This window comes from Geobacter sp. (assembly GCF_027327745.1).
GTDB lineage: Bacteria > Desulfobacterota > Desulfuromonadia > Geobacterales > Geobacteraceae > Geobacter.
In genome coordinates, this window is the sequence record NZ_DAHVYG010000078.1 from 1 (window position 1) to 100,957 (window position 100,957).

Annotated in this window: 90 protein-coding genes, 1 other RNA gene and 1 pseudogene; 52 read left to right on the top strand and 40 right to left on the bottom strand. The window is 65.6% G+C overall.

The genetic code is table 11. The features are described 5' to 3' along the window. The 19 genes from M6689_RS14030 to M6689_RS14120 form a co-directional block, all read right to left on the bottom strand. On the bottom strand, window positions 1-339 hold a 339-nt coding region (locus M6689_RS14030), incomplete at its 3' end, for a hypothetical protein (RefSeq protein WP_298272962.1). Beyond that, window positions 317-793: a hypothetical protein gene (locus M6689_RS14035; protein ID WP_298272964.1), complete on the bottom strand. Its 477-nt coding sequence runs from the start codon at window positions 791-793 to the stop codon at window positions 317-319. The genes M6689_RS14030 and M6689_RS14035, both read right to left, overlap by 23 nt. Before the next feature lie 406 nt (window positions 794-1,199). After that, a complete protein-coding gene (locus tag M6689_RS14040) occupies window positions 1,200-1,616 on the bottom strand; it encodes a DUF3795 domain-containing protein (RefSeq protein WP_298272967.1) in 417 nt (138 codons plus the stop codon). A gap of 94 nt (window positions 1,617-1,710) precedes the next feature. Beyond that, complete coding sequence (nuoG, locus tag M6689_RS14045; RefSeq protein WP_298272968.1) at window positions 1,711-3,639, bottom strand: NADH-quinone oxidoreductase subunit NuoG; 1,929 nt, start codon at window positions 3,637-3,639, stop codon at window positions 1,711-1,713. 71 nt (window positions 3,640-3,710) lie between these two features. Then, a complete protein-coding gene (locus tag M6689_RS14050; RefSeq protein ID WP_298272971.1) occupies window positions 3,711-4,283 on the bottom strand; it encodes a zinc ribbon domain-containing protein in 573 nt (190 codons plus the stop codon). After that, entirely contained in the window at window positions 4,280-5,551 is a 1,272-nt protein-coding gene (gene nuoF / locus M6689_RS14055; RefSeq protein WP_298272974.1) for an NADH-quinone oxidoreductase subunit NuoF, read from the bottom strand. Before nuoF ends, M6689_RS14050 begins: the two co-directional genes overlap by 4 nt. Window positions 5,552-5,740: 189 nt before the next feature. Continuing rightward, window positions 5,741-6,079 carry a DUF488 domain-containing protein gene (locus M6689_RS14060; RefSeq protein WP_298272976.1) on the bottom strand — a complete coding sequence of 113 codons (339 nt, stop codon included), beginning with the start codon at window positions 6,077-6,079 and terminating at the stop codon, window positions 5,741-5,743. 61 nt (window positions 6,080-6,140) lie between these two features. Next, window positions 6,141-6,473: a c-type cytochrome gene (locus tag M6689_RS14065; RefSeq protein ID WP_298272978.1), complete on the bottom strand. Its 333-nt coding sequence runs from the start codon at window positions 6,471-6,473 to the stop codon at window positions 6,141-6,143. Beyond that, window positions 6,470-6,991, bottom strand: a complete 522-nt coding sequence (gene nuoE, locus M6689_RS14070; RefSeq protein WP_298272980.1) for an NADH-quinone oxidoreductase subunit NuoE — start codon at window positions 6,989-6,991, stop codon at window positions 6,470-6,472. The genes M6689_RS14065 and nuoE overlap by 4 nt, the downstream gene beginning before the upstream one ends. A gap of 5 nt (window positions 6,992-6,996) precedes the next feature. Continuing rightward, window positions 6,997-9,375, bottom strand: coding sequence for an NADH-quinone oxidoreductase subunit B/C/D (locus M6689_RS14075; RefSeq protein ID WP_298272983.1), 2,379 nt, complete (start codon window positions 9,373-9,375; stop codon window positions 6,997-6,999). Beyond that, complete coding sequence (locus M6689_RS14080) at window positions 9,362-9,790, bottom strand: NADH-quinone oxidoreductase subunit A (protein WP_298272986.1); 429 nt, start codon at window positions 9,788-9,790, stop codon at window positions 9,362-9,364. Before M6689_RS14080 ends, M6689_RS14075 begins: the two co-directional genes overlap by 14 nt. 198 nt (window positions 9,791-9,988) lie before the next feature. Beyond that, entirely contained in the window at window positions 9,989-10,114 is a 126-nt protein-coding gene (locus M6689_RS14085; protein WP_298272989.1) for a hypothetical protein, read from the bottom strand. 22 nt (window positions 10,115-10,136) lie between these two features. Beyond that, window positions 10,137-10,325: a ferredoxin gene (locus tag M6689_RS14090; RefSeq protein WP_298272992.1), complete on the bottom strand. Its 189-nt coding sequence runs from the start codon at window positions 10,323-10,325 to the stop codon at window positions 10,137-10,139. A 28-nt stretch (window positions 10,326-10,353) separates the two neighbouring features. Further along, the gene (locus M6689_RS14095) at window positions 10,354-14,886 is read right to left on the bottom strand and encodes a glutamate synthase-related protein (protein WP_298272995.1); all 4,533 of its coding nucleotides are present in this window, start codon (window positions 14,884-14,886) and stop codon (window positions 10,354-10,356) included. A gap of 55 nt (window positions 14,887-14,941) precedes the next feature. Next, window positions 14,942-15,259: a type II toxin-antitoxin system RelE/ParE family toxin gene (locus M6689_RS14100; RefSeq protein WP_298272998.1), complete on the bottom strand. Its 318-nt coding sequence runs from the start codon at window positions 15,257-15,259 to the stop codon at window positions 14,942-14,944. Continuing rightward, window positions 15,259-15,534, bottom strand: a complete 276-nt coding sequence (locus M6689_RS14105; protein ID WP_298273001.1) for a type II toxin-antitoxin system Phd/YefM family antitoxin — start codon at window positions 15,532-15,534, stop codon at window positions 15,259-15,261. The genes M6689_RS14100 and M6689_RS14105 overlap by 1 nt, the downstream gene beginning before the upstream one ends. A gap of 118 nt (window positions 15,535-15,652) precedes the next feature. Then, window positions 15,653-17,260, bottom strand: a complete 1,608-nt coding sequence (locus M6689_RS14110) for a thiolase family protein (protein ID WP_298273004.1) — start codon at window positions 17,258-17,260, stop codon at window positions 15,653-15,655. A 118-nt stretch (window positions 17,261-17,378) separates the two neighbouring features. Beyond that, on the bottom strand, window positions 17,379-18,389 hold the full coding sequence (locus M6689_RS14115; RefSeq protein WP_298273007.1) for a hypothetical protein: 1,011 nt from the start codon (window positions 18,387-18,389) through the stop codon (window positions 17,379-17,381). A gap of 164 nt (window positions 18,390-18,553) precedes the next feature. Beyond that, entirely contained in the window at window positions 18,554-19,792 is a 1,239-nt protein-coding gene (locus tag M6689_RS14120) for a multiheme c-type cytochrome (RefSeq protein WP_298273010.1), read from the bottom strand. 168 nt (window positions 19,793-19,960) lie between these two features. Here M6689_RS14120 and ccsA point away from each other — a divergent pair, with 168 nt between their 5' ends. Continuing rightward, complete coding sequence (gene ccsA, locus M6689_RS14125; RefSeq protein ID WP_298273013.1) at window positions 19,961-20,680, top strand: cytochrome c biogenesis protein CcsA; 720 nt, start codon at window positions 19,961-19,963, stop codon at window positions 20,678-20,680. 25 nt (window positions 20,681-20,705) lie between these two features. Then, window positions 20,706-21,401, top strand: a complete 696-nt coding sequence (locus tag M6689_RS14130; RefSeq protein ID WP_298273016.1) for a Crp/Fnr family transcriptional regulator — start codon at window positions 20,706-20,708, stop codon at window positions 21,399-21,401. Window positions 21,402-21,495: 94 nt separating this feature from the next. Here M6689_RS14130 and M6689_RS14135 read toward each other — a convergent pair whose 3' ends face one another. The 4 genes from M6689_RS14135 to M6689_RS14150 all read right to left on the bottom strand — a co-directional run bounded on the left by M6689_RS14135 (window position 21,496) and on the right by M6689_RS14150 (window position 26,237). Further along, window positions 21,496-22,509: a lysophospholipid acyltransferase family protein gene (locus M6689_RS14135; RefSeq protein ID WP_298273020.1), complete on the bottom strand. Its 1,014-nt coding sequence runs from the start codon at window positions 22,507-22,509 to the stop codon at window positions 21,496-21,498. 125 nt (window positions 22,510-22,634) lie between these two features. Continuing rightward, window positions 22,635-24,170, bottom strand: coding sequence for a carotenoid oxygenase family protein (locus M6689_RS14140; RefSeq protein WP_298273023.1), 1,536 nt, complete (start codon window positions 24,168-24,170; stop codon window positions 22,635-22,637). Between the two features lie 46 nt (window positions 24,171-24,216). Further along, complete coding sequence (locus M6689_RS14145; RefSeq protein ID WP_298273026.1) at window positions 24,217-24,825, bottom strand: acyloxyacyl hydrolase; 609 nt, start codon at window positions 24,823-24,825, stop codon at window positions 24,217-24,219. Next, window positions 24,819-26,237, bottom strand: coding sequence for a radical SAM protein (locus M6689_RS14150; protein WP_298273028.1), 1,419 nt, complete (start codon window positions 26,235-26,237; stop codon window positions 24,819-24,821). Before M6689_RS14150 ends, M6689_RS14145 begins: the two co-directional genes overlap by 7 nt. Window positions 26,238-26,432: 195 nt before the next feature. Here M6689_RS14150 and M6689_RS14155 point away from each other — a divergent pair, with 195 nt between their 5' ends. From M6689_RS14155 to M6689_RS14190, 8 genes are all read left to right on the top strand, one after another. Continuing rightward, complete coding sequence (locus M6689_RS14155; RefSeq protein ID WP_298273031.1) at window positions 26,433-28,631, top strand: ATP-dependent helicase; 2,199 nt, start codon at window positions 26,433-26,435, stop codon at window positions 28,629-28,631. A 19-nt stretch (window positions 28,632-28,650) separates the two neighbouring features. Beyond that, complete coding sequence (locus M6689_RS14160) at window positions 28,651-29,637, top strand: amidohydrolase family protein (RefSeq protein ID WP_298273033.1); 987 nt, start codon at window positions 28,651-28,653, stop codon at window positions 29,635-29,637. 107 nt (window positions 29,638-29,744) lie between these two features. Further along, window positions 29,745-30,032, top strand: a complete 288-nt coding sequence (gatC, locus tag M6689_RS14165; RefSeq protein WP_298273036.1) for an Asp-tRNA(Asn)/Glu-tRNA(Gln) amidotransferase subunit GatC — start codon at window positions 29,745-29,747, stop codon at window positions 30,030-30,032. A gap of 87 nt (window positions 30,033-30,119) precedes the next feature. Further along, window positions 30,120-31,577 (top strand): Asp-tRNA(Asn)/Glu-tRNA(Gln) amidotransferase subunit GatA, encoded by a 1,458-nt coding sequence (gene gatA, locus M6689_RS14170; RefSeq protein WP_298273039.1) that lies wholly within the window; start codon window positions 30,120-30,122, stop codon window positions 31,575-31,577. An 86-nt stretch (window positions 31,578-31,663) separates the two neighbouring features. Beyond that, entirely contained in the window at window positions 31,664-33,223 is a 1,560-nt protein-coding gene (gene gatB / locus M6689_RS14175; RefSeq protein ID WP_298273042.1) for an Asp-tRNA(Asn)/Glu-tRNA(Gln) amidotransferase subunit GatB, read from the top strand. Between the two features lie 3 nt (window positions 33,224-33,226). Then, window positions 33,227-34,267 carry an S-methyl-5-thioribose-1-phosphate isomerase gene (mtnA, locus tag M6689_RS14180; RefSeq protein ID WP_298273045.1) on the top strand — a complete coding sequence of 347 codons (1,041 nt, stop codon included), beginning with the start codon at window positions 33,227-33,229 and terminating at the stop codon, window positions 34,265-34,267. Then, window positions 34,264-37,461 (top strand): bifunctional [glutamate--ammonia ligase]-adenylyl-L-tyrosine phosphorylase/[glutamate--ammonia-ligase] adenylyltransferase, encoded by a 3,198-nt coding sequence (glnE, locus tag M6689_RS14185; RefSeq protein ID WP_298273046.1) that lies wholly within the window; start codon window positions 34,264-34,266, stop codon window positions 37,459-37,461. Before mtnA ends, glnE begins: the two co-directional genes overlap by 4 nt. Then, on the top strand, window positions 37,451-38,119 hold the full coding sequence (locus tag M6689_RS14190; RefSeq protein WP_298273047.1) for an endonuclease III domain-containing protein: 669 nt from the start codon (window positions 37,451-37,453) through the stop codon (window positions 38,117-38,119). The genes glnE and M6689_RS14190 overlap by 11 nt, the downstream gene beginning before the upstream one ends. On the opposite strand, the gene M6689_RS14195 is transcribed toward M6689_RS14190, so the two are convergent. From M6689_RS14195 to rsmB, 4 genes are read right to left on the bottom strand one after another with little or no spacing between them, the layout of a single operon-like run. Next, window positions 38,098-39,069: a diguanylate cyclase gene (locus M6689_RS14195; RefSeq protein ID WP_298273049.1), complete on the bottom strand. Its 972-nt coding sequence runs from the start codon at window positions 39,067-39,069 to the stop codon at window positions 38,098-38,100. The two genes, M6689_RS14190 and M6689_RS14195, sit on opposite strands and share 22 nt — an antisense overlap. A 6-nt stretch (window positions 39,070-39,075) precedes the next feature. After that, complete coding sequence (locus M6689_RS14200) at window positions 39,076-39,684, bottom strand: CoA pyrophosphatase (protein WP_298273051.1); 609 nt, start codon at window positions 39,682-39,684, stop codon at window positions 39,076-39,078. Window positions 39,685-39,725: 41 nt separating this feature from the next. Beyond that, window positions 39,726-40,391 carry a ribulose-phosphate 3-epimerase gene (gene rpe, locus M6689_RS14205; RefSeq protein WP_298273053.1) on the bottom strand — a complete coding sequence of 222 codons (666 nt, stop codon included), beginning with the start codon at window positions 40,389-40,391 and terminating at the stop codon, window positions 39,726-39,728. A gap of 14 nt (window positions 40,392-40,405) precedes the next feature. After that, entirely contained in the window at window positions 40,406-41,752 is a 1,347-nt protein-coding gene (rsmB, locus tag M6689_RS14210) for a 16S rRNA (cytosine(967)-C(5))-methyltransferase RsmB (protein WP_298273055.1), read from the bottom strand. A gap of 315 nt (window positions 41,753-42,067) precedes the next feature. Between rsmB and bamD the strand changes: the two genes are divergently transcribed. From bamD to M6689_RS14245, 7 genes are all read left to right on the top strand, one after another. Beyond that, a complete protein-coding gene (gene bamD / locus M6689_RS14215; RefSeq protein ID WP_298273057.1) occupies window positions 42,068-42,520 on the top strand; it encodes an outer membrane protein assembly factor BamD in 453 nt (150 codons plus the stop codon). Window positions 42,521-42,716: 196 nt separating this feature from the next. Continuing rightward, complete coding sequence (gene cls / locus M6689_RS14220; protein WP_298273059.1) at window positions 42,717-44,150, top strand: cardiolipin synthase; 1,434 nt, start codon at window positions 42,717-42,719, stop codon at window positions 44,148-44,150. A gap of 21 nt (window positions 44,151-44,171) precedes the next feature. Next, window positions 44,172-45,461, top strand: coding sequence for a hypothetical protein (locus M6689_RS14225; RefSeq protein ID WP_298273061.1), 1,290 nt, complete (start codon window positions 44,172-44,174; stop codon window positions 45,459-45,461). Between the two features lie 156 nt (window positions 45,462-45,617). Then, entirely contained in the window at window positions 45,618-46,556 is a 939-nt protein-coding gene (locus M6689_RS14230; RefSeq protein ID WP_298273064.1) for a transposase, read from the top strand. 54 nt (window positions 46,557-46,610) lie between these two features. After that, a complete protein-coding gene (locus tag M6689_RS14235; RefSeq protein WP_298273066.1) occupies window positions 46,611-47,294 on the top strand; it encodes an OmpW family outer membrane protein in 684 nt (227 codons plus the stop codon). Window positions 47,295-47,372: 78 nt separating this feature from the next. Beyond that, complete coding sequence (locus M6689_RS14240) at window positions 47,373-47,681, top strand: RHS repeat domain-containing protein (protein WP_298273067.1); 309 nt, start codon at window positions 47,373-47,375, stop codon at window positions 47,679-47,681. 223 nt (window positions 47,682-47,904) lie between these two features. Next, on the top strand, window positions 47,905-49,050 hold the full coding sequence (locus M6689_RS14245; protein ID WP_298273069.1) for a hypothetical protein: 1,146 nt from the start codon (window positions 47,905-47,907) through the stop codon (window positions 49,048-49,050). A gap of 63 nt (window positions 49,051-49,113) precedes the next feature. Here M6689_RS14245 and M6689_RS14250 read toward each other — a convergent pair whose 3' ends face one another. After that, a complete protein-coding gene (locus M6689_RS14250) occupies window positions 49,114-49,884 on the bottom strand; it encodes a sugar phosphate isomerase/epimerase family protein (protein ID WP_298273071.1) in 771 nt (256 codons plus the stop codon). After that, window positions 49,877-50,932 carry a TrkA family potassium uptake protein gene (locus M6689_RS14255; protein WP_298273073.1) on the bottom strand — a complete coding sequence of 352 codons (1,056 nt, stop codon included), beginning with the start codon at window positions 50,930-50,932 and terminating at the stop codon, window positions 49,877-49,879. The genes M6689_RS14250 and M6689_RS14255 overlap by 8 nt, the downstream gene beginning before the upstream one ends. A 163-nt stretch (window positions 50,933-51,095) precedes the next feature. Between M6689_RS14255 and M6689_RS14260 the strand changes: the two genes are divergently transcribed. The 12 genes from M6689_RS14260 to cysS all read left to right on the top strand — a co-directional run bounded on the left by M6689_RS14260 (window position 51,096) and on the right by cysS (window position 65,886). Next, entirely contained in the window at window positions 51,096-51,803 is a 708-nt protein-coding gene (locus tag M6689_RS14260; protein ID WP_298273074.1) for a GntR family transcriptional regulator, read from the top strand. Window positions 51,804-52,044: 241 nt separating this feature from the next. After that, a complete protein-coding gene (gene selA / locus M6689_RS14265; protein ID WP_298273130.1) occupies window positions 52,045-53,433 on the top strand; it encodes an L-seryl-tRNA(Sec) selenium transferase in 1,389 nt (462 codons plus the stop codon). A gap of 175 nt (window positions 53,434-53,608) precedes the next feature. Then, window positions 53,609-54,322, top strand: a complete 714-nt coding sequence (gene ispD, locus M6689_RS14270) for a 2-C-methyl-D-erythritol 4-phosphate cytidylyltransferase (protein WP_298273076.1) — start codon at window positions 53,609-53,611, stop codon at window positions 54,320-54,322. A 107-nt stretch (window positions 54,323-54,429) separates the two neighbouring features. Next, window positions 54,430-54,903, top strand: coding sequence for a 2-C-methyl-D-erythritol 2,4-cyclodiphosphate synthase (gene ispF / locus M6689_RS14275; protein WP_298273077.1), 474 nt, complete (start codon window positions 54,430-54,432; stop codon window positions 54,901-54,903). 33 nt (window positions 54,904-54,936) lie between these two features. Continuing rightward, window positions 54,937-56,610 (top strand): glutamine--tRNA ligase/YqeY domain fusion protein, encoded by a 1,674-nt coding sequence (locus M6689_RS14280; protein ID WP_298273079.1) that lies wholly within the window; start codon window positions 54,937-54,939, stop codon window positions 56,608-56,610. Between the two features lie 26 nt (window positions 56,611-56,636). Next, the gene (locus tag M6689_RS14285) at window positions 56,637-58,532 is read left to right on the top strand and encodes a CheR family methyltransferase (RefSeq protein ID WP_298273080.1); all 1,896 of its coding nucleotides are present in this window, start codon (window positions 56,637-56,639) and stop codon (window positions 58,530-58,532) included. 12 nt (window positions 58,533-58,544) lie between these two features. Beyond that, window positions 58,545-59,078, top strand: a complete 534-nt coding sequence (locus M6689_RS14290) for a chemotaxis protein CheW (RefSeq protein WP_298273082.1) — start codon at window positions 58,545-58,547, stop codon at window positions 59,076-59,078. 45 nt (window positions 59,079-59,123) lie between these two features. After that, window positions 59,124-60,863 (top strand): methyl-accepting chemotaxis protein, encoded by a 1,740-nt coding sequence (locus tag M6689_RS14295; protein WP_298273084.1) that lies wholly within the window; start codon window positions 59,124-59,126, stop codon window positions 60,861-60,863. Then, entirely contained in the window at window positions 60,860-62,917 is a 2,058-nt protein-coding gene (locus M6689_RS14300; RefSeq protein ID WP_298273086.1) for a hybrid sensor histidine kinase/response regulator, read from the top strand. The genes M6689_RS14295 and M6689_RS14300 overlap by 4 nt, the downstream gene beginning before the upstream one ends. Window positions 62,918-62,923: 6 nt before the next feature. After that, window positions 62,924-63,955 carry a chemotaxis-specific protein-glutamate methyltransferase CheB gene (cheB, locus tag M6689_RS14305; RefSeq protein ID WP_298273087.1) on the top strand — a complete coding sequence of 344 codons (1,032 nt, stop codon included), beginning with the start codon at window positions 62,924-62,926 and terminating at the stop codon, window positions 63,953-63,955. A gap of 2 nt (window positions 63,956-63,957) precedes the next feature. Beyond that, window positions 63,958-64,341 (top strand): response regulator, encoded by a 384-nt coding sequence (locus M6689_RS14310; RefSeq protein WP_298273088.1) that lies wholly within the window; start codon window positions 63,958-63,960, stop codon window positions 64,339-64,341. Between the two features lie 72 nt (window positions 64,342-64,413). After that, a complete protein-coding gene (cysS, locus tag M6689_RS14315) occupies window positions 64,414-65,886 on the top strand; it encodes a cysteine--tRNA ligase (protein WP_298273089.1) in 1,473 nt (490 codons plus the stop codon). Between the two features lie 154 nt (window positions 65,887-66,040). On the opposite strand, the gene M6689_RS14320 is transcribed toward cysS, so the two are convergent. Beyond that, window positions 66,041-66,229, bottom strand: a complete 189-nt coding sequence (locus tag M6689_RS14320; protein ID WP_298273091.1) for a ribbon-helix-helix protein, CopG family — start codon at window positions 66,227-66,229, stop codon at window positions 66,041-66,043. A 212-nt stretch (window positions 66,230-66,441) separates the two neighbouring features. Further along, the gene (locus M6689_RS14325) at window positions 66,442-68,733 is read right to left on the bottom strand and encodes a sigma 54-interacting transcriptional regulator (RefSeq protein WP_298273092.1); all 2,292 of its coding nucleotides are present in this window, start codon (window positions 68,731-68,733) and stop codon (window positions 66,442-66,444) included. A 412-nt stretch (window positions 68,734-69,145) separates the two neighbouring features. Here M6689_RS14325 and M6689_RS14330 point away from each other — a divergent pair, with 412 nt between their 5' ends. Then, the gene (locus tag M6689_RS14330) at window positions 69,146-69,346 is read left to right on the top strand and encodes a hypothetical protein (protein ID WP_298273093.1); all 201 of its coding nucleotides are present in this window, start codon (window positions 69,146-69,148) and stop codon (window positions 69,344-69,346) included. Between the two features lie 61 nt (window positions 69,347-69,407). Beyond that, entirely contained in the window at window positions 69,408-70,883 is a 1,476-nt protein-coding gene (locus M6689_RS14335) for a transglutaminase-like domain-containing protein (RefSeq protein WP_298273094.1), read from the top strand. A 42-nt stretch (window positions 70,884-70,925) separates the two neighbouring features. Here the strand turns inward: M6689_RS14335 and M6689_RS14340 are convergent, their stop codons facing one another. Together M6689_RS14340 and M6689_RS14345 are read right to left on the bottom strand one after the other, a co-directional pair. Then, window positions 70,926-72,218: a pitrilysin family protein gene (locus M6689_RS14340; protein ID WP_298273095.1), complete on the bottom strand. Its 1,293-nt coding sequence runs from the start codon at window positions 72,216-72,218 to the stop codon at window positions 70,926-70,928. Then, window positions 72,215-73,276: a hypothetical protein gene (locus M6689_RS14345; RefSeq protein ID WP_298273097.1), complete on the bottom strand. Its 1,062-nt coding sequence runs from the start codon at window positions 73,274-73,276 to the stop codon at window positions 72,215-72,217. The genes M6689_RS14340 and M6689_RS14345 overlap by 4 nt, the downstream gene beginning before the upstream one ends. A gap of 218 nt (window positions 73,277-73,494) precedes the next feature. Between M6689_RS14345 and M6689_RS14350 the strand changes: the two genes are divergently transcribed. The 3 genes from M6689_RS14350 to M6689_RS14360 all read left to right on the top strand — a co-directional run bounded on the left by M6689_RS14350 (window position 73,495) and on the right by M6689_RS14360 (window position 75,435). Beyond that, window positions 73,495-73,932, top strand: coding sequence for a hypothetical protein (locus M6689_RS14350; protein ID WP_298273098.1), 438 nt, complete (start codon window positions 73,495-73,497; stop codon window positions 73,930-73,932). 88 nt (window positions 73,933-74,020) lie between these two features. Continuing rightward, window positions 74,021-74,542, top strand: a complete 522-nt coding sequence (locus M6689_RS14355; protein WP_298273099.1) for an NUDIX hydrolase — start codon at window positions 74,021-74,023, stop codon at window positions 74,540-74,542. Next, entirely contained in the window at window positions 74,539-75,435 is an 897-nt protein-coding gene (locus tag M6689_RS14360) for an RluA family pseudouridine synthase (RefSeq protein WP_298273101.1), read from the top strand. The genes M6689_RS14355 and M6689_RS14360 overlap by 4 nt, the downstream gene beginning before the upstream one ends. A 36-nt stretch (window positions 75,436-75,471) precedes the next feature. Here the strand turns inward: M6689_RS14360 and M6689_RS14365 are convergent, their stop codons facing one another. From M6689_RS14365 to M6689_RS14385, 5 genes are all read right to left on the bottom strand, one after another. After that, the gene (locus M6689_RS14365; RefSeq protein ID WP_298273103.1) at window positions 75,472-75,990 is read right to left on the bottom strand and encodes a BCAM0308 family protein; all 519 of its coding nucleotides are present in this window, start codon (window positions 75,988-75,990) and stop codon (window positions 75,472-75,474) included. Between the two features lie 84 nt (window positions 75,991-76,074). Continuing rightward, window positions 76,075-77,826 carry a diguanylate cyclase gene (locus M6689_RS14370; protein ID WP_298273104.1) on the bottom strand — a complete coding sequence of 584 codons (1,752 nt, stop codon included), beginning with the start codon at window positions 77,824-77,826 and terminating at the stop codon, window positions 76,075-76,077. A 10-nt stretch (window positions 77,827-77,836) separates the two neighbouring features. Then, window positions 77,837-78,517, bottom strand: coding sequence for a cyclase family protein (locus M6689_RS14375; RefSeq protein ID WP_298273105.1), 681 nt, complete (start codon window positions 78,515-78,517; stop codon window positions 77,837-77,839). A gap of 119 nt (window positions 78,518-78,636) precedes the next feature. Then, window positions 78,637-79,536, bottom strand: a complete 900-nt coding sequence (hslO, locus tag M6689_RS14380) for an Hsp33 family molecular chaperone HslO (protein WP_298273106.1) — start codon at window positions 79,534-79,536, stop codon at window positions 78,637-78,639. Between the two features lie 23 nt (window positions 79,537-79,559). Beyond that, complete coding sequence (locus M6689_RS14385) at window positions 79,560-81,932, bottom strand: U32 family peptidase (protein ID WP_298273108.1); 2,373 nt, start codon at window positions 81,930-81,932, stop codon at window positions 79,560-79,562. A gap of 132 nt (window positions 81,933-82,064) precedes the next feature. On the opposite strand from M6689_RS14385, the gene M6689_RS14390 reads away from it, so the two are divergent. The 10 genes from M6689_RS14390 to M6689_RS14435 all read left to right on the top strand — a co-directional run bounded on the left by M6689_RS14390 (window position 82,065) and on the right by M6689_RS14435 (window position 91,907). Beyond that, on the top strand, window positions 82,065-83,885 hold the full coding sequence (locus M6689_RS14390) for a KUP/HAK/KT family potassium transporter (protein WP_298273109.1): 1,821 nt from the start codon (window positions 82,065-82,067) through the stop codon (window positions 83,883-83,885). A 20-nt stretch (window positions 83,886-83,905) separates the two neighbouring features. After that, entirely contained in the window at window positions 83,906-84,109 is a 204-nt protein-coding gene (locus tag M6689_RS14395) for a SlyX family protein (RefSeq protein WP_298273111.1), read from the top strand. A gap of 37 nt (window positions 84,110-84,146) precedes the next feature. After that, window positions 84,147-85,097, top strand: coding sequence for an aldo/keto reductase (locus tag M6689_RS14400; protein WP_298273112.1), 951 nt, complete (start codon window positions 84,147-84,149; stop codon window positions 85,095-85,097). Between the two features lie 25 nt (window positions 85,098-85,122). Next, window positions 85,123-86,082 carry a ferrochelatase gene (gene hemH, locus M6689_RS14405; protein WP_298273113.1) on the top strand — a complete coding sequence of 320 codons (960 nt, stop codon included), beginning with the start codon at window positions 85,123-85,125 and terminating at the stop codon, window positions 86,080-86,082. A gap of 56 nt (window positions 86,083-86,138) precedes the next feature. Then, a complete protein-coding gene (locus M6689_RS14410) occupies window positions 86,139-86,324 on the top strand; it encodes a hypothetical protein (RefSeq protein WP_298273114.1) in 186 nt (61 codons plus the stop codon). 5 nt (window positions 86,325-86,329) lie between these two features. Then, entirely contained in the window at window positions 86,330-87,151 is an 822-nt protein-coding gene (locus M6689_RS14415; RefSeq protein ID WP_298273115.1) for an AAA family ATPase, read from the top strand. Window positions 87,152-87,192: 41 nt separating this feature from the next. Further along, window positions 87,193-88,098, top strand: a complete 906-nt coding sequence (locus M6689_RS14420; RefSeq protein WP_298273116.1) for a class I SAM-dependent DNA methyltransferase — start codon at window positions 87,193-87,195, stop codon at window positions 88,096-88,098. Window positions 88,099-88,280: 182 nt separating this feature from the next. Next, the gene (locus M6689_RS14425) at window positions 88,281-88,631 is read left to right on the top strand and encodes a BRO family protein (protein WP_298273117.1); all 351 of its coding nucleotides are present in this window, start codon (window positions 88,281-88,283) and stop codon (window positions 88,629-88,631) included. Between the two features lie 33 nt (window positions 88,632-88,664). Beyond that, complete coding sequence (locus M6689_RS14430; protein ID WP_298273118.1) at window positions 88,665-90,617, top strand: hypothetical protein; 1,953 nt, start codon at window positions 88,665-88,667, stop codon at window positions 90,615-90,617. 66 nt (window positions 90,618-90,683) lie between these two features. Continuing rightward, the gene (locus M6689_RS14435) at window positions 90,684-91,907 is read left to right on the top strand and encodes a DUF3365 domain-containing protein (RefSeq protein WP_298273119.1); all 1,224 of its coding nucleotides are present in this window, start codon (window positions 90,684-90,686) and stop codon (window positions 91,905-91,907) included. A 63-nt stretch (window positions 91,908-91,970) separates the two neighbouring features. Here the strand turns inward: M6689_RS14435 and ssrS are convergent. Beyond that, window positions 91,971-92,151, bottom strand: a non-coding RNA gene (gene ssrS, locus M6689_RS14440) — 6S RNA. A 40-nt stretch (window positions 92,152-92,191) separates the two neighbouring features. Continuing rightward, on the bottom strand, window positions 92,192-93,229 hold the full coding sequence (aroF, locus tag M6689_RS14445; RefSeq protein ID WP_298273120.1) for a 3-deoxy-7-phosphoheptulonate synthase: 1,038 nt from the start codon (window positions 93,227-93,229) through the stop codon (window positions 92,192-92,194). A 215-nt stretch (window positions 93,230-93,444) separates the two neighbouring features. On the opposite strand from aroF, the gene M6689_RS14450 reads away from it, so the two are divergent. The 8 genes and pseudogenes from M6689_RS14450 to M6689_RS14485 all read left to right on the top strand — a co-directional run. Next, window positions 93,445-94,779: a putative sensor domain DACNV-containing protein gene (locus M6689_RS14450; RefSeq protein ID WP_298273121.1), complete on the top strand. Its 1,335-nt coding sequence runs from the start codon at window positions 93,445-93,447 to the stop codon at window positions 94,777-94,779. A gap of 44 nt (window positions 94,780-94,823) precedes the next feature. Next, window positions 94,824-95,150, top strand: a complete 327-nt coding sequence (locus M6689_RS14455; RefSeq protein ID WP_298273122.1) for a DUF507 family protein — start codon at window positions 94,824-94,826, stop codon at window positions 95,148-95,150. Window positions 95,151-95,188: 38 nt separating this feature from the next. Next, complete coding sequence (locus M6689_RS14460) at window positions 95,189-95,461, top strand: DUF507 family protein (protein WP_298273123.1); 273 nt, start codon at window positions 95,189-95,191, stop codon at window positions 95,459-95,461. After that, the gene (locus M6689_RS14465) at window positions 95,455-96,021 is read left to right on the top strand and encodes a hypothetical protein (protein ID WP_298273125.1); all 567 of its coding nucleotides are present in this window, start codon (window positions 95,455-95,457) and stop codon (window positions 96,019-96,021) included. Before M6689_RS14460 ends, M6689_RS14465 begins: the two co-directional genes overlap by 7 nt. A gap of 150 nt (window positions 96,022-96,171) precedes the next feature. Then, window positions 96,172-96,459 (top strand): co-chaperone GroES, encoded by a 288-nt coding sequence (gene groES, locus M6689_RS14470; protein ID WP_298273126.1) that lies wholly within the window; start codon window positions 96,172-96,174, stop codon window positions 96,457-96,459. Window positions 96,460-96,633: 174 nt separating this feature from the next. Further along, window positions 96,634-98,277 (top strand): chaperonin GroEL, encoded by a 1,644-nt coding sequence (gene groL, locus M6689_RS14475; protein WP_298273127.1) that lies wholly within the window; start codon window positions 96,634-96,636, stop codon window positions 98,275-98,277. 250 nt (window positions 98,278-98,527) lie between these two features. Beyond that, complete coding sequence (locus M6689_RS14480) at window positions 98,528-100,588, top strand: serine protein kinase PrkA (protein WP_298273128.1); 2,061 nt, start codon at window positions 98,528-98,530, stop codon at window positions 100,586-100,588. A gap of 11 nt (window positions 100,589-100,599) precedes the next feature. After that, a pseudogene (locus M6689_RS14485) lies at window positions 100,600-100,957 on the top strand (hypothetical protein); the annotation flags it as partial.

Consider the following 100,957-nt stretch of genomic DNA (forward strand, 5'->3'; position numbering starts at 1 on the left):
TGGTTTGGCAGGCTTGATCACTTCTGTCCCAGGGTTAAGGATGCCATATTCGATGCAGGTTTCCGGAGAATTTGGGTCTAAAAGCCCCCTTTTGTCAGGGCTTGCTATCTGTATCTCCCATCCGCCTCCGCCGGATGGGCCGTTTTTTGAAACACTAAGGTAACCAAAGGAATATGGTCTCTTTCGTATTTCCTTGTCTTGGGGATAGGAAAAACAGGGGTTGCCGTTGCGCATGGTGATGACTGCATCAGCATCCCGTATGCTGGACATAGCGTAACCTGTTACGGGTAGTAATATGAGAAAAAGACAGATCAGACTATTTTGGTAGAAGATTAACATTCTTTGGGCTCCTTATAAATTCCTTCAATGCGCGTTCCAGAAAGGGTTGCTCTGACAAATATTCCTTGTGGTTTAGATGCTTAGCAGCATAATAATGCGCAATAATATCTCCTTGTTGCTCCATGTTGAAATCTGGCAATGTCTTGCCGTTGTTCTCCGGAGAATCATATTTATAAGCACTGCCTCCGGCGTAGCCTCCGCTAATCGCCAATCCAAGCCCATGCCATTTAACCCAATATCCAAGTTGGTACTGCCACACATGGACCATTTCATGGATAAACCAAATCTTGTTGTTATAATCTTCGACTGAAAAATCATTCTTGTGCCGATTCTTGTTAAAATACATCTCTCCGTTTGGTGTCATTGCAGTGTCATCATTCTGAATGCCAAAGGGGAGGTACTCTTCTTTATGAACTTTGACCTTGGAGTAGTCGATAGAGTCCTTGAAAACCAACCGCGGCTTGCGCCCTTGACCCGCACCGGGGCGTTTCTCAGCCCCAGTCGGCGTCCAAGGGCCTGGTTATGTCCTCCGCAATGTGCCTATAAACGCCTGTAGCATCGTGCTCACCTCACACTTAAAGCACTCCCCTCTGTGCCAAGATCAGTGAGACACTTACCTCCCATTAAATTACTGTAGAGGGCGGGGGGGTAAGAAAGGATATGACCATCGGTAAAGTTAAGAGCATCCCGGTGATTGCAGGAGCCCGTAGGGCGACTGCAATCACCGGGATGGACCCCAAAGATTCGACCCTGCCAGAGCAGGGGGTGACAGTGACTCCGCTAAACCCGGAAGTGCCGGAAAAACCTGTGCGCAGGCGTTTCAAGCGAGACGGCTCTAGGGGCGTGTTGGCAGTTTTTTGTTATTTATTGGCTTTATCTCTATCAAAATGAACCCGATCCAAGTTCTGCCGCTTACAGAAGAATGCTTTATGTAACGCATCCATTTCTTTAGGTGTGCAGAAACGAACGGCATGAGAGCGTAGTTTTTCAGATTTTTCAAAAACCGCGTGTAGCAGTTCGCATGGATACACTTGGCACAAACCGCAGTTCTTAATCCCTTTCCCACAAGCACATGCACGGACTTCCGAATAAGCACAATTGTTTTCCGGTTTACACCCATAACAGGCCATGTCTTGAGGTGGAAACGCTGGATCACGTAAGCCAAGACGAACCCACAATTCTTTTACTTCCTCCAATTCCTTGACATCTCCGTTTTGAGAAGCAAGGTACCTAGGACAAAGAGAACAATTATCACCGCAAACGCCAATAATATTCATTCATTGATCCTCTTGCCAACTCATTATTCACCGGTTCACGCGCGTACGCGCGTGAACCGGTGATCTACCCAAATGGAACATTTATCGTTCCCCATCATCCCAGCAGCCTCACTCCTCCCCCTTCGGGGTCAAGGTCCCGCAATTGCTCCCATCGCCCCTCGAACAACTCCTCCACCCGCTCCCCCCCGAACCGCTCCACCAACTCGGCCACAACCCGCCACGCCGGCCGAAGATCCCCCCCCGGAGGAACGCTGCGGTGGACCCGCGGCGGATGGAACGGCGCCGACTTGTCGGGCGAGGCGTGGTAGCGGGCCGGCAGTCCCCGGATCGGGAGGCCCGGAGCCATGACCTTGCGGAAACGCTGGGCGCGCCCTTCAAAGCTGACGTAGGTGCCGTCCGCCTCCACCCAGGCAGCGGTGGGGAGGACAACCTGGGCCCGCCGGACCGTCTCCGTCGGGAGCCAGTCGAGGGCGACGACAAAGGGAACCCGTGCGAGGAGTTCTTCCGGGATGTCGGCCTCCACGGCGAGGATCCCTTTCACTTTCCCGGAGGCCGCGGCCTCGGCAAGGGTAACCGCTCCGTGCTCCCTCGCCAGGAGCCCCGCCCCGAAGGCGTTGGGACCTGGAAGGAGGGGCGCGATTTTGGCCTCGGCCCGGGCAAGCAACGCGATGGCGGCGGGGGTGCTGTTCCTGGTCCCGCAAATGACGACGGCCCGCTCGAAGATCGCCAGCGGCACTTCTTCAATGATGTTGAGCTCGATGGCTTCGACGGAGACGGCCCGGGCCTGCTCCAGCGGCGCGTGTTTCCCCACCAGGAAGACCGGCGCGCCGCTTCGCCAGGCCTGCCGGACCGCCAGAAGCATCATCGGCCCCTCGTCCCGGAGGTCCGCTTCGAGAATGACGACACAGTCGGCCTTTCGCACATCCGCCATGGAGGCGGCGCGGCCTTCAGCCAGGAGGGAGACGGCGGCGGCGACCCGCTCCCCCTCCTCCCTGTCGGCGAAGTAGCAGAGATAGCCCGCCCCGAGGAGTTCCGCCAGCCGCGCCAGAAGGATGTTCCCCTCCAGCGGGAGGCGCGGCGAACCGACCACCGCCAGGCTCCCGGGTCCGTACACCTCTTCCAGTTCGGTGATCCGCAGCATGAGGGCGTCGAGGGCCTCGTCCCACGAAGCTTCCTTTCCGTCAACCAGCGGCATGCGGGGGCGCGCCGGGTCGTTCACCGCCGCATTGGAGAACCTACCCCGGTCGCAGATGAACGGGCCGTTCACGGCGGGGTTTTCCCGGGCGATGGTCTTCAGGAGTTCCCGGTAGCGAGCCGCCGGCACCGTGTTGCAGCCGAGGGAACAGTGGGGGCAGACCGAGGGGGCCATCTCGTAGTCCCAGTAGCGGGCCCGGAAGCGGGCGGTCTTGTCGGTGAAGACGCCGGTGGGGCAGATGTCGACCAGGTTCCCCGAGAAGGGGGATTCCAGCTTTCCCTCCTGGAAGCGGCCGTAGTAGACCCGCCGGGCGCTCCCCATGACGCCGAAGTCGCTCCCGCCGGCAAAATCCTGGTAGAAGCGAACGCAGCGGTAGCACTGGATGCAGCGGTTCATCTCGTGCTCGATGTAGGGACCCAGGTCCTGGTTTTCGTGGGTCCGCTTTTTCCCCTCGTAGCGCCGGATGCCGTGGCCGCCGGCCACCGTGTAGTCCTGCAGGAGGCACTCCCCCCCCTCGTCGCAGACCGGGCAGTCGTGGGGGTGGTTGGTCATGAGCCACTCGATGACGAGGCTTCGCATCTTCAGCGCCTCGGGATCGGTGGTGGAGACCACCATCCCGTCCTGGGCCGGGAGCATGCACGACATCTGGATCCCCTTCACCGGGCCGTCCACCATCTTCACGGCGCAGAGCCGGCACGCCCCCACGCTCCCCAGGGCCGGGTGATAGCAGAAGTGGGGGATCCAGATCCCGACGGACTTGGCCGCCTCCAGGACGCTGGTGCCGGCGGGGACTTCAACCGGTATGTGGTCGATGATCAGTTTGGGCATAGAACCTATTTGTGCCGCCTACGTGTAATAACTCCCCCTCCTTCGAGGGGAGGGGGCTGGGGGGAGGGAGCTTACAGGATAATCACCCTGGGCTGCTCCTCCTTGTCGTACTGGAGCGCCATGACGAGGCTTCCCCAGCCGAGGGTCAGGATGATGCCGACGCCGAGGAGCACCGCCCCGGCGGCGATGAAGATGCTGCCGATCAGCACCGCCAGGAGCCAGTTGACGAAATCGGCCTGGATCGCCTGGAAACTCCAGCGGAAGGCTTCCATGAACTTCATCTTCCGGTCGATTACTGCATACACCCCGGGGGCGACCACCACCGAGAGAACAAACCCCGCCACCTGGCCCAGGAACGGCACGTGGAACAGGACGAACTGGGCGACGACCACCAGGAGGAGATAGACGAAGAGGTCGCCGAAGCAGTCCCAGGCGTCGAAGATATCTCCTACCCGGGCCTTGCCGCCCCGGGCCACCTTCAGGACCGCCCGGGTGTAGCCGGCGATGAAACCGGCGTTGGCGATCGGAATCCACGCCACGAGGATGAAGACCAGCGACAGGACGAGGAGACTGCCGAAGTTCTCCTTCCAGAGGGTCGTGGCCCGGTTGACGAGCCCGCCGAAATCATCGTCTCCAGCCCTCATTTCCTTCCCCCGAACGGGCAACGCCCCAAGCTGATATGCTCCCGGATCTCGTCCTCGAAGAGCCTGAGCAACCCCTCCACCGGACCCATGGCGCCGGGGGCCAGGGGGCAGAAGGCGTAACTCAGGTACTGCACGTGCTCCCGGAGGACGCCTATGTGCTCCTCCCGCCCCGCTCCCGCCTCGATCCGGGCGAGGATGTCCTGCACGAAGGGGAGCCCCTCCCGGCAGGGGGTGCACCAGCCGCACGACTCCCGGGCGTAGAAGGCGATCAGGTTCAAGGTCGCCGCCACCATGCAGGTGCCCTGGTCGAATACGATGATGCCGCCGGTGCCGAGCCGCGACCCCGCCCTGGCCACGGTGTCGAAATCCATCGGGACGTGCCAGTGCTCTTTCGTGAAGAAGGGGGTCGACGCCCCGCCGGGGATGCACGACTTGAACTCCCGGCCCGGGAGCATCCCGCCGCAGGGGCCGTCGATGATCTCGCCGAGGGTCATCCCCAGCGGCAACTCGAAGCAGGCGGTATGCCGCACATGGCCGCTCACGCAGAAGAGCTTGGTGCCGGCTGCCTCTGGGATCCGTGCCAGCCCTTTGAACCAGGCGGCGCCGTTGGCCACGATGGACGGGATGTTGGCCAGGGTCTCGACGTTGTTCACCACCGTGGGGCGTCCCCAGAGCCCCTTCACCGCCGGGAACGGGGGCTTCGAGCGCGGGTTGGCCCGCCGCCCCTCCAGGGCGTTCATCAGCGCCGTCTCCTCGCCGCAGATGTAACGCCCTGCCGACTGGTGGACGTCGATCTCCAGGGAGAAGCCGCTTCCGAGGATGTTCTCGCCGAGTAGCCCCGCAGCTTTCGCCTCGGCGATGGCCCGGCGGCAGTTCTCCGCCCCCTCCTCGTACCCCCGCCGGATGAAGATGAAGGCGTGGGCCACGCCGATGGCGTAGGCGGCCAGGGTTATTCCCTCCACCAGCGAGTAAGGGTTCGCCTCCAGGAGCACCCGGTCCTTGTAGGTCCCCGGCTCCATCTCGTCGCAGTTGCAGATGAGATAGCGGGGGCCGGGGATGTCCCGTGGGACGAAGGACCACTTCTTCCCCGTGGGGAAGCCGGCGCCGCCGCGCCCCCGAAGGCCCGAGTCGATCACCACCTGCTGGACCTCCGCAGGGGACATGCCGGAGAGCGTCTTTTCCAGGGCCGCGAAGCCCCCTTCCGCCCGGTACTCGGCGAAGGTCACGCAGCGGCCGGGGCGATTATGTCGGAAGAGGAGCTGTTCCATTAAAGACATTCTTTCTGGATCACCGTGCACGTGTGCAGCGAATGCCCGGGAGATCCTTTACCATAACCCCACCCAGCCTCCCCTTAGCTTAAGGGGAGGAGTCAATCGTGGTTATCACCCCCTCTTAAGCTAAGAGGGGGCCGGGGGGAGTTATGGGAGTAAACGTCGCATTTACTGTCGGGCTGCCCCCTACCCGAGCATTTCCTTCAAAACCACCGCGTTGTTATGCTCCCCGTCCCTGGCGGCGAAGAGAAGCGTCACCGCTCCCTTCCCCGCCAGCGCCCGCAAATGATCCAGGAGCTCTCCCTTCGCCTCCAGCTCCCGCCGGTAGCGCTCCCGGAACTCCTCCCACCTTTCCGGGTCGTGACCGAACCACTTCCGCAGCTCGTCGCTCGGGGCGATCTCCTTCAGCCACTCGTCGATCCGCGCCTCGTCCCTGGCGATCCCCCGGGGCCAGAGGCGGTCCACGAGGATCCGTGTCCCGTCCTCCGGCGCCGGCGGATCGTAGATCCGCTTGATCCTGACCATGCCACCCCCCGCCCGCGGCAGGAAGAACGGCGGCCGTCGCCGGCCGCCCCATTCCGCGCCGCTACTTGAAGCTCTTCAGGACGTACTCCGCGATCGCCCTCGCCTCCTTGTCGCTTACGTCCTTCTTCTCGAACTTGGTCATCCCCGGGCCGGGGTTGCGCATCTTGGCGACGATATCCTTCCAGGTCCTGACGCCGTTGGCCGCCAGGGTCGATCTCTTCAGGGTCTTGGCCGGGTTGACGATGTTGCCGCCGTCGGGGTGACAGACGGCGCAATGCTCCTTGAATTCCCTGGCGCCGTCGATCTTCATTCCCTTCCTGGTGTCGGCGAGGCCGGCCGTGGCGAACGCCGCCGTGGCCAGCAGGGCGATGGAGACGATAACTCCCTTGTTCATGCTTTCTCCTCCTTTCGTAGTGCACCGGGGCCTCCCGGTACCGTTGCCGCGGTTCCCCGCGCCTCATTCAGGACCTCCTCCGCCCGCTCCGGCGACACCCGGCCGTGGAGGGTGTCGCCGATCATCAGGGTCGGCGCCTCGCCGCAGTTGCCGAGGCAGCAGCAAGGAAGGAGCGTGAAGGCGCCGTCCGCCGTGGTTCCCCCCGGCTCGATGCCGAGCCGCGCCGCCAGGTGCGCCATGAGGCTCTCCCCCCCCACGGCCCAGCAGGAGATGGAGTCGCAGACGTGGATGACGTGCCTTCCCACGGGTCGGCGGTAGATCATCTCGTAGAACGTGGCCAGCTCCTCCACCTGCAGCGGCGTCAGCCCCAGGAGCTCCGCCGCCTCGGCCACCGCCTCGTCGGCGAGCCAGCCGTAGTGGCGCTGCAGCTCCTTCATCACATCCACCGCCGCCTCGCGGCTGGTGACGGCGCGGGCAATGCGGGTGCGAAGTTCTTCTTTGAGAGCGTCGGGAATCATCCGCGTCACCGGTCCAGATCCGCCAGCACGAAGTCGATCGACCCGATGATGGCGAGAAAATCTGCCACGAGCCACCCCCGGCATATGAGGGGGAGGGCCTGGATGTGGGGAAAGCTGGGGGTCTTGATCCGGACCCGGTACGGGACGTTGAGGCCGTCGCTTACCACGAAGTAGCCGTTCTCCCCCTTGGGGGCCTCGATGGCGCTGTAGTTCTCCCCCTTGGGGGGTGCCATGCCGCGGGTCGAGTTTATGAAGTGGTGGATGAGGGACTCGATGTCGTTCAGCGTATCCCGCTTCTGGGGGAGGACGTAGCGGTAGTCGTCGGTAATCCAGCGCCCTTCGGGCATCCCTTCCAGGCACTGCCGGACGATGCGCAGCGACTGCTTCATCTCCTCGATCCGGACCAGGTAGCGGGCGTAGCAGTCCCCCCCCTCAGCCAGGGCGATGTCGAAGTCGAAGCGGTCGTAGCCGGCGTAGGGGATCTTCTTACGCAGATCCCAGGCAAAACCGCAGGCCCGCAGGTTCGGGCCGCTTATCCCCCACTCGATCGCCTCATCGAGGGAGATGGTCCCCACCCCCTTGAGGCGCGCCTTGAAAATCGGGTTGTCGTTCAGGAGATCCTCGTACTCCTTGAGGCGCGGGGGGAACCACTGGAGGAAGTCCCGCACCGGCCCCTCCCACCCGAAGGGCAAGTCCTCGGCCACGCCGCCGATCCGGAACCAGGAGGGGTGCATCCGGCCGCCGGTGACCATCTCGACGATGTCGAAGATCTTCTCCCGGTCGGTGAAGGTGTAGAAGACCGGGGTCATGGCCCCCACGTCGGCGGCGAAGGTCCCGAGCCAGACGAGATGGCTGGCGATCCGGAAGAGCTCCGCCAGCATGACCCGGATGACGACGGCCCGGTCCGGGACCGTGATGCCGCAGAGCCGCTCCACGGAGTTGACGTAGGCCAGGTTGTTCTGGACCCCGGCGAGATAATCGATCCGGTCGGTGTAGGGGATGAACTGGTTCCAGTGCTGGCGCTCGCCGATCTTCTCGGCCCCCCGGTGGTGGTAGCCGATGTCGGTGTCCATGTCGACGATCTCCTCGCCGTCGAGCTTGAGGACGAAGCGGATGATCCCGTGGGTCCCGGGGTGCTGGGGGCCCAGGTTCAGGATGAGGGTCTCCTCGTCGATGCGGTCGAAGAAGTCGCTGGCCGGCAGGGCCTGGTGGCGCCGGGCGTCGTCGGTGGTGTAGGGAGGCATCTCCGTGGCCCGGAAGGGGTGCTCCTTCCGCAGGGGGTGCCCCTCCCAGTCGGGGGGCATGAGGATGCGGCGCAGGCGCGGGTGGCCTTCGAAGCGGATGCCGTACATGTCGAAGGCCTCCCGCTCGTACCAGTCGGCGGCGGGGAAGACGGTGGTCGCGGTGGGGAGTTCCGGCGCCTCCCCCGCAAGCTCGGTCTTGATCCGGAGGTGGCCGGGGAGGTCGAAGTTCAGGAGGTGGTAGTTGACGGTGAAGTCCCGGAACCGCTCCCGCTCCCGGCGGCACGACTCGTCCACGCACGCCACGTCCTCCAGGCGCCGGAAGGGGGCGGAGGTGCGCGTTTTGAGGTGGCGCAGCACGTCGGGAACCAGCTCCGGCGGGCAACGGTAGGTGAGCATGTCGGTGGCGGCGGGGTCCACCGTGACGCGCTGGCCGAAGAGCGCCTCCAGCTCGCCGGCAAGGCCGAAGTCGGGGTAGTCGTGCTTCGGGGCGGGGGGGCGCCACATCTCGTCGGAGCGGGGCATCCGGAACGCGGGGTGCCGGACTGACGTTCCCCGGATGGCGGCCCCTTCCATCCCCGGCCCCCGGGTGTCGCGGGATTTCGTCACCCCGTCCACGAGCACCGGCCGGGTGGTCCCCTCGGTCCCGCCGGCCAGGTGGAGGACCTTCCGGGCGGGGCGCTCCTCCCGCTTGATCTTCTCCTGCAGGAGCAAGAGCCCCTGGAGGAACGCCTCGGGGCGCGGCGGGCAGCCGGGGACGTGGACATCCACCGGGATGATCTGATTCACCCCCTGGACCACGCTGTAGACGTCGTACATGCCGCCGGAGTTGGCGCAGCTCCCCATGGAGATGACCCATTTGGGCTCCGCCATCTGCTCGTAGAGGCGCAGGATGGAGGGGGCCATCTTCTTGAAGACGGTGCCGGCGATCACCATCAGGTCCGCCTCCCGCGGGGTGCCGCGGAGCACCTCGGCCCCGAAGCGGGAGATGTCGTAGCGGGAGGTGAAGGAGGTCATCATCTCCACGAAACAGCAGGAGAGCCCGAAGAACATCGGCCAGAGGGAGTTGGCCCGCCCCCAGTTGATGAGGTCGTCCAGGCGGGCCAGGACGATGTTGTTCTGCGGGATTTCACTCTCTGCCACGGACCCTCCGTTCCCGTGAAGGACCCCAGTCGAGGCCCCCCTTCATCCAGAGCCAGGCCAGGCCGAGAAGGAGAATCACGATGAAGAAGGTGATATGGATGAGCCCCCCGAGCCCCAGTTCCCGCCAGGCCGTGGCCCAGGCGAAGATGAAGACCGCCTCAACGTCGAAGACGATGAAGAAGATGGCGATGAGGTAGAAGGGGACCGGGTAGGCGAGACGGGCGCTGCCGGTGGGGATGGCCCCCGATTCGTAGGGGAGTTCCTTGTTGCGGCTGGTGCTCTTGGCGCCGAGCCACCAGGCGGCCAGGAGGAGGAGGGCGATCAGGAGGGTGGCCGCCACGGCATAGAGCGCCAGAGGGAGAAACTCGGGCGGCAAGGTCGGAAAGAGGGAATGGGTGGCGGCGGCAGGCTGCATTCTACTCTCCGGCGGTAGAGTGACATGCCAAGGCTCACACTCTAGCGCAATGAATACGCAAGTCAACGGTTTTGACGGCGGCATCCCCCCGCCGTTACTGTTTTTTCAGGAACTCCAGCACCTGGGCCGGATGGGCCTCGGCCTTCGCCACCCGGGGCTACGCGACATCAAGATATTCTACTGCATTTCCGGCGGATGTCACCCGCCCGGATCTCCCAGCTCGACCCGGTCCACGTCCCCCCGGGCGAGGACGGTTCGGCTGGACCAGTCGAAGAGCTGGAAATGAATGGAAAAGCCCCGGCAGTTCAGTATCAGGATGATCATTGTTCTTCCCGTGTAATGGCGATTACCCCCAGTGGATGCAGTTGACCGGGCAGGCGTCGATCGCCTCCTGGATCTTCTCCTCGGGGGCTCCCGCCGGGTCATACGCCTCGGCGCGATTGTCGTCGTCGAAGCGAAACACCTCGGGGACCGACTCCACGCAGAGACCGCAGCTGATGCAGACATCCTTGTCGACGTACACGTTACGGGCCATGGTTCATTCCTCCTTTCGCTGGTTAACTTCACTCCGTATTGACCGGGGCCACCGCCCCCTTCTCCGGCACGATCTTCACGAAGCCGCTCCGGGCGGCGGCGATGATCCCCTCCACGGCGTCGGCTTCCTCCTCCTGGTGGGAGTGGAGCAGTTCCCGGTGGTACTTCAGGAGCAGCTCCTCGATGGCCGCCACATCCTCCTCCCCGATGTCGCGGATCTCCACCCCCGCTCCCCCGGCCAGGCGGCGGCGCAGGGCATCGCGGTCAAGCCCCATGGCGGCGTCCAGGTGACAGTAAACCACCCCGCCGGTCATGCCGGAGCAGATCCAGGGGCCAGGGTCCCCCAGGACCACCACGCGCCCGGCGGTCATGTACTCGAAGGCGAACCCTTTCAGGTTGGCCCGGGAGGCGAGGTCCCCCCGGGAGTCGTCCAGGGGCTCCCTTATCCGGGAGCCGAAGACCACCTCGGCCCCGGAGAGGCGGATGCAGGCCCGGCTGTCGGCATCCCCCTGGACGAGGAACGTCCCCCCCTGGGCGCCGTAGGCGAGCCCCTTGCCGACGGTCCCCCCCACCCGGCGTCCCTCCCGGTTCTCCCCCTTGAGGATGACGATCCTGCCGCCGCTGGCGCTCTTGCCGACCCCGTCCTGGGCACCCCCCTCCACCCGGATGTTGATCCGGTCGATGGAGAAGGCGGCCAGGCCGTTGCCGGGGATGGAGTCGCGCCGGAACTGCAGGAGCGCCCGCTGTTCGGGGCGGAAGCGCCCCCCGGCCACCCCGCGGACGAAGGCGCCGGCGAGATGGGTGCCGATGGCCCGGTCGGAGCTGGTGGCGCTGTCGTCGTCGTAGCGGACCCGCTCCTCCCCCTTGGCGAAGGCGTCGGTCACGAGTCCCGAGACGAGGGAGGTGAGGTAGTTGAGGGGCTTGCGGATGATCCGCACCTCGGCCTCGAAGGGGGAGGCCTCCGCGCTCCGGGCCGGCCGGAGGAGCTCCGTGAGATCCAGGCGGTCGAGCCCCCGGGCCTGGACCAGGAGGTCGCTTCGCCCCACCAGGTCCTGGGTCCTTCGCGCGCCGAGCTTGGCGGTGAGGATCCGGATCTCCCGGCTCATCCCCCGGAAGAAGGTGCTCATGTAGATGACCCCGTTCTCCAGCACCCGCGGAACGAACCGCTTGAGCCCCCGCCCTTCGGCCTCCTCCACGGTCTCGATCTGGGTGGCGATCCCCACGTGGCAGGTCCCGAGGTGGCACCCCCGGCAGGCGGTGCAGCCGATCACCACCATCGCCATGGTGCCGAAGCCGACCCGGTTCGCCCCGAGAAGCATCAGCTTCACCACGTCGCGCCCCGTGCGGGCGCCGCCGTCGGCCCAGATCTCCACCCGCTGCCGCATCCCGGCCGCCACCAGCGCCTTGTGGGCCTCGCTCACCCCGATCTCCGCCGGGAGCCCCACGAACTTGATGGCGTGCTTGCGGGCCGCGCCGGTGCCGCCGTCGTAGCCGCTGATGGTGATGATGTCGGCCCCCGCCTTGGCCACTCCCAGGGCAATGGTGCCGATCCCCGCCACCGCCGGCACCTTCACCGAGATCCGGGCCTGGGGGTTGGCAGTGCGCAGTTCCTCCACGATCTGGGCCAGGTCCTCGATGGAGTAGATGTCGTGGTTGTTGGAGGGAGAGATGAGGGAAACGCCGGGGGTGGCGTGGCGCGCCGCGGCGATCTTGGCCGTCACCTTGAAGCCGGGGAGGTGCCCCCCCTCCCCCGGCTTCGCCCCCTGCCCCACCTTGATCTCCAGAAAATCCGCGGAGTTCAGAAACGCCATGTTCACCCCGAAGCGCCCCGAGGCGATCTGCTGTCCCCGGTTCTTCCGGTAGCGCCCCAGCATGTCGGCGATCTCACCCCCCTCGCCGTTCATGCAGACGATGTTGAGCCTTTTGGCTGCCTCGGCGTAGATCCGAAACGGCGTCTCCCCCTGGGAGCCGAAGCTCATGGCCGAGATGAGGATCGGGAGGTTGTGCTCCCCGACGCTTGTGTCCACCTCGTCCGGATCCACGGTCAGCTCCGGGGTGTAGCGCAGATCCAGCAGGTGCCGGATGGCGAGTGGATTCTCCGCCTCGTACTGCTGGATGAGGCGGGAGAGGTCGGCGTAGCTCTCCTCCATCTTGGCCACGGCCCCCACCAGCTTCCAGATCTTCGGGTAGAGGCGAAACTGCACCGGCACCGGCTGCTTCTCGCGGCTTCTGGCCACGGCGGTGCGGGAGCGGTTTTCGGCCTCCAGCCGCTCCAGGGTGAGCCCCCCCTGCCCCGAGCCGCAGAAGCCGGGGGTCTCGAAGAACTCCGCCAGGTGCCGGCAGAGGCCGATTGCCGCGAAGTACTTGCCGTAGCCGCCGATCTCGTGGGTCCCCATGGTGGAGATGACCTTCTCCAGCCCCTTGGCGAGGACCGACAGCAGATTCCGCATCCCTGCCCCGTCGCCGGCCCCTTCCCACATGAGGTAGGGGCAGAGGGCGTCGGCCCCCATGCCGAGGGCGAAGATGAGATCGTGGAGGCTGCGGAGCCCCCCGGAGCGGAGCACAAGCGACGTGTGCCGCCGCAGGCTCTCCCCCGAGGCGTCGGTCACCTCCTTGAGCCCCTTGTGGAGGACCGCCGTCACCAGGAACGGGTCGATGAAGCTCTTCCCCGGCGCGAAGCAGTCGCTGTCGTCCAGCAGGAGCACCGCCGCCCCCCGCCTCACCGCTTCGGTTGCCTCGCAGGTAAGGCGCACCAGGGCGTCGCCCAGGCTCTCCTCCCTCTTCATGGAGCAGGAGATCGCCCGGCAGCGCCCCCGGCCATCGCCGAAGGCACCCACGAGCCCCTCCAGGGTGGCGGTGCCGAACTCCCGGGCCACGGCGGCGTCGGCGGGGTCGGCTCCGGTGCGGCGGCCGCCGGTCAGGAGCGGCACCTCCAGGGCCACCCCCGGCCGGGCCGCCCCCCGGAGCTGCGGCCGGGGTCCCAGGTAGACGCGGGTGGAGAAGTGCTCCGCCTCCCGCTCCCGGTCGATGGCCGGGTTGGTCACCACCGCCACCTGCTCCTTGAAGTAGTCGGAGAGGTTCTGGCGCTGGCTGGAGAGGGCGGCCAGGGGACCGTCGTACCCGAGCGACGCGATGGGGTCCGAGCCGCTTCTCGCCATCTCCCGGAGGATGTTCAGGTCGCTGGACTTCCAGGCGAAGGCGGACATGAGGTTGTCCTGGTGGAGCCTGGCGCTGCGGCCGAAGCGGGCCGCCAGCATCGGGATGCCGTCCCGCAGCGCCGAAGCCGCCAGCACTCCCTTTTCCTGGGCAGGGAGGTTCGTCCGCCGCCGGAAACTCTGCCAGACCTCGCGCCGAAGCGCCGGATGGTCGATGAGCTCCACCCCGCGCCCCGCCGCGATCCGCACCCCCACCTTCTCGCCGGGGGCCAGGGGCTTCGGGTCGGCGAGGATCTCCTCGTGGGGGACCACTCCCAGCTCCGAGGAGGCGAAGATCTCCTTGGCGGTCTCACCCACCCAGAGGGGGCGAAGTCCCATGGCGTCGACGCTGAAGACGCAGAGCTCCCGGTGGCGGGCGATGATCGCCGCCGGCCCCTGGGCGCTCGCCTTCAGGAAGCGGCGAAACCAGGTGTACATAGACCGAAGCTCCGGCCCCATCCCGTCCATGGCGCTGAAGACGGGGGGGAATACCACCTCCATCGCCTCGAAGAGGGTGAGGCCGTAGCGGAACATGAGCCCCTCCAGGGTCCGGTTCAGGTCCTGGGAGTCGCTTCCGTCGGCGAAGAGGGGAATCCCCATCATCCGCGCCTCCTCCCGGAGCCGGGCGATGGTGTTGATCTCGCCGTTGTGCCCCAGGAGCGAGAACGGCTGGGCCCGGAGCACCGTGGGGAGGGTGTTGGTGGAGTAGCGGCTGTGGCCGATGGTGACCGCGGAGAGGAAGTCGCGGCGCCTCAGCTCCGGGTAGTAGCGGGGGAGGAGCTCCGGGGCGCCGTGGACCTTCCAGGCCGTGACATCCGCCGAGAGCGACGCCACGTGGACCGGAAAATCCCGCTCGATGGCCGTCTGGAGCTCGAAGAGAAGGGGGGGCGCCGCCACCTTCCCCGGACAGAGGAGCGCCACCTGCCAGAAGAGGGGCTCCCCCTCCCGGGCGCGGCTGGAGAGGACCTCGCTCCGGACGATGCCGGGGCGCTCCACGAGAAGCTGCACCCCCGCCGCGGCGAAGCGGTCCAGGATCTTCTCCTGCAGCTGCGGGTCGGCCGCGGTGGCCTCCTTGGGCAAAAGGAGATGCCCCACCGCGAAGCCGGGCGCTTCGGCCAGGTTCGGCTCATGGCCGGCGCCGGCCAGCACCTCCCGCCAGATCATCCGGGGGATGTCGGTCAGCACCCCGCAACCGTCCCCCTCGCCGTTGATCTCCCCGGCCCGGTGCCCCATCTTCACCAGCGCCTCGATGGTCCGCTGGACGTTGCCGTGGGTGGGGCGCGCCTCCTTGTTGAGGTAGCAGATGATGGCGCAGGCGTCCCGCTCGGGGGGGACGAGGCCGGAGGGGTCGATGGGTTTATGATGCATAGGGTGTCTCCATCTCAGCAAATAGGGCGGAATGGGGCGGAATGGTGAACACTTTTCAGAGATTGTGCAGCACGGCGGCCGGTTTTTCTGCCGGATCCTCGGGAATCTGCGCTCCGTGCCACACGGCCACAATCCATACGATGTCGTCCTTTTCCCGGTAGAAAAATCGATAGGGCGTGACAATCACTTCGCGGTAACGGCTATCCGGAAACTCCGGGAGTATCCGTCCGGACCCCGGATAATCGCGAAGCCGCACGAGCACTTTTCCGGCTTTCTGTCGAAAAGAAACCGCCGCAGACGGCTTGTCGCGGCGGATATAGGCAAGTGCCCGCAGAAACTGATCCCGTGCCGAAGGGGTAAAAACGATCTTCATCAATGTTCCGCCAGCATTGCATCAGCCTCGGCCAGCACTGTCTCCAGATCGAAGCCGGCGCCGGCCTCGATCTCCTTTTCCCCACGGGCGAGGAGTTTCAGGATCTCCAGCTCATGCTGCGTCTGTTCGTACTCTTTCATGCTGACCATCACGGCTGTTGCCCGCCCACGTTGCGTTATGAACAGGGGATCGCGCGAGGAAGCCATGCGTTTGATGACACCGCTGGCGTCCTGGCGGAGATCCGAAATAGGGATGATTTTAGGCGCTTTTGTCATTGGTTGTACCTCCTGTGGTACTTCCAAGAGTATCACTTGATTAATGGGAGCGCAACGCCGATTCTGTGGCGACTCGCTGTTTCCCCGTCGACTGTCTTTCGTCAAGCAGTTTCATCCCTCACCGCCCCGTCAGCTTCTTCCACCCGCTCCCCGCCAGGTCCACGAGGCCGTCGATGGTGCGCCGGTAGAACTTCTTCACCGGCATCCGGTTGAGAAGGATCTCCCCATTGCTCCGTTCCAGCCTGATCCGGTCGCCGGGGACGAGGGTGACGACGCTGTCGTAGTTCTCGCCGGCGATGCCGAAGAGAAAGCGATAGTTCCTGCCGTTGGCCGCGCGGCAGGAGACGATGACGATGATCCCCTCGGGATCGCCGGTCTTGAAGTGGAAGCGGGTGGTGGCGGTGACGAAGGTCCCCTCGGTGGCGCCGGTCTCGGCCAGAAGCGTCTCCACGGTGACATCCTTGGGCTTGAGCCGCCCCAGGGACGGGAGGCCCCACGGCTTGTACGGCTCGTGGGGACGGCGCCCGTAGTGGTCGCTCCGCTCCAGGAGGATGACTATGTTGTTGTTGATGGGGCCGCCGATGGAGTGGGAGAGGCCAGCCAGGAAGCGCCCCTCGACGATCATTTTGTGGTTCTCCACCACCTGGATCATGCCGGTGGCCCCCAGAGGGTGGCCGCGCCCCTTGAGGCCGCCGGTGAGGTTTGTGGGGAAGAGGCCGTTTTCGCCGGTGATCTCGTCGTCCAAGAGGGCGTCGAGAACCCGCCCCCGGGGGACGAAGCCGAGATCCGCCATGTTGATGGGGCCGAAGCCGTTGAAGGGGTCGTGCATGTTGACGTGGATCTTCCCGGCAAAGCTCCGGATCTCCCTGATGCCGGCCATGCCGTAGGCCTCGGCGGCCGCCGCCACGGTGGCGGGGAAGGAGTGGAAGTAGTTGCGGTCGGCAATGGTGGGGATGTCGGTGGCGCTCCCGAGGCCGGAGACCAGCACCTCCTGGGGGTCGGCGGTGAGGATCACGGCGGCGACGCCGTCGGACATGGGGCAGAAGTCGTGGTAGCGAAGCGGCCACCAGTAGCGGTAGTTCTTGCCGGAGACGATCTGGTGGTAGTACTCCTCCAGGGGGATCTCCATATTCAGGTGGGCGGCGGGATTTCGCGCGGCGTAGCGGTGGGCCCGCTGGGTGAGGAGCGCCGAAAAGGCGGTCCACTCGTCGATGGAGAGACCGTGGCGCTCCATGAGCGCCCTGGCCACCAGCGCCCCGCAGGCGGGCATGGTGAGGCCGAACTCCGCCTCGTCCCGGTCGATGACCCCGGCGACGATGCGGGTCGCCTCGGCGGTTGCGGCGTCGCTCATCTTCTGGATCCCGATGGCGAGCACATGGTCGCAGCGGCCGGAGGCGATCTGGAGATAGGCGTTTTCGAAGGCCGAGGCGCCCGAGGAGGAGGCGGTGTCGATGAGGACCGACTTGGCGCCGGAGACCCCCACGACCCCGGCGATCTTGGCGGCGGTGTTGTCGACGCCGGAAAAGGCGACGGGGCTCTGGGAGCCGACCACCACCGCCTCGATGTCCCGGGGCTTCACCGGCGAGCCGTCGAAGACCTCCTTCGCCCTTTCCGCCAGATCGAGGAAGGAGAGCTTTTCCCGGTGCCGGCCGTCGTAGCGCCCCACCGGCGCCATGTACGATGCGGCCACGTAGACCTTCCTCGGCGTGAATTCGCGGTTTCTCATGATTCCTCCCCGGATGGTTATGTCATAACAATTTTATATGATGGACGCCACCCCACAAGGGCCCAAAAAAGCCCGCGCCGGTCGGGGCGCGGGCGGACGGTGCCTGCAAGGGCCGGTGCTACTTGACCGGCGTCGCGTCGAGGGGGAGCTCCTTGATCGGCTCCGGGGCGACCACGGTCGCCGGCACCGGTTGGGGGCTCGCGGGGGGGGCGGCCTGGGGTGCCGGGGCGGGAGCGGAGGCCGGCGCCGGCTGCGGCACGGGCTGCACGGCAGGCTGGGGCTGGGGCTCCGGGCCGGGCTGGGAAGTGGCCCCCTTCTCTTCGCCAAAGAGCTTCACCGGCGGCTTGAGGAGCCCCACCATGTCGTCGAAGAGGCGGTAGTAGGGGGCCGTCGCCTTCCGGTCGCGGAAGAGGAGGTCCTTTTCCCTCTTGCCGAGGTAGCGGCTGATGCCGGGGATCGTCTTGAACTTCACCTCCACCTTGTCGTCCATATTGGCGGCGGCCTGGTCGAAGTCGGGATACTGGAGCTCCGCGAGAATCGGGGTGGTGGGGCTGCCGATCCGGAAGTTGGGGTATTCCCAGAGGGTGGTGCCGCTGGCGTCCAGGATCTGGGCGGTCATGATCAGGTCGTTGTACTCGGCGTCCAGGTACTTGAGGAGGTTGTTGGAGAAGATCCGGTCCTGCTTGGTGAGGCCGCTCACCACCACGAGGAGGACGGCATCGACGTCGTTCTGGCTGACCAGGGTCCTGATCTCCTCCGGCTTGTAGAACTGCTTGTTGTAGGCTACGCCACCGTCGTCGCGCCGCTCGTCGCGCAACAGCAGCGTCTTGAAAAGATCGTCGGGGGAGAGGGTGTCGATGAAGCGGACCGAGAAGTAGGCCCCCGAATCCTTCAGCATCGCCACCAGGGCTTTCTCGTTCTTCCGGTTGTACTCCTTGACGAGGGCGACGAGGGCATCCTTCTCCGGGTGGCGGATGTCGGAGCCGGCGTCGACGAAGATGGGGGCGACCCCGAGGACCTTCACCTTCTGCTCGTAGGTGTCGCGCGGGACGTTGAAGGGGTTGTGGGCACAGCCGAAGGCCACCAGGGCCAGGGCCGCCAGGGCGATCCATTGGACAAACCGTTTCATCGCTTCCTCCTGAATCAGGTTCTTCCTGCCGACGCTTCTTATAGCAGAAGCGCTCCCGGTTCGCCACCCCTTTCACGGCCACCGCACCGGCCGCCCCCCGTCCCCGCACCGCAAAAAAAGGCGGGGCTTTCGCCCCGCCTCGGGTGGACCGCCATGGTCCCGCGTCAGTGCTTCGCTTCCCTGCGCAGCCGCTCCGCGTCCTCCTTGATCCGGGCGGCGGCCTCCTTCACCTTGGCCCAGCCGTACCAGTGCATGTAGTCCGGGTTGGCGTGGAAGGCCCCCTGGAACGCCCGCTGCCGGTATTCGAGGAAGATCAGGTAGAGCTCCTGCTCGGCGGCGGTCTTCGCCTCGTAGAACTGGAGGAGGTCCGGGGCGTACTTCCAGCCGGCCGGCTTCTTGATGATGCCGTCGTCGTAGAGGGCCTTCACGGTCCGGATGGAGTCGGCGAAGATCTTGTCCACCTCGCGGATGACCTCATCGCCCGCCTTCAGGTTCGCCTCGGCGTAGCTCTTCGAGTGGCACTTGGAGCAGGCGTCGATCATCTTCTTCCGGTCCTTCTCAAAGTCCTCCTTGGTGAGACGCGCCACCTTGGCCGCCTTCACCGCCTCGAACCGCTCGGTCGGCTGTCCCTTGTCGTCCAGCACCCCGATGGCCTGGAGGATGGTCACCCGGTTGTTCCACCACTCCTTGTCGTCCTCGGGAACGCGCAGCGCCAGGAACCCCCAGGCGGTTTCCACGTTGTGGCCGCCGTCGGGCATGTGGCAGGTCTGACAGGTGGGGGCGCGGCCGGTGGTCGGCTCGATCTCCCAGATGGTACCGTGCTTGGAGGTCTGCCACATCTCCCACTGCGGATGGTCGAATCCCATGTGACAGGTGCGGCAGGCCCGCGGGTCCCGCGCCTCCTTCACCGAGAAGCTGTGGCGGGTATGGCAGGAATCGCAGGCGCCGGTGCCGTAACGGGTGAGATCACTCGTCGGCTTCTCGCCGATCTTGTGGCAGGCGGAGCACCCCTTCAGGTCGCCGCCGCCGACGGCCGAGGGCTGGTGGGTGATCATCGGCATCGCCTTCATGGCGGTCCAGGCCAAGGCGTGCTTCCCGGCGCGGTACTCCTTCACCCGCTTCTCGTGGCATTTGGCGCAGGTTTCGGGGGTGGGGAGCTTCACCTTGGCCACGTCATCGGCCGACTGGTGGTCGCTGCCGTGGCAGCCGGAGCAGTCCATGACCCTGGCCATCTTGCCGGAGAGAAACTGCTTAACGATCCCCGGCGTTACCTTCTCGTGACAGCCGATGCACTTCGACTTCTGGGCCGCCTCCGCCGGGGCCGCGCGCAGTCCCGGGGACACCGCGAGCCCGAAGGCCGCCACGGCGGTGATGAGGCCGAACCGTACGATGCGTCCTTTCATCTTTCTCCTCCTTAGTTTGAGTTGCGAAACAGATGGCGGTATTCTATGGATGGATTTTAACAGGGGATTGACCCAGGTCAAAAAACCGCTTTTCAACCGTTTTTTCTGTCCGCCGGGACGCGCTCCACGGCTTCCTTTCTCCGGGCGAATATGCTATAGCCCATAGCCATGAAATGGCTCCTCGTCGTCTCAGCGATCTTCTACCTCTTCGGCTCCTTCCGGCGCCCCCTCTTCGGCGCGGGGCTGGCGGCGGGGGTCGCCTACCTGGCACTGCGGGGGATCGCCCTGGGGCGCCTGCCGCTTGTGGGCCCCCACGACACCCTCGCCTTCTTCTCCGTCGCCCTCGGGCTGATGGCGCTGCCGTTTCTCTTTGCCCCGGCGCTCCGCGACGCGACGTTCTTCCGGTGGGGGGCGGGGTGCACGGCGGCCCTCTTCGGCCTCCTGGCGCTCCCCTTCCCCTCCTTCGCCATGCCGCTGCCGCCGGTACTCCGGACCCTCTGGTTCGAGCTCCACGTGGCGCTTGCCTTCTTCGCCTACGCCCTCTTCGCCATCGGGGCGCTCCTGGGGGGGATGTTCCTTGCCGGCGGCGGGCGGCGGATCCTCGATCTCCAGTACCGGGCAGCGCTGGTGGGATACACCTTCTTCTCCGCCTCCATGGTCTCGGGGGGGATCTGGGGGTACTACGCCTGGGGGACCTACTGGCTCTGGACCCCGAAGGAGCTCTGGACCTCCATCCTCTGGCTCTTCTACAGCTTCTGGCTCCACCTGCGGTTCAGGGGAGCGGGGGGGGAGAAGGCCCTGGCCTGGGCCGGCATCGCCGGTTTCGCCGTGGCGCTCTTCACCTACCTGGGGGTGAGCATCCTGATGAAGAGCTCCCACAGCTTCTGATCCGATCACGCAAGAAAGGGACGTCATGGAAAACAGGGATATCCTCAGGAAATCGCTCCTCTTCTCCGGCCTCGACGACGAGAACCTGGAGGAGGTGACCACCATAGCCACCCGGCGCAGCTTCGCCAGGGGGGAGACCCTCTTCACGGAAGGGGAGCCGGCCACCGGCTTCTACCTCCTGGCCGCCGGGTCGCTGAAGCTCTGCAAGGTCTCCCCCGACGGCAAGGAGAAGGTGCTCCACTTCGTCCACCCCGGCGAGACCTTCGCCGAGGCGGCCTTCTTCGGCGACGGGAAATACCCGGCCGAGGCCCGGGCGCTGGAGAAGGGAGAGGCGATCTTCTTCCCCCGGGAGGCGTTCATGGGGCTCCTGGAGCGCAACCCCCGCTTCTCCCTCAACCTCATCGTCTCGCTGTCGCTGCTGCTGCGCCGCTTCGCCCGCCAGATCGAGGAGCTCTCCTTTGCCGAGGTGCCGGCCCGGCTCGCCGCCTACCTGGTGGAGCTGGCGGAGCGCAAGTCGACCTCGTTCCAGGGGAAGACCTACCTGGATCTGGACATGAAGAAGGGGGAGCTGGCGTCGCGCCTCGGGACGGTGAGCGAGACCCTGTCGCGGTCGCTGCGCAAGCTGAAGGAGGAGGGGCTCATCGAGGTGGAGGGGAGCCGGGTGGTGATCCACGACATGGGGCGCCTGACGGCGCTGGCGGGGAAGCGGAGCGCGGGGTAGCGGCCGCTTCGCCCGGGGTGTTGGTAAAAGAAAGAGGGCTGCCCGGTGGAACCGGCAGCCCTCTTTTTCATTATCCACGGAGATGATCGTGACGTCAGGTCCGCTTCCAGCGCCGGTAGACCCAGAGCCATTCGTCGGGATGGCGGGCGATGTGCCCCTCAATGGCGCGGTTCAGGCGCCGGGTGTCGTCCAGGGGGTCACCGGAGGGGGCACGTTCCATCTCCGGGTAGATGGTGACCACGTGCCGCCCCTTCTCCCGGTGGATGAAGATCGGCAGGAGCGGGGCGCCGGTGCGGGCGGCCACCGCCGCCGGCATGGTGGTGGTCCAGGCGCCGCGGCCGAAGAAGTCGACCACCGCCCCCTCGTTCGCCTGCACCGCCTGGTCGATGAGGATGCCGACGATCCCCTGCTTCCGGAGCCGGAAGAAGATGCTGCGGGCCGCCCCCTCGGCATAGATGACGCGGTTGCCGAAGCCGTGGCGGAGGCGGTCCAGAAGGCCGTTGAACCGGGGAAACTTCTGGCGGCGGGCGACCACCGCCACGTCGGCGATGCGGGCGCCGAAGGTGAGGGCCATGAGCTCCCAGTTGCCGCAGTGGCCGGTGATGAAGAGGATCCCCTTCCCCTTCTTCCGGGCCCGTTCGTAGTGCTCCATTCCCCGGAACTCCACCCGCTCCATGAGGCCGGCGCCGCAGCCGTAGTAGAGCTTCAGCACCTCCACCACCGTCCGGCCGAAGTTGGCGAAGGTCCGCCGCGCGATCGTTTCAGGGCCACCGCAGGCGGGATCCCACTCGGGGAGGGTCGCCAGGTACGGGAGCGACTCCCGGATGTTGCCGACGGCGGTCCGACGCACCCGGGGAAGGAGGCGGAAGGCGAGGGAGCCGGCCATCCCCCCGAGTCCGACGGCGATACGGCGGGGAATGAGGACAATGGGGAGCGAAACCGCCACGAAGAGGAGGAGCCCCAGGTACCACTTTGCCTGGCGGACGGGGGCGCGAAGCGCCTCCCGGGCCGAAACTCCCTCCACTGCCGCCGGCCCTCTGCCGACTGCAGTTACGGCCGACGCTCCTTCGTCGGCGCAGTTCATCTTGTTGCACAGTTCCGATTGCATGTGATCATATCCTTCAGGCGCCCGGCGGGCGAATGGTCATTCAATAGCACAATCTTTGCAATCATTGAACCCAAAAACGGCTAACGGCTGAAGTTACGGGGGGATGGGTTCGTTTTCGGCAGCTGTCAGCCGGCGGCGGGATGCCACCACCCGTGGTAACTGAAGGGGACGTGGTGGGTGAGGCGGGCGAGGGCGAGGGGGCCGGCGGCGACCCGGCCGGCATCGAGGATGGCGAGGGCGCTGGTGCGGGAGCGGCTGTCGTAGATCTCGACCAGGAGCCACCCCTCGTCGAGGTTGCCGCCGGGACGCGGAACGAAGACCGGCTCGGTGCAGTAGATGCCGCGGCCGAAGGAGTACTCCACGAGGTCGCCGGTCAGAAAGTCGACACGCACCACCAGGGACCAGAAGAACTCGCCGGGGAGGCACTTCAGGGCGTAGCCGAAGCGGTGGCGCCGGCAGCGGAGCCGCTCGTCGATCCGGGGCCACTCGCAGCTCCCCCGGTTCAGGCTCTCCCGCCGGACCGCGGGGCGGACGGGGTCGATCCGGTAGCGCATGATCTCGCCGGGGAATGCATAGTGCCCCCGGCGCCCCTCCATGACGGCGGAGATGACCGGGTCGTCCCCCACGAAGTGGTCGGGGTTGCGGTAGCCGATGAAGTCGGCGACGGTCTCCCCCCCCTCCTCGTAGGCATTGAAGGAGTGCCACATGTAGCACGCCTCGGTCTCCACGAAGCGGGGCTCCCCCGTCCCCTCCCGCTCGACGATCATCAGGAGGTTGCCGTGCTCCGGCCGCCAGCGAAGCGAGGCGAAGAGACTCCGGAAGCCGAAGAGAAACCCCCAGAAGTCGATCTCCACCGGCTGGAGGAGAACGACGAGGTAGCGGCCGGAGACGATCCAGTCGTGCATGTAGACGTAGCGGGGGAGAGGAAAGGCCAGGTGCCGCTTGAGGCCGCCGTCCGCCCTGAAGGTGGTGAGGTGGAGCCGGGGCCGCGGGCCGTACTTCACCCCGAAGTGGAGCCACTCCCCGGTGTGGGGGTCGAGCTTCGGGTGGGCGGAGTAGACGGCGGTTCCGGGGGGAAGCCCCAGGTTGGAGGGGCCGATGGTGGCAAGGCTCTCCGGGTCGAGCTCGAAGGGGATGGTCCCCTCGTCGAAGGCGTAGAGCCGGCCGCGCCAGAGGTAGACCGTGATCCCCGCCTGGGAGGGGATGGAGTCGGCCTGCCAGAAGTTGACCCAGAACCCTCCCGGCTTCTGGGTGCTCCAGGTGGGGTAGAGGAAGCGCCCCGCCCGCTCCTCGGCGACGAACTTCGCCGTCCGGACGAAGCGGTTGCGGTAGCGGACCCCGCCGTCATGGAACGTGAACGCCTGCACCATCCCATCGCCGTCCAGAAGGGTCCGCTTGCGCATCCCGCCCCGGTCGAAGAGGGCCGGGCCGTTGCGCCAGAGGGTCCCCCGCAGCCCCGGCGGGAGCGGACCCTCGATCCGGGTCTCGTAGTCGTGCTCCTCCCGAAGCGACGTGGCAAGCCCGAGCCAGGGGCGCTCCCGGTCGCCGAAGTCGGGAAAGACATCCTTCGGCAGGGGGAGGTTCCCCGCACAGCCGGGAAGGGTGGCCGATAGGCCCGCCATCCCGGCGAGTCTGAGGAAATCGCGGCGGTCCATGGTCATGGCAGGATCAAGTATACCAGACGTGGAGGCCGCGTCAGGAATCGGATCAGCGGTAGAGCGACACCCCGAAGAGGATCTTGCTGGAGTTGAGGGGCTCGTTGGGGTCGGCAGTGCCGGCGTTGGAGACGTGGTGGTAGCGGTACTCGGCGCCGAGGGCCGTATCCTTGCGCACGAACCACTGGAGCCCCACACCCCCCTGATAGGAGAAGTTGAGGCGGGTCCCCTGGGTGGCGAGCCCCAGGTCGTTGTAAAGGACCCCGCCGCCGGCGAAGAGATAGGGGGCAAACTCCTTCAGGCTCGTGAACTTCCAGCTCCCGAGGAGATACCCGCCGGTCATGGTCCGCACCCGGGGGTCCACGGTGAGGTGAAGGGGGAGCTCCACGAAGAGTTCGTGCCGCCCCCGGTACCATCCCTCCCCGTGCTCGTCCGAGAGGAAATGGCCGTAGCGGAGGATGGCATCCACGGTCTGCACCTGGGTCCGGGTGGCGCCGAAGCCGCGGTGGGTGATGCCGTAGCCGCCGAGGAAGGCGAACTCGCCGGGGGAGCTCCGAACGACGGCGCTGTCGGCGGCGCCGGCGCCGTCCGCACCGAGAAACAGCGCGAAAACCAGGAGCAGTCCCGCCACCCGCGCCATCTCCCTTACTCCCGTCACCATTTCTGCCTCGTCGCGAAGCGGAGGATCTCCGGCAGGTGGCGCAGGAACCGAAGGATACTCTCCGGGGACTTCCAGAGCATCTGCGCATACCCCCAGTGGATGCGGCTGCGCCGGTAGAAGCGGCGGATGAACTCATCGTAGAGCCCCTCCAGCTCCTCCCGCGTCATCCCCCGCGGCACGAAGACGAAATTCATGCAGTTCATGAGGGGCCAGCTCTCGTCGAACTCCCCCTGCTCCCGAATGTCCCGGTAGACCGGCGCCCCGGGGAAGGGGGTGAACTTGGTGACGTTGATCTCGTCGAGCGGCAGCCGCAGGGCGTAGTCGATGGTGCGGCGGATCGACGCTGCGCTCTCGCCGGGAAGCCCGATCATGAAGAGCCCCTTCACCCGCATCCCGGCCCGGCGGACCTGGGCCAGCTTCTCCTGCACCTCGTCGAGGCCGTAGTACTTGCGGTGCCTTCTGATCACCTCGGGATCGCCCGACTCGATGCCGAAGTTCACCTGCCAGCAGCCGGAGCGCTTCAGAAGCCGCAGCAGCTCCCCGTCCACATGCTCCAGCCGGGCGATGCAGTTGTACCCCACCGGGAGCCGTTCGCGCTCCTTCAGCTCGCAGAAGCGGGCCACCCGGCTCCGGTCGGTGGTGAAGAGGTCGTCGTAGAAGAAGGCGTGGCGGATGCCGAAGTCGCGGTGGAGCATCTTCAGGTGCTCGACGATGTACTCGGGGGAATTGAACCGGAACCCCCGGGAGAAGACCGAGCGGTCGCAGTAAGAGCACTGGTAGGGGCACCCCCGGCTGGAGATGATGCTCGTGTTGGGCGCCTTGGGGTAGCTGAAGAGGGGGAGGGTGTAGCGCCGGGGAAAGTCCGGGAGGCGGCGGTAGGCGGGGAAGGGGAGGGAGTCCAGATCGGGGATCAGCTCCCGGGGGGCCGAGAGGGTGCCGACGCCATCCTGCCGGTGGCCGACCCCGGGAATGGCCGCCACGTCGCGGAAGCCGGCGGCGGCCAGCTCGTACATGGTCTTCTCCCCCTCGCCGATGACGAGGTAGTCGATGGCCGGAAAGCGCTCCAGGAGCGACACCCCCACCGAGCAGGCGTGGGCGCCGCCGAAGACCACCGGCAGGTCGGGAAGCCGCTCCTTCAGGGCCTCCGCCAGGGCGTACCCTTCGAGAAACGACGAGGTGGTGCAGGAGAAGGCCACCACGTCGGGGCGCCGCCGGACGATCTCCGCCACCAGCGCCTCGCCCCGGAGCGCCGTGCCGTAGCAGTCGACGATCTCCGTCTCCACACCGCGGGCCTCCAGGTACGCGGCGATGGACATGATCCCCAGGGGGGGCATCAGGTTGAAAAGGGAGGTGATGTCGGTTCCCTCCCCCATCCAGTTGCTGCCGTGGGGGTGGACGAAGAGGATCTTCACGGGGACCTCGCCGGCGTGGTAAGATTCAGTAATTGCGGGCAAATCGGGAGTTCAGGATAGAGAGCGCGGCACTCCCTGTCAAATGAATTTGTTTTGGGTTGCCCGGCAATCTCCTTTTCCGCTATAGTCCTTGCTGGCGCCCCCACGGCGCCATTTTTCCTGAAAAACTTGTCCGTAAATCACGGGGTACTACCCATGGACCTTTTGAAAAACCTCAACCCCCCCCAGAGGGAGGCGGTGCTCCACGGCGAGGGGCCGCTTCTCGTTCTGGCCGGCGCCGGCTCCGGGAAGACCCGAGTCATCGTCCACCGGATCGCCCACCTGATCCTGGAGCGCGGCGTGCCGCCGTGGCAGATCCTTGCCGTCACCTTCACCAACAAGGCGGCCGGCGAGATGCGCGAGCGGGTGGAGCGGCTCGTGGGGGGAGGGGAGACCCCCCTCATCGCCACCTTCCACTCCACCTGCGCCCGGATCCTCCGCCGGGAAGGGCATCACCTGGGGTACGACCCCGCCTTCGCCATTTACGACGACAAGGATGCCGAGAAGCTCCTGAAAGAGGTGATCGCCTCCCTCGGCCTCGACGAGAAGCGCTACCCGGTCCGCTCCTTCGCCGCCGCCATCGACGACTGCAAGAACCGAGGGATCCCCCCGGAGGAGATCCCGACCGGCGACCACACAGGCCAAGTCCTCGCCCGGGTCTACGGCGCCTACCAGGAGCGGCTCAAGAAGTGCAACGCCCTCGACTTCGGCGACCTCGTCATGCAGACGGTGCGGCTCTTCGAGGAGCACCCCGAGGTGCTGCGCAAATTCCAGGAGCGCTGGCGCTGGATCCTGGTGGACGAGTACCAGGACACGAACCCGATCCAGTACCGGCTCGTGCGCCTCCTGGCCGGGGAGCGGCGCAACCTCTGCGTGGTGGGGGACGACGACCAGTCCATCTACCGCTGGCGGGGGGCCGACATCCGCAACATCCTCGACTTCGAGAAGGACTTCCCCGGCGTCGTCACCGTGAAGCTGGAGCAGAACTACCGCTCCACCCAGAACATCCTCGCCGCCGCGGGGCGGGTGGTGGCGAAGAACCGGGGGCGCAAGGCCAAGACCCTCTGGAGCGAGAATCCGCCGGGGGAGCGGATCGTCTACCGGCGCCTCGCCGACGAGCGGGAGGAGGCGCGCTTCGTCTGCCGGGAGATCGAGCGGCATGTGCGGCGCGGCGGCGACCTGCGGGACGTGGCGGTCTTCTACCGGACCAACGCCCAGTCCCGGGTCGTGGAGGACGCCATGGTGGCCGACGGGATCCCGTACCACATGGTGGGGGGGATGCGGTTCTACGAGCGGCTGGAGGTGAAGGACATCCTCGCCTACCTGCGGGTCCTGGCCAACCCGGCCGACGAGGTGTCGCTGCGGCGGATCATCAACGTCCCGGCCCGGGGGATCGGCCACGCCACCGTCGACCGGGTGGCGGAGCTTGCGGCCCGCAAAGGGTACATCCTCGCCGACGCCCTGCGGGAGGCGGCCACGGGCGGGGTTCTGGCCGCCGGTCCCCGGGGGAAGATCGCCGGCTTCGTGCAGCTCATGGAGCGCTTCGCCTCCCTGGCGGATACGGTCCCCCTGTCGGAGCTCGCCTCGCGCATCATCGAGGAGACCGGCTACGCCGCCCGGCTGAAGGAGGAGCGGACCGACGAGGCCAGCGACCGCCTCGACAACCTCCGGGAACTGGTCTCGGCCATGGAGGAGTTCGAGCGGACGAGCGAGGAGAAGGGGCTCGCCGCGTTTCTGGAACAGGTCTCCCTGGTCTCGGACCTGGAGCGCAACGACGGCCGGCGCGAATCGGCCACCCTCATGACGCTCCACGCCGCCAAGGGGCTGGAATTTCCCCTGGTCTTCATGATCGGGATGGAGGAGCGGCTCTTTCCCCACGTCCGCTCCCTGGACGACCCGGAAGGGATGGAGGAGGAGCGCCGCCTCTGCTACGTCGGGATGACCCGGGCCAAGGAGCGGCTCTTCCTCACCAACGCCCGGCGGCGCCGGATCTTCGGCCAGGACCAGGTGAACATGCCGTCGCGCTTCATCGCCGACATCCCCCGGGACCTCCTGGACCTGGAGGAGGGGTCGGGCTTCGCCCAACCGGTGAGGGGTGAGGAACCGTCGCGCCACAACCTGGCCTCGATATTCGAGGAGGAGATGGAGCCCGACTTCGGCGACGTGGAGGTGGTCCCCGACGAGCCGGAAGGTGGCGGCATCTGGCTCGGGATGAAGGTGCGCCACGGCAAGTTCGGCGTCGGCACCATCCGCAAGATCGAGGGGAAGGGGGACGAACAGAAGGTGATCGTCTGGTTCGGCTCCGTGGGGCCGAAGAAGCTCCTGGTCCGCTTTGCCGGGCTGGAACGGGTCTGATGGCGTTGCGGCACCGACCATGACCGTCATCGACATCCACTGCCACGCTGCCGGCATCGGCGCCGGCGGCAGCGGCTGTTTCATATCGCCGCGGCTGCGCCGGAGCTGGAAGTACCGCTTCTACCTCAACTCCTTCGGCGTGACCGATGCGGAGCTGGAGCGGGAGGGGGATGCCCTGGTGCTGCGGCGCCTTTCCGAACGGCTGGCCGCCTCGTCCCGGGTCCAGGCCGCCGTGGTGCTCGCCCTGGACGGCGTGGTGGACGGCCGCGGAGAACTGGACCGGGAGCGGACCGAGCTCCACATCCCCAATGAATTCCTGGCCGAAGGATGCCGGCAGTATCCGAATCTCTTCCTCGGCGCCAGTGTCAACCCCCTTCGTCCCGACGCCCTGGAGCGGCTCGACGCCGCTGCCGCGGCCGGGGCGGTGCTGGTGAAGTGGCTACCATCCATCCAGGGGATAGATCCGGCGGAGCGGCGGCTGATCCCGTTTTACCGGCGCCTGGTCGCGTTGAATCTGCCGCTTCTCACCCACACCGGCCTGGAGGAGTCCTTCACCCGGGCCGACAATGCCCTGGCAGACCCGGCGCGGCTCCGCCTCCCCCTGGAGAAGGGGGTGACGGTCATTGCCGCCCACTGCGCCTCCAGCGGGCGAAGCCACGGGGAGGCGAACCTGGGCCGCATCCTCCCCCTCTTCGCCCGATTTCCGAACCTCTACGCCGACATCTCGACCCTCACCCAGCTAAACCGCCCGGGGCACCTGCAGCGGGTCCTGGGACACGGGGAGATCCACGACCGGCTCCTCTACGGCACCGACATGCCCCTACCGGCCACGGGGCTCACCTCCCCCTGGTTCCACCTCTTGCGGCTCGGACCGGCCGAGGCCCGGCGGCTGGCCGCCATCCGCAACCCCTGGGACCAGGACGTGGCCCTGAAGCTGGCCCTGGGGATGCCGCAGGAGGTTCTCTCCCGGGCCGCCGGCGTGCTCAAGATCGATCAACGTCGCTGAAACCAGCAGCCGACCTTTCGTCATCCCCCCCCGCCTTGTCATTTCCCTCCATCCGTGCTACAAAATACCGTTCATTTTCATCTGTTGCACCCAACGGAGACTGCCCCATGAAGATAACCAAAGCCGAAGTCGATGCCGTTGCCCTCCTGGCCCGCCTTGAGTTGACCCCGGAGGAGACGGAGACCTTCACCGGCCAGATGGACGCCATCCTCGCCTACGTGGAGAAACTGAACGAACTGGATACGAGCGGCATCGTCCCCACCTCCCACGCGGTGCCGGTGGAAAACGCCTTCCGCGACGACGAGGTCCGCCCCTCCATCGGGGTGGAGAACGCTCTCGCCAACGCCCCCGACCGGGTGGAGGGGTTCTTCCGGGTACCGAAGGTGATCGAATAAAATATCCGTAGGGGCGATCCTTGTGATCGCCCGAATGAGGGCAAACACAAGGTTTGCCCCTACATGCCCCCCCAGACGGAGATTCTGATGGAACTTCATGATCTGACCATCCACGAACTGCACGACCGGCTGAAACGGAAGGAGGTCTCCTCCGTGGAGGCGACGAGGGCGCTGCTCGCCCGGATCGAGGCGGTGGACCCCAAGGTGAACGCCTACATCACGGTCACCCCCGAGGAAGCCTTGGCGGCGGCGCAAGACGCGGACCGGCGGATCGCGGCCGGCGACATCGCCCCGCTGACCGGCATCCCCATCGGCCTCAAGGACATCTTCGTCACCAAGGGGATCCGCACCACCTGCGCCTCGCGGATCCTCGGAAACTTCGTCCCCCCCTACGACGGGACGGCGGTGGCGCGGCTGAAGGAGGCCGGGGCGGTGATCGTCGGGAAGCTGAACCAGGACGAGTTCGCCATGGGCTCCTCCGGCGAGTCCAGCGCCTTCGGCCCTACCCGCAACCCCTGGAACCTGGAATGCATCCCGGGCGGCTCCTCCAGCGGCTCGGCGGCGGCCATCGCGGCCCGTACCGCCACGGCGACGCTTGGGACCGACACCGGCGGCTCCATCCGCCAGCCCGCCTCCCACTGCGGCTGCGTGGGACTTCGCCCCACCTACGGCCGGGTCTCCCGCTACGGGGTCATCGCCTACGCCTCGTCCCTGGACCAGGTGGGCCCCCTGACCCGGGACGTGACCGACTGCGCCCTGATGCTCCAGGCTGTGGCCGGCCACGACCCCCTGGACTCCACCAGCGTCGACCTCCCGGTCCCCGACTACACGAAGGCCCTCACCGGCGACGTGAAGGGGCTCAGGCTCGGGCTCCCGAAGGAGTACTACATCGCGGGGCTCGACCCGGACGTGAAAATGGCCCTGGACGAGGCGATCGAGACCTACCGGGGGCTCGGCGTCGAATTCATCGACATCTCGCTTCCCCACACCGACTACGCCGTGGCGACCTACTACCTCGTCGCCACCGCCGAGGCGAGCTCGAACCTCGCCCGCTACGAGGGGGTCCGCTTCGGCCACCGGGCGGAAGGGGCGGCGAGCCTCATCGACATGTTCCGCAAGACCCGGGCCGAGGGGTTCGGGGCCGAGGTGAAGCGGCGGATCATGCTCGGCACCTACGCCCTCTCCTCCGGCTACTACGACGCCTACTACCTCAAGGCCCAGAAGGTCCGCACCCTCATCATGCAGGACTTCCTGAAGGCCTTCGAAACCGTCGACGCCATCCTCACCCCGGTGGCCCCGACCCCGGCCTTCCGAATCGGCGAGAAGACGCGCGATCCGCTCCAGATGTACCTCTCCGACATCTTCACCATCCCGGTGAACCTGGCCGGCACCTGCGCCGTCTCCGTCCCCGCCGGCATGAGCGGTAATGGCCTCCCCATCGGTCTGCAGCTCATCGGCCGCCCCTTCGGGGAGGAGACGATCCTGCGCGCCGCCCACGCCTTCGAGCAGGCGACGGCGTGGCACCAGCGCAAGGCACAGATTTAGATGTCCGTAGGGGCGAATCTTGTATTCGCCCGCGATGAATCGGGCGATCACAAGGATCGCCCCTACGTTACCATCCGGAGAAACCCATGAGATTCCAACCCGTAATCGGTCTCGAAGTCCACGTCCAGCTGAAGACCGACACCAAGATCTTCTGCGGCTGCTCGACGAAGTTCGGCGCCGCTCCCAACTCCCAGACCTGCCCCGTCTGCCTCGGGATGCCGGGGGCGCTGCCGGTCCTCAACAAGAAGGTGGTGGAGTTCGCCATCCGTGCGGGGCTTGCCACCAACTGCCGGATCGCGCCACGAAGCGTCTTCGCCCGGAAGAACTACTTCTACCCCGACCTCCCCAAGGGGTACCAGATCAGCCAGTTCGAGCTCCCCATCTGCCAGAACGGCCACCTCGACATCGAGGTCACTGATCTGAATTCGATTTCGAGCGGCTGCCAAGGCGGCAAGGAAGAAGCGACGCGGGCGTACTCAGATGTACGTCGAGGAGCTGATGACGAAGTCAACGCCGGCAGACGTTTGAAGGCGAATTCGGTGAAGCGGATCGGCATCACCCGCATCCACATGGAGGAGGACGCCGGCAAGCTCGTCCACAGCGACATCCCCGGCCTGGGGAGCGGCTCCGGGGTGGATCTCAACCGGGCCTGCACGCCCCTTCTGGAGATCGTCTCGGAGCCCGACATCCGCAGCGCCGACGAGGCGGTGGCCTACCTCAGGAAGCTCCACCAGATCGTGGTCTACCTGGGGATCTGCGACGGGAACATGGAGGAGGGGAGCTTTCGCTGCGACGCCAACGTTTCGGTGATGCCGGTGGGCTCCACCACTTTCGGCACCCGCACCGAGACCAAGAACGTCAACTCCTTCCGCTTCGTGAAGCAGGCGATCGAGTACGAGATCGAGCGCCAGATCGAGCTGATCGGGGAGGGGGGGAAGGTGGTCCAGGAGACCCGCCTCTTCGACCCTGGCACCGGCGAAACCCGCTCCATGCGCGGCAAGGAGGAGGCCCACGACTACCGCTACTTCCCCGACCCCGATCTCGTGCCCCTGGTGATCTCCAACGACTGGGTCGCCGACGTGGCCCTCTCCCTTCCCGAGCTCCCCGAGGCGCGGCGAAGCCGCTATCGTTCGGAGCTGGGGCTTTCCGACTACGATGCCGAGGTCCTGACCGCCACCCGGGAGATGGCCGAATACTTCGAGGCGTGCATAGCCCTCGGCGCCCCGGCCAAGGGGGCCGCCAACTGGGTGATGGGGGAGGTGACCCGGACACTCAACGAGGCAGGGAAGGGGATCGCGGAGTGCCCGGTCACGCCGGAGCGTCTCACGGCGCTGCTCCAGCTCATCGAGAAGGGGACCATCTCGGGGAAGATCGCCAAGACCGTCTTCGACGAGATGTGGTCGAGCGACAAGGCACCGGAGGCCATCGTGGAGGAGAAGGGGCTCGTCCAGGTCTCCGACACCGGCGAGATCGAGCGGATCATCGACGAGATCATGGCGGCCAACATGGGTCAGGTGGAGGAGTTCCGCGGCGGCAAGGAGAAGGTCTTCGGCTTCTTCGTCGGCCAGGTGATGCGGGCCTCCAAGGGAAAGGCGAACCCGGCGGTGGTGAACGAGCTGCTGATGAAGAAGCTCAAGGGAGCGTGACAGATGTCCTTCCGAACCATAGAATGGCGCGATGACAAGGTAATCATGATCGACCAGACCCGGCTTCCGGGCGAGGAGGTCTACTGCGAGTACACCGGCTACCAGGGGGTGGCCGAGGCGATCCGGGGGATGATCATCCGGGGGGCGCCGGCCATCGGGGTGGCGGCGGCCATGGGGGTCGCCCTGGGAGCCCGGGAGATCGTCGCCGACTCCCACGACTCCTTCTTCCGGGAGCTGGACAACGTCTGCGACGTCATGGCCCGCACCCGCCCCACGGCGGTGAATCTCTTCTGGGCCATCGAGCGGATGCGGCGGCTGGCCGAGGCGAACCGGGAGCGCTCCCTCGACGAGATCCGCGAGCTCCTGAAAGCGGAGGCGATCCGGATCGAGGAGGAGGACCTGGCGCTCTGCAAGGCCATCGGCCGTCACGGCGCGGCGCTGATCCCCGCGGGGGCCACGGTCCTCACCCACTGCAACGCCGGCGGGCTCGCCACGGCCGGCTACGGCACGGCCCTCGGGGTGATCCGGGCGGCCCATGAAGCGGGGAAGCAGATCCAGGTCTTCGCCGACGAGACCCGCCCCTGGCTCCAGGGGGCGCGGCTCACCGCCTGGGAGCTGATGAAGGACGGCATCCCCGTGACCCTCATCTCCGACAACATGGCCGGCTTCTTCATGAAGAAGGGGGAGATCACCTGCTGCGTGGTGGGGGCCGACCGGATCGCCGCCAACGGCGACACCGCCAACAAGATCGGCACCTACAGCGTGGCGGTCCTGGCGAAGGAAAACGGCATCCCCTTCTACGTGGCGGCACCGACCTCCACCCTCGATCTCTCCCTGGAGAGCGGCGACCAGATCCCGATCGAGGAGCGCCACGGCCGGGAAGTGACCCACCTCCACGGCCTCCCCGTGGCCCCCGAGGGGATCAGGGTCCGCAACCCCGCCTTCGACGTAACCCCGGCCCGCTACATCGCCGGCATCATCACCGAGAAGGGGGTGGTGCGGGGGGACTACGTGAAGGGGCTCCGGGCGCTGGTGGCGCAATGAGCCGCAGCGACGACTTTATCCGCCGCCTGGAGGAGGCGCTGGCCGCCTCCCCCGCCACCGACAACGACCCGATGCTGGTGACGCTCCTCGAAGAGCGGGGATTCGCCTATGCCGCCCGCTCGGCGACCAACCTCCGACTCCTGCAGCAGGCGCTCCCCGATCACCTGGTGCACCAGATCGCCGGCGCCTCCCTCGCCACCCCCCTCCCCGACATGGCCCTGAACGGCATCGAACGGGTCTGCGGGTGTGTCGCGCGGGAGGAGTTCCTGGAGCTCTGCGGCCGCAGGGATCGCCTCTCCCAGCTCCTCACCATCTGCGGCTCCTCCCCGTTCCTGGTCAACATCCTCTGTCGCGACCCCTCCTACTTTCACCAGCTCTTCACCCGCAAGGGGATCGACAAGACCCGTTCCGAGGCGGAGATGCTCGCCGAGCTCCGCGCCCTGGTCCCGAAGGATGCCGACTACGCCGACATCTTCCCGACCCTGCGCCGGTTCAAGTTCCGGGAGATCCTCCGGATCGCCGGCAGGGACCTGACCGGCCTCGCCCCCCTGGAGGAGGTGACCGCCGAGCTCTCGGCCCTGGCCGCCGCCTCCCTCCAGATCGCCTGCGAGGTCTCCCGCCGCACCCTCGTCCGGGAGCACGGCCGCCCCCTCATGGAGAGCCCCGACGGCCCCCGGGAGGCGGAATTCACCATCATGGGGATGGGGAAGTTCGGTGGCCGGGAGCTCAACTTTTCCTCCGACATCGACCTGATCTACTTTTATTCCTCCGACCAGGGAGAGACGGAAGGGCTCCCCGACGGAAGCGGCGAGGCAAAGGGACGGATCTCCCTCCACGCCTTCTTCGTCAGGCTCGGCGAGATGGTCTCCAGGGCGCTCTCCCAGGTGACGGCCGACGGCTTCGTCTTCCGGGTCGATCTGGGGCTGCGCCCCGAGGGGAAGAACGGCGACATGGCCTGCTCGCTTCGCTCGGCCGCCACCTACTACGAGTACTGGGGGCAGTCGTGGGAGCGGGCCGCCATGCTCAAGGCGCGCCCCGTGGCCGGCTCCCTGGAGCTCGGGAACCAGGTTCTCGCCGCCATCGAGCCGTTCGTCTACCGCAAGTACCTCGATTACAACCTGATCGAGGACATGATGGGGATGAAGAAGAAGATCGACGCGTCGCTCGCCCGGCAGCAGGAGAGCGAGCACAACATCAAGCTCGGCCGCGGCGGCATCCGGGAGATCGAGTTCTTCATCCAGGCCCTCCAGCTGGTCTACGCCGGGAAGAACCCGGGGCTGCGGGTCCGCAACTCCCTCAAGGCCCTGGAGATCCTGCAGGATGCCCGGCTCATCTCCGACGGGGACGCGGCGGCCCTCTCCGATGCCTACCGCTTCCTGCGGACCGTGGAGCACCGGATCCAGGTGGTCCAGGAGCGCCAGACCCACTCCCTGCCGAAGAAGGACGACGAGATGCTGGCCCTGGCCCGCCGCTGCGGCTATCTCCGCCCCGACGGGCCCGCGAGGTTCCGGGAGGTGCTGGAGGGGCACCGTAACCGGGTTTCCGCCATCTACGGCGGTCTTTTCCTCTCCCGCGACGAGAAGCTGAAGGAGGAGGTCCGTCCCGAGATCTACTTCTTCTTCGACCGGCAGGCCGACCCCGACCTGATCAAGGACATGCTGGCCGAGCGGGGGTTCGCCAATGCGGATGCGGCCTACGACAACCTGCTCCTTCTGCGCGACGGCCCCCCCCGGGCCCACCTCACCGAGCGGGCGAGCCGGCTCCTGGAGAAGATCTCGCCGCTGCTCCTGCAGGAGATCTTCGCCTCCCCAGACCCGGACCTCGCCCTCACCAACCTGGAGCGCTTTCTCTGCGCCGTCGGCTCCCGCTCCTCGTTCTACGCGCTTCTGGCCGAGAACCGGGAGATCATGAAACTGCTGGTCTCCCTCTTCGCCACCTCGGAGTTCCTCTCCAAGATCTTCATCGGGCACCCGGAGCTCCTGGACACCCTCGTCTCCCGCGCCTATGCCACCTACGTCAAGGACCGGGAGGCGATGGAGGCGGAACTGGAGGGGATGCTGGAGGCGGCGGCGGACTACGAGGAGCGGCTCGACGTCCTGCGCCGCTACCGCTGCGAGGAGTTTCTCCGGATCGGGGTGAACGACATCTACGGCAAGCTCGGCCAGTCGGAGCTCACCTACCAGCTGACGGGGCTCGCCGAAGTCTGTCTCGCCGCCGCCTGCCGGATGGCGAAGAGGGAGCTCGTCCGCTTCGGCCGCCCCATGTACCGCGACGCCGACGGCGACCTCCGTCAGGCCCACTTCGCCGTGGTCGCCATGGGGAAGATGGGGGGAAACGAGCTCAACTACCACTCGGACCTGGACATCATTTACATCTACGACCACCAGGGTGAGACCGAGGGGGGGGAGAGGCAGATCTCCAACCGCGAGTACTTCGCCAAGCTCGGCCAGAAAATCATCTCCATCCTCACCACCGCGACCCGCGAGGGGTACGTCTACAAGATCGACACGCGGCTTCGCCCCTCGGGGAACGCCGGCCCCCTGGTCACCTCCCTGGAGTCGTTTCGCACCTACCACCGGGAAGAGGCCCAGATCTGGGAACGTCAGGCCCTCACCCGGGCCCGGGTCGTCTACGGCGACGAGCGGCTACGCCGGGGGATCGAGGAGGTGATCCGGGAGACGGTTTACGGCACCGGCGCCGACGAAGGGGTGCGGAGCGAGATCCACCGGCTGCGGACCCGCATGGAGGTGGAACTGGCCCGGGAGAAGGCCGGGAGCTACAACATCAAGACCGGCCGGGGGGGGATCGTGGACATCGAGTTCATGGTCCAGTACCTCCAGCTTCGCCACGGCGTGGACTACCCGGAGATCCGGAGCACCAACACCCTCCTGGCGCTGAAGGCGATGCGGCTTTGCAGCGTGCTCTGCGAGGACGACTTCGTCACCCTCCAGGAGGGGTACAAATTCCTCCGCCGCCTCGAAAACCGGCTCCGCCTCATCCACGACTACTCCATCAACGACCTGGGGGGGGACCAGAAGTACCTCGACACCCTCGCCCGGCGCCTCGGCTACGACCCGAAGCTGCGCCACCCGGGCAAGGCGCTCATGGACGAGTACGAGCAGATCACCGGCGCAGTGCGGCGGGTCTACGAGCGGATCCTGGGGGGGGGCGACGGAGGAACGGGTGGGGAGTGAGGAACGGCTCCGGGAGATCTTCCACATCCTCCTCGACCGCTACGGCCCCCGCCACTGGTGGCCGGCCGAGACCCCCTTCGAGGTCTGCGTCGGGGCGATCCTGACCCAGAACACCAACTGGGGGAACGTGGAGAAGGCGATCGCGAACCTGAAGCGGGAGGGGCTCCTCTCGCCGGAGGCGCTGCGGGACGTGCCGGTGGAGAGGCTGGCGGAAGTGATCAGGCCCGCGGGTTTTTTCAACGTGAAGAGCGCGCGCCTCAAGGATTTCGTCGGGTATCTTTTCGCCCGGTACGGCGGGAGCCTGGAGCGGATGTTCGCGGGGGAGTGGCGGGAGCTGCGGGAGGAACTGCTGGGGGTGCGGGGGATCGGGCGGGAGACGGCCGACTCGATCATTCTCTACGCGGGGGGAAAGCCGACCTTCGTGGTGGACGCCTACACGAAGCGGCTCTTCTCGGCCCTCGGCCTGGTTGGCCCGGGGGCGGATTACGAAGCGGTCCGGGCCCTCTTCATGGAGAACCTCCCGCCGGAGGTGCCCCTCTTCAACGAATACCATGCCCTCATCGTGGAGCACTGCAAGGAGCACTGCCGCAAGACGCCCCGCTGCAGCGGCTGCCGGCTACACCTGCGCTGCTTCGCTCAGTCGCTCACCAGGATCTGAGCAACCGCCGGCGCCACCTTTTCCACCACCCCCCCGGCCATGATCTCGACGCGGTTTCGGCCGTTCTGCTTGGCCCGGTAGAGCGCCTCGTCCGCCTGCCGGAAGAGCGAATCGATGTTCTCGACCCGCGGCGAGGGGTAGGTCGCCACCCCGAGGCTGATGGTGATCACCTGCCCCTGGAGAATCCCGTTGAAAGAGTGCTCCTGCACCTCGCCCCGGAGCCTCTCGGCGATGGCCTGCGCTTCGGGGAGGGGGGTCTCGGGGAGAAGGAGGACGAACTCCTCGCCGCCGTAACGGGCGGCGATATCGTAACTGCGAAGCCCCTTCATGACGATCTCCGCCAGGGTCGCCAGCACCCGGTCCCCTTCCTGGTGGCCGTAAGTGTCGTTGATCTTCTTGAAGTAGTCGATGTCGAGGATCACGAGGGAGAGGTGTCCCCCCTTGCGGGAGGCCCGCTGGAACTCCTTCTCCATCGTCTCCATCAGGTGGCGCCGGTTGTGGAGATGGGTGAGGGGGTCGGTGATGGAGAGTTTGCGCAGCAGCTCGTTGGTCCGCTTGAGCTCGTCCTGCAGTGCCTTCATCTTGAGCTGGACCCGGACCCGGGCCACGAGTTCCCCGGCATCGAACGGCTTGGTGACGTAGTCGGACGCCCCCTGTTCCAGCCCCCGGATCTTCGTCTCCCGGTCCTCCCGGCCGGTGAGCATGATCACCGGCAGATCCTGGAACTCCCCCCGGGCCCGCATCATGGAGAGAAAGCGGAAGCCGTCCATCCGGGGCATCTCCAGGTCGCATAGGACCAGGTCGACCCGGTGGTTGAGGAGCGTCTTGAACCCTTCGAGCCCGTCGCACGCCTCCAGGTAGGTGTCGAAGAGGGAGGCCGCCTTGACGGTGCGCAGGATCTCCTCCCGCAGGGTGTCGGAATCGTCGATTATGAGGACCGTTGACGCCATACGCCTTTACCGGGGGCGGAAGCTGCCCCTCCCGCCCGGAAACACCTCGTCCAGAAACTGTTTAAGAATGGCTGCCGTGAGCCCCCAGACCTCGTCGTTCCCGCAGGTGTAAAAATAGACCGGGTGGACCCGGCCCTTCCAGCTCCAGTCTTCGACCCGGAAAATCCCGGGATCGAGCAGATGGGAGAGGGGAACCGTGATGATCCGCTCGATCTCGTCCCGGTTCACCGTGAGGTGGTACCCCCCCGGGAAGACCCCGACGAAGGGGGTCACCAGGTAGCCGTACACCGAGTTGAAATCGTCCAGCTCGCCGAGGATCTCCACGTCCGCCGGCCGGATTCCCACTTCCTCCCACGTCTCCCGCAGGGCCGTTTCACGGAGGGTGCCGTCGCCGGGATGGAAGACCCCTCCCGGAAAGGAGATCTCTCCCCGATGGTGGTTCAGCCGCTGCGTCCGCTTGGTGAAGAGAACGTGGTACTCCCCCCCTTGCGCGAAGAGCGGCAGAAGGACCGCGGCCGGCACCGGCCCCGGGGGAAGCGGCACCCGCTGTCGGGCGGCCAGGAGCGCGCGTATGCGCTCTTTCAGCGCCTCAAGTTCGGTCGTGGTATCGTGCATCGCAGCATCGCGCCAGTGAAGGTACGGCCGAAAAACGATAGTTACAGTATCGGCTCTTTTGCCCGGCGCTTTAACTCTTTTATCGTCGCCCCGTAGTCGGGGCTGTTGAACACCGCGCTTCCGGCCACAAAGACGTCAGCCCCCGCATGGGAGATCCGGTCGATGTTGTCGGTCTTCACCCCGCCGTCCACCTCCAGCTCCGCCTCGCACCCGCGCCGGTCGAGCATCCCCCGCAGGGCATGGATCTTGGGAAGGCACGCCTCGATGAACGACTGCCCCCCGAAGCCGGGGTTGACCGTCATGAGCAGGACCAGGTCGAGCTCGTCGAGAATGTAGTCGAGATGTGCCAGCGGCGTCGCCGGATTGAGGGAGACCCCCGCCTTCTTCCCGAGGGACTTGATGAGCTGCACCGTCCGGTGTAGGTGAACGGTGGCCTCGGCATGGACCACGATGATGTCGGCCCCGGCCCGGGCGAAGTCGGGGATGTAGAGGTCGGGATTCTCGATCATGAGGTGGACGTCGAGGGGAAGGTCGGTCACCTTCCGGACCGCCTCCACCACCAGCGGCCCGATGGTGATGTTCGGGACGAAGTGGCCGTCCATGACGTCCACGTGGATATAGTCGGCCCCGGCGGCGGCCACGGCCCGCACCTCGTCGCCGAGGCGGGCGAAGTCGGCGGAGAGGATGGATGGGGCGATCTTCTTCATTGCAACCTCCATTTTCAGCGCTTTCTCAGACGGGCGGCGAAGAAGCCGTCCATGCCATGCCGGTGGGGCCAGCTGCGGAAAAACCCGCGGACGGTGAAGAGCTCGGCCAGCTCGGGAAAGAAAGCATTTAAGTCTTCTAACACAAAATCATCACAGCGCGAAAGAAAATCCTCCACCACCCCCTCGTTCTCTGCGAGGGTTGTGGAGCAGGTGGAGTAAAGGATCACGCCACCCGGCACGAGGCGCGGCGCCACGGCATCGAGGATGGCGCGCTGGGTCGCCACGATGCGGGCGAGATCGCCGGGCTCCTTCCACCACTTCCCCTCCGGGTTGCGGCGCAGGACGCCGAGACCGGAACAGGGGGCATCCACCAGGATCCGGTCGAAGGGGCCATGGTCGGCCAGTGCCGCGGGGCTTGAGGCATCGAGGGGGGCCGTCCGGACGATCGTCGCGCCGAGCCGGGCCACGCTCTCCCCAATCCGCCGGAGCTTTTTTTCCGAGACGTCGCCGGCGAGGATCTCCCCCCGGTTCTCCATCAGCTGGGCGAGATGGGTCGTCTTCCCTCCGGGGGCGGCACAGACGTCCAGAACACGATCGCCGGGGGAGGGGGCGAGGAAGCGGGAGGCGAGCTGGGAGGCCTCGTCCTGGACCGTGAAGAGCCCCTCGCCGAATCCGGGCAGGAGGGTGACGGCGGTTCGGGAGAGGATCCGGAGGCCGTCGGGGGAGTAAGGGGTCGGTTCGGACGCCACGCCCCCCTCCCGAAAGAGGGCGCGCAGCTCATCGCGGTTGCTGCGCAAGGTGTTGACCCGGACGGTGAGGGGAGCCGGTTCCGCCATGGCCCGGGCCAGGAGCTCGGCCTCGGCGAAACCGAGCTGGTCGAGCCACCCCTCCACGATCCAGCGGGGATGGGAGTGGCGCAGCGCCAGGTATCCGACCGGATCGCGCCCCGGATCGGGCCAGACCACGGCCTCCCGCTCCCGGTCGGCCCGGCGGAGCACCGCGTTTATCAGCCCTGCGGCCCGGGGTGCCACCTCCTTCGCCAGGTTGACGCTCTCGTTCACGGCGGCGGAGACCGGGATCCGGTCGAGGTGGAAGAGCTGGTAGAGGCCGAGGCGCAGGATGAGGAGCACCGACCGTTCGAGCTTGCCGCTCTTCGTGGCGGAAAAGGTATCCACCAGGTGGTCCAGGCTCCCCTGGCGACGGAGCACCCCGTAGACGAGCTCGGTCAGAAGCCCCCGGTCGGGGCCGCAAAGCCCCCCCCGGGCGAGCTCCCGGTCAATGAGGGGCTCGGCAAACGCGCGGTCGCGCTCGACCCGCAGGAGGATCTCATAGGCCGAGCGGCGCGGATTGGGACGGGTCACGGGGGCTCCTTCTGTCACGGCGCAGGGGAAAAAAATGGGATGCGGCCGGGTCCGGTGAGGGGGGGAATTTTTCTCATTATAGGAGCTCCCCGCCGAAACTGCAACCGTCGCCGCCGTGCCTTGACTTGCCCGTGGAGTGAGCTACCCTTGACAGAAACCGGCGCGGGCACGCCGCGCCCGAACGCGCCAGGAGGTGACACCATGGCAGAGATCAGATGGGAAACATCCCTCGATATGGCCCTTGCCAGGGCCAAGGCGGAGAAGCGGGCCGTCCTCCTCGACTTCTTCAACCCCGGCTGAATCGGCTGCAAACAGATGGATGCGGTCTCGTATCCCAACGGCAAGGTTATCGACTTCATCACCGAACGGCTGGTCCCCCTGCGGGTGGCGTTCGACGTCCAGCCCCTCTCGGCGCAGTTTCGCGTCACCTGGACCCCGACCCTCGTCACCCTCGACATGTACGGCACCGAGCACCACCGCACCGTCGGCTTCCTTCCCCCCGAGGAACTCGTCCCGTCGCTCTCCCTCGGCATCGCCAAGATCGATTTCACCGCGGGGGAGTTCAACGACGCGATCGTCAACCTCGACTTCCTCCTGAACCGCTATCCCAAGAGCGGCTCGGCGCCCGAAGCGGTCTACCTCCGAGGGGTGAGCCGCTACAAGAGTACCAAGGATGCCTCCCTGCTGAAGGAGGCCTACGAGCGCCTCTCGGCCGATTATCCCGACAGCGAGTGGGCACGCCGCGCCCAGCCGTACAGCCTTATCTAGGGGGCTGTCGGACTTGGGGAATCGTAGCGGGAGAACGACAGATCGAGGCCGGATTTTCCGGAATTTGGGGGTGACGGAAGCGTTACCCTTTTTTTTTCGCCGACCGCCGCCTGCGGGATATACCTCACCGTTGAACGGCGGCGCGTTTTGAGGTACAAGAAGAGCGCCGTCACTGCATGAAACCCGGAGACTTCCCGTGCTCGACGACCTGGCTCTCTGGAGCACCGCGGCGCTGATCGGGGCGCTTTCGCTCTTCACCGCCGGCCACGCCCTCATCATGAAGCGCGATCCCCGGTCGGCCCTCGGCTGGATCATGGTCAGCCTCGCCGTGCCGCTCGTGGGGCCCTTCTTCTACTGGTGCCTCGGGGTAAACCGGATCTCCCGCCGCGCCCGCACCTGGCTCGAAAGCGGACGCCGCCTGGCCGGAGCGGAGCATTTCCGGACGGTCCACGGACAGGATGCGGCGACGGCCCTCCCCCCCGGCATCGAGTACATGGCACAACTGCGGAGCCTCGCCGACCGCGTGACGAACGGTCCCCTCCTGGAGGGAAACCGCGTCATCCCGCTGGAGAACGGCGATACGGCCTACCCCGCGATGCTGGAGGCAATCGCCGGGGCCCGTAAGTCGGTCCACCTCTCCACCTACATCTTCGACGGCGACGGCGCCGGCCGCCGCTTCATCGCCGCCCTGGCCGACGCCGCCCGCCGCGGGGTAGACGTGCGGGTAATCGTCGACGGCCTCGGCGAAAAATACTCCCTCCCCCGGGCCCGGGTCCTGATGGAAGGGACGCGGATCCGGGCGGTCCGGTTTCTCCCCCTGCGGCAGGGGCTCTACCTGAACCTGCGCAACCACCGCAAGGTCCTGATCGTCGACGGGGAACGGGGATTCACCGGCGGGATGAATCTAGGCGACCGCCACCTGCTGGAGGGCTCCGGCCCGACGGCCGTGAAGGACATGCATTTCGAGGTGAAGGGGCCGGTGGTGGGGGAGCTGCAGCGTGTCTTCCTGGAGGACTGGCATTTTGCGACCGGTGAACTGCTCGACAGCGAGCGCTACTTCCCCCCCATCCCCCCGGCGGGGGCGGCACTTGCCCGTGCCGTCGGCGACGGACCGGACCGGGAGTTCCGCAAGCTCCAGCTGATCATCATGGGGGCCATCTCCTGCGCCCGGCGGCAGGTGCTGATCATGACCCCCTACTTCATCCCCGACCGGGCGCTCATCGCGGCCCTGGTCACCACCGCCCTGCGGGGGGTGGAGGTGACCCTCATCCTGCCGGAGAAGAACAACCTCCCCTACGTCAAGTGGGCCTCCCAGGCCTACCTCTGGGAGCTCCTCCAGCAGGGGATCCGCGTCTTCTACCAGCCCCCTCCCTTCGTCCACACCAAGCTCCTGGTGGTGGACGGCCTCTGGAGCCTGATCGGCTCCGCCAACCTCGACCCCCGGAGCCTGCGCCTCAACTTCGAACTCGACCTGGAGGTCTACGACCGGGAGCTGGCCGGCACCCTCGCCCGCCATTTCGCCGAGATCCGGAGCCGCTCCCGGGAGGTGACCCTCGACGAGATGGACGGCCGCCCCCTCCCGGTCAAGCTGCGGGACGCCGCGGCCAAGCTCTTCTCGCCGTACCTGTGAGTGATGAAAAAACAGGCTACCTTGAACGACCTTAAGACCCTCGCGGACGTTCCGACAGGCTACATGAAAGGGAAGCCCTACCGTACCCAGTATAACGCCCGCGGTGCCGTAACCAGGACTTCGCTCCCCTATTTTGAAGGAATCGAGACGCCAAGGTACAAGTCGTTCACCTACGACCCGATGGGTCGCGTGACCCAAGCGACCAGCCCCGACCCGAATACGCGGGTTTTGTCCTGCTACGATGAAGGGGTTACGGTGACCATCGACCCCAACAACCACCGCAAGCGGAAGACCAGGGACGCCTACGGCCGCCTGAAGAAGGTCGAGGAGTATACTGGAACCTATACCGCCTGTTCGACCGAGGCTGGGACGCCGTATGCAACCACCAGCTTCCAATACGATGTGCTCGGCAACCTGCGGTTTGTCACCGACGCCAAAGGGAACCAGACCGAGATGCGCTACAACACCCTCGGCCGTAAATACTACATGAAAGATCCTGACATGGGTGAATGGAGCTATGGCTACGACGCAAACGGCAACCTGACTGCCCAGACCGATGCCAGGAACCAGACCATCCGGTTCTCCTACGACCCATTGAACAGGATCACCCTCAAGGACTACCCCAGCGGCACAGACGTCGTCTTTACCTACGACGAGTCGTTTTCAACAAACCCCAAGGGCCGCCTCACCACCATGACCGACGAGTCGGGAAACACGAAGTACTTCTACGACGGTCTCGGAAGGATCACACGGTCTGTCAGGACAGTGGACGGCGTAAGCTACCCCATTTCATTCGGCTATGAGTCGGGGAGGCTGAAAACCGTTACCTATCCGGACAACGAAACCCTCACTTACAGCTACGACACGGCCGGAAATCTCTCCCAGGCGGGAGGGTATGCAACTTTCACCAATTACAACGCCCTCGGCCAACCGGGCACCCTTACCTTCGGCAACGGCGTGAGCACCATTTATCAGTACTATTCCCTCAACAACCGCCTTTACTCAATCACCACCAACAGCCCGGGCGAGGGGCTCATCAACCTCTCCTATGGCTACGACAACCAGGGAAACATCACCAGTATCACCGACCACCTCAACGCATCCTTCCCGCACAACTTCACAGGCAGAAGCTTCACCCCATATCCGGGCAAGGCCCATGCCTATGGCGTCACCGGCACCGGTTTCCAGTACGACCCCAACGGGAACATGACCAACAACGGGCAGTACAGCATCCTCTACACCTATGACAACATGCCCCGTTCAATCGGGGGGCGACAAGCTTCATCTATGACGGCAACGGCGCCAGGGTGAAGAAGATAACTCCCGCCGCCACTACGACTTACATTGATAAGCTATACGAGTGCGTTGGAGGAGCCTGCGGAAGCCAATGGGGTCAGGTCTCCATACTTCACAAATCGGATTTCTCTGATATGATTGAGGCAACTCTATCGATCAGAGGAGAAGACCATGGCACGACCCTTACGCATCGAATACCCCGGCGCGTATTACCACGTGACCTCAAGGGGGAACGAACAGAAGGATATCTTCAAAAGCCGGAAAGACCGGGAGAAATTCCTCTCCTATCTTGAATCGGCCACAGAGCGCTATGGGGCGGTAATTCACGCCTTTTGCCTGATGAGCAATCATTACCACCTGTTGCTGGAAACGCCGGCAGGCAATCTGTCACAGATCATGCGGCACATAAATGGCGCCTACACCACCTACTTCAACGTCAAGAGGAAACGGGCGGGACACCTATTCCAGGGAAGGTACAAGGCGATCCTCGTCGAGGCTGACGAATATGCAGCAGAGCTTTCCCGGTACATCCACCTGAACCCGGTCAGGGCGGGAATCGTCACACAGCCTGAGGAGTACCGATGGTCAAGCCACCGAAGCTTCATCGGGCACGGCGCAATGCCGAGCTGGCTGAAGACGGACTTCATACTCGGCTACTTTGGCAAAAGAGCATCGGAAGCCCGGAAGAAGTATCGAACATTTGTCGAAGGCCTGATCGGGAAAGAATACGAAAGTCCGCTAGGGGGCACGATAGGTTCATCACTGCTGGGGAGTCCCGGCTTCATCGAGGAGATACGGACAACACATCTTCAGGAGAAAGAAGAGGACAGAAATGTCCCGGCCTTGCGCCAGCTTGCCGTGCGGCCTTCGCCGGAAGAGATAATAGCTGCGGTCAAGGCAGTGATGGGACATAACGAAAAGCAGGCACGGCAGGCGAGTATCTATCTTTGCCACAAGTACAGCGGGGTTCGATTGCGGGAACTGGCGAAAATGTTCGAGGTGGGCGAAACGGCGATATGTGAGGCAAGCCGGAGGTTTTCCCGGAAGATCGACAAGGACGAAGAACTCAAGGATAAGGTGCATAAAGCAAAAAGCGCGCTTATTAAATGAGGAATGGAGACCTGACCCTTGTGCGCGCTTTTAATTGATTGTTCGGAGGGATAAATGAAAAAATATCTGGTTTTGATTGTGATAGGTGCAGTCTTATGCACACTGTCAGACACCGCCATGGCGGACAGCATCAAAGGCAGATTGGGCGTAACGGGACGACTCGGGTTCATGGTTCCTTCCAGCAGTGAATTTACAACGGTGACACCAGTCACCGTAATTCCCTCAGTCACTTTAGGTACGATAGATACCGGCAAAGGAAAAGCTGACCCTGCCTTTGTCGCAGGCGGCGGCTTTATCTGCGGCGTCACCGACAACCTTGCTATCGAGGTTGATGTTACCCATGCTCCCAAAATTGAATATGCATTTACGGGATTCGGGGGACAACAATCATTCGAAATCACTACTACGAACGTTTCTCTGGGCTTCCAGTACCGCTTCTTCCCCGAAAAGATGCTTGTCCCTTACCTGGGGGCCGGAGTGGATTTTATTTTTAGTGACGGCAAATACCAAGGCAGGGATAAATTGGATATTGAAACCGTTGTCGGTGAACATGTGAATGCCGGCGCTGACTTCTTTGTCACGCAAAAGATAGCCCTTAATGCCGATTTCAGAGGCATCATAGCCCCCAGGGCAGAGGTTAACAACCCGAACCAACCGCTTCCTTTCAATTTGAAGACGGGCGAATATGATCCGGTCAGCTTTGTCGCCCTCTTCGGCGTGAGGTTCTTTTTAAACTGAGGAGTGCCGCTACGGGGCAGAGCTGTAACATTGGCAAAAATGCAATACTACAAATGCATTGTCTGAGAGGGCCTGCAAATGTCAATTAAAGCTGAATTCAAGGTATTGGTGGCGCTGCTTATAACCGTAATCAGTGTGATGTTTGCATCCATGGCTGGCGCAGCGGTAGCAACCTACACCTATGACGAGTTGAACCGTTTAAAACGGGTTGACTATGACGATGGGACATACATTGATTACACTTATGACGAAATCGGGAATCGGCTAACTACTGCTACAAATGCTCAAAGTGATACTACCCCGCCGCTGGGGGCAGTAATTATTAACGGCGGAGCGGCGGCTACCAACTCACCTGCCGTAACACTGTCGCTTAAGGGTGTTGCATAAGGTAAGCTTGGTCAAGTGGAGCAAGCGAAGTCCAGTAAGATGTTGACCCATGAAAAAAGCCGGGGCAGTTGCTCCGGCTTTTTTCATGTCAGCTACTGCCGCAAGTTCACCAGCGCCTCGCGACAGTGAACCTCGATGGTTCAGGCTATTCCGTGGTTGAATTGTTATTATAAAACTACTATAATCAGCTTATCAAAATGCCTCGACGCTTTGGGAAAGCACCATGAAAAATCCTTTCTGTCCTTACACCCTGCCGCTGGACGCTCCCTTCTGCAACCGCATCACCGAGCTGAAGGAGCTGGAGGCCTTCGCCCTTTCGGGCAGCAATGTCGTCCTCTATTCCCCCCGCAGGTACGGAAAGACGTCGCTGGTCCTGCGCGTTCAGCGCAATCTTGCGGAGAAACACGGAGCAATAACCGTCTTCGCCGACTTCTACGGGGTGACTTCGATCGATGACATTGCCGCCCGGATGGCGAAAGCCGTCTTTGCCGTCACGCACAGGAACGAACCGCTCTGGAAGATTGCTCTCAGGACGATCAGGTCCTTCCGCGTCGTGATGAAGCCGGATGCGGAAAGCGGGGTCTCGTTGAGTGTTGAGCCTGCTTCCTCCGGGAAGTACGGGTTGCCCTTACTCGAAGAGACGATGGAATCCCTCGGAGAGTTCATCGACCAAAGCGAGTCGCTTGTGAATATCGTCCTCGATGAATTCCAGGAGATCGTCGAGCTGAAGGAGTCCCTTCAGGTTGAGGCGGCCATGAGGACGCGGATACAGCACCAGAAGGCATCATATTTCTTTGTCGGCAGCCGACGGCGGATACTCCTTGGCATGTTCAACGAGCGGCAGCGCCCTTTTTTCCAGAGTGCCTTCAACTATGAACTGCCTGCGCTGCCGGAGGAGGAACTGGCCGGCTTTGTCGCGGCGCTGTTTGACTCCAATGGGAAAAAGTGCCCTCGCGAGATGGCGCTGAAGCTTGTCCGGACGGTATCCTGCCATCCACAGTATGTGCAGAAGCTGGCGTACCTTGTGTTCGAGGCCGCGGAAAAGGTTGTCGACGAAACGACCATCAGGGACTGTCTGATGCGCATGCTGAAGATGGAAGAGCCGTTTTTCGAAATGATGATCCAGGGCTTATCGCTCCAGCAGAAGCTTATCCTGCGTACCGTCGCCATCGAGCCGACAACCCAGCCCATGGCGGCGAATTACATCGCCAAATACCGCCTGGGATCGGCTGGAGGCGTTAGACATTCGTTGATTCAGCTGGAAGATCTGGATTTGGTCGAAAAGGAGAAGACCAGCGAGCGATGGAGGGTGGTCGATCCGATATTTGCGTTGTATCTTCGGCTGAAGGACGTCGGGATGCTCCCGTGAGGCTTGACCCTGCCGCCGTAGCCGCTAAATTTGTGACAAAGGCCCGCCTGCGCGGGCCTTTTCTCATTTCCGGTACCGTTCGATGGCCACCAGCGCCCGGTCCAGGGCCTCGCGGCAGTGGGCCTCGATGGTCCAGGCGGCGTCCGGGGCGTAGCGCGCCATGAGGGAGAAGAAGAGCGCGAAGTCGATCGCCCCTTCCCCCAGCGGCAGGTGATCGTCCCGCCTCCCGAAGTTGTCGTGGATGTGGGTCTCGGCCACGAAGCGCCCCACCGCGGCGAACCACTCCTCCATCCCCACCTTGTGGAACAGGTTCCAGTGCCCCACGTCGAAGCAGTGCCGCAGCCGGGGGTGGTCCATCTCCTCGAAGAGCGCCCGCAGGGTCGACGGCTCCTCCTCGAAGATGTTCTCCACCGCGATGGTGGTCCCGAGCTTCTCGGTCCGCTCCAGGACCCACCCCCAGCTCTGGATGCTGTGGGCGAGCCACTTCTCCTGGTTCTCACCGTAGCGCCACTTGTCGTACCCCGGATGAAAGACGATGACGTCGGGGCGGAGGATGTCGGCCGCGGCCAGGACCTGTTCGAACCGCCGCAGGGTCGCCTCGCGGACGAGCCGCTCCACGGAGCCGGGGTTGAGATCGATGAAGGGGGCGTGGAAGGTGCAGTGGAGGCCGGCGTCGCGGAGGGTGGCGGCAACGGCCGTCACCTCCTCGGGGATGAGGCCGTCGAGGGCGTCGCCGGGGAAAAAGATCTCCGGGTTGATCCGCCGCGCGGTGATGGTCGGGAGATTCTCCGCCAGCATGGTGTAGGGGACGTGGGCATAGACGCGATTAGTCATGGTCGGGGTGCTCTTTTCTCTGCCTGGTGATGATCTCGTCGGCGCAGGAGTCGCAGGCCACCAGCTGTTCCAGCTTGGCGATGGCCGCCGGCTCGCCGAGAACGATCAGGGTGTCGGAAGACTCGATTTTGGTATGGGAGTGGGGATTGAAGACCATCTTTCCCGAGGCCTTCTTGATCCCGACGATGATGACCCCGGTCTCTTTCCGGAAGCCGGAGGTGACCAGGGTCTCTCCGACGAATGCGGAGCGTTCGGGGATGTTGATCTCCTCCATCTGGAGGTCCAGGTGTTCGCGGCCGGTGGCGATCTCGATGAAATCGACCACGTTGGGGCGGAGGATCGCCTGGGCCATGCGGCTGCCGCCGATGAGGTACGGGGAGACGACCTTGTTGGCACCGGCCCGCTTGAGCTTGATCTCCGACCCCTCCTCCCCGGAGCGGGCGAGGATGTAGAGATTGGGGTTCAGCCCCCGGGCCGTGAGGGTGATGTAGACGTTCTCGGTGTCGGAGGTGACCACGGAGATGAGCCCCTTGGCCCGCCTGATGCCGGCCCTGAGGAGGGTATCGTCCTCGGTGGCGTCACCCCGGATATGGAGGTACCCCTCCTGCTCCAGCTTGTCGATCACCTCGGGAAACTTCTCGATCACCACGAAGGGGAGGGGCTTGGCGGCGAACTCGCGGCAGATCAGGGCGCCGATCCGGCCGAACCCGCAAATGATGTAATGATCGGTGAGCGACTCGATTTTCCTTTCCACCTTCTTCCTCCCGATGATCCGCTGGAGCTGCCCCTCGAACATGATCTGGGCGAGGCTGCCGACGATGTAGCCGAGGACGCTCACGCCGAAGACGATCAGCAACATGGTGAAGATCTTCCCCGCGTGGTCGAGGTCATGCACCTCCCGGAAGCCGACCGTGCCGAGGGTGATCACCGTCATGTAGAGGGAGTCGAGGAATTCCCACCCTTCCAGGGCCATGTAGCCGGCCGTGCCGACCGTAACGAGCACAGCCAGGATGCCGATTGATATCTTGAAATGCCGTACGGGGTCCATGGCCCTCCTTCCGCGCTTCAAGATACTATCGACCGCCCCAAATGGCAAGCGTTCAGCTTGTGGTGGCAACGGCAACTTTCCTTTTTTCTAGGCATCCTTAACTCGCTCTTGACAATCCATGTATACTGTATACAATAGGCCAACTCCACCGGGAGAGAGTTCTATGAAAAAGATGATGGAAAAGCACCTGACCCTCAGGGAGAAGATCCTCGAGACCATCCGTGACGCCATCATGACCGGCGCCCTCAAGCCCGGCGAGAAGGTGGCGGAGCCCGACCTGGCCGAGCGTTTCGGCATCAGCCGCACGCCGATTCGCGAGGCGTTCCGCCAGCTCGAGTCGGAAGGATACCTGACCGTCATCCCCCGCAAAGGGGCCGTCGTCACCTCCTTCTCCCCCCGCGACGTCGAGGAGTTCTACGCCATCAAGAGCATCCTGGAAGGGTACGCGGCCCGCCGGGCGTGCGAAAAGCTCTCCGGCAAGGACCTCGACAAGCTCAGCGCCATCAACGACAAGCTCCGTCACCTGGCCGACGGCGGCGACATCAAGCACTTCTTCCGGATCCACGCCGACTTCCACGACCTCTTCCTCAAGGCGGCCGACAACGACAAGCTCAACGAGCTCGTCTCCAATCTCGTCCGCAAGTTCCAGCGGCTCCGCTTCGCATCCCTGAGCCTGCCGGGCCGGATGCACATCTCCGTTCAGGAGCACGACAAGATCATCGAGGCGTTCCGCGCGCGCAATGCCGACCTGGCCGAATCCCTGGTCCGGAAAAACGCCGAATACGGCGGCCGGGTCCTCATGGAAGAGGGGGAGGGACGCCCGGTCCTGAAGCCCGCCGACCGCGCCATGGCCCTCCAGCTCGATCTCTAGGAGCCTGTCGGACTTAGGAATGAATCTACTGCGAGAACGGCAAATCGGTCCATATTTCCGGGAATTCTTGACGAATAGAACCACTATTCGCCTTCAAATTCCCGAAAATCTGTCCTCGATCTGCCATTCTCTCGCTACGATCCCCTAAGTCCGGCAGGCTCCTGGGCTCTCCGCCGTCTTGACACCCCCGGACCTGTTCTGGTACTGAGGAAAGTATCCCATGACCGGAGGTCCCCTACCCGTGACGCTCCTCAAACGCATCCCCAAGGTTGACAAGGTCCTCCAATGGCCCGATGTCCGGGAGCTCCTCGCCCGCCATCCCCGCCCCACGGTGCTGACGGTGGTCCGTGACGTGCTGGACGCCCTGCGCGCCGCCGCCCGGGCGGAGACCCTCGGCGAAGGGGAACTGGCGGAAGCGGCGGTGACAGCCCGGATTGAACGGGGGCTGGCCCTTCTGATCGCCCCGAGCCTTCGGCGCGTGGTGAACGGCACCGGCGTGGTGATCCATACCAACCTCGGGCGCTCCCCCCTGGCGGCACAGGTCCGGCCCCACCTCGACGAGATCGCCTTCGGCTACTCGAACCTGGAATTCGATCTGGAGCGGGGAGAGCGGGGAAGCCGCTACTCCCATGTGGAAAGGCTCCTCTGCGAGCTGACCGGCGCGGAGGCGGCGCTTGTGGTGAACAACAACGCCGCCGCGGTGCTCCTGGCCCTCTCGGCCCTGGCCGCCGGCAAGGAGGTCGTCGTCTCCCGGGGGGAACTGGTGGAGATCGGGGGCTCGTTCAGGATTCCCGACGTCATGCGCCAGGGGGGAGCCATCCTCCGGGAGGTGGGGACCACCAACCGGACCCATCCCCGCGACTACCGGGAGGCGATTACCCCCGAGACCGGCCTCCTCCTGAAGGTCCACTCCAGCAATTTCGCCGTGGTCGGCTTCACCGCCGAGGTCTCCCCCGCAGAGCTCGTCGCCATCGGCCGGGAGAGCGGGGTGCCGGTCATGGCCGATGCCGGGAGCGGCTCCCTCCTGGACCTCTCCCGTTTCGGCATCTGCGGCGAGCCGACTGTGCAGGAGTTCGTCGCGGCGGGGGTCGACATCATCACCTTCAGCGGCGACAAGCTCCTCGGCGGCCCCCAGGCGGGGATCGTCGTCGGCCGCGCCGGATTCATCGCCCCCCTCAGGCGGCACCCGCTCCTGCGGGCGCTGCGGATCGACAAGCTCACCCTGGCGGCCCTGGAGGCGACCCTTCGCCTCTACCGGGACGAACGGCTGGCCCGCACGGAGATCCCGACCATCCGGATGCTGACCGCCTCGGCCTCGGAACTCGGGGCGCGGGGGAGGACGATCCTGCGGCGCCTTCGCCGGGCGCTCCCCGCGCAGATTCGCTTCACGCTCGTCGACGGCATCTCCCAGGTGGGAGGGGGTGCCTATCCCCTCCTGGAGCTCCCGACCACCCTCGTGGCGGTGGAAGCCGGCGGCCTCTCCCCCCAGGAGCTGGAAGAGCGGCTCCGCCGGGGGGCGGTGCCGGTGGTCGGCCGCATCCACCGGGGGCGGTTTCTTCTCGACGTCCGGACCCTCCTCGACGACGACCTGCCGCTTCTCGCCGTATCCCTCCGGGAGGTGACGGGGTGACTACGGTCGTCCCCCGTCACCCCTTCACCCGCCGGGACAGAAGGGGTGAATTTGTGCTGTTTTTTTGCCGCTCCTTTTGTATAATCGGACAATTCCGCCGGAATCGGCTCTGAACACGGTTTCGACGCACCACACCCCGCCCGGCGCTTCCGGGCGCGCGCCTTGAGGTCTTGACATGGGAGTTTTTGCCCTGATCCCGGCGGCCGGCATGGGAAAGCGGATGGGGGCCTCCATCAACAAGCAGTACCTCCTGCTGGACGGCAGGCCGATCCTCGCCCATACCCTGTCGGTCTTCGAGAAGGCACCGTTCGTGGACGGCATCTGCGTCGTGATCCCCGAGGACGAGATCCCGTACTGCCGCGAACAGGTGGTGGAGCGCTACGGCTTTACCAAGGTGCGGCAGATCGTGGCCGGGGGGAAGGAGCGCCAGCAGTCGGTCCTGAACGGCCTGCGGGCCATGGAGGGGACCCCGGACGACGACGTGGTCCTGATCCACGACGGGGTCCGCCCCTTCGTCACCGCGGATATCCTCTCCCGGGCAATCGCCGTGGCACGGGAAAGCGACGGGGCCCTGGTGGCGGTGCCGGCCAAGGACACGGTCAAGGTGGTGGAGGAGGGCGTCATCACCGCCACCCCTCCCAGGGAGACCCTCTGGCTCGCCCAGACCCCCCAGGCGTTCCGCTACGCCGTCATCCGCGCCGCCCACGAAGTGGCCGACGCCGAGCGCTTCCTCGGCACCGACGACGCCATGCTTGTGGAGCGCCTCGGCCGGCAGGTGCGGGTCGTCGTGGGGGATTACCGCAACATCAAGATCACGACCCCGGAGGATATGATCCTCGCCGGGGCGTTTTTGAGGGAAACCGCGCCTTTTCCGCAATCTCGGCGTTGATCTTCGGTCTTGCTTGTGCGGCGTACACTAAGTACGCCTCCGCGCAATCCCTGGAATCGCCTTGACCTTGCGAAAAAATCGCGTTTTCTGAAGGAGAGGGCAAATATATGAGAATCGGCCACGGCTACGACGTCCACTGCCTCGTGGAGGGACGGAAGCTGATCCTGGGGGGGGTCGACATCCCGTGGGAGAAGGGGCTCCTCGGCCACTCCGACGCCGACGTCCTCCTCCACGCCATCTCCGACGCCATCCTCGGCGCCCTGGCCCTGGGCGACATCGGCAAGCACTTCCCCGACACCGACCCCCAGTACAAGGGGGCCGACAGCCGCAAACTCCTGCGCCACGTGATGGAGCTCGCCGGCCGCCAGGGGTACCGCCTCGGCAACCTGGACGCCACCATCGTCGCCCAGCGCCCGAAGCTCGCCCCTTGCATCCCGGAGATGCGCGCGAACATCGCCTCCGACCTCGGGGCCGATACCGGGCGGGTCAACGTCAAGGCGACCACCACCGAGCAGCTCGGTTTCGCCGGCCGCGGCGAGGGGATCGCAGCGTACGCGGTTGTGCTGATGGAGCGGAAGTAGCCACCAGAAATTTCGTCCCAAAGGATTGCATCCATGGCAACCGAAACACCCCAAGTCACCAATTTCCTCCGCAACATCATCCAGGAAGACCTGCAGAGCGGCAAACACGAGACCATCGTCACCCGCTTCCCGCCGGAGCCCAACGGCTACCTCCACATCGGCCACGCCAAGTCGATCTGTCTGAACTTCGGCCTGGCGAAGGAGTTCGGCGGTCGCTGCCACCTCCGCTTCGACGACACGAACCCGGTGAAGGAAGAGACCGAGTACATTGAATCGATCAAGGAGAGCGTGCGCTGGCTCGGCTTCGACTGGGGGAGGCACCTCTACTACGCCTCCGACTACTTCGAGCAGCTCTACCAGTGGGCCGAGCGCCTGATTCTCCAGGGTAAGGCCTACGTGGACGATCTCTCCGCCGACGAGATCCGGGAGCTCCGCGGCACCCTGACCGAGCCGGGGAAGGAGAGCCCGTACCGCGGCCGCACCGTGGAGGAAAACCTCGGCCTCTTCCGCCGGATGCGGGCCGGCGAGTTTCCCGACGGCGCCAAGGTGCTCCGGGCGAAGATCGACATGGCCTCCCCCAACATGAACCTGCGCGACCCGGTCATGTACCGGATCATCCACGCCCCGCACCCCCACGTGGGGGACGCCTGGCGCATCTATCCGATGTACGACTACGCCCACGGCCAGTCCGACGCCATCGAGGGGGTCACCCACTCCGTCTGCACCCTGGAGTTCGAGGACCACAAGCCGCTCTACGAGTGGTTCCTCGCCAACCTTCCCGTCCCCGCCCGGCCCCGGCAGTACGAGTTCGCGCGGCTCAACCTCTCCTATACCGTGATGAGCAAGCGAAAGCTCCTTCAGCTGGTGCAGGATGGCGACGTTGCCGGCTGGGACGATCCCCGGATGCCGACCATCATGGGACTCAGGCGCCGCGGCTACACGCCGGAGTCGATCCGCTCCTTCTGCGAGCGGATCGGTGTCGGACGGAGCGACAGCTGGATCGACATGGGGATCCTGGAGGAGAGCGTCCGCGAGGATCTGAACGAGCGGGCCCCCCGGGCCATGGCGGTCCTTCGCCCCGTAAAGCTCGTCATCGAGAACTACCCGGAGGAGCAGGTGGAGGAGTTCGCCATCGCCAACCATCCCCAGCGTCCCGAGCTGGGGAGCCGGCCGGTCCCCTTCTGCCGCGAGCTCTTCATCGAGCGGGACGACTTCCTGGAGGTGCCGGTAAAGGGATTCCACCGCATGGCGCCGGGGCAGGAAGTGCGGCTGCGGGGGGCATACATCGTGAAATGCACCGGCGTGGCGAAGGATGACGCCGGCACCGTGACGGAGATCCGCTGCAGCTACGACCCCGAGACCCGCAGCGGCCTTCCGGGGGCCGAGCGGAAGGTGAAGGGGGTGATCCACTGGGTCTCCGCCCGCCATGCCGTCACCGCCGAAGTGCGGCTCTACGACCGGCTCTTCACGGTGCCAAACCCGGCGGGGGACGACTGGAAATCGTCCATCAACCCGGCCTCCGTCGAGATCCTGCGCGACTGCCGGCTGGAGCCGTCCCTCGCCCGGGCCGGGGCCGAAGAGCGCTTCCAGTTCGAGCGCCAGGGTTATTTCTGCACCGACCTGCGGGAGACCCGTCCCGGGGCGCCGGTCTTCAACCGGACCGTAACCCTGCGGGACTCGTGGAGCAAGGGAGGCAAGGGAGCGTAACACCCGGGTAAAAACGCCGAGGCTCGATGCACGCATCCAACATCCTCATCATCTCCGGCGATGGGCAACTGAGCGAACTGCTCGCGCAAACCCTTGCGGCCGAAAAATGTGCCGTAGCCACGGCCCGCTCCGCGGCCGAAGGGGTCGAAGCCGCCCGGCTCCGTCCCCCCGACCTCATCATTCTCGATCCCGCCGGCGCTCCGGCCTCGGCGGAACCGGTCATCGCCCGCCTCCAGCGGGGGAGGGAGACCCGTGCCGTACCGGTGATCGTAGTAACCGCCGATCCCGTGGCGGAACACGAGCTCCTCTCCGCCTTCGACGTCCTCCCCCGGCCGCCGGATCCGGAACGGCTCCGGGACGATCTGGCCATCCTGCGGCGGCGCAAGGGACCGTTCACGGCGGCCCCTGCGCCGCTGGACGGGGATACGCACCGGCTCTTCGCCGATTTCCTCGAGGCCGAGACCGGCCTCCACTTTGACCAGCGGAACCTGAAACTCCTGGAACGGGGACTCCGCAGCCGGATGGCGGCGCTGAAACTCGGCTCCTTCACCGAATATTTCGACTATCTGCTCCGCTTCGCCAATCCGCGCGGGGAGCTGGCCAAGCTTCTCACCTTCCTCACCGTGGGGGAGACCTCTTTCTTCCGCTATTCCCACCACTTCGACGCCCTGCGCCGGTTCATCGTCCCGGAGATCGCTGGCCGCCGGGAAGGGAGGCGGAAACGGCTCCGGATCTGGTCGGCGGGGTGCTCCACCGGCGAAGAGCCTTACTCCCTGGCGATTACCGTCGTCGACACCCTCCCCGACTGGCGGGAGTGGGACATCGCCATCGTCGCCACCGACCTGAACGGCGCCTCCATCCGGCGGGCGAAGGAAGGGGTCTACGGCGACCGGACCCTGCGGGGGGCGTCGCCGGAATGCCTGCGGCGCCACTTCACGAAGAGCGCCGCGGGGTGGCGGATCGGCGAGGAGGTGCGCCGACTCGTGGAATTCGGCGTCCTGAACCTGCAGGGTGGGCAGTTCCCCTCGTCGGGGGAGGGGGAGCCGGGATTCGATGTGATCTTCTGCCGCAACGTCATGATCTACTTCGATCTTGCCACCATGGAGCGACTCGTGGCAAAGTTCGCAGAAGCCCTCACTCCCGGCGGCTACCTCTTTCTCGGCCACTCGGAATCGCTGCTCCAGCTCTCCTCCCGCTTCGAACGCTTCTCCCACGGCAGCGGCTTCTATTACCGCCGCCGGGAGGGGCACGGTGCGGCGACGCCGCGGCGGGCGATGCCGGCCTCCCTCCCGACGGCTCCGTTCGTCCTTCCCCGGGAGGCGATGCCGCGCCTTGTGCTCCGCGAGCCACCGCCCCCCCTGTTTCTTCCCGCCGCGGGCACTGGAAGGGTGCCGGCGTCCCGGCCGCCCCGCCCCGCCCCGGCGGAGGAGCGTCCCCGGGACCTCTTCCGGGAGGCGCGGATCCTCTTCGACGCCGAGGAGTACGGAGGGGCCGCGGCGCTCCTCGACGAGCTCCTCCTCAGTGAGCCGCGTCACACCGGGGCCCTCCTCGCCCGGGGGACGATTCACGCCAACGGCGGCCGTTTCGCCGAGGCGCTGGCCGACTGCGACGCGGCCCTGGCGATCGACGATCTCCTTCCCGAGGCGTACCTGCTGCGGGGGCTCATCCGGGAGACGACGGGGGAGACGGAGGAGGCGGTGGCCGACTACCGCCGGGCGCTTCTCCTCGACATGGAGGCGGTCATGCCCCATTACGCGCTGGGACGCCTCCTCACGCGGCTCGGCAGGAACCGCGACGGGGAGCGGGAGCTGCGCAACGCCATGCGGGCGCTGGAGCGGCTGCCGGCCGGAGAGATGGTCCCCTTCTCGGGGGGGATGCCGCGGGAAACACTGCTGGAGCTGCTCCGCAGCGAGCTGGCATAACAGGAGCGGGATATGGAAGAGAAACGGGAGACCGGTTACGACATCAACTCCATCCTGAGCGGGATGAAGGAGGAGTACTGGCGCGGGGTTTCCGAGGTTCAGGAGGAGGCGGGGGAGACGCTCGAATGCGTGACGCTCCTCCTCGGGGGGGAGCTCTATGCATTCGAGACGGTCCACGCCGCCGAAGTGCTCCGGATCCCGAAGCTGATCAGGGTGCCGGGGGTACCGGAGGTCATCACCGGCATCTTCAATCTGCGGGGCGAGATCACCGCGGCGGTGGACATCCGGCCGCTGCTGGGCCTCGCCCTCCCCGAAATCGGCGAGCGGGGGAGGATCGTCGTCGTCAAGGGGGAGAAGTTTCTGACCGGCATCCTCACCGAAGGGATCGTCGGGATCGCCCCCCTGCCGCTTGACCGCTACGAAACCGCCGGGGCCACCCGCAGCGAGTACGTTCGGGGCGAGATCCACGACGGCGACCGTCTGGTTCTTCTCCTCGACCTGCCGAAACTGCTGGCGTCCCCCGCCATCACCGCCACCGGCCACTGACCTGCACCGCATACGCGCAACTTCGCCCAGAAAGAAGGAGCTGGCATGTTCAAAAAGCTATCCGTGAAGATCACCGCCATCCTGATCCTCGTCATGGTCCTCATCATGACCGCCTTCACCGTCTACTTCGTCCGCTCCCGCGGCGCGGCCCGGGAGGAGGAACTCCTGGCCCGGGGAAGAATCGAGGCCATGACCGGCGCCAAGATGGCGGAGGCGATCCTTGCCGACGCCATCCGGAGCGGGCGCCTCACGGAGGAGGAGATCTTCGACGAGAAGTACGTCCCGATCCCCGGCACCGATCCCCCCAAGTACCACACCCGCTACGACCGCTACCTCGATACGGCACTCCAGGCGATCCTCGACGAGTACCTGCGGGACGACCAGGTGGTCTTCGCGGTCCTTGAGGACCGCAACGGCTACATCCCGACCCACAACACCCGCTACTCCCAGCCCCTCACCGGCGACCGCGAGAAGGACCTCCTCTACAGCCGGACGAAGCGGATCTTCAACGACGCGGTGGGGATGGCGGCGGCCAAGAACCGCCAGGAGCTCCTGAAGCAGGTCTACACCCGCGACACCGGCGAGGTGATGTGGGACATCTCGGTCCCGGTGTCGGTGAGCGGGAAACACTGGGGGGCCTTCCGCGTCGGCTACTCCATGACGAAGACCCACCAGCACGTCGCCTCCGTCCGCAATGAGATCATCATCGGGATGGCGGTTCTCCTTCTCGTCACCAGCCTCACCATCTTCGTCGTCCTGGGACGCTACCTCCGCCCGCTGCAGCGGCTCACCGACACGGCACGGCGGATTACCGGCGGCAACCTTGACGAGGAAATTCCGGTGGAGAGCAACGACGAGATCGGCACCCTTGCCGAGGCGTTCAACACCATGACCACCGGCATCGTGAAGAACCTCAAGGGGGAGATCGACAAGAGCAGCCGGCTTCTCACCTCCATCAAGGAGGCGATCGTCCACCTCTCCACCTCGGCCAACGAGATGATGGCCATCAGCGCCCAGCAGTCGTCGGGGGCGGCCCAGCAGGCCACCGCCGTCCAGGAGGTGACCACCACCTCCGAGGAGATCGCCATCACCGCCAAGCAGATCACCGACAACGCCCGCTCGGTGGAGTCGATGGCCGAGGAGACCATCCGCAGCTGCACCGCCGGCAGCCTGGAGGTGACCAACGCCACCGACGGGATGCGCCGGGTGCGGGAGCAGGTCCAGGGGATCGCCGCGAGCATGCTCAAGCTTGGCGAGAACAGCCAGAAGATCGGCGGCATCGTCGGGATCATCGACGAGATCAGCGACCAGACCAACCTCCTCGCCCTCAACGCCGCCATCGAGGCGGCCGGCGCCGGCGAGGCGGGGAAGCGCTTCGCCATCGTGGCCCAGGAGGTGAAACGGCTGGCGGAGCGGACCGTGGAGGCGACCCGCCAGATCAATGGCCTCATCGAGGAGATCCAGAAGGCGACCAACTCCACCATCATCGTTACCGAAGAGGGGACCAAGGCGGTGGACGCCGCCGGCGCCCTCGTCGACAAGGTCCAGATCTCCTTCGGCGACATCCTCCGGATGGTGGAGGAGACCGGCCGGGCGGCCAAGGAGATCACCTTTTCGACCCAGCAGCAGACCTCGGCCTGCGAGCAGATGGCCGAGACCATGGCCGAGGTCCGGGACGTGGCCCAGCAGGTGGCCGCCAGCGCCGAGGAGACCGAGAAGGCAGTGGCGGAGATCATCGAGCTTTCGGAGCGTCTCAAGGACCTGAGCGAAGAAGAGGGTAAATGACGGACCATTCCCGCTACCTCGATATCTTCCTGCGCGAGGCGGGCGAGCAGATCGCTGCCCTGCAGAAGGGGCTTCTGGAGTTGGAACGCGACCCGGAAGACCGCAGCCGTGTCCGGGAGCTGATGCGCTTTGCCCACACGGTCAAGGGATCGGCGCGGCTGCTCGGCTACGACGGGGTGGGGGAGCTCGGAAGCCGCCTGGAGGATCTGCTGGATGAGATCGCCGCGGGGAAGCGTTCCGCCGACGGCCCGACGATCGACCTCCTCCTGGCGGGGACCGACGCTCTCGCGCGCCTCGTGGATGCCGTCGGACGGGGCGATGACTCCGCCTTTGACGTTGACGGTTTTCTCGCCGCTTTCGACCGGGGGGAGGTCCCCGCCGGCGGGGTGGCGAAGACCGTCGACCGGGACGAGGCAGGTTTCGGCGACACGGTCCGGGCCGGGGTCAAGACCCTCGACCGGCTTCTGAACCGTCTGGGTGAGCTCCTCATCGCCCGGAGCCGGATCGAGGAGCGGCTCGCCACCCTCAAGGGGATGGCGGCGGGGCTCGACGACGCCACCGCCACGGCGCTGCGGCAGTTTCACCGCGATCTGGAAGGGGAGTTCCGGGAGGTGTCGGCCCTGGCCCAGGAGCTCCACGGCGATGCCATGACGCTGCGGATGCTTCCCCTCTCCACCCTCACCGGCGGTTTCGAGCGGATGGTCCGGGACCTGGCGAGGGAACAGGGGAAGGAGGTCGAATTCCGGGTCACCGGCAGCTCCGTGGAACTCGACCGGGCGCTACTCGAAGAGCTCAGGCCCGTCCTTCTCCACCTGCTGCGCAACGCCGTCGACCACGGCATCGAACCCCAGGACGAACGGGTCCTCTCCGGCAAGCCGCTGCGGGGGACCATCACCGTCTCGGCGTGCCACGAAGGAAACAGCGTCCTGATCGAGGTTCGGGACGACGGGCGGGGGATCGACCCGGTCCTCGTGCGGGAGGCGGCAGTCCGCAAGGGGATCGTCTCCAAGGAGGAGGCGGAGCTCCTCTCCGATGAGGAGGCGCGCTACCTGGTCATGGCCCCCGGCTTCTCCACCCGCGACTTCATCACCGACGTTTCGGGTCGCGGGGTCGGCATGGACGTGGTCCGGCAGAACGTGGAGCGGGTGAAGGGGGAGTTCGTCCTGCGGAGCACCCCGGGAAGCTTCACCGTGATCTCCCTCAGGCTCCCCCTGACCCTCGCGCTCCTCGACGCCATGCTCGTCCGCAGCGGCGGCGAAACCTACGCCTTCCCCCTCTCCTTCGTGGCCGAGTCGTTCAAGGTGGCGGCAGGCGACATCGTCACCGCCGGCGGGCGCGAGGTGGTCACCCTGCGAGGGGGGACCATCCCCCTCGTTCCCCTTGCCTCCCTCCTGGGCGGGGGGGAACGGCCGGCGGTCCCCCCGTCGGGAAGGATCGAAGCTGTGGTGGTGCGGCATCGGGAACAGTTTCTCGCCTGCAGCGTGGACCGGGTCATCGGGAGCACCGAGGTGGTCGTAAAGGGGGTAGGGGAGCAGCTCAGGGAAGCCTCCTCCCTTTCCGGTGCCACCATCCTCGGCGACGGCACGCCGGCACCGATCCTGAGCGTCCCGTGGCTCTTCTCCCGGGCCGAGAGGGGGGTTCGGACCGGCTTCCGGCAGGCGGCGGCAGAGCTCCAGGCGGCCCGGACCCGGGGAAAGGTGCTCGTGGTGGACGACTCCCTCACCACCCGCGCCATGGAGCAGGGGATCCTCGTCTCCCGGGGATACGAAACGGAGGTGGCGGTCTCGGGTGAGGACGCCCTCGAAAAGATCCGCCGGCAGCGCTTCGATCTCGTGGTGACCGACATCCAGATGCCGGGGATCGACGGCTTCGAGCTGACCCGCCGTCTGCGGGCGATCCCCGACTATCGCGAGGTGCCGGTCATCGTCGTCTCCTCCCTCGCCAAGGATGAAGACAAGCGCCAGGCAATGGAGGCGGGGGCCCAGGCGTACATCGTCAAGGGAAACTTCGAGCAGGGAACGCTCCTCGACGCCGTCGAGGCGCTGATAGGATAGTGCTGCATGATTCGTGTACTGATCGCTGACGATTCGTCCCTGGTGCGGGCGATCCTCAAGGACATCCTGGCCGGCGGCGATATCGCCGTGGCGGGAGAGGCGGCCAACGGCCAGGAGGCGGTGGAGCTTACGGAACTCCTCAGGCCCGACCTGGTGGTGATGGACATCGTCATGCCGGTCATGGACGGCCTGACCGCCATCGGCGAGATCATGGCCCGCGCCCCCACGCCGATTCTCGTTCTCTCCGCCTCGGTGACGGACCGGGAGGTGGACCTGGCCTTCGCCGCCATCAAGGCGGGGGCCCTCGACGTCATGGAGAAGCCGGCCGAGAACCTGGTCGGAACCGGGGTATCGTTCGCCGAAAAGCTGCGGGAGACCGTCCGGATACTCTCGCGGGTGAAGGTGATACACCACCATCCGCGGCGGCGCCGGGAGCCGCTGGTTCCCTCCCCCGCCCCGGCGGAGTGCCGGCGGAGCGTCCTTGCCATCGGCGCCTCCACCGGGGGACCCAAGGCGGTGATGAGCATCGTGAAGGCGCTTCCCCCCGGCTTTCCGGCGGCCGTCTGCATCGTGCAGCACATCGCCTCCGGCTTCGCCCGCGGCTTTACCCAGTGGCTCGACAATGAGAGCTCCCTCAAGGTCCGGCTTGCCCGGGAGGGTGACATTCTCATGCCCGGGGAGGCCCTCGTGGCCCCCGACGACCGCCACATGACCATCGCGGGGGGGGCGGTCCGGCTCCTCGACACGCCGCCGGTCAACTGCTGCCGCCCCTCCATCGATCCGCTCTTCTGCTCCCTCGCGGAAGGGAAGGGGGAGGAGGTCGTCGGGGTGCTTCTCACCGGCATGGGACGCGACGGCGCCCAGGGGCTCAGGCAGATCCGGGAGCGGGGGGGGATGACCATCGTGCAGGATGAGGCGAGTTCCGTCATCTTCGGCATGCCGCGGGCGGCCATCGCCCTTGGCGCGGCCGGACAGGTCGCGCCCCTCGACGCCATCCCGGCAATCATCACCGAACTATTCTCAGTACAGGGAGGCTAAGGTTGGAAAAGCTCAAGATCCTCGTGGTAGACGACAGCGAACTGGTGCTCGCCATGGCGCGCGACGCCCTTGAGGATGCGGGATACGAGGTGCTTACCGCCTCCAACGGCATCGAGGCGAATTCCTATATCTTTTCCCGCAGCAAGCCGGATCTGATCATCCTCGACGTGATGCTGCCGATGCTCGACGGCAACAAGAAGGCAAAGCTGCTGCGGGAAAAGGACTTCAGCCGCGAGATTCCCATCGTTCTCCTCTCCTCCAAGAGCGAGGAGGAGCTGAAAAGGCTCGTGGCCGAGTCGGGTGGCGACGCCTACATCCACAAGCCCTTCACCCCGTGGCAGCTGGTCACGACGGTACGCAAGGTCCTGGAGTCCCGGCGCCGCTAATCCGCCCTTCACAAGGGGGATTCCCCTGTGCTAGGGTAGCGGGCTTTCCTATCTTTCGAAGCGGAGAAAACGATGTCGTTGCGAGTCTATAATACCCTTACGGGAACCAAGGAAGAGTTCGTCCCGCTGGAGCCGGGAAAAGTCAGGATGTACGTCTGCGGGGTGACGGTCTACGATCACTGTCACATCGGCCACGCCCGGGCCAACGTGGTATTCGACATGATCTACCGCTACCTTCGCCGCAGCGGCTACGAAGTGACCTACGTCCGCAACTACACCGACGTGGACGACAAGATCATCAACCGCGCCAACAGGGAAGGGGTCCCCTTCAACGTCATCTCCGAGCGGTTCATCGCCGAGTTCGACAAGGACATGGCGGCCCTCGGCCTGGAGCTCCCCACCCACCAGCCCAAGGCAACGGAGCATATCGCCGAAATGATCGAAGTCATCCAGCGACTCATCGCCCGGGGTTACGCCTACGCCGCCGACGGCGACGTCTACTTCTGCGTGGAGAAGTTCCCCCCGTACCTGAAGCTCTCCAAGCGCAACCTGGAGGAGATGCAGGCCGGCGCCCGGATCGAGGTGGGGGAGAAGAAGCGCCACCCGATGGATTTCGCCCTCTGGAAGGGGTCGAAACCGGGGGAGCCGTACTGGGAATCGCCGTGGGGGGCGGGGCGTCCGGGGTGGCATATCGAGTGCTCGGCCATGAGCATGAAGTACCTGGGGGAAACCTTCGACATACACGGCGGGGGCAAGGATCTGATCTTTCCGCACCACGAGAACGAGATCGCCCAGTCGGAGGCGGCCAACGGCAAGCCCTTCGCCCGCTACTGGCTCCACAACGGCTTCGTGAACATCAACGCCGAGAAGATGTCCAAGTCACTGGGGAACTTCTTCACCATCAAGGAGGTCCTGGAAAAGTACGACGCCGAGGTGCTCCGCTTCTTCCTCCTCTCGGCCCATTACCGCTCCCCCATCGACTTTTCCGATCAGAACCTGAAGGAGGCCGAGGCGGGGCTTGAGCGGATCTACAAGACCCTCGGGGGGATCGACGCCGCTCTGGCCGGCGTGCCATCCGTGGCACAGGCACCGGCCCCGGCCGAGTCCGAGCGGGAGCTGGCCGAGAAGGCCGAACAGCTCCAGACCCGGTTTCGCGAGGCGATGGACGATGACTTCAACACGGCCCAGGCCCTGGGCTACGTCTTCGACCTGGTGCGGGCCGCCAACAAGGCCCTGGCAGAGGGAGCGCCGTCGGGCGCCGCCCCCCGCGAGGCCCTCGCCGCAGCCCGCAGGGAAGTGACGGAAATCGGGGAGATTCTCGGCATCTTCACCTCGGTCCCCGAGGAATTCACCGCTCGCCTCAAGGGGCGCAAGACAGTCGGCCTGGACATTACGGTGGAGGAGATCGAACGGCTCATCGCCGAACGGAAGGCGGCCCGGGCGGCCAAGGACTACAAACGGAGCGACGAGATTCGCGACCGGCTCCTGGCCCACAACATCGTCCTTCTCGATTCTCCCCAGGGGACGACCTGGAACGTGAAGTAAGAGAAGTACACGCAAAAGCGGCGGAAGGTTGATCCCTCCCGCCGCTTTTTTTCGAACGATGTGCCCCTTTGGAACGAAGGGCGTCCCAAGGTGTGCCAAATTGGTACCACCGCCACAGGAACGGGTCCCGCGTCGCGGCGGCCCGTTTCCTTTTTCAGGCGGCCTTCTGATCGGCCTCCCGCCCCTTTTCAAGCCTGACGGTAAACAGCTCCATCGCCTCCCGCATGATATCGGAGACGCTCATGCTGGTGGTTTCCATGATCTGCTGAAGCCGCTCGCGCTCCTCGTCGCTGATCCTCATGGAAATGACGTTGTAGCGCGGATTTTCTCTCATTCTGCCCATGGTTGTTTCCTCCGTGTATGGTTTGTATTGATTGGCTCGTGCAATTGACAGAACTACCATAGCCATATGCATGCCAAAATCGGAGGAATGAAAAAGATTTTGTAACTCATTAAAATTACGGGCTATTAAAACGTTGGTTTATTCTAATAGGGTTTTCTGTTTACACTACTGTGCCACGGATGACACGTTGTGGCCAAAAGTGCACACCCGCGCTATCCCTCGTCCACCAGGTGGCGCCCCCTGGCATCCCGCTCCTTGAGGCGGTATTTGTCGAGAAGACGGTAGAAGGTCCTGCGGGGGATATTGGCCATCTTCGCCGCCCGGGTGACGTTGCCGTTGGCTTCGGCCAGAAACCGCTGGACGAGCTTCTTCTCCAGCTTGACCACATGGCGCTCCCGCTCGGCCCGGAAGGAGCTCCGGGTGTCGAGGTCCGCCAGGGAGTCGTCCGCGTAGCTTTCCGAGAAGGCCCGGGGAAGGTTCTCGTGGCGGATGACGTCGTCGTGGGTCAGGACCGACGCCCGCTCGATGACGTTCTGCATCTCCCGGATGTTGCCGGGCCACGGGTACTGCATGAGCGCCTTGATGGCCCGTTCCTCGATGGCGACGATCTTCTTGTTGAGCTTGGTGCTCGCCTTCTCCAGGAAGTGGTGGGCGAGGAGCGGGATCGATTCCACGCGGCTCCTTAAGGGGGGCATGGTGATGGCGAAGACGTTGAGGCGGTAGTAGAGATCCTCCCGGAACCACCCCTCCCGCACCCCTTCCTCCAGGTTGCGGTTGGTGGCGGCGATGAGCCGCACGTCCACCTTCTTGGCCGCCGTCCCCCCCACGGGGCGAACCTCCCCCATGTCGAGGACCCGCAGCAGTTCCGCCTGGAGCTTGGGGGTGATGTCGCCGATCTCATCGAGGAAGATCGTCCCGCCGTCGGCCGCCTCGAAGAGCCCCTTTTTGTCGGCGATGGCGCCGGTGAAGGCGCCGCGCTTGTGGCCGAAGAGCTCGCTCTCCAGGAGCGAATCGGTGATGGTGGTGCAGTTGACGGTGACCAGCGGCTTGTCGTTGCGCCTGCTGTAGCGGTGGATGGCCCGGGCGGTGAGCTCCTTGCCGGTCCCCGACTCGCCGCGGATCAGGACCGTGGTGGGGGTGGGGCCCACCTGCTTGATGAGGTCGAGCACCTCCAGGGTCTTGCGGTCGTTGCCGACGATGAATTCGTCGCCGTACTCCCGCTCCAGCTCCCGGCGCGCCAGCTCATACTTCTGGATCAGCCTCCCCCGGTCCTCCTCCAGTTGCTGGAGGGTGTAGGGAAGACACATCTCGATCTCCGCCAGCCCCTGGAAGACCGCCACCGCGTACTCGCGGCAGGTCCCGTAGCCGCAGGCGCGGCAGTTCAGCTCGTCCTTGAGGGAATACTTGTTGGTCGCCTGGAGGATCTTCCTGACGTCGTTCGCCTTGGGGGCCTCCAGTCGCGCATGCTTGCTGGCGAAGGCGCGCTGGAGCGGCACCGCGTCGCGGGCCCCCTCGTAACGGGGCGCGGTGCGGTACGGCACCGACTCCCGATAGTGGTTGATCACGAGATTGCGGCGGTAGAATTCGGTCACCGTCCGGTTGCGGCCGGGGCCGCCGATGCAGCCGTCATAACAGAAACGGAGATCCGCGATCCGGGGGGAGATGCGGCCGGCCGCCAGATCGTTGATGATCCCCATGACGTTCACCTCCCCGCAGGCGGCGACGATCTCGGTGTCAAAGGGGTCGGCGGGGATGGAAAAGGCCCGGAAGGTCCCCTCGGAGAGGGGAAAGAGCCGGCCGCTCCCCGGCGGGACCCCGTCGAACGGCTCCTCGGCGAGGGAGGAGAGAACGATGCCGCGGCTGCGGAAGATCTCGTCCAGCTCCCGGTAGGTCAGCACGACGTCGATCGCCCCCCGGGTCTCTTGCATCTGGGTTTCGAATTTCGCAGCGATGCAGGAGCTGATGTAGACCACCCGGGACTGGGGACCGAGGATCCCCTTGAGAAAGCGCCCCATGGCCACCATCGGCGTCACGACCGGCACGAGGTAAGGCAGCAGCTTCGGGTAGTGGCGCTCGATCAGGTCGACGATGGCCGGGCAGTGGGAAGTGATATGGGGCCGGTCTCCCGAGGCGGTGATCCGGGCGTAGTCCGCCGCGATCAGTTCGGCGCCGTAGGCCCCTTCGTGGACCTCGCCGAAGCCGAGCCGCTTCAGCCCCCCCACGAGCTGCCCCGGCTTCACGTTGTGGAAATAGGTCGGAAACGAGGAACCGAGGACGGCAACCACCTCCCCTCCCGAACCGAGGAGCTCCTCGGTGACGGTGGCCTTGTCGGTCACCACCTTGGCCTGCTGGGGGCAGTTGCTGAGGCAGTTGCCGCAGCCGATGCAGCGGTCGAAGATGATCTCAGTGTGGCTCTGCTCCACCTTGATCGCCTTCACGGGACAGCTGCGGACACAGCGGTAGCACTTGCGGCAACTCTCTTTGACGGTAACGATCGGTTCCATGGTTCCTCGGGAAAGGGTGACTGGGATTGCATGCGAACTTGCAGGATAATCCAAACGGAAGGATTGTGCAACAATTGACACACCATGGGTATCGTGTGCCACCAATGACACCAGAGAGGGGAAGGGGGCAAAAAAACACCCTAGCGACTAGGAGGGAAAGTCAACTAGGGCATAATGAGGGTCTTGCGGCCCTCGCAATTCTTTCATTTTTAGTATACCCCTCCGCCCTGCACTTCGCAAGAAAATATCTTGCATAACTCATTAAGATTTAAGCCTTTTTCATAACCGGCGATTCACCGGCACCGGGACTCCCCCGAACCGCCGGCGCCGATTGCCACCCCTTCCTCTTTATGGTATAACGGCCCTGTTTCACGGCGTCCCGGCGCCGACTCGATCCCGAAGGAGACCCGCGATGGACCTGACCCTCGACGAACACAAGCTCATTGTCGAATTCCGCCGGCTCGGCCCCGCCGGCAGAAAAGAGCTACTCGACCACGTTTCACTCCTCCTCAAGAAAGGGGAGTCGGAGAGCGACCCGCCCGCCGACCGCTGTCCCCTCGACCGTGAGGAAGAGAGGCCCGAAGCCGCCAAAGAGCCGATCTTCACGGAGTGACCCGGACTGCCGGGAGCAGACGGCGCCGCCTGCTCCCTCCCCCGCACGAGGAACCATCCCCATGAACCGCACCCCATTCCACGGCGCCCTCGCCGTTTTCCTCTCCATCACCATCCTCGCCGCCGCTACCGCCGTTGCCGCCCCATCCCCCATCCCGCGGCTGGCGGCCCCTCCCCTCGGCGTCCGGTGGTTCGCCATCTTTTTCGATGGCAAGCGGACCGGCTTTGCCCGGCAGGAGATCGCCGCGGCCCCGGAAGGATACGAGATCACCGCCGAGTCGAGCGTCAGGATGGTGGTCCTAGGCTTTTCCCGCCAGGCGACCTCCCGGGAGCGCTACCGCGTGAACCGCGACCTCTCCCTCCGCTCTTTCCATGTGGAGGAGGTGCTCGACGGCACCCCCCTCACCCTGGACGGGGAGGCGACCCCCAGGGGGGTGAAGGTCACGGTGGTGTCGAAGGGGAAACGGAGGGAGAAGCTCCTCAAGGCGAAGGGGGTGGTCTACCCTCCGGCCGCCATGAACCTCTACCCCCTCATGAGGGGAACGGCGCCGGGGAAAGGGGTAAAGGTGCCAATGCTCGACGTGGAGGAGGTGAAAATAAAGTCCGTCGCCATCGAGGTGATGGGGGTGGAGACGATGCCCGGCGGGGAGAGCACGCTCCACCTCCGGAACGACCTCTATCCCATGGTCGACAACGACATCTGGGTCGATCCGGCGGGGAACACCCTGCGGGAATCGGTGCGGGACGGCCTGGTGGAAACCAGGGGGGTGGATGAGGGGAGCGCCCTGCGCTACCTGGCCGCGGCGGCCGTGGCGCGCCGGGATGCGCTCCGCGATTTCGGCCTCGTGCCGGTGACTCCCCCCCTGGAACCGGCAACCCTTGCCCGGCTCGTCATCGGCGTGGAGGGGATTCCGGCAGCGTTTCCCCTGCCGGCAGCGGCGAAGCGGCGTGACGACGGCACCGTGCGCTTCGCCGTGGCGGCGGCGGAGCCGGAAGCCGCCCCGGCCGACGCAGAGACCGTGAAGCGCTACCTCGCCCCGGCGGACCGCCTCCCGGTGGAGGACCCCGCCATGGCGGCCCGCGCCCAGGAGATCGTCGGCGGCGAAAAGGAGCCGGCAAAGCAGGCCCTCCTCCTGGCCCGCTGGATTGCCGCCACCATCGAGGAGGAGGCAGCCTCCGACACCCCCTCGCCCCGCGACACCCTGGCGACCCGCAAAGGGGATTCCCCGGCCCGGACCCGCCTCTACTGCACCCTCGCCCGGGCCGCCGGCATCCCGAGCCGTCTCGTCTCCGGCCTCGTCTATCTCCCCGGCACGGGGTTTTCCTTCCACAGCTGGGCCGAAAGCGCCGTGGCCGGGAAATGGCTCCCGGTGGACCCGACCTTCGGCCAGGCGCCGGCCGACGTTACCCACGTGAAGCTGGTGGAAGGGGAGGGGGGCGAGACGATGATGGCGCTCGGAAGGCTCGTCGGAAGGATCGGGATCCAGGTCCTGGAGGCCCGCTCCGAAACGAAAAAAGGGGAACCGGCGGCAAGATAGGATCCGCGTTCCCCGTTCCCCGGGCCGTCGGGCGGGTGCCCCTCAGTATGCCGTTTCGTACCGCCTGACGATCGCCTCCAGCTTCTTCCTGACGCTCCCTTTGAGCGGCCCCACCGCCACCAGGTTAAGCCGCCGGGGGGAGAAGAGCTCCCGGGCCGTGGCCCGGAGCGTGGCCCCATCCACCGCGGCGGCCTCCGCCTGATCCTCCTCGACCCCCTTCACCAGCCCCATCAGCTCCCCCCAGCCGTAGCGCACCTGCATCTCGAACGTGGAATCCCTGCTGTAGGCGAGATCGAAGAAGTATCCCTCCTTGACCCGGCAAAGCTCCCCGTCGTCGACCCCTTCCCGCGCCAGGCGGGCGGTCTCCCGGAGCACCTCCTCCACCGCCACCTCCAGGTTTTCCGGCGCGGTGGAGAGGTCGACGGAGAAGGAGCCGGTCTCGTCGTAGGCCGCCAGCTGGGCGTCGACCGAATAGACGATGCCGAGCCGCTCCCGCAGGTTCAGGTGGAGCCGCGAGCACCCCCCGCCCGCCAGGACGCGGCGGATGAGCCGGGTCGGGACCACCCGGGGATCGAGGCGGGGGAACCCCCGGAAGGCGATCTGGAGATCCACCTGGCTGTCGGCATCCTTCACGAAGACGGTCCGGGGCGCCGCCTGCCCGTCGGGGACGGGGAGCTGCTCCGGGGGGAGGGGGCCGCGCCACGGGCCGAAGGCGCGCTCCGCGGCGGCGAAGATCTCCGGGGCCTTGATCCGGCCCGCCGCAACCACCACGGCGTTGGCCGGCACGTAGTGACGGACCATGTGCTCCCGCAGGTCTTCCTCGGTGAAGCCGGCGATGGTGTCGAGGTAGCCGATGGTCGGCATCCCGAGGGGGTGCGCCGGCCAGAGGAGGCTGCTCGCCAGGTTGTCGGGGTTGATCTCCGCCCCCTCCTCGTTAATATCCTCCAGCGCCTCCTCGGCGACAATCTTCTTCTCCACCTCGATGCCGTGGAAGGTGGGGGAGACGAGCATGACCGACAGAAGCCGCACCCCCTCGGCCACGTGGTCCGGATGGACCCGGGAGTAGTAGCAGGTGGTCTCGGCGTCGGTGGCGGCGTTGATGCAGCCGCCGATCGCCTCGAAGGCGGCCTCCAGCTCCAGGTTGGAGGGGTGCTCGGCGGTGCCGCGAAAGAGCATGTGCTCCAGGAAGTGGGCGAGCCCCGCCTTCTCCCGGCGGTCGTGGCGGCCGCCGACCCGGAGGTATACGGCGATCTCGGCGCTGTGGAGGTGGGGCATCTCGACCGCCACGACCCGCAGGCCGTTGGCGAGGGTTGTCCGGTGGGGTGCGATGGTCATTGGGCTTCCGCGCTGATCTGCCGGATGGCGTCGAGCACCACGGCGTCGTATCTGTCCTGGGAGAGGAGGAGGGCCACGGGGGGAATCCGCAGGAGCGACTTCACGAGGCCGAAGCGCATGTCCCGCGGCAGAAGGTCGATGTAGCGCACCAGGTTCTCCTCCTCCCCGGTGCCAAGGGCCGGATCGGCGGTGAGGGTGGCCACGACGTCGCTCATGGTGACCGCCTGCTGGTCGTCGCGCTGAGCCGCGAGCCTCTCCCACACGCCGTCCCCGCCGGCCAGAAGCTCCGCGGCGGTGACGGGACGCGCGGCGTTCCCGGCGCACCAGCGCAGAAAGGCGATGGCCGCCTCCTTCCCGACGATCCCGGCGTAGATCTCCATCTCCAGCTCCTTCGGAAAGCGGCACTCCCGGCGGAGGATGCTCACCATCTCCCACCCCCGCTCCGTCGGCTCGGCGTCCATCTCCAGGGGTCCTCCCTGGCTGGCGAGGAACGCACGGTTGGCGGCCAGGAACTGGCGCACCCCGGGGTCGAGCTCCCGGGCGGCGGCGTAGGCGGCCCAACAGGAGTAGTCGCTCTCCACGTAGAGCATCACCATCCGGTCGATGAGGGCGCGGTCCAGGGTCGCCACCTGGTAGGTTCCGTCGGGGGGGTTGATGGTCACCACCACCTTGTGCTTCGGGTGGAGCTTGTGGACGTGGAGCGCACGGCGCTTCCCCTCCACCGGCGGCTCCACGAACTGGAAGATCGCCTGGAGGGTATCCTCCTGCTGGGCCCGGTTCAGCTCGTCACAGTGGATGACCGTTTCGGGATCGATGTCGGTGGGCCACCACCCCGGGCGCGACCAGTGCATGACATCCTCCTCCCGGTACGGGATCCCCACGAGGTCCCCCACCTCCATCTGCCCGAGCCGCAGCGGCACGTAGCGGCGCCCGAGCTCGCGGCAGAGCTGGATGATGCCGGCGGTCTTCCCGACCCCCCGGTGCCCCACCACGCAGGGGGTGAGGTCGGTCCTGGTGAGGATCTCCCGCAGGACGCTCTTCATCTGCTCGACGTTCATTGCCTTGGTAATCCTTTCGCGATGCGCGCAGGCGGGCGGGGAGAGCTTCGGACACACCCGCCGCGGAAATGGCTGACAGAAAATCCGATAAAGGGTACCATGAGTGGGGGAGCGAGGTCCAGCGGGTCGTGGGAAGCTCCTTGACAGCCTTGGCGGGAGGTGCTATAAACGCCGTCTTTTTGCCAGGCTCACCACGAAAGACGACGAGGTACGACAAGATGATAGTCAGACGCCGCTCCGCCGGAGATATCATAGAGGCACGGTGCACCCGCTGCCGGGACGTTCTCAACCACACCATCGTGGCGATGGTGGAGGAGCGGGTAGTGCGGGTCCAGTGCAACACCTGCGGCGGCCAGCACAACTACCACCCTCCCCGGGAGGAGAAAAAACCCGTCCGCCAGCCGGCGGCGGGAAAAACGGCGTCGCCGCGCCCCCGCAAGGAGGCGGCACCCTCCGCTCCCGCCCTCTGGGAGGCCCGCATGGCGGAGCTGGATCCCGACCAGGCGATCCCCTACGCCATGGATGCCAAGCTGCGCGCCGGCATCCTCGTCTCCCATCCCGCCTTCGGCCTCGGGGTCGTGACCGCCGTCATCAAGCCGAACAAGGCCGAGATCCTCTTCCGGGAAGGGACGAAGCTCCTCCGCTGCGCCCTCTGATCCGCCCCCCGCACACCGTCCCCCAAAACCCTTCCCATCCCCGGATGATGGTGCTATCCTCCCCCCATTTCGCCAGCGGGGAGCAGCAATGGAAACGCGCAACAGAACCACCCTCTTCGAGGGGCTCGTGATCGACGTGGAGCAGATGGAGGTGCGAATCGGCGCCAAGGGGTGGCACACCTTCCAGGTGGTGCGCCACCCGGGAGGAGTGGCCGTTGTCCCCCTCCACGACGACGGGACGGTGACCCTCATCCGCCAGCTTCGCCCCTCCGTGGCCGAAACGCTCCTGGAGATCCCGGCGGGGCGCCTGGAGCCGGGGGAAGACCCTGCCGCCTGCGGCCTGCGGGAACTGACTGAGGAGACGGGACTCTCCGCCGGGCGGCTTACCCCCCTCGGGACCATCTTCACCTCGCCGGGGGTCTTCGACGAGGTGATCCACCTCTATCTCGCCACGGAGCTCACCCAGGGGGAGGCGGACCAGGAGCACTACGAGGATATCGAGACGGTGCGCCTGCCGCTCGCCGAGGCGATCCGGATGGCCGCCGACGGCCGCATCTGCGACGGCAAGACGATAGTCGCCCTTTTCCGGGCGAGTGAGGTGAAGAGATGATCCTGAAGGGGAAGGCGGGGCCGGAGCTCGCCGACGTGCGCCTCGATGAGGGGGCGAAGCGCCTCTTCCCCGAGCTGTCGAAGAGCCGCATCAGGGAGATTATCGACTGGGGAGGGTGCGCCGTCTCCGGAACCATGGTGCGGGTCGCCTCCCGCCAGCTGAAGAGTGGGGACGAGGTCGTCCTCGGGGTGATGGAGCCGGAGCGGTACCGGGAATTCGCCTACGGGAAGGAAGAGCTCCTCTACGAGGACGCCGAATACCTGGCGGTGAACAAGGCCGCAGGCCTCAACTGCCAGCGCACCCCCTACCAGCTGAAGGGGACGGTGGAGTACGCCGTGACCCTATACCTGAAGACCCTCGGCATCCTGGAGCCGGCGCGGGTGATCCACCGCCTCGACCGGGGGACCTCCGGGGTGATGCTCTTCCCCAAGACCCGGCGCGCCGCGGCCCACATCTCCGCCGAGCTGAAGGAGGGAAGGGTGGAGAAGGTCTACTGGGCCGTCGTGGCCGGCCAGCCGGGAGAGGACTTTTGGGCCGTGGACGCCCCCATCGCCAAGGTCGCCCCCTCCCGCTACGGGGTCGCCACCCCCGGCAAGGGGGCGCGGACCCTCTTCCGCGTCCTGGCCCGGGGAGAAGGGGTAGCCCTCGTGGAGGCGCGTCCCCTCACCGGCCGCACCCACCAGATTCGGGTCCACCTCGCCCACACCGGCCTTCCCATCATCGGCGACACGGTCTACGGCGGAGCGCAGGCGCCGCGGATGATGCTCCACTGCCGCGCCATGACCTTCCGGGGGGAGGACGGCAGGGAGGTGGCGGCGACGGCGCCGGTCGACCGGGACTTTGCTGCGGTGTGCGAGAGGTACGGCATCGACTCCGGGAGCTTGGACCGATAGACATACCTCCCTCCTTTTTTCGACATTCCCCTTTTTCTACCTCGACCAGTTGACCCTCACAAAGCTCTCATCCTCGCTCCACTGGAAATTGAGCTTGCCATGGTGGGACTTGTAGATTTCCCGCCCCAGCTTCTCCGCCAGCTTTTCGTCCGTGGTGTTCACGGTGAGGACAGAGCCATCCTGCTTGATCTCCATGATCCTGGCCAGCGGGTTTTTAGTCCTGGTCTTGGCCTCGACGTTCTTAATGGCGTTCAGGATCAAATTTTCGTGCTGGAGGAGATAGTCACCGGAAAAGGTGACGACCCCGGCCGGGTTGTTGTCCTTCATCCGCTGGCACGACGGACAGGTGATCTCGGTGACCGCATGCACCGCAGTCAGCTTCGCCTTCTCGGCCTCATCAAAAAACCAACGCTTCTCCCATGCAGCCGCCCCACATTTCGTACAGAGCGCCACCTCTTCCTTCCCCTCTTTGGGGAGGTAGACATCCGTGCTGCGGGTGGTCCGCTTTCCATGCTCCTCGATGCCGTATCGCTTAGCCGCCTTTGTCGCTGTCATCTGAGTCATCTCCTTTCGCGAGGATTCTTATAAATTAATTATATCCCATGCCTCCGTTTCCGCCACCCCTCACCCCTTACGCCTTCAGGGGGCAAAACCGACCACCCGGTTTCGCCCCCCCTCCTTGGCGCGGTAGAGGGCGCGGTCCGCGGCATCCACCAGCCCCCGGGAATCGGCGGCATCTTCGGGGAAGGTGGCGATGCCGATGCTGACCGTGAGTCTTCCCCCCGGCTGGCTCTCCTGTAGGGGGAACGGATACTCCGCCACGGCCCGTCGCAGCTTCTCCCCGGCGATGAGCGCCAAGCCGCGGTCGGTCTCGGGCATGATCACCATGAACTCCTCGCCGCCGTAGCGGGCCGCGATGTCGGAGGTCCGGACCGAGCCGCGGAAGACCGACGCCGCCTCGCGCAGCACCTCGTCCCCCTTCAGGTGGCCGTGGCGGTCGTTGTACTGCTTGAAGTGGTCGATGTCGATCATGACGAGGGAGCAGGGACGGCGGTAGCGGCGGGAGCGGGCCAGCTCGTGGTCGAGGCTGAGCCAGAACTGGCGCAGGTTGAAGAGGCCGGTGAGGGGATCGGTGAACGCCTCGCTGGCGGCAATCTCGTAGTTGCGCTTGAGGAAGTCGTAGCTGAGCTTCTGGTCGGCGAGGCTCCGCGCCTTGAGGAGGAGCTCCCCCAGCTCGGCCGGGATGACGAAGAAGCCGTCTGCCCCCGCCTGGGCGCTCCGGACCTTGGCCGTGCGGTCGGGAAGGGGGGAGGTGACGATGACCGGGATCTGCTTGCTCCGCTCGTGGGACTTGAGCCGGAGGCAGACGTCGCTCCCGCCGAGCTCCGGCAGCGCCAGGGAGAGGATGCAGAGGTCCGGGGCGAGGGCGATCCCCTTGTCGAGGGCCTCCAGGCCGTCTCCGGCGGTAACGGTGGTGCAGCCGGCATCCTTAAGCCGCGCCACCAGCTGCCGCAGCCGCTCCGGGTCCGGCTCGGCCACCAGTACCCGCGGGGATCGGGAAAAACGGGGGTGCGCCCCCCTCTTGGGGAAGGAAACGGTGAAGGTACTCCCCATGCCGCTGCTACTCTCCACCGCAATCCGGCCGCCGTGGAGCTCCACGAACCGCTTGACGAGGGGGAGCCCCAGACCGAGGCTTCCGGCCCCCCGGGCAATCCCCCCTCCCACCTCGAAGCTGGTGAAGATATGCTCCAACTCTTCCTGACCGATTCCCCGCCCCTCATCGGTGACGCGAAGCTCGATCCAGTGCCGGTCCGCCGCGGCAGGATCGGCAACCTCCCGCAGGGCGATGGTGATCCGCCCCCCCCGCGACGAAAACTTAAGGGCATTGGTGAGCAGTTCCTCGACGATGAAGGAGAACTTCCCCTCGTCGGCCATGACGGTGCACTCCGCGCCGGCACACGACGTCTCGATCGCCACCTCCCGCTTGCCGGACTCCTCCCGCACCCGCTCCACGACCCGCTCGACCACCTCCCGCGCCGCGAACTCCTTCGGGAGAAAGACCGCCATCCCGAGGTCGCTGCTGCAGAGCTCCAGCACCCGCTCCAGCATCCGCTGGAGCCGCTTCCCCCGGGCGATGATCGTTTCGAGGCAGATCCCCTGCTCCCGGCTCACACTCCCCATGGCCCCGTCGCGCAAACAGGTGGCAAAGTCGACGATGTGATCCAGCGGCCGCTGGAATTCCCGCGACATGTGGGCCAGAAACTCGGTCTTTACCTGACTCGCGATGAAGAGGCGCTCGTTGGCCCGCTCCAGCTCCTCGGTCCGCTCCCGGAGGAGCCGCCGCAGGAGGTCCAGATCCCGGGCGCTGACGATCTTGCGCGACCGTGCCATGGGGACCTCGTCAGGAAAGGGGCCAGCGGGTCGTGTGGAGGTCCGGCGCCGGCTTCTCCCCCCCCGGCTCCCGGCTCCGGAGGAGCGCCCGGGCCGGGGCGCCGTCCCCCCCGGCCACCTTGAGGGGGAGGCAGATCAGCTCGTAGGCCCCCGGCGCCACCCCCTCCAGGTTCAGCCCTTCGAGGACCATGACCCCGGCGTCCAGGAGGAGACGGTGGACCGTCCCGTCGCCGCCGAACCGCTCGATGGAGAGGTAGTCGATCCCCACGAGCCTCACCCCCCCCTCGACGAGATACCGTGCCCCCTCCTCGGTGAGGAAGGCGAAGTCGTCCTGGAAGCCGGGGCGGTCCCAGAGGAGCGAATTGCCGGTCTTGAGCAGGAGCCGCTCCGCCCCCCGCACCGGGAGGCGGGCAAGCTCCCGCGCCCCGATGGCGTGCACCTCCCGCACCTCCACCACCCGGGCGTCGCCGACAAGAAGCGCCGGGGGGAGCTGATCCACGGTGGCGCCGCCGTCGCGGCAGTGACGGGGGACATCGAGGTGGGTGCCGGCGTGGGTGGAGAGGGAGAGGCGGGAGACGTTGGCCGTATCCCCCCGGGCGATGCGGGTCACCGCTTCGATGGTGACGGCGGGGTCGCCGGGGTAGATGGGAAGGTCGGGGGAGAGGGGAACGGTAATGTCGTAAATCTTCATGAAAAACCCTCCGGGCGGGCGCTGCCTGCACAGCACAGTATACACCCGGCGGGGGGATTTGCGAGACGTGGGGGGCGCCCGGAAGACGGCTGGCTAAGTCCGACAGGCTCCTGATATGTCTAGTGGGCGGAGAGCCCCGTCAGCAGGCGCTCCAGCTCCCCCCGGTCGAACCGGTACCGCTCGCGGCAGAGCTCGCAGGTGACCTCGGCCCCCCCCTGCTCGTCGATCAGGGCGGCGAGGTCTGCCTTTCCGAGGGAGACGAGGAGCCGCTCGGTCCGCTCCCGGCTGCAGGAGCAGACGAAGGCGAGGGCCCGCTTCTCCAGGGTGTCGCAGGGAATCCCGTCGAAGAGATACGCCAGCATCCCCTCGGGGGTCACCCCCCGCCGGAGGAGCTCCGTCACCGGGGGCATCTCCCCGATGCGGGCCATGAGCCGGTCCACAAGCTCTTCGTCCCCCGGGGGGAGGGCCTGGATCAGGAAGCCGCCGGCGGCGGAGACGCTCCCGTCCGGCTCCACGTAGGTCCCGAGCCCCACGGCCGACGGGATCTGCTCCGACTCGGTGAGATACCAGGCCAGATCCTCGGCGATCTCGCTCGTGTAAAGGATCACGGTGCCGGTGTACGGCTCCTTGAGCCCGAGGTCCTTGGTGACGGTCAGAAGCCCCGCCCGGCCGAGGGCGCCCCCCACGTCGAGCTTTCCGTCATCCCGCACGGGGGAGACCTCGGGGTTGCCGACCCCCCCCCGGACGGCGCCGTTGGCGTCGGCCTCCACGAGGACCTTTTTCAGGGGGCCGTTCCCCTCGAACCGAAGCGCCACCCGCTGGCCGGTCTTGAGGAGCGCCCCCATGAGGGCGCCGGCGGTAAGCCCCCGCCCCAGGGCCGCCGAGGCAGTGGGCCAGGTGCCGTGGCGGCGGCAGGCGTCGGCCACGAGCCCCGTGGTGGCGCAGGCCAGCGCCCGGACGGCGCCGTTCTTCGTGATGATGCGGACGAGGTAGTCCGACGGAGTGGGGTCAGTGGTCATATCCGAAAAGCCTTTCTTTTTTCCTACACCAGCCCCATGACGAAATTGAATTCGCTCGTCCCGGGGAGCGCCTCCCCCCGGGCAAGCGCGTCGAGGATCGGCCGCCATTTCTCCCGCGGCGCCTGGGAGAGGTCCACCACGAAGGAGCCGCATCCGGCCTCCTGGAGCTTTCCCCGGAAGTGGGTGAGGGAGAAGCGGGTCGCCGGGGTGATGGTGGTGAGGTTCCCCCGCACCGCCACCTCGTACTCCTCTCCCCGGTCGGAGACGAGTGGCGCGTCCCCCTTCACCCCCTTGATGGCGATCCGGGTGGTCATGGCGGGGACGGCCCCGTAGACCAGGACCCGCCGCCGCAGCGGCAGCTCGGCCGCCAGGAGCGTCGCCATGTTTTCGGCGTCGTCCTCGATGTAGAGGGTGGCGGCCTCGGCGCCGAGTTCCCGCCAGGCGAGAAGGGCCTGGGTGTTGAGGGAGAAGAGCCTAAAGTCGGTGGAGAGCTCCACTTCGCGCCCCTTCAGGAGCGCGAAGTGGGAGAGGTTTGCCAGCTCGAAGCGCCGGAAGCCGTGGGCACAGAGGGCGTCGATCGCCTCCTCGTAGAAGGGGAGGTCAGCGTCGAAGATAATGAAGGGGAGGTGCCAGACGATCCGCCCCTCGTCCCCCCGAAGCCTTCGGGCCGATGAAGGGAGCTGGTGGAGGTTGGCCCGGGAGACCGGGAGGAGGATGGCGTCGATCCCCGGCTGGCGCAAGAGCGTGGCATCCCGGAGATGCTCCCCCCGCACCGTGACCTCGGGGCGGGGGGGGCGGGCCGGCACCCCGGCGGGGACCAGGGAGGCGAGGACGCGCCGCCGCGCCTCCCCCCGGCGCTTTCCGGCCTCCGCCGTCACCTCCCCGGCGAGCCGGGCGTAGAACTCCCGGCGGATCTCCTTGAGCCGGGCCGGCGGGATGAGGACCGCCGGGAACCCCGGCGCCGCCAGGGAGCGAAGCTCGAAGGGGGTCTCGCCGGTGCGGGAGAACTGGGCCCGGAGCACCCCCGCCATATCCGCGGTGCGGGACGGCTCCAGGGTGCTCAGGGGGAAGGAGGCGGCAAGCGTGCCGCCGCCGGCCCGGGCGGCCACCCGCAGCGTTTCACCGTCGAGAGTGAGCTCCAGGTCGCACGGGACCTTCCCGGTCCGCACCGCCTCCAGGCGCTTCAGGCAGGCGTTCTCGCTCATGGTGAAGGCGGTCTCGGAGGAGACCTTGAAGACCGCATCCCCCGTCTTGAAGGCAAACGGCGCCACCACGGTGACGAGGCTTTTCTCCCGGGCCGACTTCACCCGCTCTTTGCCCACGAAGAGCTCCTTCACCGTGAAGGCGCGCCCCGCCATGTCGCTCTTCGGCTGGACCCGGACCCGGTCGCCGACGAAGAGCCGGTCCCGGCTCTCGAAGGTGATCCGGTCGCCGCGCACGCTCCTGATCTCGCCGAGGAAGCGGCCGGTGGCCCCCCGCAGGGTCGGGGTGGCGATGTCGGTGGGGGTGCGGGAGGCGAGAAACCCCCTGGTCGGCACCCGGCCGAAGGAGAGCTTCAGGATCTCCTTGGCCCGGGCCGCCGCCTCGGCACGTTTCCGCTCAGGGGCGTCGAGGACGAGGCGGTAGGCCTCCACCACGCTCGCCACGTACTCGGCCGACTTCATCCGCCCCTCGATCTTGAGGGAGGCGACGCCGGCGGCGGCCATCTCAGGGATGAGATCGACGACGGAGAGGTCGTTGGTGGAGAGGTAGTACCCCTCCTTCCCCCGGTGGCGGTACTGGCGCCGGCATGGCTGGGCGCAGCGCCCCCGGTTGCCGCTGTGGCCGCCGAGAAAGGAGGAGAAGTAGCACTGCCCCGACACGGCGAAGCAGAGCGCCCCGTGGATGAAGCACTCGATCTCCACCTTCGAGGCGCGGCAGATGGCGGTGATGTCGTCCAGATGGAGCTCCCGGGCGAGCACCACCCGCTCGAACCCCATCTCCTCCAGCATCCGGACGCCGGGGAGGTTGTGGATCGTCATCTGGGTGGAGGCGTGGCGGGGAAGTCCCGGGAAGTGGTCGCGGATGAGGCGGGCGACCCCCAGGTCCTGGAGGATCACCCCGTCGGCCCCCATCGCCTCCAGGGCGGAGAGGGTCTCCACGAGCTGCGGCAGCTCCCCCTCCTTCACCAGGGTGTTGAGGGTGATGTAAACCTTGCGGTTAAGGCCGTGGGCGTAGGCGACCATCCGCTCCATCTGGGAGAGGGTGAAGTTCTTCGCCTTGGCCCGGGCGGAGAATTCCCGCAGCCCCGCGTAGACCGCGTCGGCTCCCTTCTCCATGGCGGCGAAGAAGGCTTCCAGCGACCCGGCGGGGGCGAGAAGTTCCGGTTTTTTCATCTGTTGGTACGTTTCGCGCATTCGTTCAGAGTACCCGAAGCGGGACGGAGGCGTCAAGCCGAGTTTGCCCCGTGGCGGCGCCGGTTTACTGTTGTCACGACCGGTGCTAAGTGTTATAAGGTGCCGATTATTTCACGTGCGGAGAGACCAACAATGAAGCAGAGCGAAGGCGCCTCCTTCTGGGGAGGCATCGTCAAGTCCCTCGGGCTTGTCTTTGGCGACATCGGGACGAGCCCGATCTATACCCTGACGGTCATCTTCGCCCTGACCAAACCGACCCCGGAAAACGTCGTCGGGATTCTGTCGCTCGTCTTCTGGACCCTCATCATCCTGGTCTCCGCCGAGTACGCCTGGCTCGCCATGGGTCTCGGGCGCAAGGGTGAAGGGGGGACCATCGTCCTCAAGGAGATCCTGATCCGGCTCCTGAAGCCGGGGCGGCGGATGGCGTTCGTGGTCTTTCTCTCCTACGTCGGGGTCTCCCTCCTCCTCGGCGACGGGATCATCACCCCGGCCATCAGCATCCTCTCCGCCGTGGAAGGGATGCTGATCATCCCGGGGCTGGAGAATCTCCACCACGGGGCGCTGATCCTCTTCGCCGCCGCCATCGCCTTCGTCCTCTTCGTCTTCCAGTACAAGGGGACCGACAAGGTGGCCGGGGCCTTCGGCCCCATCATGATCGTCTGGTTCGTCGCCCTCACGGTCTCCGGCCTCGTCGCCATGACGACCCATCCCGAGGTGGTCAGGGCGGTAAGTCCCCACTATGCGATTCTCTTTCTGACCAAGAACGGGCTTGCCGGCTTCTTCGTCCTCTCCGAGGTGATCCTCTGCGCCACCGGGGGCGAGGCCCTCTATGCCGACATGGGGCACCTGGGACGGCGTCCGATCATCCGGGCGTGGTACTTCGTCTTCTGCGCCCTGGTCATCAACTACTTCGGCCAGGGGGCGTTCGCCCTTGGGCACCCCGACGCCAAGAACCTCCTCTTCAGCATGATCCAGTGGGAGGCGCCGCTCCTCTACATCCCGTTTCTGATCCTCACCATCCTGGCGACCATCATCGCCTCCCAGGCGATGATCAGCGGGGTATTCTCGGTCATCTACCAGGGGATCACCACCCGGATCATGCCGCTCATGAAGGTCGACTACACATCGAGCCACCTCAAGTCCCAGATCTACATCGGCTCGGTCAACTGGTCGCTGCTGGCGGCGGTCATCTTCATCATGCTCATCTTCCAGAAGTCGGAGAACCTGGCCGCGGCCTACGGCCTGGCGGTCACGGGGACCATGACCATCACCGGCGTCATGATGATCATGATCTTTTCCCGGACCACCAGGAAGTGGAAGGTCCCCTTTGCCGTCCTCGTAACCGCCGTCGATCTGGTCTTTTTCCTCGCCTGCCTCAACAAGCTCCCCCATGGTGGCTACTGGTCCCTGATCCTCGCCTCGATCCCCTTTGCCGTCATCCTCATCTGGACCCAGGGGCAGCGCGCCCTCTACCGGGCCCTCAGGCCCCTCGACCTGGAGACCTTTCTCCTCTCCTACGAGCAGATCTACGGCAAGGGACGCAACATCCCCGGCACCGGCCTCTTCTTCACCCGCGAGGCGCCGGTGGTCCCCCCCTACGTCATCCACTGCATCATCCGGAGCAACATCATCTACGAGCGCAACGTCTTCGTCTCCCTCGGCCGGACCGACGAGCCCTTCGGCGTCAAGACCAAGCTCACCGAGGGGCTCGGCACCGGCCTCGACTCCTTCGAGATCCGGGCGGGCTACATGGAGATGGTCGACATCGAGAAGCTCCTCAAGAAGAACGGGATCGAGGAAAAGGTCATCTTCTACGGCATCGAGGACATCGCCACCAACAACCCGCTCTGGCGCGTCTTCTCCGCCATCAAGCGCCAGAGCGCCAACTTCGTCCAGTTCAACAAGCTCCCCGCCAGCAAGCTCCAGGGAGTGGTGACGCGGGTAGAGATGTAGGGGAGAGGGGAGGAGTTTCCATGCAGGACCGGCTCACCGACCTGGAGATCCATATTGCCCACCTGGAGCGGACCGTCCAGGAGCTGAACGAGGTGGTCTTTCGTCAGCAGCGCTCCATCGACCGCCTCGAAGGGGAGCTGAAGGGGCTCCGGGAGCAGTTCCTGGCGGAGGGAGCCTCGCTCCTGAAGAAGCCCGAGGAAGAGGAACCGCCCCCCCACTACTGACCGCCGCTCAACCCCATCCCGCCACGAGGAGGATTCCATGCACCACGTAACGCTCGGCGCCACCGGCATTTCGTTTTTCCCGCTCGTCTTCGGCACCCTCCCCATGGGTCCCCTCCAGGCGGGGCTCTCCCCGGCGGAAGGGGGGCGCCTCATCCGCCACGCCCTGGAGCGGGGGGTCACCATGCTCGACACCGCCACCCTCTACGACACCTACCCCCACGTGCGGGAAGGGATCGCCGGCTGGCGGGGGGAGGTGACCATCGTCACCAAGACCCACGCCAACGACGGGCCCACGGCCCGGGCCCACGTGGAGAAGGGGTTGCGGGAACTGGGGCGCGAGCGGCTCGACATCGTCCACCTCCACGGCTCCCGGGTGGCCGATCCGTTCACCGACCGGGCCGAGGTGCTGGCGGAGCTCCTGCGGATGAAGGAGGAGGGGAAGATCGGCCACGTGGGGCTTTCGTCCCACTATGTCGGCGCCATCCGGAAGGCGGCGGCGCACCCGGAGATCGAGGTGATCCACCCCCTCATCAACCGGACCGGCATGGGGATCATCGACGGGAGTCCGGCGGAGATGGCGGAGGCGATCACCTCTTGCGCCCGGGCGGGGAAGGGGGTCTACGCCATGAAGGCGCTGGCGGGGGGAAACCTGATCGCCGAGGCGCGGGCGAGCCTCGCCTACGTCCGGGGGCTCGAAGGGGTCCACGGCGTGGCGATCGGGATGCTCTCCGAGGGGGAGGTGGAGGCGAACATCGCCCTTTTCTCCGGCAGCGCCCCCGAGGACGACATTTGGCGGGAGCTGGAGAGCCGGCGCCGGAAGCTGCGGATCATGGAGAACTTCTGCAAGGGGTGCGGGGGGTGCATCGACGCCTGCGCCAGCGGGGCACTCTCAATCGTCGGCGGCAAGGCGGTGGTGGACGAGGAGGCGTGCATCCTCTGCGGCTACTGCGCCGCCTCGTGCCCCGAGTTCATCATCCGGGTGGTCTGACGCCCCCGCACCGAGGTCACCAGCCATGTCCGACAAAACCGCCGTCCTCCTCCTCCAGATGGGGGGCCCCGACTCCCTGGACGCCGTCGAGCCGTTTCTCGTCAACCTCTTCTCCGACCGGGAGATCATCCGGATCGGGCCGGCGTTCCTCCAGCCGTTCATCGCCCGGCTCATCGCCCGGCGCCGCTCCCGGGGGGTCGCGCGGAAGTACGAGGAGATTGGCGGAAAATCACTGATCCGGGAGCTGACCGAGGCCCAGGCCCGGGCCTTGGAGGAGGCGCTGGGAGCGGAGTACCGCTGCTTCGTGGCGATGCGCTACTGGAAACCCTCGACCCTGGAGGCCCTGGCGGCAATCCGGCGGGAGGGGATCTCGCGGGTCATCGCCATCTCCCTCTACCCCCACTACTCCCGTGCCACCGGCGGCTCCAGCATCAACGAGCTGAAGCGGGTGGCGGCCGAGGCGGGAAACACCTTCGACCTCACCGTCGTCGACCGTTTCTACGACCACCCCCGCTACCTCGACGCCCTGGCCGAGAAGATCCGCGAAGGGCTCGACGACTTCCACCCCCTGGCGGAGGTGCAGGTCCTCTTTTCCGCCCACTCCCTCCCCCAGTCGTTCATCGACGAGGGGGACCCCTACCTCGCCCACATCGAGGAGACGGTGCGGCTCGTTATGGAGCGCTTCGAGGGGGTCACCTACCACCTGGCGTTCCAGTCCCGGGCGGGACCCGTCAAGTGGCTGGAGCCCTCCACGGAGCAGATGCTGGAGCACCTGGCGGCCCACGAGGTGAAGAACCTCCTGATCGTCCCCCTCTCCTTCGTCTCGGACCACATCGAGACCCTCCACGAGATCGACATCGAGTACGCCCAGCTGGCCCACAAGCTCGGCTACTCCCGCTTCCGCCGCAGCCCCTCCCTCAACGCCTCCCCCCTCTTCATCGCCTGCCTGGCGGAGCTGGTGCGGCGGGCGGAAGGGCGGGGCTGATTGCAATTCCGTAAACCGCTGTGGTAAAGATGGTTAATGGTGAGGAGCGAGGGGTGATGGGTGAGGAGAAAAAAATCTGCGGCGTCTGCGGCGCGGCATTCACGCCGGGAACCCCCTGCACCCCCCTGGAGGAGGCGGGGGAGTGGCTCTCGGCGGAGTTCTGGGCGGATGCGGGGCGCCTCTGCCCCCCGTGCCTCGAAAACCGGGCGCGGCTCGCCCTGATGTACATTATCGACAGGTGACAGCAATGGAACAGGTAACGATCGACAACATAACCATATCCCTCGCCGCCCCCGTGGAGCTGCCGCTTCGCTGGGTCGGCCAGGAGGAGCTTCTGCAGCAGCTCCTCGCCGCCTGGATGGTGATCGACGAGAAGGATATCCCCTTCAACCCGCGCCTCATCGGCAAGCCCGGGGTGGGGAAGACCACCCTCGCCTATGCCGCGGCGAAACGGCTCGGGCGCCCGGTCTACCTCTTCCAGGCCACCATGGACACCCGCCCCGAGGACCTCATCATCACCCCGGTGGTGGGCCCCGACGGGAAGATCCAGTACGCCGCCTCGTCCCTGGTGTCGGCTATGTTGAAGGGGGGGATCCTGATCCTCGACGAGGGGAACCGGATGAGCGAGAAGGCGTGGGCGTCCTTGGCGCCGCTTCTGGACGACCGGCGCTACGTGGAGTCCATCATCACCGGGCTTCGGGTCCCGGCCCACCGGAGTTTCCGGATCGTGGTCACCATGAACGAGGACGCCTCCACCTTCGAGGTCCCCGAGTACATCCACTCCCGGCTCCAGCCCCAGATCTTCATCGACTTCCCCGAGGCCGACGAGGAGCTGATGATCCTCAAGGAAAACCTCCCCTTCGCCCCACCCCGGATCCTGAAGTACGTGGTCGACTTCCTCCAGCGCGCCCACGCCGTCGACGAGCTCTACTCGGTCCGCGACGGGATCAACATCGCCCGCTACGCCCTCAAGATGATGGCCGCCACCGGCCGGGAGCCGATGGAGCTTCTGCCGCTTGCGGTGGAGCGGGTCCTGGGGGACGAGGCGTTGCGGTATCTGAAGTCATAAACCTTTCTTTACTCGACATCCGCACCAAGGCAGGAGCACTAATGCCCGAACCCACCGATAAATCCCTCGAATCCTGGATCTGGGACGCCGCCTGTTCCATCCGCGGCGCCAAGGATGCCGCGAAATACAAGGAATTCATCCTCCCGCTGATCTTCACCAAGCGCCTGTGCGATGTCTTCGACGACGAGTTGAACCGCATCGCCCGGGAAGTCGGCTCGCGCGCCAAGGCCTTCAAGCTGGTGAAGCACGACAAGAAGCTCGTCCGCTTCTACCTGCCGCTGGAACCCAAAAGTCCGGACGATACCGTCTGGTCGGTCATACGTACTCTCGCCAGCAGGATCGGCGAACAGCTCACCTCCCACCTGCGCGCCATTGCCGATGCCAACCCTCTCCTCAAGGGAATTATCGATCGTGTAGACTTCAACGCCACCACCCATGGTGTTCGCGACCTGGATGACGACCGTCTCTCCAACCTCATCGAGGCCATCAGCGCGAAGCGGCTGGGACTCTCGGACGTGGAGCCCGACATCATCGGCCGGAGCTACGAATATCTCATCCGCAAGTTCGCCGAGGGGAGTGGCCAGAGCGCCGGGGAGTTCTACACCCCTGCCGAGGTTGGTCTCATCATGGCACGCATCATGGAGATCGAGCCGGGGATGGAGATTTACGACCCCTGTTGCGGTTCCGCCGGCCTCTTCATCAAGTGCGAGTTGGTGCTGGCCGAGAAGATGAACCTCCGCTCGCGCGGGAACTTCGCCCCGGCGAAGCTCTACGGCCAGGAGAACGAGCCCGGCACCTGGGCCATGGCCAACATGAACATGATCATCCACGACATGGAGGGGAATTACACGGTTATCCGGGGACGCCGAGCCAGGAGTTCTACTTGGTCTACACGGTCGAGCCGGCCCCCGAATTCGACGGGATCGAATGGGATTATTCGAAGCTGAAGGAACGGCTGACGGGCCGGAAATCGGGCTTCCCATATCCCGTTCCGCTCGATGCCGTATTATCTGCTGCGGGCGATTAATCGGAAGGGGAAAGGGCCATCCGCTTTCCAAGCATGATCGTTTTGTTGAGGTCAACAAAACGATCAAAACAAGTTTGACGCAAGAGCGAAAGGACATACCCGATGAAAAGGGAGACCATCGTACGTTTAAGCAAAAGTTACGAAGAATCGGCCTATCAGGAAAATGGGCTTGAGTACTGGCTCGCCAGAGATTTGCAGGTATTGCTCGACTACGACGAGTGGCGCAACTTTTCGAAGGTGATCGAAAAAGCGAAAACGGCATGCGAAAAATCAGGCCAGGATGTTGCCGACCATTTTGTTGACTTCAGCAAAACGATACCGATGCCCAAGGGTGCGTCAAAATCGGTTGACGACATCATGTTGACCCGCTACGCATGCTACCTGATTGCCCAGAACGGTGACCCGCGCAAGGAGCAGATCGCCTTGAGTACGGTCAAGAAACTCAAAAAGTAGGAATTTGCTGCTTCGCCTGATACGGTTTTGATCATGCCCCACCGTCTCCACCTCGAAACCTTCGGCCCCATCCACGCCCTTCCCATCCTCCACTACCGGATGGAGTTCGCCCACCTGGTCCGGCAGGCGGTGGAACACGTAAAGCCCGACTGCATCGCCATCGAGCTTCCGCCGACCCTGGAAACTCCTTTCCTGCGGGCCGTGGGCCGGCTCCCGGAAATCTCGGCCCTTCGGTACGAAACGAAGGGTAAGGAGACCGTCTACCTCCTCATCGAGCCGGCCGATCCCCTGACCGAGGGGGCGCGCCTTTCCCTGGAGCGCGGCATCCCCCTGCATCTCGTCGACGTCGACACCGACTCCTACCCGCTCCACCTTGAGGCGCTTCCCGACCCCTATGCCATCCAGCGGATCGGCCTCGCCCCCTACTACGGGGAGTACCGCAAGGCCTTCGCCGCCATTCCCCCAGGCCCCGAGGACCGGCGACGGGAGCGGGGGATGGCGTACCGGCTCCGGGAGCTGGCAAAGGAGCATGGCCGGATCCTCTTCATCTGCGGCATGTTCCACCTGGAGCGGGTGAAGGAGGAATTCGGCCGGTCCCAGGCGGCGCCGCTGGAGCGGGTGCGGCGCGAGAACGTGGCCCTCTTCAACCTCCATCCCGATTCGTGCCGGGAGATCCTGGGCGAGTTCCCCTTCCTCTCGGCGGTGTACGAGATGCGCCGCGGGCCCCTCCCGACGGAGCCCGACAAGGCCGGGGCGACCCTTCGCAGACGCTTCAGCGCCTTCGAGCTGGTCTCGGGGGGGAAGCGGGAGATCCCGGAAGCGAAGCTCCTGCGCCACGCCATCGAGCGGGGCGCCCGCCATGCCGGGCAGGAGGGGGAGTTTCCCGACCGGCAGCGGATCATCCTTCGGCTTTTCCTGGAGGCGGCCCACCACTACCGGCAGGAGACCGGCGAGCCGCTCCACCTCTGGCAAAAGCGGGCCTTTTTCCGCTTCGCCCGAAACCAGGCCCTCATCTCGGAGATGCTCCTCCCCGACCTCTTCCAGATGCTGGCCGCCGCCCGGGGGTGCGTGGACGACAACTTCGCCTACGCCTTCTGGCGCCTTGCCTCCCATTACCCCTGGCAACGGGAAGCGTCCGATCTGCCGACCATCAGCATCTCCCCCGAGGAGCTCTGGGGGGGCGCCCGCCGCATCCGCTTCCGCCCCCGGGAGAAACGGCACAAAGGGCTCTCGCACCTGGGATTCCTGAAGCGGAAGAAGGAGAAACGCCCCGGCGAGTGGCTGGAGGGGTTCGACAACCCCTCCATCTGCTCCTACCCCCCCGAGGACCTGGTGATCGAGGATTACGGCCGGTTTCTGAAGAAGAAGGGGGCCCGGCAGCTCTCCGAGGAGCTCTCCCGGACCGAGCCGTTCACGGCGTCGCTCCTGGATGGGATCGACATGCGGGAGACCCTGCGCAACCTCCACGAGGGGCGGATCTACGTCCGGGAGCAGCAGCGGGCGAAGGGGGGGGTCGGCTCCGTGGTGGTGATCTTCGACGAGGACCGGGGAAACGGGAAATTTCCCTACCGGATGACCTGGCTCGGCGAGCACGACCAGGAGTCGGACATGGCGTTCTACGCCACGCCGCCGGCGGAGAACATCGTCGGCCCCGGCATCTGCCGCTGCGAGTACGGCGGCTTTCTCCTCTCCTACCCCCCGCGGCGGATGATGGACGTCTGGCGCGACCCGGACTACGCCTTCGCCCGCTCGAAGGGCGAGGTGCTCCTGCTGGCCGCCCTCGACTACTCCCCCGAAAAGCACGTGGTCTATGCCGCGCCCCGCCCCCCCAGGAGCATCTTTCGCCAGATCGCCTCCCGGGTGGGGAAGAAGATCGTCTACATCCCCCTCGGTTCCCTCTCCCCGGTGAAGCTGAAGTCGCTGCGGGTGCTCCATATCCTGCACGGTCACGACAAGCGGGAGATCGCCCGGGACTACGTCTGGTGAAGGGACGCCTTGCGGGAGACGGGGCTGCCGCTATACTAAGAGGGACATTCCCGTTCGGAGGCCCCGATGTCCTGGTTCGCCAGCCTGAAGATCGGCACCAAGTTCAACATCATGCTCTCGGCGATCCTCGTCGCCCTCTTCCTGACAGCCGCATTCTTCGTCTACCAGCGGGAGCGCTCCCTCATCAACCGGCTGGCGGTGGATAACGCCCGCAGTATCGCCCGGCAGATCATCGAGACCCGCGACTACATGTCGAGCGTGGTGAAGGGAGAGCCGGAGCACAACTACAACCTCGTCCCCCAGGTGGTGGCCACCAACGTGGCCAAGCGGTTGACGAAGGACAGCAAGTACTACGTCCGTCAGGTGTCGCTCCGCTACCGCAACCCCGACAACCGCCCCGACCCGTTCGAAACCGAGCAGCTCAAGATCTTCGCCAAAGGGAAGGTGGCCGAAACCTACGGCGTGGTTCAGACGGGAAAAGAGCCGCTGTTTCGCTACATGCTGGTGATGCGGGCCGAGAAGTCGTGCCTCGAATGTCATGGCCGCTTCGAGGATGCCCCGGCGTTCGTCCGCGCCCGCTTTCCGCGGGGCCACTTCTCGTACAACTATAAGATCGGCGAGGTGATCGGCGCGGTGTCGGTCTCGATCCCCCTCGCCGACCTCTACCACGAAGCCGGGACCAACCTGAAGCTGGACCTGACCTACCGCGGGCTGACCTTCTGTCTCATCTTGCTCCTCATGGCGTTCCTGATGCGGCGCACGATCATCGACCCGATCCGGCAGGTTTCGGACTCCATCACCCGGGTGACCGCCACGGGGGCCTTCGGCGATCGGATCCCCCCCCGCCCGAGGGACGAGATCGGCGACCTGGTGGCCGCCTTCAACGAGATGATGGAGGAACTGGACCGCAAGACCCGCCAGCAGGCCGAGTCCGAAGACCGCTACCGCAACGTGCTGGAGATGGCCCAGTCGGCCATCGTCACCTTTCTCGCCGACGGCAAGCTCGTCATCATCAACAGGAAGGCGGAGGAGCTCTTCGGGCTGCCGAAGGGGGAACTCCTCGGGGCGTCGATCTACGGCTTCATCGAAGACGGGGAGAAGGTTCGCGACGGCATCGAGGAGCACCTGCGCAGCGGCGCCGGCGGGATGGTGGGGGAGACGACCCGCCACGCGGTACGGGGGGTCCGGGGCACGGTCACGGAGGTGGAGATGGCCCTCTCCCTCTCACGCTCGGACCATAACCCGCTCTTCACGGCGATCCTGCGGGAGGTCAACGGCGGGCGGCACTGAGCGGGCAGGCTTCGGTGACGGTAAAAAAAAGGGGGAAGCGGCAATCCGCTTCCCCCTTTTCGTCATCTCTCCACCATGCCGTTGGCGTCAGGGCCTCACAGCGAGTTCCCTTACAGGTGGGAATCCCTATGCCGCTTCAGGCAAATCCCGCGTAATGGGGCAGCACACCACGGCTCGAAGAGATTCCCGTTTTTAGTAAATGTTCCGCTCGGGCGTGTCAGCCTCACGAGCATGGCAGAGAGAACCTAAATTTTGTTTCAGTGTACCGTCGCCCCCGGGAGAAATCAAGGGGCATTTTCACTCGTCGCGCCCCCGTGGCCGAGGAACGCCGAGAGCCGCCGCAGCTCCTCCATCAGGGCCTCGAAGCCGGGGAGGGTGAGCGACTGGGGGCCGTCGGAGAGCGCCTTGTCCGGCTCCGGGTGGACCTCCACCAGGACGCCGTGGGCCCCGGCCACGAGTGCCGCCTTCGCCATGGGGGGGACGAGGCTCCGCTTGCCGGTGGCATGGGAGGGGTCGATCATCACCGGCAGGTGGGTCAGCTCGCGGATGAGTGGGACCACCGCCAGGTCGAGGGTGTTGCGGGTGGCGGTCTCGAAGGTGCGGATGCCGCGCTCGCAGAGGATCACCTGGTGGTTCCCCTCGGCGAGGATGTACTCGGCCGCGGCGAGGAACTCCTCGATGGTGGCGCTCATGCCGCGCTTGAGGAGGACCGGCTTGCGGATCCGGCCAAGTTCCTTGAGGAGCTCGAAGTTCTGCATGTTCCGGGCCCCCACCTGGAGGAGGTCGGCGTAGTCGGCCACGAGCCCCACGGTGTCGGGGCTCATCACCTCGGTCACGATCGGGAGCCCCGTCTCCTCCCGGGCAAGGGCCAGGAGCTTCAGCCCCTCCTCCCTCAACCCCTGGAAGGTATGGGGGCCGGTGCGGGGCTTGAAGGCGCCGCCGCGGAGCATGTCGGCCCCGGCCTTCTTCACGGCCCGGGCGGTCTTCAGGATCTGCTCCTCGCTCTCCACCGCGCAGGGGCCGGCCACCACCACGGGGCGCTTCCCCTCGCCGACCGGGATGCCGCAGACCTTGACGATGGTCGGCCGCGGATGGAAGTCGCGGGAGACCAGCTTGTACGGCTTGGAGACGTGGATCACCTCCTGGACGCCGGGAAGGTCCCGGATGGTGGAGTCGTCCACGTACCCCCTGTTGCCGAGAACGCCGATGGCGGTCCGCTCGCTGCCGGGAATCGGCACGGCCCTGAGCCCCATCTTCTCCACCGCCTTGACGACGGCCTCCACCTGCCGCTCTCCCGCCTTGTGGTTCATTACGATCAGCACATCCCCCTCCTTGCCCGGTTCGTAACTCGCAGCCCGGCAACGATACCAGAGGGGGCGCGGCGAGGTCAATCTCTTAAACCCCGGGCCTGGGCGGGCGGAAACTCGCGCCGCCGGAGTGGACAAACGGCCGGCGGCCGCTACACTTTGTTCGAATCGTGCCGGCCGCGAGCCCTCTTTGTTGCGCAAAGGGGGCGCCCCCCGGCCCGGAGGTACCGATGCCCCATTTCTACCCCCGCGATTTTGCCGCCTTCATCCACGAGCACTTCGAGGGGCGCCCCACCTGCCCCGACTGGCGGGAACGCTACGGCGCCATCAAGCCGGAAGCGGTTCCCGGCCTGACGGAGCTGGAACTCGTCATCTCCACCTGCTACCAGGCGAGCCTCATGCGGGAAGAGGAGCGCCCGGTCCGCTTCCGCCTGCTCCTGCGGGACCCGGCGGCGTTCCCCCCCGATCAGGGGCCGCCGGACGGATTTCACCGGATCGTCTTCGCCACCCCGCGCCCCTTCGACGAGAACGAGCTGCGACGGCTGTCCCCCGTCGTCGATTTCTACCGCTCCCTCGTCGGCGTCGCCCCCGCCCCCGACGGGACCCTGTGGATCTGGGGGCTCGTCCAGTCGGGGCCGCGATGGGTCCAGACGGTGCACGGCGGCGGAAAGAGCTTCAACCCCCTCCCCCCGGTTCTCGTCCTCTACGTGACCGGGCCGGGCCGGATCACCGCCTGCATCGGCCTCACCACCATCGCCACCCTCAAGGGGGGAGAGATCGCCTGCCCGAGCCTCGACGTCTTCGACTCTCCCTGGCTCCCGGAAAGCTTCAGTGCCGAGCGGACGGAGCTGATGGCGCTCCACGAGGCGGCCCGCCGCCGCGAGGGAGCGGGGTGGGCCCCCCTCGACCCCTCCTTCGTCCGGACCATCGCCCAGCATGTCGTGCGGCGGATCGTCGGGATCATCCGCAACTCCCACCACGGCGGCACCATCCTCTTCATTCCGCCGGAGCGGGTCGCCGACTTCACGGCCGACAACCGCTACCTCAACTTCACCTACACCTTCGTGGAGGAGGAACCCCGACAGCGCTTCAGGACGATCCTGCTCGACATCATGAACGCCCTCTGCACGGTCTTCGGCAAGGCGGGGGTCCGGGACCGGCCGGTGGGGTGGGACGACTACGTGGCGAGCGAAGACCCGCGCCTCACCCTGCTGGACGAAAAGCTCTTCGAGCTCGCCCATCTGGTGGCTTCGCTTACGGCGGTCGATGGCGCGGTGGTGATGACGAGGCGGCTGGAGATTCTCGGCTTCGGCGCCGAGATCTCGGGGAAGCTCGAAAAGGTCCGCTGCGTCCGGCGGGCCCTCGACCTGGAAGGAACCCGCACCGAGCCCGAGCACACCGAAGGGGTCGGCACCCGGCACCGCTCGGTCTACCGCCTCTGCAACGAAGTGCACGATGCCATCGCCATCGTCGTCTCCCAGGACGGAAGGGTCCGGTTCGTCAAGTGGCGGGAGGGGTACGTCACCTACTGGGACCAGGTGGCGACGAGCATCCTCGATTTCTGACCGCAGGCGGCAGCGGCCTTGCTTTTTCGCCCGGATTCAGTAGAATGGACGAACTTTTGACGACCCCCCGCGACGGAGAGGAACCGATGCGACTCAAAGACGAACAGGTTAACCGGCTGGCCGAGCGGGTGCTGGAAGCCCTCACCGCGGCGGGCCTCATCACCCTCAAGACCGAGCGGGGCAAGGCCCTCGACGGGATCCGGAAGGCCATCGCCGCCGACGTGAAGGGGGAGGAGGAGCTGGAACGGGAGGCGGAGCGCCTCCTGGAGCAGACGCTTCGCGCCATGGGGGGAAGGACGGAGATCGACCGGCACAAGATGCTGAAGATGATCAAGGATCGACTGGCAAAGGAGAAGGGGATCGTCCTCTGACCCTCTCCCCTTCCGCCGCAGAACGGAGCACGAAACCAATGGCCCTCTCCGAAGACCGCATTTCACACCTGGCCCACCGGATCTACGACCGGCTCTGGAAGGACGACCTGGCCGACTTTCCGGACGAGCGCCGCTCGCTTGCCTGCATCAAGGAGGCGATTACCTCCTTCTTCTCCGTTGCCGAAGAGGTGGACGCCATCGTCCGGAAGAAGCTCGCCTCCTACGCCCAGGCCAAGGTCCCCGGCAGCCGCGAGTACGAGATCCTCTACCAGAAGTTCCACCAGGAAGAGATGGCGAAGCGGAAATGGTGACCCCCGGCAGACTGTTGAGGCGGAGGGTCTTCCTCTCCTCACTCCTCGTCCTTCTCGCCGCGCTCATGCTGTCAGGCTGCGGGCCGAAGCCGAAGGTCACCGTCGCCCCCACGTTCAAGCCGGCGGCGGCGAAGACGGTCTACATCATCCCCTTCACGGCGGCCCTCGTTCCGGAGAGTTTCCGCGAGACGGTTTTCAACGACTTCGTCGACCTCCTCAACAGCCACAGCCGGGAGACCGGCGTCACCTCCTTCGTCATCCTGAAGGAGGAGATGAAGGACGTGGACCCGGCCTGGCTCTCCGGCCAGCACTACATCTCGGGCGACATCTGGAGCTACGTGGAGGAGTCGGGCTGCTGCGCCACCAACATCCGGGTCAAGGCCCGGGCCTACCTCACGGAGCCTGGGATGCGGGTGCCGTCGGTGGAGATCTTCCTCCCGATGGAGACCTTCTTCGACCACGACAAATCCTCCGTCGAGCGGGAGCGCGACCGCCTCGCCCACGACATCGCCCGGGAACTCGCCCGGCGGATCATCGCTCCCCTCGCCACACGCCGCTAGCCCCCCGAAAAATTTTTCCGCGAATGACTTGATTTTTGCCAAGGCGGTGATTATAGTTACTCCGTGTTAGCACTCAGCCGGATCGAGTGCTAATTTTTTTCGATGAAATCCCGCGACACTACCCACGTGGCAAGAAAGGAGAAGAAGCAGATGAATCTCAGACCGTTGCAGGACCGCATCATCGTCAAGAGGATCGAGGAGGAGACCAAGACCGCAGGCGGCATCCTCATCCCCGACACCGCCAAGGAAAAGCCCCAGCGTGGCGAGATCGTCGCCGTCGGCAATGGGAAGAAGACCGAGGACGGCAAGGTGATCCCGGTCGACCTGAAGGCGGGCGACAAGGTGCTCTTCGGCAAGTACGCCGGCACCGAGATCAAGATCGAAGGGCAGGAGTTTCTCATCATGCGCGAGGACGACATCCTCGGCGTCATCGAGTAGGCCGGCTTCGCCAAAGGTCCATCTAGTGGCGCTGTGTTCGTCGCAGGACGCTCGACGTACCGCCCGGTACGCCTCGCGCCCCGCTCCTCACGCGCCTTGCATCCGGAGCCTTTGGCTGTGCCATGAAGCAGCATACGAGACATGCGAAGAATACTTTAAGGAGGAATAGCAGACATGGCAGCCAAGATCATCAAGTTCGACCAGGAAGGGCGCAACGCCATCCTGAAAGGTGTCAACGCCCTCGCCGACGCGGTCAAGGTGACCCTCGGCCCCAAGGGGCGCAACGTGGTCATCGAGAAGTCGTTCGGCTCCCCCCTCATCACCAAGGACGGCGTCACCGTCGCCAAGGAGATCGAACTGGAGGACAAGTTCGAGAACATGGGGGCCCAGCTGGTGAAGGAAGTCGCCTCCAAGACCTCCGACGTTGCCGGTGACGGCACCACCACCGCGACAGTGCTCGCCCAGGCCATCTACCGCCAGGGCTCCAAGCTGGTGGCCGCCGGCCACAACCCGATGGAGATCAAGCGCGGCATCGACAAGGCCGTGGAGACCATCGTGGCCGAGCTCCAGAAGATCTCCAAGCCGATCAAGGACCACAAGGAGATCGCCCAGGTCGGCACCATCTCCGCCAACAACGACAGGACCATCGGCGACATCATCGCCCAGGCCATGGAGAAGGTCGGCAAGGAAGGGGTCATCACCGTCGAGGAGGCGAAGGCGATGGAGACCAGCCTTGAGACCGTGGAGGGGATGCAGTTCGACCGCGGCTACCTCTCTCCCTACTTCGTGACCGATCCGGAGCGGATGGAGGCATCCCTCGAAAACGTCATGATCCTGATCCACGACAAGAAGATCTCCAACATGAAGGACCTCCTCCCGGTCCTGGAGCAGACCGCCAAGAGCGGCCGGCCGCTGCTGATCATCGCCGAGGATATCGAGGGCGAGGCCCTGGCCACCCTGGTGGTCAACAAGCTCCGCGGCGTCCTCAACATCTGCGCCGTGAAGGCCCCGGGCTTCGGTGACCGCCGCAAGGCGATGCTGGAAGACATCGCCATCCTCACCGGCGGCAAGGTGATTTCCGAGGAAGTCGGCTTCAAGCTCGAGAACACCACCATGGACATGCTCGGCGTCGCCAAGCGCGTCACCATCGACAAGGACAACACCACCATCATCGACGGCGCCGGCACCGAGGCCGACATCCAGGGGCGCGTCAAGCAGATCCGCGCCCAGATCGAGGAGACCACCAGCGACTACGACCGCGAGAAGCTCCAGGAGCGCCTCGCCAAGCTGGTGGGGGGCGTCGCCGTCATCAAGGTCGGCGCGGCCACCGAGACCGAGATGAAGGAGAAGAAGGCCCGCGTCGAGGATGCCCTCCACGCCACCCGCGCGGCCGTCGACGAGGGGATCGTCCCGGGAGGCGGCGTCGCCTACATCCGCGCCCTCTCCTCCCTCGACGTGCTCAAGCTTGAGGCCGAGCAGCAGTTCGGCGTCAACGTCATCAAGGCCTCCCTTGAGGCACCGATCCGCCAGATCGCCCAGAACGCCGGCGTCGACGGCTCCATCGTGGTCGACAAGGTGAAGAGCGGCCAGGACGCCTTCGGCTACAACGCCGCCGACGACGAGTACGTCGACATGCTCGCCGCCGGGATCATAGACCCGACCAAGGTTTCCCGCTCGGCGCTGCAGAACGCCGCTTCCGTGGCCGGCCTCATGCTGACCACCGAGGCGATGATCGCCGACAAGCCGAAGGAAGAGGCTGCCATGCCGGCCATGCCCGGCGGCATGGGAGGGATGGGGGGCATGGGCGGCATGATGTAAGAGCCGCCCGGTCATCCACCGGCTGCAAAACGAAAGGGAGGGGGCTTCGGTCCCCTCCCTTTTTTGTTCCCCCTCGTCACCCCTTCAACGCTATCCATATTGTAACCAGCCGAAATAACCCCATTACCTAAAAATGTCTCCCTCACCTTGGCGCCCGGGAAAATTGTGTATAATTAAGTCGATCAGCATGAATTGATAAACGCGGGGGGATGCCCCGGGAACCCGAAGCGACAAGGGAGGGGAGAAAACGATGAACGGTAACAGCATCGGGACGCTGGCCCAGCACGCGGCGGCCGTCAAGGGGGGGGAACGCCGCTTCGAGAACGCCTTCCAGGGAGTATCCCGCATGATCCTGGAGGGGGGGATCGACAAGGTGGTGGTGAACGGCCGGATGACCTACGACTTCCGGATCTTCCGCAGCGGCCGCAAGCACCCGGTCGGGATGTACGACGAGATCAACAGCTTCGTCTCCTTCGTGAAGGACGCGGCGGAAGGGGGCTCCTCCAAGGAGATGGCCTTCGTCCTGGTGGGAGAACCGGGCAACGGCAAGACCTTCGTCGTCGAGTACATCTGCGCCCGCTACCGCGAATTTCTCGCCCGACCGGGGAACCGCAAGTACACCTACCGCTTCGTCGGGATGGAGCAGCTCGGGAGCTACGGCAGGATCGGCGTCATCGAGTCCCAGACCTACGAGGACCCGATGATCCTCGCCATGAACCTCCTGGAGAGCCGCGGCGAGACCGACGCCTACCTGGCCCGGGAGTTCGGCTTCTCCGACCGGGAACTGGAGCGTCTCTACGCCAACTACCGGCCGCTGGGGGCCTGCAGCGGCTACATCTGGAACGACATCCGGAACTTCACCGGCGGCGACGTGGCCGAGATGCTGAAGTTCATCGAGATCATCCCGGTCCCCCTCACCGAGACGCTGGGCACCGTGACCGGCAAGTACGCCGCCAAGGACAAGATCACCTCGTCGGCGGTGGACCTCCTCGGCGAAGAGTCGATCCAGCGCCTGCTCCACATCACCGACATCAACAACCCCTACCGCTTCGACCTGCGCCGCGGCGCCCTGGCCCGGGTGGCCGGCGGCGGCATCCACTTCTCCGACGAGATCTACAAGAACAAGAAGGACCTGGTCCAGGTTTACCTGGGGGTCATCCAGAACCGGGTGATCGAGATCGACGGCTACCGCTGGCCCATCGACACCCTCATCATCGCCACGAGCAACAACTCCGAGTTCAACCGCTTCCTTGCCGAGAAGGAGGAGGCGCCGATCATCGACCGCTGCCGCATCTGCTACGTCTCCCACAACACCAACTACAAGATGCAGGAGAGCCTCACCGACTACGCCATCGGCGGCGAGACCAAGACCACCCTCAGCCGCGAGGAGCTCCACGAGGACCCCAACCTCAACTACGCGGCGAGCATCGGGGTGGTCCTGACGCGGCTTCCCCGCTCGGAAAAGCTCACCCCCATCGAGACCATGAAGCTCGCCGCCGGGGAGATCGCCGGGGAGAAGAGCCTCAAGACCCTGGCCGAGGTGGTCGACATCCTCAGCCAGGAGCAGGACATCACGAAGCGCTTCGGCCAGAAGGGGCTCGGCCAGCGGAACCTGGGGCGCACCATCCAGCTCCTGGTGGAGAGCTCCGAGACCAACGAGGGGCGCTGCATGGTGGCCCACGACGTCTTCAAGGCCCTGGAGCGGATCGTGCTCGACTACGTCCCCGACCAGAACGACCGGGCCAAGTACCTGGAGGACCTGAAGATCGGCAAGGGGCTCTACCGCGAGCGGATCATGACCGAGATGTTCAACGCTTACATGGACGAACCCTATGCCATCCGCAAGGACGTCATGAACTACGTGAACATGATCATCGGGATCGACGCGGAGAACCTGGGACCCGACCGGATGTGGAAGTACAAGGACCCCCAGACCGGCGAGCTGAAGGCCCTGAAGATCGACGAGCGCTACGTCCGCAACGTGGAGGACCGGCTCGGCCTCAAGACCGACGAGCAGCGGGAGAGCTTCCGGACCTCCATCCGCAAGATCTACGGCCAGAAGATCTCCGTCGCCCCCAACTACGACTTCATGGACAACCTGGAACTGGTGAAGGCGGTGACCGACGTGCGGCTGAAGAGCGACATCGCCGGCGCGGGGAGCCTCATCGGTGCCCTGGCCAACCGGACCAACGAGGAGAACCAGAAGCTCTACGACCGGATGATCAATACGATGCTCAAAAAGCTCGGCTATTGCCGGACCTGCGCCCAGAAGACCATAGAGTATTTCTGTACGCAAGAAGATGAAATCTGAGAGCTGATCCGATGAATGCCGACCAGGACCATACCGCTGCGCCCGAACGGGAAGAGCGGCTGCAACGCGAGCTCGCCGACGAGCGGGTGCACGCGCTCCCCACTCCGCCGCCCCCGTCGCCGCCGGTGCCGGGCATCTACGCGGCCCACGATCTCGTGGCGCTCCAGGCTGTGGCCGAGCCCCAGGGGAGCTACACCACCCGCCTCCGTTCCCTGGACGAGCTCCTGGAGCGGGACCGGCTGCGGGAGCAGGACGGCTTTCCCCGCAAGATCCGGATCGGGAAGCTGATCAAGCCGGGAAGGGGGGGGAAGGAGAAGTTCGTGGTGGTCCCGACCACGGTGGAGGAGAAGCTGATCCACGACCGGGTGC

What these genes read in the sequence shown, in the direction of transcription:
- M6689_RS14040 (WP_298272967.1), bottom strand. Translation starts at nt 1,616, where the DNA reads ATGAATATTATTGGCGTTTGCGGTGATAATTGTTCTCTTTGTCCTAGG.
- nuoG (WP_298272968.1), bottom strand. Translation starts at nt 3,639, where the DNA reads ATGCCCAAACTGATCATCGACCACATACCGGTTGAAGTCCCCGCCGGC.
- M6689_RS14050 (WP_298272971.1), bottom strand. Translation starts at nt 4,283, where the DNA reads ATGAGGGCTGGAGACGATGATTTCGGCGGGCTCGTCAACCGGGCCACG.
- nuoF (WP_298272974.1), bottom strand. Translation starts at nt 5,551, where the DNA reads ATGGAACAGCTCCTCTTCCGACATAATCGCCCCGGCCGCTGCGTGACC.
- M6689_RS14060 (WP_298272976.1), bottom strand. Translation starts at nt 6,079, where the DNA reads ATGGTCAGGATCAAGCGGATCTACGATCCGCCGGCGCCGGAGGACGGG.
- M6689_RS14065 (WP_298272978.1), bottom strand. Translation starts at nt 6,473, where the DNA reads ATGAACAAGGGAGTTATCGTCTCCATCGCCCTGCTGGCCACGGCGGCG.
- nuoE (WP_298272980.1), bottom strand. Translation starts at nt 6,991, where the DNA reads ATGATTCCCGACGCTCTCAAAGAAGAACTTCGCACCCGCATTGCCCGC.
- M6689_RS14080 (WP_298272986.1), bottom strand. Translation starts at nt 9,790, where the DNA reads ATGCAGCCTGCCGCCGCCACCCATTCCCTCTTTCCGACCTTGCCGCCC.
- M6689_RS14085 (WP_298272989.1), bottom strand. Translation starts at nt 10,114, where the DNA reads ATGATCATCCTGATACTGAACTGCCGGGGCTTTTCCATTCATTTCCAG.
- M6689_RS14090 (WP_298272992.1), bottom strand. Translation starts at nt 10,325, where the DNA reads ATGGCCCGTAACGTGTACGTCGACAAGGATGTCTGCATCAGCTGCGGT.
- M6689_RS14095 (WP_298272995.1), bottom strand. Translation starts at nt 14,886, where the DNA reads ATGCATCATAAACCCATCGACCCCTCCGGCCTCGTCCCCCCCGAGCGG.
- M6689_RS14100 (WP_298272998.1), bottom strand. Translation starts at nt 15,259, where the DNA reads ATGAAGATCGTTTTTACCCCTTCGGCACGGGATCAGTTTCTGCGGGCA.
- M6689_RS14105 (WP_298273001.1), bottom strand. Translation starts at nt 15,534, where the DNA reads ATGACAAAAGCGCCTAAAATCATCCCTATTTCGGATCTCCGCCAGGAC.
- M6689_RS14110 (WP_298273004.1), bottom strand. Translation starts at nt 17,260, where the DNA reads ATGAGAAACCGCGAATTCACGCCGAGGAAGGTCTACGTGGCCGCATCG.
- M6689_RS14115 (WP_298273007.1), bottom strand. Translation starts at nt 18,389, where the DNA reads ATGAAACGGTTTGTCCAATGGATCGCCCTGGCGGCCCTGGCCCTGGTG.
- M6689_RS14120 (WP_298273010.1), bottom strand. Translation starts at nt 19,792, where the DNA reads ATGAAAGGACGCATCGTACGGTTCGGCCTCATCACCGCCGTGGCGGCC.
- ccsA (WP_298273013.1), top strand. Translation starts at nt 19,961, where the DNA reads ATGAAATGGCTCCTCGTCGTCTCAGCGATCTTCTACCTCTTCGGCTCC.
- M6689_RS14130 (WP_298273016.1), top strand. Translation starts at nt 20,706, where the DNA reads ATGGAAAACAGGGATATCCTCAGGAAATCGCTCCTCTTCTCCGGCCTC.
- M6689_RS14135 (WP_298273020.1), bottom strand. Translation starts at nt 22,509, where the DNA reads ATGCAATCGGAACTGTGCAACAAGATGAACTGCGCCGACGAAGGAGCG.
- M6689_RS14140 (WP_298273023.1), bottom strand. Translation starts at nt 24,170, where the DNA reads ATGACCATGGACCGCCGCGATTTCCTCAGACTCGCCGGGATGGCGGGC.
- M6689_RS14145 (WP_298273026.1), bottom strand. Translation starts at nt 24,825, where the DNA reads ATGGTGACGGGAGTAAGGGAGATGGCGCGGGTGGCGGGACTGCTCCTG.
- M6689_RS14155 (WP_298273031.1), top strand. Translation starts at nt 26,433, where the DNA reads ATGGACCTTTTGAAAAACCTCAACCCCCCCCAGAGGGAGGCGGTGCTC.
- M6689_RS14160 (WP_298273033.1), top strand. Translation starts at nt 28,651, where the DNA reads ATGACCGTCATCGACATCCACTGCCACGCTGCCGGCATCGGCGCCGGC.
- gatC (WP_298273036.1), top strand. Translation starts at nt 29,745, where the DNA reads ATGAAGATAACCAAAGCCGAAGTCGATGCCGTTGCCCTCCTGGCCCGC.
- gatA (WP_298273039.1), top strand. Translation starts at nt 30,120, where the DNA reads ATGGAACTTCATGATCTGACCATCCACGAACTGCACGACCGGCTGAAA.
- gatB (WP_298273042.1), top strand. Translation starts at nt 31,664, where the DNA reads ATGAGATTCCAACCCGTAATCGGTCTCGAAGTCCACGTCCAGCTGAAG.
- mtnA (WP_298273045.1), top strand. Translation starts at nt 33,227, where the DNA reads ATGTCCTTCCGAACCATAGAATGGCGCGATGACAAGGTAATCATGATC.
- glnE (WP_298273046.1), top strand. Translation starts at nt 34,264, where the DNA reads ATGAGCCGCAGCGACGACTTTATCCGCCGCCTGGAGGAGGCGCTGGCC.
- M6689_RS14195 (WP_298273049.1), bottom strand. Translation starts at nt 39,069, where the DNA reads ATGGCGTCAACGGTCCTCATAATCGACGATTCCGACACCCTGCGGGAG.
- M6689_RS14200 (WP_298273051.1), bottom strand. Translation starts at nt 39,684, where the DNA reads ATGCACGATACCACGACCGAACTTGAGGCGCTGAAAGAGCGCATACGC.
- rpe (WP_298273053.1), bottom strand. Translation starts at nt 40,391, where the DNA reads ATGAAGAAGATCGCCCCATCCATCCTCTCCGCCGACTTCGCCCGCCTC.
- bamD (WP_298273057.1), top strand. Translation starts at nt 42,068, where the DNA reads ATGGATGCGGTCTCGTATCCCAACGGCAAGGTTATCGACTTCATCACC.
- M6689_RS14230 (WP_298273064.1), top strand. Translation starts at nt 45,618, where the DNA reads ATGGCACGACCCTTACGCATCGAATACCCCGGCGCGTATTACCACGTG.
- M6689_RS14235 (WP_298273066.1), top strand. Translation starts at nt 46,611, where the DNA reads ATGAAAAAATATCTGGTTTTGATTGTGATAGGTGCAGTCTTATGCACA.
- M6689_RS14240 (WP_298273067.1), top strand. Translation starts at nt 47,373, where the DNA reads ATGTCAATTAAAGCTGAATTCAAGGTATTGGTGGCGCTGCTTATAACC.
- M6689_RS14245 (WP_298273069.1), top strand. Translation starts at nt 47,905, where the DNA reads ATGAAAAATCCTTTCTGTCCTTACACCCTGCCGCTGGACGCTCCCTTC.
- M6689_RS14250 (WP_298273071.1), bottom strand. Translation starts at nt 49,884, where the DNA reads ATGACTAATCGCGTCTATGCCCACGTCCCCTACACCATGCTGGCGGAG.
- M6689_RS14255 (WP_298273073.1), bottom strand. Translation starts at nt 50,932, where the DNA reads ATGGACCCCGTACGGCATTTCAAGATATCAATCGGCATCCTGGCTGTG.
- M6689_RS14260 (WP_298273074.1), top strand. Translation starts at nt 51,096, where the DNA reads ATGAAAAAGATGATGGAAAAGCACCTGACCCTCAGGGAGAAGATCCTC.
- ispD (WP_298273076.1), top strand. Translation starts at nt 53,609, where the DNA reads ATGGGAGTTTTTGCCCTGATCCCGGCGGCCGGCATGGGAAAGCGGATG.
- ispF (WP_298273077.1), top strand. Translation starts at nt 54,430, where the DNA reads ATGAGAATCGGCCACGGCTACGACGTCCACTGCCTCGTGGAGGGACGG.
- M6689_RS14280 (WP_298273079.1), top strand. Translation starts at nt 54,937, where the DNA reads ATGGCAACCGAAACACCCCAAGTCACCAATTTCCTCCGCAACATCATC.
- M6689_RS14285 (WP_298273080.1), top strand. Translation starts at nt 56,637, where the DNA reads ATGCACGCATCCAACATCCTCATCATCTCCGGCGATGGGCAACTGAGC.
- M6689_RS14290 (WP_298273082.1), top strand. Translation starts at nt 58,545, where the DNA reads ATGGAAGAGAAACGGGAGACCGGTTACGACATCAACTCCATCCTGAGC.
- M6689_RS14295 (WP_298273084.1), top strand. Translation starts at nt 59,124, where the DNA reads ATGTTCAAAAAGCTATCCGTGAAGATCACCGCCATCCTGATCCTCGTC.
- M6689_RS14300 (WP_298273086.1), top strand. Translation starts at nt 60,860, where the DNA reads ATGACGGACCATTCCCGCTACCTCGATATCTTCCTGCGCGAGGCGGGC.
- cheB (WP_298273087.1), top strand. Translation starts at nt 62,924, where the DNA reads ATGATTCGTGTACTGATCGCTGACGATTCGTCCCTGGTGCGGGCGATC.
- cysS (WP_298273089.1), top strand. Translation starts at nt 64,414, where the DNA reads ATGTCGTTGCGAGTCTATAATACCCTTACGGGAACCAAGGAAGAGTTC.
- M6689_RS14320 (WP_298273091.1), bottom strand. Translation starts at nt 66,229, where the DNA reads ATGGGCAGAATGAGAGAAAATCCGCGCTACAACGTCATTTCCATGAGG.
- M6689_RS14325 (WP_298273092.1), bottom strand. Translation starts at nt 68,733, where the DNA reads ATGGAACCGATCGTTACCGTCAAAGAGAGTTGCCGCAAGTGCTACCGC.
- M6689_RS14330 (WP_298273093.1), top strand. Translation starts at nt 69,146, where the DNA reads ATGGACCTGACCCTCGACGAACACAAGCTCATTGTCGAATTCCGCCGG.
- M6689_RS14335 (WP_298273094.1), top strand. Translation starts at nt 69,408, where the DNA reads ATGAACCGCACCCCATTCCACGGCGCCCTCGCCGTTTTCCTCTCCATC.
- M6689_RS14340 (WP_298273095.1), bottom strand. Translation starts at nt 72,218, where the DNA reads ATGACCATCGCACCCCACCGGACAACCCTCGCCAACGGCCTGCGGGTC.
- M6689_RS14345 (WP_298273097.1), bottom strand. Translation starts at nt 73,276, where the DNA reads ATGAACGTCGAGCAGATGAAGAGCGTCCTGCGGGAGATCCTCACCAGG.
- M6689_RS14350 (WP_298273098.1), top strand. Translation starts at nt 73,495, where the DNA reads ATGATAGTCAGACGCCGCTCCGCCGGAGATATCATAGAGGCACGGTGC.
- M6689_RS14355 (WP_298273099.1), top strand. Translation starts at nt 74,021, where the DNA reads ATGGAAACGCGCAACAGAACCACCCTCTTCGAGGGGCTCGTGATCGAC.
- M6689_RS14360 (WP_298273101.1), top strand. Translation starts at nt 74,539, where the DNA reads ATGATCCTGAAGGGGAAGGCGGGGCCGGAGCTCGCCGACGTGCGCCTC.
- M6689_RS14365 (WP_298273103.1), bottom strand. Translation starts at nt 75,990, where the DNA reads ATGACAGCGACAAAGGCGGCTAAGCGATACGGCATCGAGGAGCATGGA.
- M6689_RS14370 (WP_298273104.1), bottom strand. Translation starts at nt 77,826, where the DNA reads ATGGCACGGTCGCGCAAGATCGTCAGCGCCCGGGATCTGGACCTCCTG.
- M6689_RS14375 (WP_298273105.1), bottom strand. Translation starts at nt 78,517, where the DNA reads ATGAAGATTTACGACATTACCGTTCCCCTCTCCCCCGACCTTCCCATC.
- hslO (WP_298273106.1), bottom strand. Translation starts at nt 79,536, where the DNA reads ATGACCACTGACCCCACTCCGTCGGACTACCTCGTCCGCATCATCACG.
- M6689_RS14385 (WP_298273108.1), bottom strand. Translation starts at nt 81,932, where the DNA reads ATGCGCGAAACGTACCAACAGATGAAAAAACCGGAACTTCTCGCCCCC.
- M6689_RS14390 (WP_298273109.1), top strand. Translation starts at nt 82,065, where the DNA reads ATGAAGCAGAGCGAAGGCGCCTCCTTCTGGGGAGGCATCGTCAAGTCC.
- M6689_RS14395 (WP_298273111.1), top strand. Translation starts at nt 83,906, where the DNA reads ATGCAGGACCGGCTCACCGACCTGGAGATCCATATTGCCCACCTGGAG.
- M6689_RS14400 (WP_298273112.1), top strand. Translation starts at nt 84,147, where the DNA reads ATGCACCACGTAACGCTCGGCGCCACCGGCATTTCGTTTTTCCCGCTC.
- hemH (WP_298273113.1), top strand. Translation starts at nt 85,123, where the DNA reads ATGTCCGACAAAACCGCCGTCCTCCTCCTCCAGATGGGGGGCCCCGAC.
- M6689_RS14410 (WP_298273114.1), top strand. Translation starts at nt 86,139, where the DNA reads ATGGGTGAGGAGAAAAAAATCTGCGGCGTCTGCGGCGCGGCATTCACG.
- M6689_RS14415 (WP_298273115.1), top strand. Translation starts at nt 86,330, where the DNA reads ATGGAACAGGTAACGATCGACAACATAACCATATCCCTCGCCGCCCCC.
- M6689_RS14420 (WP_298273116.1), top strand. Translation starts at nt 87,193, where the DNA reads ATGCCCGAACCCACCGATAAATCCCTCGAATCCTGGATCTGGGACGCC.
- M6689_RS14425 (WP_298273117.1), top strand. Translation starts at nt 88,281, where the DNA reads ATGAAAAGGGAGACCATCGTACGTTTAAGCAAAAGTTACGAAGAATCG.
- M6689_RS14430 (WP_298273118.1), top strand. Translation starts at nt 88,665, where the DNA reads ATGCCCCACCGTCTCCACCTCGAAACCTTCGGCCCCATCCACGCCCTT.
- M6689_RS14435 (WP_298273119.1), top strand. Translation starts at nt 90,684, where the DNA reads ATGTCCTGGTTCGCCAGCCTGAAGATCGGCACCAAGTTCAACATCATG.
- M6689_RS14450 (WP_298273121.1), top strand. Translation starts at nt 93,445, where the DNA reads ATGCCCCATTTCTACCCCCGCGATTTTGCCGCCTTCATCCACGAGCAC.
- M6689_RS14455 (WP_298273122.1), top strand. Translation starts at nt 94,824, where the DNA reads ATGGACGAACTTTTGACGACCCCCCGCGACGGAGAGGAACCGATGCGA.
- M6689_RS14460 (WP_298273123.1), top strand. Translation starts at nt 95,189, where the DNA reads ATGGCCCTCTCCGAAGACCGCATTTCACACCTGGCCCACCGGATCTAC.
- M6689_RS14465 (WP_298273125.1), top strand. Translation starts at nt 95,455, where the DNA reads ATGGTGACCCCCGGCAGACTGTTGAGGCGGAGGGTCTTCCTCTCCTCA.
- groES (WP_298273126.1), top strand. Translation starts at nt 96,172, where the DNA reads ATGAATCTCAGACCGTTGCAGGACCGCATCATCGTCAAGAGGATCGAG.
- groL (WP_298273127.1), top strand. Translation starts at nt 96,634, where the DNA reads ATGGCAGCCAAGATCATCAAGTTCGACCAGGAAGGGCGCAACGCCATC.
- M6689_RS14480 (WP_298273128.1), top strand. Translation starts at nt 98,528, where the DNA reads ATGAACGGTAACAGCATCGGGACGCTGGCCCAGCACGCGGCGGCCGTC.